The organism is Xanthomonas sp. NCPPB 1754 (assembly GCF_041475725.2).
Lineage (GTDB): Bacteria > Pseudomonadota > Gammaproteobacteria > Xanthomonadales > Xanthomonadaceae > Xanthomonas > Xanthomonas euvesicatoria.
This window is the reverse complement of sequence record NZ_CM192982.1, coordinates 115,344-230,686: the sequence shown is the minus strand read 5'-3', so window position 1 is coordinate 230,686 and position 115,343 is coordinate 115,344. Positions and strand designations below refer to the sequence as shown.

Annotated in this window: 94 protein-coding genes and 4 pseudogenes (2 of these 98 cut by a window edge); 29 read left to right on the top strand and 69 right to left on the bottom strand. The window is 65.1% G+C overall.

Annotated elements, in window-relative coordinates:
* From ntrC to glnA, 5 genes are all read right to left on the bottom strand, one after another.
* Window positions 1-1,158: the 5' portion of a nitrogen regulation protein NR(I) gene (ntrC, locus tag ACCQ15_RS00980; protein WP_008571547.1), read on the bottom strand. Its footprint begins 270 nt before the window's first position; the window shows 1,158 of its 1,428 coding nt (coding positions 1-1,158); its start codon is at window positions 1,156-1,158; the stop codon falls past the left edge of the window.
* Window positions 1,151-2,206: a two-component system sensor histidine kinase NtrB gene (locus tag ACCQ15_RS00975; protein WP_008571546.1), complete on the bottom strand. Its 1,056-nt coding sequence runs from the start codon at window positions 2,204-2,206 to the stop codon at window positions 1,151-1,153. The genes ntrC and ACCQ15_RS00975 overlap by 8 nt, the downstream gene beginning before the upstream one ends.
* 264 nt (window positions 2,207-2,470) lie before the next feature.
* Window positions 2,471-3,913, bottom strand: coding sequence for an ammonium transporter (locus ACCQ15_RS00970; protein WP_029818235.1), 1,443 nt, complete (start codon window positions 3,911-3,913; stop codon window positions 2,471-2,473).
* 22 nt (window positions 3,914-3,935) lie between these two features.
* Entirely contained in the window at window positions 3,936-4,274 is a 339-nt protein-coding gene (locus ACCQ15_RS00965) for a P-II family nitrogen regulator (RefSeq protein WP_002808480.1), read from the bottom strand.
* 273 nt (window positions 4,275-4,547) lie between these two features.
* Window positions 4,548-5,957 carry a type I glutamate--ammonia ligase gene (glnA, locus tag ACCQ15_RS00960; protein WP_003488480.1) on the bottom strand — a complete coding sequence of 470 codons (1,410 nt, stop codon included), beginning with the start codon at window positions 5,955-5,957 and terminating at the stop codon, window positions 4,548-4,550.
* A gap of 221 nt (window positions 5,958-6,178) precedes the next feature.
* Here glnA and ACCQ15_RS00955 point away from each other — a divergent pair, with 221 nt between their 5' ends.
* Together ACCQ15_RS00955 and ACCQ15_RS00950 are read left to right on the top strand one after the other, a co-directional pair.
* A complete protein-coding gene (locus ACCQ15_RS00955) occupies window positions 6,179-6,976 on the top strand; it encodes an undecaprenyl-diphosphate phosphatase (RefSeq protein ID WP_127168051.1) in 798 nt (265 codons plus the stop codon).
* A 240-nt stretch (window positions 6,977-7,216) separates the two neighbouring features.
* A complete protein-coding gene (locus ACCQ15_RS00950) occupies window positions 7,217-8,032 on the top strand; it encodes an META domain-containing protein (protein ID WP_372171901.1) in 816 nt (271 codons plus the stop codon).
* A 55-nt stretch (window positions 8,033-8,087) separates the two neighbouring features.
* Here the strand turns inward: ACCQ15_RS00950 and ACCQ15_RS00945 are convergent, their stop codons facing one another.
* The 13 genes from ACCQ15_RS00945 to ACCQ15_RS00885 all read right to left on the bottom strand — a co-directional run bounded on the left by ACCQ15_RS00945 (window position 8,088) and on the right by ACCQ15_RS00885 (window position 21,636).
* The gene (locus ACCQ15_RS00945) at window positions 8,088-9,098 is read right to left on the bottom strand and encodes a zinc-dependent alcohol dehydrogenase family protein (protein WP_218496844.1); all 1,011 of its coding nucleotides are present in this window, start codon (window positions 9,096-9,098) and stop codon (window positions 8,088-8,090) included.
* 79 nt (window positions 9,099-9,177) lie between these two features.
* Entirely contained in the window at window positions 9,178-9,789 is a 612-nt protein-coding gene (locus tag ACCQ15_RS00940) for a YbhB/YbcL family Raf kinase inhibitor-like protein (protein ID WP_008571541.1), read from the bottom strand.
* A gap of 190 nt (window positions 9,790-9,979) precedes the next feature.
* The gene (locus tag ACCQ15_RS00935; protein ID WP_372381106.1) at window positions 9,980-12,052 is read right to left on the bottom strand and encodes a tetratricopeptide repeat protein; all 2,073 of its coding nucleotides are present in this window, start codon (window positions 12,050-12,052) and stop codon (window positions 9,980-9,982) included.
* A gap of 161 nt (window positions 12,053-12,213) precedes the next feature.
* The gene (locus ACCQ15_RS00930) at window positions 12,214-12,447 is read right to left on the bottom strand and encodes a hypothetical protein (RefSeq protein ID WP_228737313.1); all 234 of its coding nucleotides are present in this window, start codon (window positions 12,445-12,447) and stop codon (window positions 12,214-12,216) included.
* Window positions 12,448-12,467: 20 nt separating this feature from the next.
* Window positions 12,468-13,457 (bottom strand): YheT family hydrolase, encoded by a 990-nt coding sequence (locus ACCQ15_RS00925; protein WP_029818227.1) that lies wholly within the window; start codon window positions 13,455-13,457, stop codon window positions 12,468-12,470.
* A 59-nt stretch (window positions 13,458-13,516) separates the two neighbouring features.
* A complete protein-coding gene (locus ACCQ15_RS00920; RefSeq protein WP_206516402.1) occupies window positions 13,517-14,416 on the bottom strand; it encodes a lysophospholipid acyltransferase family protein in 900 nt (299 codons plus the stop codon).
* A 21-nt stretch (window positions 14,417-14,437) separates the two neighbouring features.
* Window positions 14,438-14,866 carry a hotdog fold thioesterase gene (locus ACCQ15_RS00915; RefSeq protein WP_011345912.1) on the bottom strand — a complete coding sequence of 143 codons (429 nt, stop codon included), beginning with the start codon at window positions 14,864-14,866 and terminating at the stop codon, window positions 14,438-14,440.
* 345 nt (window positions 14,867-15,211) lie between these two features.
* Window positions 15,212-17,230 carry a phospholipase D family protein gene (locus tag ACCQ15_RS00910; RefSeq protein ID WP_277569828.1) on the bottom strand — a complete coding sequence of 673 codons (2,019 nt, stop codon included), beginning with the start codon at window positions 17,228-17,230 and terminating at the stop codon, window positions 15,212-15,214.
* Entirely contained in the window at window positions 17,227-17,799 is a 573-nt protein-coding gene (locus ACCQ15_RS00905) for a YceI family protein (RefSeq protein WP_008571534.1), read from the bottom strand. Before ACCQ15_RS00905 ends, ACCQ15_RS00910 begins: the two co-directional genes overlap by 4 nt.
* A gap of 3 nt (window positions 17,800-17,802) precedes the next feature.
* Entirely contained in the window at window positions 17,803-18,279 is a 477-nt protein-coding gene (locus tag ACCQ15_RS00900) for a SixA phosphatase family protein (protein ID WP_003488452.1), read from the bottom strand.
* A gap of 15 nt (window positions 18,280-18,294) precedes the next feature.
* Window positions 18,295-18,927, bottom strand: coding sequence for a ParA family protein (locus ACCQ15_RS00895; RefSeq protein ID WP_008571533.1), 633 nt, complete (start codon window positions 18,925-18,927; stop codon window positions 18,295-18,297).
* A 323-nt stretch (window positions 18,928-19,250) separates the two neighbouring features.
* A complete protein-coding gene (locus ACCQ15_RS00890) occupies window positions 19,251-20,168 on the bottom strand; it encodes an AEC family transporter (RefSeq protein ID WP_372381525.1) in 918 nt (305 codons plus the stop codon).
* Between the two features lie 832 nt (window positions 20,169-21,000).
* On the bottom strand, window positions 21,001-21,636 hold the full coding sequence (locus tag ACCQ15_RS00885) for a hypothetical protein (protein ID WP_008571529.1): 636 nt from the start codon (window positions 21,634-21,636) through the stop codon (window positions 21,001-21,003).
* A 159-nt stretch (window positions 21,637-21,795) separates the two neighbouring features.
* Here ACCQ15_RS00885 and ACCQ15_RS00880 point away from each other — a divergent pair, with 159 nt between their 5' ends.
* Window positions 21,796-25,539, top strand: coding sequence for an indolepyruvate ferredoxin oxidoreductase family protein (locus ACCQ15_RS00880; protein ID WP_208596907.1), 3,744 nt, complete (start codon window positions 21,796-21,798; stop codon window positions 25,537-25,539).
* Window positions 25,540-25,649: 110 nt separating this feature from the next.
* Here ACCQ15_RS00880 and ACCQ15_RS00875 read toward each other — a convergent pair whose 3' ends face one another.
* The 3 genes from ACCQ15_RS00875 to egtB are packed head-to-tail and all read right to left on the bottom strand — an operon-like array spanning window position 25,650 to window position 28,201.
* The gene (locus tag ACCQ15_RS00875; RefSeq protein ID WP_039417763.1) at window positions 25,650-25,919 is read right to left on the bottom strand and encodes a DUF3253 domain-containing protein; all 270 of its coding nucleotides are present in this window, start codon (window positions 25,917-25,919) and stop codon (window positions 25,650-25,652) included.
* A gap of 15 nt (window positions 25,920-25,934) precedes the next feature.
* On the bottom strand, window positions 25,935-26,921 hold the full coding sequence (egtD, locus tag ACCQ15_RS00870; protein ID WP_372381105.1) for an L-histidine N(alpha)-methyltransferase: 987 nt from the start codon (window positions 26,919-26,921) through the stop codon (window positions 25,935-25,937).
* Complete coding sequence (gene egtB / locus ACCQ15_RS00865; protein WP_109290536.1) at window positions 26,918-28,201, bottom strand: ergothioneine biosynthesis protein EgtB; 1,284 nt, start codon at window positions 28,199-28,201, stop codon at window positions 26,918-26,920. Before egtB ends, egtD begins: the two co-directional genes overlap by 4 nt.
* A gap of 71 nt (window positions 28,202-28,272) precedes the next feature.
* Here egtB and ACCQ15_RS00860 point away from each other — a divergent pair, with 71 nt between their 5' ends.
* Entirely contained in the window at window positions 28,273-29,454 is a 1,182-nt protein-coding gene (locus tag ACCQ15_RS00860) for an aminotransferase class V-fold PLP-dependent enzyme (RefSeq protein ID WP_372381104.1), read from the top strand.
* 191 nt (window positions 29,455-29,645) lie between these two features.
* Here the strand turns inward: ACCQ15_RS00860 and ACCQ15_RS00855 are convergent, their stop codons facing one another.
* Genes ACCQ15_RS00855 through ACCQ15_RS00840 form a run of 4 tightly spaced genes read right to left on the bottom strand, consistent with a single transcriptional unit; the run spans window position 29,646 to window position 33,491 of the window.
* Window positions 29,646-31,118 carry an ABC transporter permease/substrate-binding protein gene (locus tag ACCQ15_RS00855; protein ID WP_014088983.1) on the bottom strand — a complete coding sequence of 491 codons (1,473 nt, stop codon included), beginning with the start codon at window positions 31,116-31,118 and terminating at the stop codon, window positions 29,646-29,648.
* Entirely contained in the window at window positions 31,115-31,852 is a 738-nt protein-coding gene (locus ACCQ15_RS00850; protein WP_372381524.1) for an ATP-binding cassette domain-containing protein, read from the bottom strand. Before ACCQ15_RS00850 ends, ACCQ15_RS00855 begins: the two co-directional genes overlap by 4 nt.
* Window positions 31,853-31,900: 48 nt before the next feature.
* Window positions 31,901-32,296 (bottom strand): EF-hand domain-containing protein, encoded by a 396-nt coding sequence (locus ACCQ15_RS00845; RefSeq protein WP_011345899.1) that lies wholly within the window; start codon window positions 32,294-32,296, stop codon window positions 31,901-31,903.
* Window positions 32,286-33,491, bottom strand: a complete 1,206-nt coding sequence (locus tag ACCQ15_RS00840) for a DesA family fatty acid desaturase (RefSeq protein ID WP_011345898.1) — start codon at window positions 33,489-33,491, stop codon at window positions 32,286-32,288. Before ACCQ15_RS00840 ends, ACCQ15_RS00845 begins: the two co-directional genes overlap by 11 nt.
* A 147-nt stretch (window positions 33,492-33,638) precedes the next feature.
* Between ACCQ15_RS00840 and ACCQ15_RS00835 the strand changes: the two genes are divergently transcribed.
* Window positions 33,639-34,484 carry an ABC transporter ATP-binding protein gene (locus ACCQ15_RS00835; RefSeq protein ID WP_031420612.1) on the top strand — a complete coding sequence of 282 codons (846 nt, stop codon included), beginning with the start codon at window positions 33,639-33,641 and terminating at the stop codon, window positions 34,482-34,484.
* 197 nt (window positions 34,485-34,681) lie between these two features.
* A complete protein-coding gene (locus ACCQ15_RS00830; RefSeq protein WP_218554475.1) occupies window positions 34,682-35,689 on the top strand; it encodes a TIGR00266 family protein in 1,008 nt (335 codons plus the stop codon).
* 28 nt (window positions 35,690-35,717) lie between these two features.
* Here the strand turns inward: ACCQ15_RS00830 and ACCQ15_RS00825 are convergent, their stop codons facing one another.
* Complete coding sequence (locus ACCQ15_RS00825) at window positions 35,718-37,094, bottom strand: amidohydrolase (RefSeq protein ID WP_372381103.1); 1,377 nt, start codon at window positions 37,092-37,094, stop codon at window positions 35,718-35,720.
* 174 nt (window positions 37,095-37,268) lie between these two features.
* On the opposite strand from ACCQ15_RS00825, the gene ACCQ15_RS00820 reads away from it, so the two are divergent.
* Window positions 37,269-38,312, top strand: coding sequence for a patatin-like phospholipase family protein (locus ACCQ15_RS00820; protein WP_071117648.1), 1,044 nt, complete (start codon window positions 37,269-37,271; stop codon window positions 38,310-38,312).
* A gap of 405 nt (window positions 38,313-38,717) precedes the next feature.
* Here ACCQ15_RS00820 and ACCQ15_RS00815 read toward each other — a convergent pair whose 3' ends face one another.
* Both ACCQ15_RS00815 and ACCQ15_RS00810 read right to left on the bottom strand, forming a co-directional pair.
* Entirely contained in the window at window positions 38,718-40,916 is a 2,199-nt protein-coding gene (locus ACCQ15_RS00815) for a TonB-dependent siderophore receptor (RefSeq protein WP_372381102.1), read from the bottom strand.
* A 293-nt stretch (window positions 40,917-41,209) separates the two neighbouring features.
* Window positions 41,210-41,692, bottom strand: coding sequence for an Lrp/AsnC family transcriptional regulator (locus ACCQ15_RS00810; protein ID WP_003490476.1), 483 nt, complete (start codon window positions 41,690-41,692; stop codon window positions 41,210-41,212).
* Between the two features lie 127 nt (window positions 41,693-41,819).
* Between ACCQ15_RS00810 and phhA the strand changes: the two genes are divergently transcribed.
* Window positions 41,820-42,710, top strand: coding sequence for a phenylalanine 4-monooxygenase (gene phhA, locus ACCQ15_RS00805; RefSeq protein WP_008575026.1), 891 nt, complete (start codon window positions 41,820-41,822; stop codon window positions 42,708-42,710).
* Window positions 42,711-42,847: 137 nt separating this feature from the next.
* Window positions 42,848-43,492, top strand: coding sequence for a DMP19 family protein (locus ACCQ15_RS00800; protein WP_031420600.1), 645 nt, complete (start codon window positions 42,848-42,850; stop codon window positions 43,490-43,492).
* A gap of 226 nt (window positions 43,493-43,718) precedes the next feature.
* Here ACCQ15_RS00800 and ACCQ15_RS00795 read toward each other — a convergent pair whose 3' ends face one another.
* The 10 genes from ACCQ15_RS00795 to ACCQ15_RS00750 all read right to left on the bottom strand — a co-directional run bounded on the left by ACCQ15_RS00795 (window position 43,719) and on the right by ACCQ15_RS00750 (window position 54,811).
* Window positions 43,719-44,831 (bottom strand): GDSL-type esterase/lipase family protein, encoded by a 1,113-nt coding sequence (locus ACCQ15_RS00795; protein ID WP_372381101.1) that lies wholly within the window; start codon window positions 44,829-44,831, stop codon window positions 43,719-43,721.
* A 220-nt stretch (window positions 44,832-45,051) separates the two neighbouring features.
* Window positions 45,052-45,714: an RpiB/LacA/LacB family sugar-phosphate isomerase gene (locus ACCQ15_RS00790; RefSeq protein ID WP_008575029.1), complete on the bottom strand. Its 663-nt coding sequence runs from the start codon at window positions 45,712-45,714 to the stop codon at window positions 45,052-45,054.
* Between the two features lie 233 nt (window positions 45,715-45,947).
* Complete coding sequence (kduD, locus tag ACCQ15_RS00785; protein ID WP_372168426.1) at window positions 45,948-46,703, bottom strand: 2-dehydro-3-deoxy-D-gluconate 5-dehydrogenase KduD; 756 nt, start codon at window positions 46,701-46,703, stop codon at window positions 45,948-45,950.
* 182 nt (window positions 46,704-46,885) lie between these two features.
* Window positions 46,886-47,740, bottom strand: a complete 855-nt coding sequence (gene kduI / locus ACCQ15_RS00780) for a 5-dehydro-4-deoxy-D-glucuronate isomerase (RefSeq protein ID WP_372168425.1) — start codon at window positions 47,738-47,740, stop codon at window positions 46,886-46,888.
* A gap of 421 nt (window positions 47,741-48,161) precedes the next feature.
* The gene (locus ACCQ15_RS00775) at window positions 48,162-49,220 is read right to left on the bottom strand and encodes a LacI family DNA-binding transcriptional regulator (RefSeq protein ID WP_011345890.1); all 1,059 of its coding nucleotides are present in this window, start codon (window positions 49,218-49,220) and stop codon (window positions 48,162-48,164) included.
* A gap of 141 nt (window positions 49,221-49,361) precedes the next feature.
* Window positions 49,362-50,945 (bottom strand): family 43 glycosylhydrolase, encoded by a 1,584-nt coding sequence (locus ACCQ15_RS00770; protein WP_372168424.1) that lies wholly within the window; start codon window positions 50,943-50,945, stop codon window positions 49,362-49,364.
* Window positions 50,946-51,138: 193 nt separating this feature from the next.
* Window positions 51,139-52,422, bottom strand: a complete 1,284-nt coding sequence (locus tag ACCQ15_RS00765) for a TRAP transporter large permease (protein WP_005912129.1) — start codon at window positions 52,420-52,422, stop codon at window positions 51,139-51,141.
* Window positions 52,422-52,943 (bottom strand): TRAP transporter small permease, encoded by a 522-nt coding sequence (locus ACCQ15_RS00760; protein ID WP_280293427.1) that lies wholly within the window; start codon window positions 52,941-52,943, stop codon window positions 52,422-52,424. Before ACCQ15_RS00760 ends, ACCQ15_RS00765 begins: the two co-directional genes overlap by 1 nt.
* Window positions 52,944-52,953: 10 nt before the next feature.
* A complete protein-coding gene (locus ACCQ15_RS00755) occupies window positions 52,954-53,952 on the bottom strand; it encodes a TRAP transporter substrate-binding protein (RefSeq protein ID WP_008574481.1) in 999 nt (332 codons plus the stop codon).
* Between the two features lie 37 nt (window positions 53,953-53,989).
* Window positions 53,990-54,811 carry a 2-keto-4-pentenoate hydratase gene (locus ACCQ15_RS00750; protein WP_008574478.1) on the bottom strand — a complete coding sequence of 274 codons (822 nt, stop codon included), beginning with the start codon at window positions 54,809-54,811 and terminating at the stop codon, window positions 53,990-53,992.
* 138 nt (window positions 54,812-54,949) lie between these two features.
* On the opposite strand from ACCQ15_RS00750, the gene ACCQ15_RS00745 reads away from it, so the two are divergent.
* Window positions 54,950-56,026, top strand: a complete 1,077-nt coding sequence (locus tag ACCQ15_RS00745; RefSeq protein WP_029818202.1) for an alpha/beta hydrolase — start codon at window positions 54,950-54,952, stop codon at window positions 56,024-56,026.
* Window positions 56,023-57,644 (top strand): annotated as a pseudogene (locus ACCQ15_RS00740) (carboxylesterase/lipase family protein). Before ACCQ15_RS00745 ends, ACCQ15_RS00740 begins: the two are co-directional and overlap by 4 nt.
* 45 nt (window positions 57,645-57,689) lie before the next feature.
* On the opposite strand, the gene ACCQ15_RS00735 reads toward ACCQ15_RS00740, so the two are convergent.
* From ACCQ15_RS00735 to ACCQ15_RS00715, 5 genes are all read right to left on the bottom strand, one after another.
* Window positions 57,690-58,838, bottom strand: coding sequence for an aldo/keto reductase (locus tag ACCQ15_RS00735; protein ID WP_303399951.1), 1,149 nt, complete (start codon window positions 58,836-58,838; stop codon window positions 57,690-57,692).
* A gap of 68 nt (window positions 58,839-58,906) precedes the next feature.
* Window positions 58,907-59,401, bottom strand: a complete 495-nt coding sequence (locus ACCQ15_RS00730; RefSeq protein WP_029818199.1) for a metallophosphoesterase family protein — start codon at window positions 59,399-59,401, stop codon at window positions 58,907-58,909.
* Between the two features lie 192 nt (window positions 59,402-59,593).
* Entirely contained in the window at window positions 59,594-61,777 is a 2,184-nt protein-coding gene (gene glgB / locus ACCQ15_RS00725; RefSeq protein ID WP_046932016.1) for a 1,4-alpha-glucan branching protein GlgB, read from the bottom strand.
* A gap of 11 nt (window positions 61,778-61,788) precedes the next feature.
* The gene (treS, locus tag ACCQ15_RS00720; RefSeq protein ID WP_372381100.1) at window positions 61,789-65,139 is read right to left on the bottom strand and encodes a maltose alpha-D-glucosyltransferase; all 3,351 of its coding nucleotides are present in this window, start codon (window positions 65,137-65,139) and stop codon (window positions 61,789-61,791) included.
* Window positions 65,136-68,258, bottom strand: a complete 3,123-nt coding sequence (locus ACCQ15_RS00715) for a maltotransferase domain-containing protein (RefSeq protein ID WP_372381099.1) — start codon at window positions 68,256-68,258, stop codon at window positions 65,136-65,138. Before ACCQ15_RS00715 ends, treS begins: the two co-directional genes overlap by 4 nt.
* 865 nt (window positions 68,259-69,123) lie before the next feature.
* Here ACCQ15_RS00715 and ACCQ15_RS00710 point away from each other — a divergent pair.
* Together ACCQ15_RS00710 and ACCQ15_RS00705 are read left to right on the top strand one after the other, a co-directional pair.
* The gene (locus ACCQ15_RS00710) at window positions 69,124-69,612 is read left to right on the top strand and encodes a MarR family winged helix-turn-helix transcriptional regulator (RefSeq protein WP_372381098.1); all 489 of its coding nucleotides are present in this window, start codon (window positions 69,124-69,126) and stop codon (window positions 69,610-69,612) included.
* A 7-nt stretch (window positions 69,613-69,619) separates the two neighbouring features.
* Window positions 69,620-70,477: an SDR family oxidoreductase gene (locus tag ACCQ15_RS00705; RefSeq protein ID WP_372381523.1), complete on the top strand. Its 858-nt coding sequence runs from the start codon at window positions 69,620-69,622 to the stop codon at window positions 70,475-70,477.
* A gap of 172 nt (window positions 70,478-70,649) precedes the next feature.
* Here ACCQ15_RS00705 and ACCQ15_RS00700 read toward each other — a convergent pair whose 3' ends face one another.
* The 5 genes from ACCQ15_RS00700 to ACCQ15_RS00680 form a co-directional block, all read right to left on the bottom strand.
* Window positions 70,650-71,126: a hypothetical protein gene (locus ACCQ15_RS00700; RefSeq protein ID WP_372381097.1), complete on the bottom strand. Its 477-nt coding sequence runs from the start codon at window positions 71,124-71,126 to the stop codon at window positions 70,650-70,652.
* Between the two features lie 349 nt (window positions 71,127-71,475).
* Window positions 71,476-71,796: a hypothetical protein gene (locus tag ACCQ15_RS00695; protein WP_136733424.1), complete on the bottom strand. Its 321-nt coding sequence runs from the start codon at window positions 71,794-71,796 to the stop codon at window positions 71,476-71,478.
* Window positions 71,797-72,452: 656 nt separating this feature from the next.
* On the bottom strand, window positions 72,453-72,638 hold the full coding sequence (locus tag ACCQ15_RS00690; RefSeq protein WP_372169077.1) for a DUF4279 domain-containing protein: 186 nt from the start codon (window positions 72,636-72,638) through the stop codon (window positions 72,453-72,455).
* A 289-nt stretch (window positions 72,639-72,927) separates the two neighbouring features.
* A complete protein-coding gene (locus ACCQ15_RS00685; protein ID WP_206514465.1) occupies window positions 72,928-73,437 on the bottom strand; it encodes a hypothetical protein in 510 nt (169 codons plus the stop codon).
* A gap of 162 nt (window positions 73,438-73,599) precedes the next feature.
* Window positions 73,600-73,989 carry a SymE family type I addiction module toxin gene (locus tag ACCQ15_RS00680; RefSeq protein ID WP_372381096.1) on the bottom strand — a complete coding sequence of 130 codons (390 nt, stop codon included), beginning with the start codon at window positions 73,987-73,989 and terminating at the stop codon, window positions 73,600-73,602.
* A gap of 551 nt (window positions 73,990-74,540) precedes the next feature.
* Here ACCQ15_RS00680 and ACCQ15_RS00675 point away from each other — a divergent pair.
* From ACCQ15_RS00675 to ACCQ15_RS00650, 6 genes and pseudogenes are all read left to right on the top strand, one after another.
* Complete coding sequence (locus ACCQ15_RS00675) at window positions 74,541-75,197, top strand: hypothetical protein (RefSeq protein WP_506187847.1); 657 nt, start codon at window positions 74,541-74,543, stop codon at window positions 75,195-75,197.
* Window positions 75,181-76,645: pseudogene (locus ACCQ15_RS00670) on the top strand (XVIPCD domain-containing protein). The gene ACCQ15_RS00675 and the pseudogene ACCQ15_RS00670 overlap by 17 nt, the downstream one beginning before the upstream one ends.
* Window positions 76,646-77,412: 767 nt before the next feature.
* Entirely contained in the window at window positions 77,413-77,706 is a 294-nt protein-coding gene (locus ACCQ15_RS00665) for a transposase (RefSeq protein ID WP_372171857.1), read from the top strand.
* Window positions 77,703-78,038 (top strand): IS3 family transposase, encoded by a 336-nt coding sequence (locus ACCQ15_RS00660; RefSeq protein ID WP_372381094.1) that lies wholly within the window; start codon window positions 77,703-77,705, stop codon window positions 78,036-78,038. The genes ACCQ15_RS00665 and ACCQ15_RS00660 overlap by 4 nt, the downstream gene beginning before the upstream one ends.
* 48 nt (window positions 78,039-78,086) lie before the next feature.
* Window positions 78,087-79,174 (top strand): IS3-like element ISXac2 family transposase gene (locus ACCQ15_RS00655; protein WP_089504397.1). Its coding sequence is split into 2 segments (ribosomal slippage): window positions 78,087-78,339 and window positions 78,339-79,174, totalling 1,089 coding nucleotides; the frame shifts between segments, so codons are not numbered across the junction.
* A 54-nt stretch (window positions 79,175-79,228) separates the two neighbouring features.
* The gene (locus ACCQ15_RS00650; protein ID WP_372381093.1) at window positions 79,229-79,759 is read left to right on the top strand and encodes an IS3 family transposase; all 531 of its coding nucleotides are present in this window, start codon (window positions 79,229-79,231) and stop codon (window positions 79,757-79,759) included.
* Window positions 79,760-80,226: 467 nt separating this feature from the next.
* On the opposite strand, the gene ACCQ15_RS00645 is transcribed toward ACCQ15_RS00650, so the two are convergent.
* The 7 genes from ACCQ15_RS00645 to ACCQ15_RS00615 all read right to left on the bottom strand — a co-directional run bounded on the left by ACCQ15_RS00645 (window position 80,227) and on the right by ACCQ15_RS00615 (window position 90,151).
* On the bottom strand, window positions 80,227-81,021 hold the full coding sequence (locus ACCQ15_RS00645; protein ID WP_372171853.1) for a hypothetical protein: 795 nt from the start codon (window positions 81,019-81,021) through the stop codon (window positions 80,227-80,229).
* Window positions 81,022-81,098: 77 nt separating this feature from the next.
* Window positions 81,099-81,818, bottom strand: a complete 720-nt coding sequence (locus ACCQ15_RS00640; protein WP_506187861.1) for a toll/interleukin-1 receptor domain-containing protein — start codon at window positions 81,816-81,818, stop codon at window positions 81,099-81,101.
* A gap of 123 nt (window positions 81,819-81,941) precedes the next feature.
* Window positions 81,942-82,106, bottom strand: a complete 165-nt coding sequence (locus ACCQ15_RS00635; RefSeq protein ID WP_184388432.1) for a YodC family protein — start codon at window positions 82,104-82,106, stop codon at window positions 81,942-81,944.
* 379 nt (window positions 82,107-82,485) lie between these two features.
* On the bottom strand, window positions 82,486-82,683 hold the full coding sequence (locus tag ACCQ15_RS00630) for a hypothetical protein (RefSeq protein ID WP_372381092.1): 198 nt from the start codon (window positions 82,681-82,683) through the stop codon (window positions 82,486-82,488).
* A gap of 60 nt (window positions 82,684-82,743) precedes the next feature.
* Window positions 82,744-82,953, bottom strand: coding sequence for a hypothetical protein (locus tag ACCQ15_RS00625; RefSeq protein ID WP_162998372.1), 210 nt, complete (start codon window positions 82,951-82,953; stop codon window positions 82,744-82,746).
* Between the two features lie 186 nt (window positions 82,954-83,139).
* Entirely contained in the window at window positions 83,140-87,006 is a 3,867-nt protein-coding gene (locus ACCQ15_RS00620) for a LamG-like jellyroll fold domain-containing protein (RefSeq protein ID WP_372381091.1), read from the bottom strand.
* Window positions 87,007-87,370: 364 nt separating this feature from the next.
* Entirely contained in the window at window positions 87,371-90,151 is a 2,781-nt protein-coding gene (locus tag ACCQ15_RS00615; protein WP_014088948.1) for a TonB-dependent receptor, read from the bottom strand.
* Window positions 90,152-90,437: 286 nt separating this feature from the next.
* Here ACCQ15_RS00615 and ACCQ15_RS00610 point away from each other — a divergent pair, with 286 nt between their 5' ends.
* Window positions 90,438-91,460, top strand: a complete 1,023-nt coding sequence (locus ACCQ15_RS00610) for a sugar kinase (RefSeq protein ID WP_065627734.1) — start codon at window positions 90,438-90,440, stop codon at window positions 91,458-91,460.
* Window positions 91,461-91,642: 182 nt separating this feature from the next.
* On the opposite strand, the gene ACCQ15_RS00605 is transcribed toward ACCQ15_RS00610, so the two are convergent.
* Both ACCQ15_RS00605 and fabV read right to left on the bottom strand, forming a co-directional pair.
* Window positions 91,643-91,930 carry a hypothetical protein gene (locus tag ACCQ15_RS00605; RefSeq protein ID WP_008573901.1) on the bottom strand — a complete coding sequence of 96 codons (288 nt, stop codon included), beginning with the start codon at window positions 91,928-91,930 and terminating at the stop codon, window positions 91,643-91,645.
* 167 nt (window positions 91,931-92,097) lie between these two features.
* Window positions 92,098-93,306 (bottom strand): enoyl-ACP reductase FabV, encoded by a 1,209-nt coding sequence (gene fabV, locus ACCQ15_RS00600; RefSeq protein WP_057681988.1) that lies wholly within the window; start codon window positions 93,304-93,306, stop codon window positions 92,098-92,100.
* A gap of 279 nt (window positions 93,307-93,585) precedes the next feature.
* Here fabV and ACCQ15_RS00595 point away from each other — a divergent pair, with 279 nt between their 5' ends.
* Window positions 93,586-96,933 (top strand): nSTAND1 domain-containing NTPase, encoded by a 3,348-nt coding sequence (locus ACCQ15_RS00595; RefSeq protein WP_372381090.1) that lies wholly within the window; start codon window positions 93,586-93,588, stop codon window positions 96,931-96,933.
* Window positions 96,930-97,328, top strand: a complete 399-nt coding sequence (locus tag ACCQ15_RS00590; protein WP_011345863.1) for a hypothetical protein — start codon at window positions 96,930-96,932, stop codon at window positions 97,326-97,328. The genes ACCQ15_RS00595 and ACCQ15_RS00590 overlap by 4 nt, the downstream gene beginning before the upstream one ends.
* 134 nt (window positions 97,329-97,462) lie before the next feature.
* On the opposite strand, the pseudogene ACCQ15_RS00585 reads toward ACCQ15_RS00590, so the two are convergent.
* Window positions 97,463-97,696: pseudogene (locus ACCQ15_RS00585) on the bottom strand (hypothetical protein); the annotation flags it as partial.
* A 63-nt stretch (window positions 97,697-97,759) separates the two neighbouring features.
* Here ACCQ15_RS00585 and ACCQ15_RS00580 point away from each other — a divergent pair.
* Window positions 97,760-98,847 (top strand): IS3-like element ISXac2 family transposase gene (locus ACCQ15_RS00580; RefSeq protein ID WP_089504397.1). Its coding sequence is split into 2 segments (ribosomal slippage): window positions 97,760-98,012 and window positions 98,012-98,847, totalling 1,089 coding nucleotides; the frame shifts between segments, so codons are not numbered across the junction.
* 39 nt (window positions 98,848-98,886) lie between these two features.
* Here ACCQ15_RS00580 and ACCQ15_RS00575 read toward each other — a convergent pair.
* From ACCQ15_RS00575 to ACCQ15_RS00560, 4 genes and pseudogenes are all read right to left on the bottom strand, one after another.
* Window positions 98,887-99,210: pseudogene (locus tag ACCQ15_RS00575) on the bottom strand (hypothetical protein); the annotation flags it as partial.
* A 289-nt stretch (window positions 99,211-99,499) separates the two neighbouring features.
* Window positions 99,500-99,898: a hypothetical protein gene (locus ACCQ15_RS00570; RefSeq protein ID WP_011345861.1), complete on the bottom strand. Its 399-nt coding sequence runs from the start codon at window positions 99,896-99,898 to the stop codon at window positions 99,500-99,502.
* A gap of 600 nt (window positions 99,899-100,498) precedes the next feature.
* The gene (locus ACCQ15_RS00565; protein WP_014088941.1) at window positions 100,499-101,131 is read right to left on the bottom strand and encodes a response regulator transcription factor; all 633 of its coding nucleotides are present in this window, start codon (window positions 101,129-101,131) and stop codon (window positions 100,499-100,501) included.
* Entirely contained in the window at window positions 101,128-102,327 is a 1,200-nt protein-coding gene (locus ACCQ15_RS00560) for a sensor histidine kinase (RefSeq protein ID WP_014088940.1), read from the bottom strand. Before ACCQ15_RS00560 ends, ACCQ15_RS00565 begins: the two co-directional genes overlap by 4 nt.
* A gap of 60 nt (window positions 102,328-102,387) precedes the next feature.
* On the opposite strand from ACCQ15_RS00560, the gene ACCQ15_RS00555 reads away from it, so the two are divergent.
* The 4 genes from ACCQ15_RS00555 to lldD all read left to right on the top strand — a co-directional run bounded on the left by ACCQ15_RS00555 (window position 102,388) and on the right by lldD (window position 106,441).
* Window positions 102,388-102,954, top strand: a complete 567-nt coding sequence (locus ACCQ15_RS00555; RefSeq protein WP_008573922.1) for a methyltransferase family protein — start codon at window positions 102,388-102,390, stop codon at window positions 102,952-102,954.
* 217 nt (window positions 102,955-103,171) lie between these two features.
* On the top strand, window positions 103,172-103,594 hold the full coding sequence (locus tag ACCQ15_RS00550) for a DUF2141 domain-containing protein (protein ID WP_218492792.1): 423 nt from the start codon (window positions 103,172-103,174) through the stop codon (window positions 103,592-103,594).
* 26 nt (window positions 103,595-103,620) lie between these two features.
* A complete protein-coding gene (locus tag ACCQ15_RS00545) occupies window positions 103,621-105,135 on the top strand; it encodes a carotenoid oxygenase family protein (protein WP_372381089.1) in 1,515 nt (504 codons plus the stop codon).
* Window positions 105,136-105,274: 139 nt separating this feature from the next.
* A complete protein-coding gene (lldD, locus tag ACCQ15_RS00540; RefSeq protein ID WP_031420537.1) occupies window positions 105,275-106,441 on the top strand; it encodes an FMN-dependent L-lactate dehydrogenase LldD in 1,167 nt (388 codons plus the stop codon).
* A 137-nt stretch (window positions 106,442-106,578) separates the two neighbouring features.
* On the opposite strand, the gene ku is transcribed toward lldD, so the two are convergent.
* Window positions 106,579-107,538: a non-homologous end joining protein Ku gene (gene ku / locus ACCQ15_RS00535; protein ID WP_372381088.1), complete on the bottom strand. Its 960-nt coding sequence runs from the start codon at window positions 107,536-107,538 to the stop codon at window positions 106,579-106,581.
* Entirely contained in the window at window positions 107,538-107,936 is a 399-nt protein-coding gene (locus ACCQ15_RS00530) for a hypothetical protein (RefSeq protein WP_345777396.1), read from the bottom strand. The genes ku and ACCQ15_RS00530 overlap by 1 nt, the downstream gene beginning before the upstream one ends.
* 150 nt (window positions 107,937-108,086) lie before the next feature.
* Here ACCQ15_RS00530 and ACCQ15_RS00525 point away from each other — a divergent pair, with 150 nt between their 5' ends.
* Entirely contained in the window at window positions 108,087-108,266 is a 180-nt protein-coding gene (locus ACCQ15_RS00525) for a hypothetical protein (RefSeq protein WP_008573948.1), read from the top strand.
* Between the two features lie 102 nt (window positions 108,267-108,368).
* On the opposite strand, the gene ACCQ15_RS00520 is transcribed toward ACCQ15_RS00525, so the two are convergent.
* The 5 genes from ACCQ15_RS00520 to ACCQ15_RS00500 all read right to left on the bottom strand — a co-directional run bounded on the left by ACCQ15_RS00520 (window position 108,369) and on the right by ACCQ15_RS00500 (window position 114,113).
* Window positions 108,369-108,764, bottom strand: coding sequence for a DUF779 domain-containing protein (locus ACCQ15_RS00520; protein WP_011345853.1), 396 nt, complete (start codon window positions 108,762-108,764; stop codon window positions 108,369-108,371).
* A 175-nt stretch (window positions 108,765-108,939) separates the two neighbouring features.
* Window positions 108,940-110,469, bottom strand: a complete 1,530-nt coding sequence (gene adh / locus ACCQ15_RS00515; protein WP_372381087.1) for an aldehyde dehydrogenase — start codon at window positions 110,467-110,469, stop codon at window positions 108,940-108,942.
* Between the two features lie 385 nt (window positions 110,470-110,854).
* Complete coding sequence (locus tag ACCQ15_RS00510; protein WP_372381086.1) at window positions 110,855-111,373, bottom strand: hypothetical protein; 519 nt, start codon at window positions 111,371-111,373, stop codon at window positions 110,855-110,857.
* Between the two features lie 164 nt (window positions 111,374-111,537).
* On the bottom strand, window positions 111,538-111,864 hold the full coding sequence (locus ACCQ15_RS00505) for a hypothetical protein (RefSeq protein ID WP_372381085.1): 327 nt from the start codon (window positions 111,862-111,864) through the stop codon (window positions 111,538-111,540).
* A gap of 110 nt (window positions 111,865-111,974) precedes the next feature.
* Window positions 111,975-114,113 carry a TonB-dependent receptor family protein gene (locus ACCQ15_RS00500; protein WP_372381084.1) on the bottom strand — a complete coding sequence of 713 codons (2,139 nt, stop codon included), beginning with the start codon at window positions 114,111-114,113 and terminating at the stop codon, window positions 111,975-111,977.
* A gap of 156 nt (window positions 114,114-114,269) precedes the next feature.
* Between ACCQ15_RS00500 and ACCQ15_RS00495 the strand changes: the two genes are divergently transcribed.
* Window positions 114,270-115,343, top strand: the 5' portion of a protein-coding gene (locus ACCQ15_RS00495) for an amino acid aminotransferase (RefSeq protein WP_014088932.1). Its footprint extends 129 nt past the window's final position; 1,074 of the gene's 1,203 nt are visible here — the first part of the coding sequence; it begins with the start codon at window positions 114,270-114,272; its stop codon lies beyond the right edge, outside the window.

Here is a 115,343-nt window from a genome sequence, read left to right as displayed (position 1 = left end):
GTCGACCACGTCGATGATGTCCGAGGTCGCCAGCGCCGCCAGGCGCCAGCACACGTTTTCCAGTTCGCGCACGTTGCCGGGCCAGTCGTACTGGCGCAGGTCTTCCAACGCGGCCGACGAGAGCCGCTTGGGCAGCATGTCGAGTTTGCGCCCGGCCATGGCCAGGAAATTTTCGGCCAGTTGCGCGATGTCGCCGCGCCGTTCGCGCAGTGGCGGCAACTGCAGGCGCACCACATCCAGGCGGTGCAGCAGATCGGCGCGGAAGCGGCCTTGTTCGACCAGCGCTTCCAGGTCCTGGTGGGTGGCGGCAATCACGCGTACATCGACGCGGATCAATTCGCGCCCACCGACGCGGAAGAATTCGTTCTCTGCCAACACGCGCAGCAGGCGGGTCTGCAGCGGCAACGGCATGTCGCCGATTTCGTCCAGAAACAGCGTGCCGCCATCGGCCTGTTCGAAGCGGCCGATATGCCGTTTGGTCGCCCCGGTAAAGGCGCCGGTTTCGTGGCCGAACAATTCGCTTTCCAGCAGTTCGGCCGGGATGGCGGCGGTGTTGAGCGCGACGAAGGGTTTGCGCGCGCGCGGCGATTCGTTGTGCAGCGCGCGCGCGACCAGCTCCTTGCCGGTACCGGTCTCGCCATTGATCAGCACCGACAGCGGCGCCTGCGCCAGGCGCCCGATCGCGCGGAACAAGGCCTGCATCGCGGGCGTGTCGCCGATCAGCGAAGCCGAGCCCTCGGCCAGCCGCGTGGCGACGATTTCTTCGACGCCGGCATCGGCGTCCGGCAGCGCGCGTGCGGCCAGTGCCACCGCGTCGTCCAGGTCGAACGGCTTGGACAGGAACTCGTGCGCGCCGCCGCGGAAGGCACCGGCGGTGCTGGCAACGTCGGTATAGGCCGACATCACGATCACCGGCAAGTGCGGGTGTTTGGATTTGAGTTTGTCGAGCAGGGTCAGGCCGTCTTCGCCGGGCATGCGCACGTCGGTGAACAGCAAATCCGGCGTGGGCCGCATGGCGAGCGCCTGCAGCGCGGCGGCGGCGCTGTCGAAGCCGTCCACGGCATAGCCGGCATCGCGCAAGGCGGTGGACAGCACGAAACGGACCGACCGGTCGTCGTCGACCACCCAGATATGGGATACGGCGGCGGCCTCAGCCATGCGGTTGCTCCTTGTCGTGATCGCCGGCCAGCTCGGGCAGCAGCAGGGTGAAAACGGTATGGCCCGGACGCGAGCGATAGGTCAGCGTGCCGTGGTGCTCGCGCGAAACCTGCTGGGCCAGCGCCAGGCCCAGACCGCTGCCTTCGGCACGGCCACTGACCAGTGGCAGAAACAGGTGCTCGGCCAGTTCTTCCGGCACGCCGCCGCCGTCGTCGATGATTTCCAGCCGCAGCGACATCGCATGCACGCGGTCGCGGATGCGCTGGCCATGCTCCACGCGGGTGCGCAGCGTCACGCGTGTGGCGCCGGCCTGGAAGGCGTTGCGCACCAGGTTCCACACCGCCTGGGTCAGGCGGTCGCCATCGCCCAGAATGTCGGGAATGCTGGGGTCGTAGTCGCGCTGCACCTGCACCGACCAGCCGCCTTCAGCTTCGGCCAGGCGTAGCACGCGTTCGAGCACGACATGGATGTTGAGGCGGTCGTGCGGGCGCGCCGGGGTGGGCGAGAGCAGCCGTTCGAGCAGGGTGTTGAGGCGCTCGATCTCGGTGCCGATCAGCTCGATCAGCTCGCGCTCGTCTTCGTCGCGCCCGGCCGCGCGGCGCGCCAGCAGCTGCGCGGCGCCCTTGAGCCCGGCCAGCGGGTTACGCAGCTCGTGCGCCAACCCTTTCAGCGCAGCGCTCAAGGCATTGGGCAGGGCGTGGGTGGGATCGAGCGCGGGAAATTCGTCGACCGGGTGGGTTTCCAGCAGCCAGCCGCCATCGTCCAGCCGCGACAGCCAGCCTTCGGCAAAACGCGGCGCATCGTTGGGCAGGCCCAGCGCCAGCCGGTGCAGGCGCAAGACGTCACGTTCGTCGTTGAGCAGAAAGCGCGCCAACGCGTCGCCCTGCACTTCCAGCGCGGCCAGGGGCTGTTCGACCAACCGCCGTGCACTGACCCCGAGCCAGCGCGCGAACGCCGGGTTGACGCCCAGCACGCGGCCCTCGCGGTCGGCCCAGGCGACCGGTGTGCCCAGGCTGTCCAGTGATGGCATGGAAGAGGACGTCACCATTGCACCAATTTAGTGCAAAGCGCAGCGCCATGCATCGATGTCGCGCAAAGCGAAGCGCACGGAGACACCATGGAGGCCGGACGGCGGCGGGTCGCACCGATCCAGCGTGCATCCGCGCCGGCAGTCACGGGCGTGGGGCTGGTCATGCAGGCACCTCGGCAGTGGTTCCGCGCCCAATGGGCGGCGGGGGAAAACGGACCCGGCTGGGCGGTCCCGGCCGGGTCAGGGCGCCACCCGCGGCAGCGCGGCCGCGGGTGTGCATGCTCAGGACTCGTACGCAGCTTCACCGTGGGAGGTGATGTCCAGGCCCTCGCGCTCGGCTTCTTCGCTGACGCGCAGGCCGAACACCAGCTTGGCCACCAGGAACCCGACCACCGACACCACGCCGATCCAGCCCACGGTGATGCCTACGCCCAGGGCCTGGATACCGACTTGGTGCACGATGTCGTAATCGCCACCCTTCTGGCCGCCAAGCGAGGCCGCCGAGAACACGCCGGTGAGGATGGCACCGATGATGCCGCCCAGGCCATGCACGCCGAACACGTCCAGGCTGTCGTCGGCGCCCAGCAGGCGCTTCAGGCCGGTGACGCCCCAGACGCACAGCACGCCGGCGGCAAGACCAATGACGATCGCGCCGAACGGACCCACGGTGCCGCAAGCCGGAGTGATGCCGACCAGGCCGGCCACCATGCCCGAGGCCACGCCCAGGGCGGACGACTTGCCCTTGATGATCTTCTCGGTCAGCGACCAGCCCAGGATGGCGGCGGCGGTAGCCAGCAAGGTGTTGAGGAAGGCCAGCGCCGCACCGGCATTGGCTTCCAGGTTGGAACCGGCGTTGAAGCCGAACCAGCCCACCCACAGCAGCGAGGCGCCGACGAAGGTCAGGGTCACGTTGTGCGGCTTGATCGCCTCACGCCCCAACCCGGCGCGCTTGCCGACGAAGTAGGCGCCGACCAGGCCGGCAACGCCGGCATTGATATGCACGACCGTGCCACCGGCGAAATCCAGCGCGCCCAACCCGAACAGGTACCCGCCGGTGGCCCAGACCATGTGCGCCAGCGGCAGGTAGCCGAAGGTGAACCAGATCACCGAGAACAGCAGCACCGCAGCGAACTTGGCGCGTTCGGCGAAGGCGCCGACGATCAGCGCGCCGGTGATGCCGGCAAAGGTCGCCTGGAACGCGACGAACACGTATTCCGGCAGGCTCACGCCCTTGGTGAAGGTCGCCGCCAGGGTTTCGATGGTGACGCCCTTGAGTAGCGCCTTGTCCAGATTGCCGATCCACGCGCCTTCGCCGGAGAACGCCAGGCTATAGCCGTACAGCACCCACAGGACGGTCAGCAGCGAGAACACCACCGCCACCTGGATCAGCACCGACAGCACGTTCTTGGCGCGCACCATGCCGCCGTAGAACAGCGCCAGGCCCGGCACCACCATCAGCAGCACCAGCAAGGTGGAGGTCAGCATCCAGGCGACATCGCCCTTTTCCACCACCGGTGCGGCTTCGGCGGCGGCGGCCGGCGGGGCGGCCGGCTGCGCCGACGGCAGCGGTTCGGTGGTGACCGGCTCGGTCGGCAACGGGGTGACCTGCGCACCGGACTGCGCCTGCGCGCTGCCCATGCCGCCCACCATCAGCGCGCTGAACAGCATCAGCATGCACACGCTGTAGAACCGGGCTTTCCACCCGGCAAAAAGAGCTGTCTTCATACGAACTCCGGGGCTGGTGGGGTCAGAGCGCATCGGCGCCGATCTCGCCGGTGCGGATGCGCACCACCTGCTCGATCGCGGTCACGAAGATCTTGCCGTCGCCGATCTTGCCGGTGCCGGCGGCGTTCTGGATCGCTTCGACCACCGCGTCCAGACGGTCGTCGGTGACCACCGTTTCGATCTTGATCTTGGGCAGGAAGTCGACGACGTACTCGGCGCCGCGGTACAGCTCGGTGTGGCCTTTCTGGCGCCCGAAGCCCTTGACCTCGGTCACGGTGATGCCCGACACGCCTGCTGCAGACAAGGCCTCGCGGACCTCGTCGAGCTTGAACGGCCGGATGATGGCGGTGATCAATTTCATGCGCATACCCCGAATGGAGGAAAGAACCGGCCGGCATTGCGCCGCCCGGCGGTGTCAGTCACCTGGATGCCACCCCGGCATCCGATCGTTCGCGATTGCGCGGACCCCAGCAGATGCCATGCATCCGCCTCGTGGGAGAGGTCAGGCCCGCGCGCCGCGAACGATGTGCTCTCTCGTTACCCCTGCGATCCACGGCCGGAGCCCTGGATCGATCGAACATGTGCGGCGATGGCGGAGGTGGGAGGGGGGCCTCCGCCATCACCGCGGTGGAACTCAGTTGCCGTAGTACAGCTGGTACTCCAACGGGTGGGTCGCAGCACGGAACTTGGTGACTTCCTGCATCTTCAGCGCGATATAGCCGTCGATGAAGTCGTCGCTCATCACGCCGCCGGCCTTGAGGAACTCGCGGTCCTTGTCCAGCGCTTCCAGGGCCTGGTCCAGGCTGGAGCACACCTGCGGGATCAGCTTCTCTTCTTCCGGCGGCAGGTCGTACAGGTCCTTGTCGCTCGGGGCGCCCGGGTCGATCTGGTTCTTGATGCCGTCCAGGCCGGCCATCATCAGCGCGGTGAAGGTCAGGTAGCCGGACTGCAACGGATCGGGGAAGCGCATTTCGATGCGGCGCGCCTTCGGGTTGGTGACCCACGGAATGCGGCACGAGGCCGAACGGTTACGCGCCGAATAGGCCAGCATCACCGGCGCCTCGAAGCCCGGAACCAGGCGCTTGTAGCTGTTGGTGCCGGAGTTGGCGAAGGCGTTGATCGCGCGGGCATGCTTGAAGATGCCGCCGATGTACCACAGCGCCAGCTGCGACAGGCCGCCGTAGCCGTCGCCGGTGAACAGGTTGACGCCGCCCTTGGCCAGCGACTGGTGCACGTGCATGCCCGAGCCGTTGTCGCCCACGATGGGCTTGGGCATGAAGGTGGCGGTCTTGCCGTTGCGGTAGGCGACGTTCTTGATGATGTACTTCATCGTCAGCAGTTCGTCGGCCTTCTGCACCAGCGAGCTGAACTTGGTGCCGATCTCGCACTGGCCGGCGGTGGCCACTTCGTGGTGGTGCACCTCGGTTTCGATGCCGACCTGTTCCAGCGTCTTGATCATTTCGGCGCGCAGGTCGTGCAGGCTGTCGGTCGGCGGAACCGGGAAGTAGCCGCCCTTCACGCCCGGGCGGTAACCGCTGTTGCCGCCGTCGTACTTTTCGCCGGTGTTCCAGGCCGCCTCTTCCGAACCCACCTGGAAGAAGGTGTGGCCCATGTCGTTGGCAAAGCGCACCGAATCGAAGATGAAGAATTCCGGCTCCGGGCCGAAGAACGCCTGGTCTGCGGTGCCGGAGGACTTCAGGTAGGCCTCGGCGCGCTTGGCGATGCCGCGCGGGTCGCGCTCATAGCTCTGCATGGTGGCCGGGTCGAGGATGTCGCAGGTCAGCACGATGGTCGGATCGGCGAAGAACGGATCCAGATACGCGGTGCCCGCGTCCGGCAGCAACACCATGTCCGACTCGTTGATGCCCTTCCAGCCCGCGATCGAACTGCCGTCGAACATCTTGCCTTCTTCAAACAGCGCCGGCTCGATGATATTGACCGGAAAGGTGATGTGCTGCTGTACACCACGCATATCGACGAAGCGCAGGTCGACGAACTCGACCTTGTTGTCCTTGATCAGCTTTTCAACATTTTCCACGGACATCGGAAGAAACCTCAGGCAGGAGTTAAGTGGCTCGTGGGCGGTACTACAGCAGGGACCGTGCCAAGCCTGTGCGCTTCACAAGCCCTTGATTTTGCTTACATCGCTCGCGACTGTACCGCCAGCATCGCACCGTAAAAGTGCAAAGCGCAAACTAGAACGCACCGATATGGTGCATGCCGCAATGCACTATCCTGGCGCTTCCCTCACCCCTGCCCAGTCCGATGTCCGATCTGATTTCCGCCCTGTTGTTGGGCATTCTCGAAGGCCTCACCGAATTCCTGCCGATCTCCAGCACCGGCCACCTGTTGATCGCCGAACAATGGCTCGGACGCCGTTCTGACTTCTTCAATATCGTCATCCAGGCCGGCGCGATCCTGGCCATCTGCCTGGCGCTGCGGCAGCGCCTGTGGGGCCTGGCCACCGGCCTGGGCGAGCGCGCCAATCGCGACTACGTGCTCAAGGTCGGCGTGGCCTTCCTGGTCACTGCGGTGGTCGGGCTGATCGTGCGCAAGGCCGGCTGGCAATTGCCCGAAACGCTCCAACCGGTCGCCTGGGCGTTGCTGATCGGCGGGGTGTGGATGCTGGTGGCCGAACACTTCGCCGGCAAGCTGCCCGAGCGCGATGTGGTGACCTGGAAGGTGGCCATCGCCGTAGGCCTGGCGCAGGTCGTGGCCGGTGTTTTTCCCGGAACGTCGCGCTCGGCCTCGACGATCTTCATCGCGATGCTGCTGGGCCTGAGCAAGCGCTCGGCAGCGGCGGATTTCGTGTTCATGGTGGGCATTCCGACCATGTTTGCGGCCAGCGGCTACGCGCTGCTGGAGATGTACAAGGAAGGCGGTTTCGGCACCGAAAACTGGACCGACGTGGCGGTGGCCTTCGTGGCGGCGACCATCACCGGCTTTGTGGTGGTGAAGTGGCTGCTGGGCTATATCAAGAAGCACCGTTTCACGGTGTTTGCGGTGTATCGCATGCTGCTGGGCGCCGCCCTGCTGCTGTGGCTGCCGGCGGCGGCGGGCTGACATTCCACCGCCCCGGCCTGCACGTCGTGATGGCTGCGACGTGCAGGCCGGGCGCACACAAACGCGCTGGGCACTGCCGCGTCCGCGCGCTGCCAGCCGATTGCGGGCAACGGCCGCCCCGCCGGATATCGGACGCAGTCGCTTGGTTGGTGGCTCTGATGCGTCCACGTCGTGACGCCGGTCATTGCCCCGGGCGCACGCTGGCGGTATCACTGACGCATCGACCACCGGGAGCTGCGCATGCGTGCCGTGTTCTTCGCCCCTGCATTGCTGGCGGCGGGCGTGACGGCCTGCGGGTCGGGTGCATCGCCGGACCCGCCCGGCTCCGGCCACGCTGCTGCGCGGGCACCGGTCACCGCTCCCCCCGACACAGACAGTGTCCCGTTGCGCGCCGCCCTGCGTGCGCAGCACTGGCACTTGCAGCAGGCCAGCGATGCGCATGGCACGGCCTTGCGCAGTCTGTTCGTCGACGGCGTGTCGCCAGTGCAACTGGACTTCGACGATCAGCGCATCCAGGTCAGCCAGACCTGCAACGCGCTGGGCGCCAACTACAGCGTGGCCCAGGCGCACGTGCAGATTGGCCGGGTGGTCTCGAGCAAGCGGATGTGCGCCGATGCACGCCGGATGGCGCAGGAACGCGCGGCCAGCGACCTGTTGTCCGGGCGCTTTGCAGTGGTCATGGACAACGCGGCAGCCGTGCCTGGCCTGACCCTGACCCGCAGCGACGGCACCGTGCTGATCTTCGGCGGTACGCCCACCGCGGACACCCGGTATGGCGGGCCGGGGCAGACGCTGCTGATCGAAGTGGCCGCAGAGACCGTGCCCTGCGTTTTGGACCCTGCGCGCCGCTGCCTGCAAGTGCGCGAGCACGAGCCGGGCGCGGCCGCCGCGACAGCGGCCGCCACGTCGTGGCAGCCCTACGACGGCACGATCGAGGGTTTCGACCATGAAGAGGGAATCCGCACGCTGCTGCGCGTGACCCGCTACCCGGCCGTCAGCGCGCCTGACGCCAAACCGGTCTACGTGCTCGACCAGATGATCGAAGCCGGCGGCTAGCGCAGCCGCAGTAGGGGTCCGGCAACGGCATGGCACGCTGCGCCGCCGCCCCGCATCACAACTGGATGAGCACCTTGCCCACGTGTTGCGCCTTGGCGAAATAGTCCAAGGCCTGGGGCGCCTCATCGAACCGGAACGTCTTGCTGTGCAGGGTCTTGATGCGGTGCTGCTCGATCGCCCGTAGCAGGTCCACGAACATCGCCCGGCTGCCGTTGGCGATCCCGCGAATGGTCACGTTCTTGCGGATCAACGCCACGTAATCGGGAATGGGCGAAGACGCCCCGGGGGTGACGCCGATCACCACGATGGTCGCGTTCGCGGCCGCCGCCTTGATCGACTGCCCCAAGGTGTCCTGCCCGCCGGTCTCGATGATGACGTCCGCGCCGCCGCCGGACAGCTGTACGACTGCCTCGGCCCAGTCGGGGTGGGTGCGGTAGTTGACGGTGATGTCGGCGCCCAGGCGGCGTGCGAGCTCGAGCTTGTCGTCGCTGGACGAGGTGATGGCGACGCGGGCCCCGTGCAGCTTGGCCAGCTGGAGCGCGGCCATCGAGACGCCACCGGTTCCCAGACACAGCACCAGGTCGCCGGCCTTGATCCTGGCCACGTCCACCAGCGCGTTCCAGGCGGTCACCGCGGCCGATGCCAGCGCCGCGACATCCTCGTCCTCCAGCGACGCAGGCACCTTGATCAGGGCGCTGGCAGGCAGCGACACCTTTTCGGCCAGCCAGCCGTCGTGGGTCACGCCCAGGTCGTGGGCGAACATCTCGGCATCGAACCTGCCCTCCAGCCAGGTGGGAAAGTGCCCGCTGACGACACGGTCGCCTGGCGCGACCTGGCCGACACCGGCACCGACGGAGGTCACGATGCCCACGCCCTCGGCAACCGGAACGCGCGTAGGCGCAAGCTTGCCGCCGTAGGTGCCTTTCAGGATCTGCAGGTCGCGGTTGATCAGGCCGACCAGCCGCGGAGCGACGATGACCTCACCTGGCCCTGCGACCGGCTCAGGCATCTGGACCGCGACCAGGCTGTCAAGGCCGGTTTGATTGCCAATCTGGAATGCTTTCAAGGGGATTACCTGTGCTGCGACGCCGGCCGGACGTGGCTGGCGTCAAGGGATGGGCGATCGACGCCATCGGCGCGATCACTCAGCGCAGCGACGGGTTCAACGTGTAGGTGCCGTGCAACGCCGCTTCGGCCAGCACATGCCCCTGCATCGCCAACAGCACATCGGCGGCGGTAAAGCTGTCGGGCAGGCTGAGTTTGGCCACGTCCAGCGCGAACACGCGGAAGAAATACCGGTGCACGCGCAGGTCGTTGAATGGCGGGTACGGGCCGTCGTAGCCACGGTAGTGGCCGGCCATGTCGGCATTGCCGGCGAACCACTGGGTGTAGGAATTCAAGCCCTGCCGGGCACCGGCCGGGCCGGCTGGCTGCTGCTTGCCCTTGACCACGAAGCCGTCGCTGCAGCTGCCCGCCGCAATCTCATGCACATCGGCGGGGATATCGGCCATGGCCCAATGCACGAAATCGGTGCGTGGCTGCTCGACGGGAATCTGCAGGTCGTCACGGCCGACGGTGTCGGGCACGGTCGGCACGTCCGGGTCCAGGCACAGCAGCGCAAACGACTGTGTACCGGCCGGCACCTCGCTCCAGGCCAGGTGCGGATTGCGGTTGGGCGCAAAGCCCTCCGGCGTGCCGGCGGCAAATTCCACCGCGATGGGCTTGCCGTTTTCGATGCTGTTGCTGGTCAGACGCATGGCGGGTCTCCGAGGGAAGCGATACGGATCAGGGTGCCTGGGTCCGCGCCACAGCGGAAGACGTCGCGATGGAACCTTCTGATGCGCTCGGCCGGGTTTACCGCCGCGTACGTACCGCGCCTGCACACGATGCGACGAAGCGACTGCGGCCACGCCCAACTGCCGTGGGCGCGACCGCGTTGATGGCGCCTCAGTCCTGCGGGTAGCCGAAGCGCACCGCGATCAGCGTGAGCAGATCGAACTGCGCGCCGAGCACGCCGCGGTAATCGCGCCAGCGGCCAGAGGCCAACCGTGCCGGGCCACGCGGTTCGACCAGCGGGAAGCTCAGCCCGAACGCCTGCTCCAGGGCCGTCGAAATACCCTGCGGGTCGTTTTCGACCCCGTCCAGCCGGATGATGCGGTGGGGGTACAGGTCGCGCTCGTGCAGCGTGGCCAGCTGTTCCAGCGCGATCAGCAACCAGTCGGTGGCCTGCTGCGGCGATTGCAGTGCCAGCGGCGCCGACGCCCCGGCCGAGAGCCAGTCCAGCAACATGTCGCGCGGGTCGCGCAACGCGATCGCCAGCCGGCCCTCGGGCAGATGCGGGCGCAGCGCGGTCAGCAAGGTGTTGTCCCACCACAGCAACCAGTCGATGACATTGCCATCGTCGATGCCGCGGCGCGGCAGTTGCGCCTTCCAGCCTTCCACCAACGCCATCGGTGCCAATTCGCCAGAGGCCAACTGTTCGAGGGTGCGGTAGCTCTGCAGCGCATCCGATGGCGGCGTGGTGCCATAGCGGTCGCCACGCACCAGTGGGGTGGCCGCGCCCATCACCGCGACCAGGCGTTCGACATGCGAGCCGGGCGTGCCCCACACGAACAGCGGGCGTGCGGTGACCGTGTCGGGAATGCTGCCCAGCGCAGGCCACTGCGTCGGCTGCCTGGCTGCCTGCGGCGGCAGCGGCAACCGATGCTGGGCCTGTTCGCGGTGGAACTGCATCCAGGTACCCACGGCGGCATCGGGCTGGCCGGCGCGGTCCTGCACATTGCCCAGCCATGGCCGCAGCACGGTCTGCTGCGGTGCAGGCAGCGACTCGATCAACGATTCGACGCAGGCGATCGCCGCCGGCGGGTCGCGTTGCAGCAAGGCTTCGACGATGCGCTGCTCGCCGCTGATGCGGCCCGGCTCCACCGCCACGATCTGGCGCGCCACCATTTCCGCCTCGTCGGCCTGGCCCTGCATGTCGTGCACGCGCATCAGCGCTTCCAGCGCCGGCAGGTGTTCGGGCATGGCCAGCAGCCAGCGCTCGATCACCGCCTGCGCCTGCGGCCCACCGACCGGCTCCACTGCCAGGCGCGCCAGCCACAGGTCGTGTGCCGTGGCCGAGGTGGCCAGTGCCGCATCCAGGGTGTCGCGCGCATCGTCCACCGCGCCCAGCCGCTCCCAGGCGGTGAGCAGCGCGTGCAACGTGCGGCGATCGGCCGGCCAGTGCGCCAGTGCCAGGCGCAGGTGCGCGGCGGCCTGATCGGGACGACCGGCCTGCAGCTCCATCTCGCCGGCCAGCCGGCGCATGGCCGGCAGATCGCCGCCGGGCTGCTCGAGCACGCCCTGCATCGCCGCCAGTGCATCGTCCAGGCGGCCCTGGCGTTGGGCCAGTTGCGCAATGAAGGCGCGCAGCGCAGTGCCCGGCGGATTGAGCTCGATCACGCGCTCGAAGGCGCGCTCGGCGAACGCAAAATGCTCCTTCTGCAGATACGCAAAACCCAGCGAAAACAGCACGCGGGCATCGTCGGGCAGCTGCTCGGCAGCGCGGGTCAACAGCGCCAGCGCGCGGTCGCTGTGGCCGCGGCGCATTTCCACCACGCCATCGACCGCCAGCAATTGCGGGTGTTCCGGCGCCAGGCGCGCAGCGGTGCGGCTCAGCCGCTCGGCCTCGTCCAGATCGCCGCGTGCCACCGCCAGATGCGCCTGCATCACGTAGGCATTGAACTGGTTGGGATCCAGCGCGGTACTGCGCGACAGCGCGGCATCGGCGGCGGACAGATCGCGCGTGGCCAGCAATGCGCCGGCGCGCAGCAGGTGCAGGTCGGCATCTTCGGGCGTCAGCGTCAGCGCGGTATCGATGCTGTCCAGTGCCAGCACCGGCTGCCCTTGCTGCTGCAGCGCAAGCGCCAGCCAGCGGTGGGCGCCGGCATGATCGGGCGCGTTGGTGACCCACTCGCGGGCCAGCGCCACCGCATCGTCGGCCGCATTGCGGCGCAGGGCTTGAAGGATGGCGTCTTGCATGGCGGTGGCGGGTCCCGGACAAACCGCTATTGTAACGATGCGCGCTGCGGCGGCTTGCATGGGCGACGCACGCTGCTGCCTGGCGCTGTGCCCGCGCCGTGTGCAGGATGGGCGTTATCGGCGGTGCGAACTCGCATCGATCGTTCGCGCCGGCCAGAGGTTCAAACGCTTGCCGACGTCCGACGCAGCACGCTCGCGCCGTAGGCCACGCAGAGCGCCCCAAACACCAACTGGCCCAGATGCCAGAGCGCAGCTTGGACGCCGACGGAAACCGATCCTGCGCGTGAGCGGAACAGGATCTGCCCGGTCTGCGGCCGGGTGTAGAGGCTGATCGCGCTGAAGTAGACCATCACGCAACCGACGACCACTGGCAAAACGGCGATCACTGCATCCAAGGACGGATGTCGTGTCGGCGTCATTCGCGCGCTGACGCCAGCCGCTCGGCCACCCAGCGTTCGGCAAAGCCGTCGCCGCGGGCGTTTTCCAGAAAGCCGCAATGCCCGCCCCAGCGCGCGATTTCCAGCTTTGCATGCGCCGGCAACTGCCAGGCGGCGAAATCGGCGAACGGAATCACCGGGTCGTCTTCGGCCATCAGGATGTCGACCGGCACCTGCAGGTTGGCCAGGCGTTGGCCGGCAATCGAATAGCTGTCGAAATACGCTTCCAGCGAGCCGTGTCCGGTGTGTTTCACCGCCAGCCAGGCCATCAGCCCGCGCATGTCCAGCGCCAGGGTGGCGTCGTCGTACCCGTGCTGCTCGGGGAACAGCTTGCGCTTGCGCAGCAGCGATTCACGCCATTTACGGCGGAAGTACCAGTCGTAGAACTGCGGGCCCTTCTCCAGCTGGGTCATGGTGGCGGCCGGGTCCAGCAACGGGCACACCGCCGCCACGCGCGCCAGCGGCAGGCCGGCGGCGGGCGCACGCAGCGCCAGCCGCAGCGCGAAGTTTCCGCCCAGCGAATACCCTGCAGCCAGCAACTGCGGCGCAGGAAAACGCCGCCACAGATCGCCTGCGGCATTGACCACTTCTTCGATGCGGTCGGAGTGGAACAGGTCTACATTGAGATGGTGGGTACCGCCGTGGTCGCGGAAGTTCAGCCGGAACACCTGGTAGCCCAGACCGAGCAGGCGCGCGGCGGTCAGGCGCATGTAGTTGGAATCGGCGCTGCCCTCCCAGCCATGCAGCAACAGCACGGTGCCGCGCGGTGGCGCATCGCCGGGCGGGATGCTCATCCAACCCTGCAGGCGCACACCGTCGCCGCCATCGAGGATATGTTCGCTGGTGACCGCACCGCTGGCGGCCAGCAACTGGCGGCTACGGATGCGCCGCAAGGCGCTGCTGCCCAGCACCGATTGCACGTGCGGATTGCGCAGCCAGCGCGGCGGCAAGTAATCGGAGGCGTTCATGCGCGCATCGCACCGGCGTTGCGGCTGGCCGCAGGGGAGAGGCGCGTGCGCATCGTCGGCTAGGATTCCATCGCTGCGACGATCCGTTGGCGCGAGGTCTCGGCCATGCGACGGCGGCCTTCGATGTCCAGCGCGCGAATCGGCTCGAGAAAATGCACTTCGGCCAGCCGCGACGGTTCGCCCAACAGGCGCACGATATTGGCGAAGAAACTCTCGCGCTCACCGAAGGCCACCACCGCCTGCGCGTTGCCGCGCAGCCCGTACCGCAGCGCCACCGGCTGTACCGGCACCCCGGCTTCCACCGCCGCCTGGAAGATGCGCGCATGGAACGGGCCCACTTCGGTACCGCCACGGGTACGGCCTTCCGGGAACACCCCCACCGGCTTGCCGCTTTGCAGGCGCAGCAGCATTTCCTGCAGCACCCCGCCCAGCGATTCGGTATTGCCGCGCTGGTGGAAGATGGTCTGGCCCTTGGTTGCCAGCCAGCCCACCAGCGGCCAGCCGGCGATTTCGCGCTTGGCCACAAACCCCATCACGCGCTGGCTGTGCAGGATGGAGATATCCACCCAGCTGACGTGGTTGGCCACGAACAGGGTCGCGCCCGGTAGCGGCGTCCCGAAGCGGCGCAGCCGGAAGCCGAACACGCGCATCAAGGTGCCCTGCCACCAGCGGATCATCCGCTCCTCCAGGGTGTCGTCGTGCCCGATCCGGATCTGCGCCAGCGCCGGCACCACCACGCACAGCATGGTGACCGGCAGGCCGAGACACAGATGCAGCAACAACAGTGGCACCCGGTAGAGGTACCGGAACCAACGCAACGCGCCGCCAGCGTCGCGCGTGGCGTCCAGGGATGACTCGCTCATTCGACGAACGGAACCGGTAACGGGGGAAGGAGGCGCAACCATTGTGACAGCAGCGTGGCCGCCGCGCAGTGCCGGCAGCGGATGACGCTGTTCCATGCATGCCGCTGCCGGGCGAGCTCAGCCATTGCTGCGCGCGACCACCGCCAGGGTCAATCGCGACACACAGACGCGTTTGCCGGCCGGGTTTTCGATGGTGATGTCCCAGACATGCGTGCTACGCCCCACATGTACCGCCCGTGCAGTGCCGGTCACCAGCCCCTGGGTGGCGGCGCGCAGGTGATTGGCATTGATCTCCAGCCCCACGCAGATCTGGGTCGACATATCCACGCACAGGTTGCCGGCGCTGCTGCCCAGCGTTTCGGCCAGCACCACCGAGGCGCCACCGTGCAGCAGGCCGTAGGGCTGCCTGGTGCGCGCATCCACCGGCATGGTGGCGCGCAGCCAATCGTCACCGGCTTCGGTAAAGACGATGCCCAGATGCTCGATCAAGGTATCGCGGCTGGCGGCATTGAGGGCGGCTAAATCGACGGGTTCGCGGAAGGTCATGGGCTGGGAATGGGGAATGGGGAATGGGGAATGGGGAATGGGGAACAGGAAGCGGGAAGCGGGAAGCGGGAAGCGGGAAGCGGGAAGCGGGAAGCGGGAAGCGGGAAGCGGGAAGCGCAAGAGCATCCCGGCGCCTGGGGCGCGATGCAACTGGGCAGTGCTGCCGATGGCAGACAGCATTTGTTGGGGCGCCGATGCACTACGCGACCTTCGCCCGTGACAACTGCATCCGCTTCGGCGATTTCCGGCGCCCAGGGGCCGATCCGCAGCCAACTGCGTGCATCCAACCGCAGCGCGCTGCACCGCGGGCATCGGTTGCTGCGACCCGCGCGACACGCCAGCCGATCAGAGAATCGGTACCAGCCCGGCGCCGAAGGCGGTCAACATGCGCACCAGCAGCCACTTCGGGCCGACATTGACCTCCGGGAAATCGCCCACCGCCACATAGCACTGGCGGAACTGCGGGTCCTGCCGCTTGAGCGGGAACGGGCAATCCGGGCCGGGCTGGAACTCGTAGTTGGTGGCGTAGCGCCATGGCCAGAAATCCAGCACCGGCAAGGCTTCGGAGACCTTGCCCACGCTGTAGTTCAACCCGCTCAGCACCGGCGGCTTTTCGCGCGGCGCCACCGTCCAGGCATTTTCCGGGGCGATGTCGCGTTCGATGCTGGCAGCCAACGCCTGCGCAAAGCGCGCATCGTCGATCACCACGGCCGCTTCGGTGTTGTAGTTCTCGCTGCGCGGGTCGAAGTTGTGCGTACCGATCACGCCGATGCGGCGATCCACCACCAACGACTTGGCGTGCAAGCCCATGCGCGCACCGGCGCGGGTCACCGGCAGCGGCTTGTTGACCGCGCGCGTGCCCAGGAACGAGGGCCGCGTTTCGGTACGCAACACGCGCCGATCGACCTCGCTCCCGCCCGGCGCACGGCCGCCGCCACTGCCGCGCAGCACGCTGCCGGCGCTCGCGCTGGCGTTGCCTTCCGGGTCGCTGCTGCCGCGCATCGCATTGCCCGCTGCACTGCCGCCGATCAGGCGATTGTTGCGGCTGTCCTGATTGACCCCGGAAGCGGGGTTGAGCGGGTCCGGCACCAGGTTGGCGTAATCCACCGGGGCGTCGAGCGGAAACGGCTTGAACTCGTACACGTTGAAGCCCAGCTCGCGCATGTTGCGGCGTTTGAACTTGTACGAGAGCGCATACACGATGGGGTTGTCGGTGGCGGCCAGGCTATTGGTCGACACCACGATGCGCGGCGGCTGCGGGTGTTTGCGCAACGTGCGGAAGATCGCCTGCGCCTGGTCGGACAACACCAGGTACGGGGTCTGCAGCAGCACTTCCTGCTGCGCGCCGGCAATCAGGCCATCCAGTTCCGGCGCCGTGGACACCGCCTTGGCCGCATGTTCGCGGCGGTGCTTTTGCGGCAGATCGGCCACGTACAGCACACGTTGCACCGGCATGGCCGGAGTCACGAAGGCGTCGCGCACGAATTGCGGGTCGCGCGCTTCGCGGTCCACCCGTGCCACCCGGTCGGGCCGGCGGAACTCGGCCGGCGGCATCGTCGGCACGCCCTGCTCCAGCAGCAGGCGCCCGACATCGTTCAGACGCTCGGCCGGGACGCTGCGCCGGGCGCGCCAGAACGCATCGAAATTGGCGGCCATGGCGCGCACTTCCGGCCCGGCCAGAATCACGTCGCGGTCGCGGAAGTTGTACTCGCTGTCCCAGTCGTAATAGTCGTCCTGGTAATTGCGCCCACCGACCACGCCCAGCACGTCGTCCACCACCAGCAGCTTGTTGTGCATGCGCTGGTTGAAGCGGCGGAAGCAACACAGCACGCTGCCGGCATAGTCGAAGTAATTGAGTTTGACCTTGCCGAAGGTGGGGTTGTAGATGCGCAGCTGCAGGTTTTCATGACTGCTGGCCAGCGCACCGAGAATCTGCAGATCGGCGATCGCCGACAACTGATCGATCAGGATGCGCACCTTGACCCCGCGTTGGGCGGCGTCCACCAGTGCGTCCAGCACCATGCGCGCGCTGTCGTCCTTGTCGAAGATGTAGGTCTGCAGATCGATGCTGCGGGTGGCGCTGCGGATCAGGTTGAGCCGGGCCACCAGCGATTCTTCGCCGTGGTCGACGATGGTGGCGTAATGCCGCGGCGCCGCCGGTGTGGAGGCGGTCATCGCCTCCCCGCCCAGCGCGCGCAATGGCGAGGGTTGCGCACAGCGATCGGCCTGGCTGCAATTGACTACAGTGCTGCGTGCCGCGGCAGCGACACCGGCGGCACGGTTGCGTTCGGTTTGTGACAGGCTGGCGCATCCGGTGCCGAGCAACAACGTTGCCAGCACGCACACCCTCAACAGGTACTTCACGGGCGCCGCGCCTCCTGCAGGCGCCCACGCAGAATGAACGTCACCCTGTCGCCCAGGGCCATCTGCCACGCATTCATTCCGTAACGTCCACGCAGGACCGTCCCTCGACTGATCACGTCGCAATCATAGCCCGGCCGCGTGCATTCGGCCGGCACCACATGCAGTGTTTCCAGATGGGTGATTCCGCGGATGGTCAGGTTGCCGACGATGTCGCCCCCCTGCTTCACCACTTCGTCGACATACGGTAGCGACTCGAATTCGACGACCGGGTACTGCGCAACGTCGAAAAAATCTTCCCCGCGCATCCAGCTGGTGTAGCGGTCCTTGCCGGGGATCTCCACCTGAGTGGCGTCCAGCCGGAAGCGCACCTGCTGACGCCCGTCGGCCAAGGTCACCACGTCACCGCGAAAACGCGGGAAAAACCCCTCGATCTTCATTCCGAAGCGCGTCTTGATCTCGAACCCGAAGCGCGATTGCGCCGGGTCGATGGACTGCACCTTCTGCTGCGCCATGCAGGGGAACACGACCCAGAGCGCGAGCCAGGCGTACCAGCGCAGCGACGATGACACGGATCAGGGCCACCAGAAGGCGGTCAGGCGGGCGATGCCCGGCTCGATGGTGGCGTCCAGCGGCAAGGCCAGCAACGCGATCGAGGCGGTGGGCATGCCGCGGTAATCGCCGGTCTGGCCGCTGTGCATCAGCGCTGCCAGCCGTTCCAGGCCAGGGTTGTGGCCCACCAGCAGCAGGCGCTCGGCCTCGCGATGTTCGTCCACCAGGCTGGCCAGGGTGCCGGGCGTGGCCTCATAGATGCGTTCGTCCAGCCGTTGTTCGATGTAGCCGGTGAGCTCGAGCACCGCCTCCAGGGTTTCGCGGGCGCGGCGGGCCGGGGAGCACAGCACCCGGTCGGGCACCAGCCGCTGCTCGCGCAGCCAACGCCCGGCCGCCTCGGCCTCGGCGATGCCGTGCGGCGACAGCGGGCGATCGAAATCGGCCTGGCCGGTATCGGCCGGTTCGGCGTGGGCATGTCGCAACAAGATCAATTCGCGCATAGGAACTTTCCGGTTCTAGGACTTCTTGAGCCACTTGAACAGCGGCTCCCAGTCCTGTTGATGGTCGCGCACCTGCGCCGAGCGGTAGTCGAACAAGCTGCGTCCCAGCCCGGCCATCACCACATAGGCCTGGGTGTCGCGCAGTTGGGTCACCAGCGGATACGGCCAGTTGCCGATCATGTCGGCGGCCTGTTGCGAGGTCTGGGTCCAGGGACGGGCACGATTGAGCACCAGGCCCACCGGCAGTTTGCGCTGATGCACGCGCGGCACCTTGGCCAGCGTGTTGAGAAAGCCGACCACCGCTTCGATATCCAGCGCCGAGGACAACACCGGTACCACGATGGCATCGACGTGGTCGAGAAATCCGCTCAGGTCGTCGGCCATGGCACCGGCCGGCGCATCGACGATCAGGGTATCGGTGCCGTCCGGCACGGCGCTCTGCCAGCTGCGGCGCTTGGTGGCGTCGATCGGCAAGACCGCACTTTCCAGGCTGGCGCGGCGCTCTGCCCAGCGGGTGGACGAGCCTTGCGGATCGGCATCTGCCAGCACGGTGCGCTGGCCTTGCAACGCCGCATGTGCGGCCAGATTGGTGGCGATCGTGGTCTTGCCGACGCCGCCTTTGGAGGCGGCCACCAGGACTGTCTTCATGCACGCCTCGCTTCCGGGAGCAAGCCGGCAGCGTACACCGCGGCAAGGTGAGGAAGTAGTCGAAACGCGTTAAACGCACTGCTGCGGGACAGGCAACGACAGCGCAGACCTTCAGCCGATGCGCGCAAGGCCTTGCGCCGCAGCTGTGCGTGGCAACGATGGAAGCCTGGCACGGCGCAAGATCGTCCACGCGTATCGCTCAGCCGCGGCGTCGCAATGCAGCATGGCGCCAATGTTGCAGGTGTTGGCGTACCACAGCCCGAACAAGCGCAAGCGTGTGCCTGCGGCGCCAGCGCGCTCTGGCTGCTGCGAGCGTTACGGTTTCACGCCACCAGCCGCGCCAGCAGCCAGGCCCACGCAGGCAGCGTCAGCAACGACAGCAGGATGCTGTAGCCGACCATCGCTGCAGCCAGGCGCGGGGCCAGCCGGTGCGAAATGGCCAGCGCGGCGGCGGTGATCATGGTGGGCATGGCCGATTCGAGCACGTTGGTCTGCAGCATCTGCCCATGCAGGCCCAGCCCCCAGGACAACGGCAAGGCCAGGACCGGCATCAGCAGCAGCTTGAACACCAGGCCCACCGCCAAGGGCTTGAGTTCGTCGGCAGGCAGGCGCAGCTGCAGCGAAAAGCCCACCGACAGCATCACCAGCGGCAACATCGCATCGGCCAGGTTCTTCAGGCCCGAGCCAATCCAGGCCGGCGGTTGCTCGGGCATCAGGGTCAAGGCGAACAGCAGCGCCCACAACGGCGGGAACTGCAGCACGCGCATCGCGATCAGCCGTGCGGTCGGCGGGGTGTCGCCGCTGTACCGGGCCAGCACATACAACCCGAACGTGGACAGCAACACGAAGGTGCCGAACTGGTCGTAGACCACTGCATACGGCAGCGCGTGATCGCCGATCAGCGCGCGCACCATCGGAAAGCCGATGAAGCTTGAATTGGTAAACACCACACACATCAGCAGCGCGGCGTATTCGGCGCGGCCCAAGCGCAACAGGCGGCTGCAACCCCACAGCAACGGCACGATGATGGCGGTCAGCAGCCATGGCGTGGCAATCACCCCAGCGAGCGACGCATCCAGATGCAGGCGCGGGACATAGGTCAGCACCGACGCCGGCAGGCAGATGTACAGCACGATGCGGTTGAGCACATCGGCGCTGTTGTCCGGCAACACCCGCAGGCGGGCGAACAGCAGGCCCAGCCCCAACATGGCCAGAATCAAGGCAAATGCATCTACCGCCATGCGCGATCGTGTCCGTTGGAAAGCGATGCACAGGATCGCATAGCGCGCGGTGCGCGCATCGGTGGATGCGTTGGCCTGGCTGGGGTGCAAGGTGCACGCCACCCGAGCTCCGGTCACCGCGGAGCTGCCACGACCGCATCGTTTCCCTATGCGGAAGCCAGCGTATCGAACACGCGGCGCCCTCGCCGCTCCGGACAATGCGTTGGTCAAACACGTCCTTGCACCGTGTTCCGCGATGGTGGGCGGACCAGGCCGTGGAGCAAGCTTGCAGCGCCGAGTGCGCGACACGCCGTGAACCCGTCCGTGGAGGCTCGATGGCGGGATCCATGCCGCCAACGGTCCCGCAATCGGCAAGCACAGCGCATCAGACAGTTCGTTGGTGACTCGATTGAAGAGCGAGGACGCCGCGCCAGCCAGGCGACCTGCTGCTGTCTTAGCTCTGCGCATCGACCATCTCAACTAGTCCTTGCGCCCGCCGTCGCGGGACCTTACGCGGCACGGCTGCCGCGCAAGCGCCTACAAAGACGTACTTGCAGCGTGTCCTGCGATGGTGGGCGGACAAGGGCCCCGCAGCCACGCCACAGACCAACGCGTTGCTCTCCCGCATCGACCTCGCAACGTCGGTACGCCGAAGTTTTGAGCCGTGATTGCGATCAGGCGCAGACCTGCTCAGCCTTTCACCGAACTCGCGGAATCAACGTTAGACGTCTTCGTTTCAAGTAGGCGGCAGGCCGACGCGCCAGATGGCGCCTGGCGTATCGGCAAATGGCGGCAACCGGTCGATTCACTGCACAAGCCGCGCTGCAGGAACTCCCGCAGCGCGGCGAAGCGCTTACGGAAACGCTGGCGGGTTGGCCTGCCAGGCCGCAAAGACCTCGGCCAGGCTGGCGCGCTCTGCCTCGCGCCATTCCGGCAACAGGCTAGCGTAGTTGGCGGTACTGCTCCAACGGTCCGGCCAGGTGCGCACGGCTGCGGCATACCACTCGACCGCCTCCTGCTTGCGTCCGGCGCGCCAGAGCGCCAGTGCAGCCGTGGTCGGCAGCCATTCCGGGGTGGCCGGACGGCCATTGGCCAGGTTGGCCCATTGCTGCAGCGCCTTGTCGGGCTGGTCGGCACGCAGCAGGTCCCATCCATAGTTCCAGGTGATGGCCCGGTACTGCTGGCTGCCGTTGGAGACCAGCGCCAGCGCGCCCTGATACAACTCATCGCCCAACTGGGTGCGCCCACCGGCGTAGGCCAGCGCCGCCAACTGTGCGCGCGGGTCGGCCGCGCGGGCGTCACGTTGCACCATCGCCGCCAGCCGGTCGACGACTGCATCGCCCTGGCCCTGTACGGCCACCACGGCCTTGGTGGTACCGCGGTCTTCGTCGAAATAGAACTCCTTGGGCTTGGGCAAGCTCTGCGCCTGCGCCAACGACCACACCCCTCCGAGCAGGGCCAGAGCGGCCCACGCGTATTTCCTTTTCACTGTGTTTTCCCCTGACAGCAAACGACCCCTTCCCGTCCCCATCCTACCCGCAGCGCGTCGGCTGCGCATCCGCACAGGGACGGGCGCGGAAAAGCTGACTGTTACACTTTGCACCGCCGTTTTGGAATCCGTCGGGTGCGTCAGATAGTTTCAGATGACATGCACCGGGGCCCAGCCACCCTTTCCGGGCACGCCATGACCAGTACCGCTGCGCTTTCTTCTCCCGACTCTGCCAACACGCCGGAGCTCGGCCGGGTGGATGCGGACTACACGCTGGACCACAAGTACACGCGCACCGATGGGCGCATCTACCTGTCCGGTGTGCAGGCGCTGGTGCGGCTGCCGCTGCTGCAGCGCCTGCGCGATGACGCCGCCGGGCTGGAGACCGCCGGCTTCATCAGCGGCTACCGCGGCAGCCCGCTGGGCGGGCTGGACCTGGAACTGTGGCGGGCGCGCAAACACCTGGACGCGGCCAAGGTCACCTTCACTCCAGGTCTGAACGAGGACCTTGCCGCCACCATGGTGTGGGGCACCCAGCAAACCAACCTGTTCCCCGGCGCGAACGTGCAGGGCGTCTACGGCATGTGGTACGGCAAAGGGCCGGGCGTGGACCGCAGCGGCGACGTCTTCAAGCACGGCAATGCCGCCGGCACCTCGCCGTTTGGCGGCGTGCTGGCGCTGGCCGCCGACGACCATGCCTGCCGCAGCTCGACCCTGCCGCACGGGTCCGAAGACGAATTCGTCAGCGCGATGATGCCCATCCTCAATCCGGCCGGAGTACAGGACATCCTGGACATGGGCCTGCTCGGCTGGGCGATGAGCCGCTACACCGGGCGCTGGATCGGCTTCAAGACGATTGCCGAAACGGTGGAATCGTCCGCCTCGGTGGACGTGGACCCGTTCGCGCGCACCATCGTGCTGCCGGAGGATTTCGCACTGCCGCCGGGCGGCTTGAGCATCCGCTGGCCAGACCCGCCGGTGGACCAGGAGATGCGCCTGCACCGGTATGCGATCGCCGCCGCGCAAGCCTTTGCGCGCGCAAACCACATCGACAAGGTGGTGTTGGATTCACCAAATGCGCGACTGGGCATCGTCACCACCGGCAAGAGCTACCTGGACGTGCTGCAGGCGCTGGAATACCTGGGCCTGGACGCGCAGGCCTGCGCGCAGATCGGCATCCGCGTCTACAAGGTCGGCATGACCTGGCCGCTGGAGCCGGTAGGGATCAGCGCGTTTGCGCAGGGGCTTGAAGACATCGTGGTGGTGGAAGAGAAAAAGGCCTTCATCGAGCGCCAGATGAAGGAACTGTTCTACAACTGGCCGGCCAGCGCCGGCGCGCGGCCGAGCATTGTCGGCAAGTACGATGAGCAGGGCGCGTGGATCCTGCCGTCCACCGGCGAACTGACGCCGGCCACCATCGCGGCGGTGATCGGCAGGCGCATCCTGCGCCTGCTGCAATCGAGCACGATCAATACCGATTCGATCCAGCAGCGGCTGCGCTGGATGGACGCCAAGGAAGCGGAAATGGCTTTGCCGCGCGCGCAATTCCCGCGCGTGCCGCATTACTGCTCCGGCTGCCCGCACAACACCTCCACCGCCGTGCCGGAAGGCTCGCGCGCGCTGGGCGGTATCGGTTGCCACTACATGGTGACCTGGATGAACCGAGCCACCGACACCTTCACCCACATGGGCGGCGAAGGTGTCACGTGGTCCGGGCAGGCGCCGTTTACCGACACCCCGCACGTGTTCCAGAACCTGGGCGATGGCACGTATTTCCACAGCGGCTCGCTGGCGATCCGGCAGTCGGTCGCCACCGGCGTCAACATTACCTACAAGATTCTCTACAACGATGCGGTGGCGATGACCGGCGGGCAGCCGGTGGACGGCACGCTCACCGTGCCGGACATCGCCCACCAGCTGCGCGCCGAAGGCATCCATGAGATTGCGGTGGTCAGCGACGACATCGGCAAGTGGACGCGGCGGCGCGAGCTGTTTCCGCCTGAGGTCGCGTTTCACGATCGTGGCGAACTGGATGCCGTGCAGCAGCATCTGCGCACCGTCAAGGGCGTGTCGATCCTGATCTTCGACCAGACCTGCGCCACCGAGAAACGCCGCCGTCGCAAGCGCGGCAAGCTGGTCGATCCGCCAAAGCGGGTGATGATCAATTCGCTGGTGTGCGAAGGCTGCGGCGATTGCGGCGAGAAAAGCTTTTGCGTGTCGGTGTTGCCGAAGGAAACCGAATTCGGGCGCAAGCGCCAGATCGACCAGTCCAACTGCAACAAGGATTATTCGTGCGTCGCGGGCTTTTGCCCGAGCTTTGTCACCGTGCATGGCGGTGCCCCGCGCAAGGGCAAGCGGCGCGACGCCAGCACGCTGCTGGACACGCTTCCCTCACCGCCCAAGCGCACCGCGCTGGAACGGCCCTGGAACATCCTGATCACCGGCGTCGGCGGCACCGGCGTGGTGACCATCGGCGCGCTGCTCGGCATGGCCGGGCACCTGGAAGGCAAGGGCGCCACGGTGCTGGACCAGACCGGCCTGGCACAGAAAGGCGGCGCGGTGACCACGCATATCCGCATCGCACGCCAGCCCGCCGACATCCACGCCGTGCGCATCGCCGCCGGCGAAGCAGACCTGGTGCTGGGCTGCGACATGGTGGTGGTCAACGATTATTGGGCGCTCTCCAAGGTGCGCGATGGCCGCACCCAGGTGGTGCTCAACACCTACGAAGCAATGCCGGGCACGTTCACCACGCAACCGGACCTGCAGTTTCCCGCTGCCGAGATCATCGCCGGTGTGCGCACTGCGCTCGGTGGCCAGGAGCCGTTGTTGCTGGATGCCACGCAGCTGGCAACGGCGTTGCTGGGCGACGCCATCGCCAGCAATCTGTTCGTGCTCGGCTACGCGTGGCAGCACGGGTTGGTGCCGCTATCGCATGCGGCGCTGATGCGCGCGATCGAACTCAATGGTGCAGCCGTTGCGATGAATCAGCAGGCGTTCGCCTGGGGGCGCCTGGCGGCGATCGATCTGCCGGCGGTGCAACGCGCTGCGGGTCTGGCCGGTGCAGACGCGCCTGCACATCTGCATGGCGATACACCGCATGCACGCGGACCAGGCAGCTGGGAAGAGCACGATCTCAGCGGCCAGAGCGCACCGCGTGCGCTGGCACAGACCGACGGCAGCACGTTGCATGGCGAGGTCGCTGCACCGGCCGCGCCGCTCGACGACGAGCAGTTGGCGCATTCGCTGGACGAGGCCATCGCGCGTCGCGTCGCGTTCCTGACCGACTACCAGGATGCGGCCTACGCGCAGCGTTATCGCAGTCTGGTCGAGCGCGTACGCACGCACGAGCTGCAGCGCGTGCCCGGCAGCAGCGCACTGACCGAGGCGGTGGCCCGGTACGCCTTCAAGCTGATGGCCTACAAGGATGAATACGAGGTGGCGCGGCTGTATACGCGTGGCGATTTCCAGCGCCGGTTGCAACAACAGTTCGAGGGCGACTACACGCTGCGCTTCCATCTGGCGCCGCCGTTGCTGGCAAAGAAAGACGCACACGGCAACCTGATCAAACGCGAGTACGGGCCGTGGATGTTCACCGCCTTCAAGCTGCTGGCGCGGTTGAAGTTCCTGCGTGGCGGCAAGTTCGACGTCTTCGGCTACAGCGAAGAACGGCGTGGCGAGCGTCGGCTGATTGCCGATTACAGCGCAACCGTGGACATGCTGCTGGAACGGCTGGATGCCGATAACGTGGGCTTGGCCGCGCAGATCGCCAGCATTCCGGAACACATTCGCGGCTATGGCCACGTCAAGCATGCGCATCTGCAGGAAGCCAGGGCGCGCGAAGCCGCGCTGCTGGCGCAGTGGCGTAATCCCAAGGCGTTGCACGTGGTGCAGGCGGCCTGATGTCACCGAACGATTACATCCTTTTGATGTAGTCGCTCGGCGACATTCGGTTTAATCCCGCTACTTAATCCCGCAACATACGGAAGCTGGCGCATCCACTCAATGGGGCTTCAGTCGAAATGCGGCCCACGCATCAGTCGAATCGGTCCGCGTGCGGTGGCAGGGTCCACAGTTCGACCCTGCTGGGTGATCCGTACCAGGCCTCTGCCTGCGGCAGCTGCGGCCACCGTACGCACCTGGGGCATCAGGCTTCGCCACACCGCCGCGTCATCGCTCAAGGCACGCGCGACTTCCGAGGGACAGATCGATTGCTCGGGCCGACGTTGCGCAAGCAGGTGCCGGATCAACGCGGCAACCTGCGCATCATCGGGCGACTGCACGCCTGCCCCGCAGGATCACAATGGGCGCAGCAGGCGCAGGCCGAACCAATCCTTGGCATCGTTCCAGCCGTGGGTGACCTTGAGCCCGGCTGCGGCAGCCAGTTCGGCAAAACGCGCCTCGGTGTATTTGCAGCTGTATTCGACCTGCATCGCTTCGCCTTCGGCAAACGCGATGTCCTTGCCGCCGACCCGCACCTGCTGCGCGCGTTGGCTGACCAGGAAGGTTTCGATGCGGCCGCGCTCACGGACATACACCGCGTGGTGACGGAAACCGTCCAGATCGAAATCGCTCCCGATCTCGCGATTGAGCCGCGCCAGCAGGTTGAGGGTGAACTCGGCGGTGACGCCGGCTGCATCGTTGTAGGCCGCCTCGATCAGCCCGGCGTCCTTGTCCAGATCGATACCGATCAGGGCGCAACCATCGCTGCCCATGGTCTGGCGCATCGCATCCAGCAATTCGATCGCGGCCGCATCGGCGAAATTGCCGAGCGTGGAGCCGGGGAAGAACACCACGTGCCGCCGCGCCGGGCGCTGCGCATCGGGCAGGCGCAGCGGCTTGGTGAAGTCGGTGCACACCGGCAACATCTGGATCTGCGGAAATTGCTGGGCCAGCCGCGCGGTGCTTTCCAGCAGCGCGGTACGGGAGATTTCCAGCGGCGTGTAGGCCACCACATCGCGCAGGCCCTGCAGCAGCAACTCGGTCTTGCGGCCGCTGCCGCTGCCGTATTCGACCACATGCACGCCGGCGCCGATCGCCTGTGCGATCGAGCCCATGCTGGCTTCCAGCAAACCCAGCTCGGTCCTGGTGAGGTAATACTCCGGCTGCTGCGTAATGGCTTCGAACAGTTGCGAGCCGCGCGCATCGTAGAAATATTTCGACGGCAGCGTCTTGGGCGTTTGCGACAACCCCGCCAGTGCATCGGCGGTGATGTCGTCCGGCTGCGGGCGCAGGTCGGTCAGCGCGGCGTGCGCGCGTTGCAGGGCATGGGCGGCGGCGTTCAAGGCAGATCCTTGGCAAGGCGCACGCCGGCAAACTGCCAACGCGCATCGGAGGGGAAAAAGTTGCGGTAACTGGCACGCAGATGGCTGGCCGGGCTGGCGCAACTGCCACCACGCAAGACCCATTGCGCATTCATGAATTTGCCGTTGTATTCGCCCAGCGACCCGGGCCACGGGGTAAAGCCTGGATACGGCAGGTACGCACTACCGGTCCACTCCCAGACATCGCCGAACAGCTGCTGGATACCGGTGTCCACTGCTTCTGCGCCACGCGGATGCAACGCATCGGTGTCGACGAAATTGCCCTGTACCGGCACGCCGGTCGCGGCCTGCTCCCACTCGGCTTCGGTGGGAAGGCGCGCACCGGCCCAGCGCGCGAACGCATCGGCTTCGAACAGGCTCAGATGACAGACCGGCGCGTGTGGATCGCGCGTGCGCCAGCCGTCCAGCGTGAACTCGCGGCCATCGGCATCCCAATACAAGGGATGTTGCCAACCCTGCGCCTGCACCATCGCCCAGCCATCGCTGAGCCAGGCACCGGCACTGCGATAGCCGCCGTCATCGATGAATTGCTGGAACTCGGCGTTGGTGACCACACGGCTGGCCAGCGCATGCGCACCGACCAGCACGCGATGGCGTGGCGATTCGTTGTCGTAGGCGAAGCTGTCGGCCTGTGGCCATGCAGCGGCGCCGATCTGGACGATCTGCTCGTCGCGCGCATGCCAGCGCAGCGGGCTGGCAACGGCCGCAGGCGGTGTGGGCAGGTCACGGTAGGCCGGCTGCAACGGGTTGCTCCACAGCGCATGCTTGATATCGGTCAGCAGCAACTCCTGGTGTTGCTGCTCGTGCTGGATGCCGAGCTGCACGACGGTGCAAGCCTGGGCATCGAGCAGGCCCTCGCGCAAGCGCTGCTGCATCTGCCTATCGACCGCAGCACGGTAGTCGCGTACCTGCTGCAACGAGGGGCGCGAAAGCACGCCGCGGCGGGCCCGCGCATGCATCGGCCCCACGCTCTGGTAGTAGCTGTTGAACAGGAAATCCCAGGCCGGGTCGAACACGCGGTACGCCGGATCGGCCTGCAGCACGAAGCGTTCGAAAAACCAGGTGGTGTGGGCCAGATGCCATTTGCTCGGGCTCGCGTCCGGCATGCTCTGCACCATCGCGTCTTCGGCGCTCAAGGGTGCGGCGAGACGGTCGCTCAGCGCGCGGGTCTGCGCGTAGCGTTCCAGCAGCGTCAACTGCTGTTGCTGGAGGTGGCCCAGCAGAGGTGAGAGTGCAGACATCGCCCTATGCTTGGGGAGCGCCCGTGAACGTGCCGTGTGGGCAGCGTGGCAGCCAGCGGTAAGCTGTGGGCATGTCATCGCCATCTCTGTCCAGTACGCTTGCTGGGCCCCTCGCGTGGGCCCAGCGTCAGCAGGCGTTCGCGCTGCCTTCCGGGGTCATCCATCTGGATGCGGCGTCGCGTGGTCCGTTGTTGCGCGCCATGCAGACCGTTGCGCACCAGGCGGTCGATGCAATGGCCACACCATGGCGGTTGCCGTTCGATACCTGGTTACAGCAGATCGAGCAGGTGCGCGGACTTGCGGCCGCGCTATTGGACGGCGATGCCGATGCGGTGGCCATGGTGCCCTCGGCCGCGCACGGCCTGGCCACGGCCGCGCGCAATCTGCCTGTGCAAGCCGACGACGCAGTGCTGGTGCTGGAAGGGCAATTTCCGTCTAATCTGTTGATCTGGCAGCGCCGCTGCGCAGAGACCGGCGCGCATCTGGTGGCGGTGCCCACCACCGCTGGCGGCAGCTTGACCGATGCAGTGCTGCAGGCCATTGCCGACACGCCTGCGCTGCGGATTGCCAGCTTGCCGCATGCGTACTGGCTGGACGGGCGAATGCTGGATCTGGACCGCATCAGTGCCGCCATGCAGGCACGCGGCGCTGCCCTGGTGCTGGACTTGAGCCAGAGCCTTGGGGTGTTGCCACCGGATCTGCCGCGCTGGCAACCGGATTTCGTGGTCAGCGTCGGGCACAAATGGTTGCTCGGGCCGATGGGATTGGCATGGCTGTGGGTCGCGCCGCAGTGGCGCACGGACGGGCTGCCGATCGAAGAACACTGGATCGGCCGCGATGCGGGCAGCAGTTGGGAATTTCCGGTGGCCAGCGCGCCGCGGTATCGCAGCGGTGCACGCCGATTCGATGCGGGCGGGGTTGCCGACCCGTTGCGGGTCGCAATGGCCACGGTGGCCCTGCAACAACTCACCGCGTGGCAGCCGGCGCGCATCGCAGCGGCGTTGGGCGAGTTGACTGCGCATTGGGACGCCGCCCTGCAGGCGCGCGGCGTGGGCAGCTGGTGCACGCCCGGACATGCGCCGCATCTCACCGCACTGCAGCCGCCGGCAGCGGCATTGGATGCGGTGGCAACGGCGCTCGGCGCGAGTGGCGTGATCTGCACGCGTCGGCATGGACGTCTGCGCATCGCGCCACATTTGAGCGTCACCGACCACGCGTTGTCACAGGTCATTGCAGCGCTGCCGGATGGGTGAGGCGGCGCGCAGGCATCGCTGGCCAGGCATCTGCAGCGATACTGGTTGCAACACATGTACGCAGGCCTGCGCGTCGTCAGGTAGCACCGGCAAGGCTCCATCGCAGGCCAGCGCGCTCTACGAACGACAATTGGCGCAAGGATCAGTGGCAGCGAAGCGGCGCGCTCGGTTTTCAGCGATTGAACGCCGCGTCACTGCCGCTGGCTGATCCGCAACCCACGCGGCGTTACCCATCGCTCGGCGCCTTCGAACACCGCCTGCACCAGCAGCGCAAGCACGGCAGCGGGAATGGCGCCTTCCAAAATCAGGCCGATATCGTCCAGGCGGATGCCGGTGAGAATCGGTTGGCCATAGCCGCCCGCACCGATCAGCGCGCCCAGCGTGGCGGTGCCCACATTGATCACCGCCGCGGTCTGGATGCCGGCCACGATCGTGCGGCGGGCCAGCGGCAGTTCCACCCGCCACAGGCGTGTCCACGCGGGCAATCCGATGGCGTGCGCAGTCTGGCGCAGTTCGCGTGGGATCGAGGTCAGCCCGGCGTGGGTGTTGCGCACGATCGGCAGCAGGCTATACAAGAACAGCGCGGCAATCGCCGGCTTGGCGCCGATGCCGAACAGCGGAATCATGAAGACGAATACCGCCAACGACGGCAGCGTCTGCAGCACACCGGTCAACGACAACACCACCTGCCCCAGACGTGGACGCCGCGCCGCCAGCACCCCCAACGGCAGCGCAAGCAGCAACGCCAGACCCAAAGAAATACCCACCAACGCCAGATGCTCGCGCGTATGCCGCAGCAGCCGCGTCAAACGCGAGTCCGTTTCAGAGGCCGGCGTGACGCCCAGCCAACGCGCGGCAACCGCCGCTTCGGACTGCCGCTCCAGTTTGACCTGTGCATTGAGCCGTTGCATGGTCGCTTCATCGATGCGTCCTTGCACCCCCCGCAAGGCCTGCAGCATCGCCGGCGAGCGGTGCGCCAGATCCTTGCGATACACAAAAATCGCCTGGTAGTCCGGGAAATAATGGCGGTCGTCGCGTAGCACCTGCAGCTGGTAATACGGAATTTCCGCATCGGTGCTGTACAGATCGGTGACCTCGATGGCGCCGCTCTGCAACGCGCGATAGGCCAGGTCGTGATCCAGCCCGGTCGCGGCCTGCGGCAGCGCGTACGCCGCGCGCACGCCCGGCCAGCCATCGGCGCGCTGCATGAACTCATTGCTCAGACCGATCTTGAGGGTGGGATGTCGTGCAAGATCCGACAACGAGGCGATACCCAATGCCTGCGCACGTTCGCGCTTCATACCGAAGGCATAGGTGTTCTGGAAACCCAGCGAATCGGTCATCGCCAGCCCGCGTGCGTCGAGTGCGGCACGCAGCTCGGCCTGGCTGGCGTTGGGCAGTTGCAGCAGCTCCTGTGCCAGCGTGCCGGTGTATTCGGCATACGCGTCGATCTGCCCGGTCTCCAGCGCCCGCCACAGGATGCGCGTGCCACCGAGTTGTGCGCGGTGCTGCACGTCTACACCATCACGTTTGCCGGCGGCGGTGGCGATTTCGCCAAGAATCACCGCTTCGGTGAAATTCTTCGAACCAATGGTGACCTGCGCGGCCTGCGCGCTAACACTGCAGATCAGCCACACCACGGCGATGAGCGCACGCGCCATCATGCGGCATCGCCAATGCTGCGCTGGGCGGTGAGAAAGCGCTGCACGAACGCATCGGCCGGCTGCTCCAGCAGATCGCGCGCACGGCCTTGCTGCACGATTCGGCCGGCGCGCATCAGCACCAGGTTGTCGGCCAGATAGGCGGCTTCGGCCACGTCATGCGTCACCAGCACCACGGTCTTGCCCAGCTGCGCGAACAGTTCGCGCATCTGCGCCTGCAGGTCGTAGCGCACGATGGGATCGAGCGCGCCGAGTGGTTCGTCCAGCAACAAGGCCGGCGGGTCCAGCATCAGTGCACGAATCAGCCCCACGCGCTGGCGTTGACCACCGGAGAGTTCGGCCGGGTAGCGCGCCAGCAACTGCGTTGGCAATTGGCACAGGGCGCACAAGACATCCAGACGCGCCTCGATGCGTTCCCGCGTCCAGCCCAGCATCTGTGCCAGCAAGGTCACGTTGCTGCGTGCATCCAGATGCGGAAACAGGCCGCCTTCCTGGATGACGTAGCCGATGCGTTGCCGTTGCGCCTGCAGGTTGGCGCGCTGCAACGGGGTGCCGTCGAAAGCGACCGTGCCGCTGTCCGGCCACTCCAGCCCGACCAGCATGCGCAGCACGGTGGATTTGCCGGCGCCGCTCGGGCCGATCAATGCGGTCGTGATGCCGCTGGCAAACGTCAGCGAGACAGCATCGAGTGCGATGGCCTGGCCGTAGCGGCGGCTGACCCGGTCGAGAGTGAACATGCGGCCGAGCTTGCCGAAGGCAGCGTCAGCCACGCGCGAAGGTGCGCATCAGCGGGGCGGCGCCAGCAGTTCGCGTGCACTCAGGTAGCCGTCGCCATCGGCATCCTGCCGCGCGAAGCGCGCGATCAAGGTGGCACGATGCGCCGCACGGGTGATCGGCTTGCCGCGACGGCCCGGCAGTTCATCGCCTTGCAGCACGCCATCGTGATCGGTATCGCGTTGATCGAAGGCGTAGCTCATCCAGGCCAGATATTCGTCCAGGCTCACCCGCCCATCGCCATCGGTATCCATGCGCTGCAGATATTGCTGGCTGTCCTGGACCTGGGCCTGCGCGGCAATCGCCGGCACACAGGCACACCACACGACCAGCAAGGCACGCACGATCACGCCACGCGCCCGGTGTACACGCACCACAGCGCGCCTGCCGCCCGGGTTACGCACCACTCAGCGCATACCCCTTGAGCCGCGCCGCATACGCCTGCAACGCGGCATTGCCGCTGGCCTCGGCCTCATGGCACCACTGCTGCAATTGCCGGAGCCGTTCGGACGCATCGTGGCTGCGCGCTTCCAGTACCGCGGTCAGCCGCGCACGGTACTCGACCAGCGTGCGCATGCGCGGACGCTGCGCCACCCATGCCTGCAACTGTGCACGCGCGTCCGGCTTGAGCCAGCGCCCGTCGTCGACCAGGCCCTTGCGCAGGCGACGCGGCAGCAACTCGCGCAGCTTGGCGCCGGTGACGGCCGCCTCTTCGCGCAACGCCGGCTTGAGCACATTGCGCTGGTAGTCGGTCATGGCCTGGAACCGGTGCGAGAGCAGCGCCTTGAGCGTGTCGGCATCGGGCACGGCGATATTGGGGCGGATATCCAGCGACGGCGCCACCCGCAACACCTTGGCAAGGCCCAGTGCCTGCAAGCCGCGAATGGCGACCCAACCGATATCCAGCTCCCAACGCCGCATCGAAAACCGCGCCGAGCTCGGGAAGGCATGATGGTTGTTATGCAATTCTTCGCCACCGATCCACAGCGCCCAGGGCGTGAGGTTGGTGGAGGTGTCGGCCGATTCGAAATTGCGATAGCCCCACCAGTGGCCCAGGCCGTTGACCACACCGGCGGCCCAGAACGGAATCCACGCCATCTGGATTGCCCACAACGCAATTCCCGGCAATCCGAACAACACCGAGTTGATCACCAGCAACGCCATCGGGCCGGCGTTGGCATGCGGCGTGTACAGATGCCGTTCGATCCAGTCGCTGGGCGCGCCCTTGCCGTATTGCTCGATGTCGGCACGCTCGGCACGCGCCTGCCGATACAGCTCCACACCGCGCCAGAAAACCTGGCCGATGCCCTTGGTCTGCGGGCTGTGCGGGTCTTCCTCGGTCTCGACCTTGGCGTGATGCTTGCGATGGATCGCCACCCATTCGCGGGTGATCATCGAGGTGGTCAACCAGGTCCAGAAGCGGAAGAAATGCGCGATGGCCGGATGGAAATCTACACCGCGATGCGCCTGGCTGCGATGCAGGTACAAGGTCACTGCAAAGATGGTGAGCTGGGTGAAGACTAGCAGCACCGCCAGCATGCCCCACACGCCCAGCCCTGCCACGCCGGAAGTCAGAACGTCGATGATCGGATCGGACAACATCGGCATCTCCACAGCAGCGCTCTCCATTTGATGCAGACATGATGGGGGCGATCGCGGCAAACTTCACCCTTCGGATGCGTAGGGTTGCACCTACATTTCTAAAGCGGTTCAGACCCCCCTTCCCCACTTCCGTCTGCTGTCACCCGTATGACTGTTGCCACCGAACATGCTGCCGATTCCACTGTCGTTACTAACGCCGCCCAGCTGATCGAACTCGACCAGGCCAGCGTGATGCGCGGCCAGGTCCGGGTCCTGCATGCGCTGAGCCTGCGCATCGCGCTGGGGCAGCACACCGCGATCCTGGGGCCCAATGGCTGCGGCAAATCGTCCTTCATCAAATTGATCACGCGCGAGTTGTACCCGCTAGCGCGCGCCGACGGCCAGCCCGCAGTGAAGGTGATGGGACAAACGCGCTGGCAGGTGGATCGCCTGCGCTCGCAATTGGGCATCGTCACCGGCGATCTGAGCGTCAATCTGGCCGACATGCCCGGGCTGGATGTGGAAAGCGCGGTGCTCTCCGGATTCTTCGCCAGCTACGTGGTGCCGCCGCATCGCGAGATCAGCGACGACATGCGTGCACGCGCGCGCGAAGCGCTGGCGCTGGCGCGCGCATTGCCGCTGGTGGACCGGCAATTTGCGCAATTGTCGGCCGGCGAAACGCGCCGTGTGCTGATTGCGCGTGCGCTGGTCAATCGCCCGCAGGCGTTGCTGCTGGACGAGCCGTCCACCGGGCTGGATCTGGTGGCACGCCAGCACCTGCTCGAGACGATGCGGCACCTCGCCCGGCAAGGCATCACGCTGGTGCTGGTGACCCATCACATCGAAGAAATCGTGCCGGAGATCGAACGGGTGATCCTGCTGCGCGCCGGCAAGGTGGTGGCCGACGGCACGCGTGAGGCGCTACTCACCGATGCCAGCCTGTCGGCCGTGTTCGATGGCCCGGTGCGGGTGCAGCGTGATGGCGCGCGCTGTTGGGCAACGGTGGGCGAGTAAGGGCCACCCATCCCGCAGCTCGCGCAGGCCGTGTCCTTGCACGAGCTGCCGGCGATGCTCCGCATCGCGATGGCGAAGCGCTCCGGACGGGCGCACAACCGCGTCACAACCACGCTCTGCAGACATGACCTTGGACACGGGACGCCGCCGCGGCGCTTGCGCTTAGACTCGCCGCACACACAGACAGGAGTCGTCCGATGGCCCAGTGGTATTTCCATAACCCCGGACAGGCCGACCGTATCGGCCCCCTCGACGATGCCAGCGCTCGCGCGCATGCGCAGCGCCAACCCGATGCGCTGGCCTGGCGCGACGGGCTCGATGGCTGGACGCCGGCCCGTCAGCTGGCCGAGCTGCAGGGCGGCGGTAGCGCGCCGCCGCCGTTGACCGGCATGAGCGGGCGCGCAGATGAGATCGACTACCGCATCGTCGGCAACGACATGCAGTTCGTCGAAGTCGAGCTGGACCCCGGCGAAAGCGCCATCGCCGAGGCCGGTGCGCTGATGTACAAGGACGCGGCGGTGCAGATGGACACCGTGTTCGGTGACGGCTCGCATGCCGGTCAAAGTGGCGGCGGGCTGATGGGCAAGCTGCTGTCGGCCGGCAAACGCGTGGTCACCGGCGAAAGCATGTTCACCACCGTGTTCACCCACGCCGGCAGCGGCAAGGCCAAGGTCGCCTTCGCCGCACCCTACCCGGGCACGGTGCTGGCGCTACGCCTGTCCGAGCATGGCGGCCAGCTGATCTGCCAGAAGGACAGCTTCTTGGCCGGCGCGCGCGGGGTGTCGCTGGGCATCGCCTTCCAGCGCAAGATCCTCACCGGCCTGTTCGGCGGCGAGGGCTTCATCATGCAGAAGCTCGAAGGCGACGGCTGGGTGTTCGTGCATGCCGGCGGCACGGTCGTCGAACGCGAGCTGGGCCCGGGCGAGCGTATCGACGTGGACACCGGCTGCGTGGTGGCCTACCACGCCGGCGTGGACATGGACGTGCGCCGCGTTGCGGGCCTGAAGAGCATGTTCTTCAGCGGCGAAGGCGTGTTCCTGGCCACCCTCACCGGCCCGGGCAAGGTCTGGCTGCAATCGCTGCCGTTCTCGCGCATGGCCGGCCGCATGCTGCAGGCCGCCCCGCAAGCCGGCGGCCAACAGCGCGGCGAAGGCTCGGTGCTGGGCGGCCTGGGGCGGTTGCTGGATGGCGATAACCGCTTCTGACCTACATCCCGGCGCGGCCGCGCCCATCTCAGGAGGGCGGCGGCATCACGTTCATCACCGCCAGTGTCATCGCTTCCACGCCGGTCCGGATGCTTGGCTGCGGCACCGGCGCGAAGTCCGGCGAATGGTTCACCGGAATGCGCTCGCCCGTTTGCCGGGCCTGCTGCAGCCACTGTGGATCGAGTCCACCGATGCCGAAGTAGAACGACGGCACGCCGGCAGCGACGAAGGCCGAATAGTCTTCGCTGGCGGCACTCGGTTCGCGCTGGCGCTCGGCATCGACCCCGAACGCCTGCGCGAAAACCGCCCCGGTACGCTCGGCCAGCGCTGCATCGTTGATCACCGCCCTGGACCCGCGCTCGCCCAGGGCGATCTGCGGTACCGGCGCGCCGGCCATCTGCGCACTGGCCAGCGCGGTACGTCGCACGCCGTCGAGCAGCTTGTCGCGCACCTGAGGGTCGTGGCTGCGTATGGTGCCGCGCAGCTGCGCGCGGTCGGGGATGACGTTGCCGGCCGTGCCGGCGTTGAACGCTCCAATGCTGACCACGCCAAACGCAGCCGGGTCTTTTTCGCGACTGATCACGCTCTGCACATCGACAACGAAGCGTGCCGCGATCAGGATCGGATCGATCGTCGCGGCGGGCATCGCACCGTGCCCGCCCTTGCCTTGGAACACCACCTCCAGCGCATCGGAGTTGGAGGTCACCGCCCCGGCCTTGTAGAACACATGGCCGTAGGCATCCGGGCCGACATGCAGGGCAAAGCCGTAGTCCGGCTTGCCGAACCGGGCGAACAGGCCATCGTCAAGCATCGCCTGCGCACCGCGACCCTTTTCCTCCGCTGGTTGGGCGATGAACATCAGCGTGCCGCGCCATTGGGCGCGCAGCTGCACCAAGGTTGCGGCCGTGCCGACCCAGGCCGCCATGTGAATGTCGTGACCGCAGGTATGCGCCACATAGGTATCGCGGTCACTGGACTGCAGATGGACGTCGCTGGCGTACGCCAGCCCCGTGGTTTCCCGCATCGGCAACGCATCCAGTTCAGTGCGCACCATGATCGTGGGGCCGGGGCCATTGTGATACATCGCCACCAGCCCGGTCCGGCCAATACCCGCGCTGACCTGAAACCCCAGCGCGCGCATTTCCTTGGCCAGCCGTTGCGCAGTCGCGGTTTCCTCGAAGCCCAGTTCGGGGTGCTGGTGCACGGTCCGGTATAGCGCCTCCCAACGTGGATAGTCCCGATCCAGAATGCCATCGACCTGCCGCTTGACCGCTACCGCGTCCAGCGCATGACAGGGCAATGCGGCTAGCAGCAGTGACAGCGCCAGTCCACGCAGCGGACACCGCGCAGACGCGTGATCGAAGATGCTGCTGCTGCTGCAGACTGTGCGTTTGGCCGAGTCCATGCCCTACGGTACCAACGCAAGGACGCCCGATACCATCAGGGCAGGCGAGGTGTGCGCGCAGCGCGCAATATCTGCGCATGACGCCCTGCCGCCCGCCGCCAATGCAGACCGGCGGCCAGGGCTGCGGCGTGTATGCTGCGCCGCTGTCCACATCGCGCCCTGTGCACGCTCGCCATGACCGCCTTTCCTAGCAAGTGCCTCCTGTTGTCCCTGTCCCTGTCACTGGCCGGGCTGCTCAGCGCCTGCGGGGGCGAGCCACGCCAGGCGACACCGGCGCCGGTGGTGCAGGCACCTTCGGCCGCAGCCCCCAAGCCCATCAAGATCGGCGTCGCGCTCGGTGGCGGTGCGGCCAAGGGCTTTGCGCATATCGGGGTGATCAAGATGCTCGAGGCCAACGGCTTCGCACCGGTGGTGGTGTCTGGCACCAGCGCCGGCAGCGTGGTGGGCGCGTTGTATGCCAGCGGCATGGATGCGTTCCAAATGCAGGAAAAGGCCGTCGCGCTCGACCAGACCAGCATCCGCGATGTGCGGCTGTTTTCCGGTGGGCTGGTGCAGGGCCAGAAACTGCAGGACTACGTCAACGAACAGCTCGGCGGCAAGCCGATCGAAAAACTGCGCAAGCCGTTCGCGGCGGTCGCCACGCGACTGGAAGATGGCGAACGCACCGTGTTCGTGCGCGGTAATGCCGGCCAGGCGGTGCGCGCGTCCAGCAGCATCCCGGGCGTGTTCGAGCCGGTGACCATCGGTCAATATCACTTCGTCGATGGCGGCGTGGTCAGCCCGGTGCCGGTGGATGCGGCGCGCCAGTTGGGTGCCGAATTTGTGGTGGCGGTGGATATCTCCAGCAAGGCCAGCGGCAAGAATCCGGGGGACCTGCTGGGCACGGTGAACCAGTCGATTTCGATCATGGGCCAGCGCCTGGGCGAGGCCGAACTCAAACGTGCCGACGTGGTCATTCGCCCGAAGGTCAACGAGATCGGCTCGGCCGATTTCAACCAACGTGCTGCGGCGATCCTCGAAGGCGAGCGCGCCGCAATGGCGGTGATGCCGCAGATTCGCGCCAAGATTGCGCAACTGCAGGCCGCGCGCAGCAGCGCAGTCCGGACCGCCGCCGACCAGGCCAAAGCGGCCAAGCAACAGGCGTACGAGCGCTGCCTGGAACAACGCTCGCGTTGGGAAAAACTGCGTGGCAAGGACCAGGCCTGCGTGGCACCGTGATGCGGCTGCGGTGCGAGGCGATCCGCAGTTGATGCCGGTGCCGCGCGAGCTCATGCGGAACTGAGCGGGCGTGGGCGCCTGGTTCGAGACGCGCGCATTTAGACCAGATGCGTGGGGCGACTGCGTTATTGATGCCTTGTGCTGATGTCCTGAGGGTGGCCGGACAAGGTCGCGGCCTGAGCCGCTTCGACGACGGCGTGGCGGTTCTTTCGGGTGCGCTGAGACGTGTCGGATGGGCGCGCGGCCGGGGCCGCTTCGACCGGGGCGGGGGTCTTTGGGTGTATCGGCGACGTCGGCACGGCCGGCGCCGCGCTTGTAGGAGCGGCCCTGGCCGCGAGGCCTTATCGGTAGCAACGCCTGGACTTGATGGGCAATGTCTCAAGCCCAGACGTCATCGGCAATGTCTCAATACCGCCAACGCAGCGACACGCTGACAAAGCGCGGTTCGCCGTAGTTCTGATAATCCAGATTCGCCCAATAGGTCTTGTCGAACGCATTGCGCACCGCCAGCGTGGCGGTCCATTGGTCGCTGATGCGGTAGTTGGCGTTGAAATGCACCAGCGCGTACGGGTTCTGCACCACGGTGACCGGGGTGGTGGCGCCAGTGCCGTCGCCGGTGGGGCGCGCGATATTGAAGCCGCGCACCGCGCTCTGCCAGCTCACGCCGCCGCCGATGCTCAAGCGGTCCCACGTCCCCGGCAGGCGCCACTGGGTGGAGAGCTGCAGATAATCTTCGGGCAGGTTGGCGTAGATCGCATCGGTCGGCGCGCGGGTGACCTTGACGTGGGTATAGCCAGCGTTGATGGTCCAGCCGGGCAGCACTTCGCCATTGAAGTCCACTTCCCATCCGCGGCTCTTGGTGCCGTCCACGCCGATGTACGCCGAGCTGCCATCCGGCAGCGAGGCTTCCGGCTGGGTCATGTCGCGCACCGCGTAGTTGTCCTGCTTGGCCTCGAAGACGGCAGCAGTGGCCATCGCATGACCATCGAACAACTGCGCCTTGATACCGGCCTCCAGGTTGGAGCCTTCCACCGGTGCGAGCAGGTTGTTGTCCTTGTCGCGGTAGTTCTGCGGATTGAAGATTTCGGTGTAGCTGGCGTACACCGACACATCCGGCACGATGTCGTAGACCAGACCCACGTACGGGGTGACTTCGTCGCTGACGTCATAACGGCCGCTGGTGCCGGTGTAGCTGCCGCTGGCATTGAACGCCTGGGTGCGGGTCTCCCACGAACTCAATCGCGCGCCGGCAATCAACGACAGCGGGTCGGCCAGCCGCAAGCGCGTGGAGGCATACACGCCGCGCTGGGTGGTGCGTGCCTTGCGACGCGCACCGGTGCGCGTATAGGTCACTTCCGAAGCGTCGCCATTCCAGTGGCGGATGTTGGGAATGAAATAGCAACGTTCGCTGCCGCAGGTGGCCCAGTCGTCGGGATAGGTCTGCGCCAGGGTATAGGTGGTCGATTGCAGGTCCTGCCAGCTGCCGCCGATCACCACATCGTGCTGGCGGCCGAACAGGGCGAATCCGCCGGACAGATACACGTCCACGCTATCGCGCGTGTCCTGCGTTTCGCCAGCGTTGGCGCGCAGAAACACGCCGCTGCCATCGGCGGCCGGGTAGCCGGTGCCGTAGACGCGCAGGCTCTCCACGGTGCCCTTGGTGTGGGCGGCGTTGACGCGCAGCAACCAGTCCTGCCCGAAGCGTTGTTCCAGGTTGGCAAACGCGGTGCTGGTTTCGCGCTGCCAGCGGGTCCATTCCGGCGCCATGTTGGTCGAGCGCGACAGGTTGGCGAAGGAGCCGTCGGCCGCGAAGAACGGCACCGTGCCCCAGGTCGAGCCGACGGGGGTGTTGTCCTGGCGCTGATAGCCGACGGTGAGCGTGGTGCTGTCGGTCAGATCGCCTTCCAGCACTGCCATGCCCGACATCTTGCTGTCGTGGTAGCGGTCGTAGTAGTAATCGCGATCCTGCCAGGCGGCCACCACGCGGCTGCGAAAGCGCCCGTCTTCGGCCAGCGGCGCATTGACGTCGGCCTGCATGCGGCGGAAATCCCAGGTGCCGGCACTGACTGCAAACGAGGCATCGAAGTCCTTGCCCGGGCGCTTGCGCAGCAGGTTGACCGTGGCCGAGGGAATGCCGGCGCCGGTGAGCAGGCCGTTGGCGCCGCGGATCACCTCGATGCGGTCGTAGAAGACTGTGTCGTATTCCTGGTTGGTCGCACCGCTGTAGGTGGGCAGGCCATCGACCTGGAAGTCGGTGATCTGGAAACCGCGCGCGAAATACAGCGGGCGCTGGGTGTCGTAGAACGACACGTTGACGCCGGTGACGTTGCGCATCACATCGTCGATGCTGAACAGCGATTGCTCTTCCAGCCGCTGCAACCCGATCACGCTCACCGACTGCGGCGTTTCCTGCAGGGTCAGCGGCAGCCGCGTGGTGGTGGCCGGTTGCGCGCGACTCACCGTGCCGTTGACGCTGACCTGGTCGAGCGTCGTGGCGTTGGTCGCGTCGGCGGATTCGGCGGCATGGGTGGCGGGAGCCAAGGTCGACAGCGCGCACAGCAGCGCGGCAGGCAACAAGCCAAGGGGAGCGATGGCAGCAGACATGGGGCGTTCTCGTCGATCGCTGCGGACGCAGCGCGTCACGCAACAGGGAAAGGCACAGGCACACGCAGGCGTCCACTCGAACCGGCTGGCTGACCCTGCGTGGGCTGGCGATGCGACACGAACGACATGGCCGGACGCGGCCAGGATGTGAGGTAAATGTAAATCGTTATCGTTTATGTGGCAAGCAGCACGTTTCTTGCGTCCGCCTGGAAACCGGCGCGACGCCGGTGCGTCTTGCCGGCTGCGGCATGCGGGCGGCGCCCTGCCCTACTGGCACGCGGCTGGTTTGCACCTCAGGCCAGATGCGACAGCGGCAGACCTTCCGGCGCCTTCACCGTGCGCAGCACGAAGCTGGAATTCACATCCGACACGCCGGTGGCATTGAGCAGGCGATCGAGCAGAAACCGCGAGAAGTGTTCCAGGTCGCGGACCTGTACCTGCAGCAGGTAATCCATGTCGCCGGTCAGCGCCCAGCACGCCACCACCTCGTCCCAGCCGCGCACGCCCTCGGCGAAATGTTCGATGTCGGCCTGCCCGTGCTGCTCCAGCTGCACGCGCACGAACGCCTGCAAGCCCAGTCCCAGCGCGCGCGCGTCCAGGCGCGCGCCATAGCCGGCGATGATGCCGGCCGCCTCCAGCCGCTGGGTGCGGCGCAGGCACGCCGACGCCGACAGATTGACCTGCACGGCCAGCTCCGCATTACTGCTGCGCCCCTGCGTCTGCAGCAGGGCGAGCAGACGCAAATCGGTGCGGTCCAGGGCGATGGGTTGATCCATATGTTGCGCAGCAGCAGACGATGACGCACGAATCTTGCGCCAATCCGCTTGCACCGCGCAAGATTCGCAATCCCGTTGCGCGCACATCCGGCTAAGGTGACGGCTGATCACCGGGAAGAGCCGCTGCATGAATACCGCCCCGCAACGCGTCGAAAACCAGCTCACCGACAAAGGCTATGTGCCGGTCTACACCACCGCGGTGGTGGAGCAGCCGTGGGACAGCTACAGCGCCGACGACCACGCCACCTGGGGCACCTTGTATCGGCGCCAGCGCGAGCTGCTGGTGGGCCGCGCCTGCGACGAGTTCCTGCAGGCGCAGGACGCGATGGGCATGGGCGAAACGCACATCCCGCGCTTCGATGCGCTCAATCGCGTGCTGCAGGCGGCCACCGGCTGGACCCTGGTCGGCGTGCAGGGCCTGCTGCCGGAACTGGACTTTTTCGAACATCTGGCCAACAAACGCTTTCCGGTGACGTGGTGGATCCGCCGGCCCGATCAGATCGATTACATCGCCGAACCCGATCTGTTCCATGACCTGTTCGGCCACGTGCCGTTGTTAATGAACCCGCTGTTTGCCGACTTCATGCAGGCCTATGGCCGCGGCGGGGTCAAGGCGCACGGCATCGGCCCGGACGCGCTGCAGAACCTCACCCGGCTGTACTGGTACACGGTGGAATTCGGTCTGATCGACACGCCACAGGGCCTGCGCATCTACGGTGCCGGCATCGTGTCGTCCAAGGGCGAATCGCTGTATTCGCTGGAATCGCCGGCACCCAACCGCATCGGGTTCGACCTGCAACGCATCATGCGCACGCGCTACCGCATCGACAGCTTCCAGAAGACCTATTTCGTCATCGACAGCTTTGCGCAGCTGATGGAGGCCACCGCGCCGGACTTCACCCCGATCTATGCCGAGCTTGCGCAGCAACCGCAGGTGCCGGCGGGTGACGTGCTGCCGGGCGATCGGGTGATCCAACGCGGCAGCGGCGAGGGTTGGAGCCGCGACGGCGACGTGTGAGGCTGCTGCCGAGGTCACGCCGACCAACCGCTGCGCGGCGGCGCGGCGCGGTCACGATGCCGCGATGTGACCTGCATCGACTCGACACCACCGCCGACGCGCACTAAGGTCAAACCTCCCTACATCGCCTTCGCTCAATGGACCTGACGCATCTGCGCATCCGGCGCTTGGAGCTGGACGACACCCGCCTGCTGTTCACCCTGGCCAACGGCATCCGCATCGACGAGCCCATCCAGGCGCATCGGCTCCTGCTCAAGGCATCGCCGCCGCAACGCACGCAATGGCAGATCACCGAGGACGGCTTCGGGGTGAACTGGCCCGCGGTGGCGCCTCCCACCGCGGAGGGCCTGCTCAACATGCCCGAGTTGCTGTGGCGCCGCCGCGCTGCCCGCGCCCAGGCCAAGCTCGCCCAGTTGCGCGGGCGCATGGATGCGCTGTCGCCGGGCGAACGCGAACTGATCGCGCTGGCGCGGCTGGATGCGGACATGAACGAGAGCGGCTACGCCCGCTATTTCGACCGCTGGGATGCGGCGACCCGCAGCGATGCTTTGCGGGGTCTGGCCGCCATGGGCGCGGCGCAAGCGCGTCAAGCCATCGAGGGCCTGGGCGCGGTGTTCGAGCGCCTGGAAGAAGATCCGAATCTGCTCAGCATCGAAGACATTCTCGATGCCATGAGCGACACCGACCGCCAACGCGTGGATGGGTGGGAAGAGGTCTACTACCGCCGCTCGGCCGAACTGGCGCGCCTGGGGCTGACGCACTACGGGGTGGATAAGGCCTGACGGTGCTGGAAGGCTTGCATCGCTGGATGTCGGCCGCGACCACCCCTGACATGGTTTGTGCGCCGGCGTGATCGGCTGTCTGCCGTCGCTGGCTCCTGCCGCTGATCCACTGCAGCCATCTGCACGTGGAAGCAGGCGACTCGCAGGCTGGCCGTGCCTGATGACAACTCAGCCCATTTGAAAAACGCAGCGCTTCGTTGCAGCTGCGCTGTCTGGGGCGCGAGGGCTACTTGGATGCGGTGTACGCCAGCAACAGCACCAGCGGTTCTTCGCCGGTTTGCTGCAAGGCGTGCGTGCTGCCCGGCCGCGTCAACAACGCATCGCCAGCGGCGACGTTGTATTGCTTTCCGTCCAGCGCATATAAACCGCGCCCACTGACGATGTAATAAATCTCATCCTTGTCGTGCAGATGCAGGCCGATGCCGGCGCCCTTGTGCAGCACGCGTTTGCGCAGCACGAATTTCAGCGCCGGTGCATCTGCGAAGAACGGATACGCCGTGGTCGGGCCGGCGCCGCCATGCGGGCCGGGCTGTTCGCGGGCGAGATCGCGCTCGTGCACCACCAGCGAGGGATGCGCCTGCGCGGCGCGTTGCGCGCTGGTGTCGGGCGCAGCACCGCAATCGGCGTCGCGCTGCAGCTGCGCCTTGAGCGCCGGCTGCAGCTGCAACCAACCGTGCACCACCAGGCAGGCGATGGCGGTCGCGCCGGCGCGGCTGAAGTGGGTACCGTCGGCCTTGCCCTGTTCGGGCACGAACAGGAAATACGGTTTGGCCGCCTGCTCGCCGAGTGCGCGAATCCAGTCGCTGGAACTGGCGTTGAGATCGATCAAGCCAACGTGTTCCTGCGCGGCGAGTTGCTGCATCGCCAAGGTGTAGCGACCGTGGGTGTCGAGCAACGCGCCGAAGTCGTACAACAGCCGGGCGGCCGGCGTAATCAGGATGGGCGTCGCGCCTTTGTCGCGCGCAGTGGCGACATAGCGGCGCAGGAACTGCACGTAGTCGGTCGTGGGGTCGGTATAGCGCGTGGGGTCTTCGCGTTTGGCGTCGTTGTAGCCGAACTGGATCAGCAAGACATCGCCGCGTTGCAATTCTTTTGCGATGGCATCCAGCCGCCCTTCGGCGATGAAACTGCGCGTGCTGCGGCCGCCCTTGGCGTGATTGCGCACCTGCCATTGCGCCGGGTCGAACCAGTCCTGCAGCAGTTGGCCCCAACCGGCTTGCGGCGCGCGCTCGGCGCCGTATTCGGCGGCGGTGGAATCGCCGGCGATGAAGATGCGGTGGGGTTCGGCGCGGGCGCTATTTGCGCAGAGCAGCAGCAATGCGAACAGCAGCAGACGCATGATGGGCTCCGGGAACAATGCTAAGGACGCGACGCTGTTTCCTTCTCCCATCGGGAGAAGGTGCCCGAAGGGCGGATGAGGGTGCGGCGGCAAGGAAATGTTGGACGGCCGTCCTGTCTTCTCAAGCCTTTCAAGCCTCCCCGTTCAGGCCAGCTGTCTTCGCCTTACCCTCACCCCAACCCCTCTCCCGGCGGGAGAGGGGCTAAAACGCACTGACTAATTACGCAGCTGCAGCAGCAGCTTCGGTCTTGCCCAGCAGGCCGGCAACGAAGTTGCGGATTTCAGCATCCTGGGCGTTGTCGAAGAAGCACTGCTGGAAGCGCTCGCCGCCGATGGCCTGCTTGATCAGTTCCGGGTCGATGGCGCGCAGGCCGTCCAGGTACGACTTGGCGGTGGCCTGCTTGAGCTGGGTCAGGATGCCGGCGTTGGCCTGCTGCGATTCGCGACGCTCGGCCGGGTAACCCATGCCACGCTCGCCGCTGAAGGCCTTTTCGAAGATGTAGCGCACGTTGATTTCCGCGCCCCAGCCGTAGCCCTTGGCAAACGCCAGCGACAGCGCGTTGCCGTTGTTGACCTGGGCGAACAGGTAGGCGTCGGTCGGCTCGATGCAGTAGCCGCAAAACACGCCAGGATGCGCGTTGAGCGACATCATCGCGCCCTGGCCGGTGCCGCAACCGGCAACCACGAAGTCCACCGCCTTGGAGTTCAGCAGCAGGCTGGCGACGATGCCCAGGTGGATGTAGGTCAGGCGGTGGTCGTTGTCGCCGTCCATGCCGACGTTGAACACGCTGTGGCCCTGCTCGCTGGCGACCTCGTTGAGCTGCTGCAGGATCACCGGGTTCTTGGCGGCCTGGCTAAACTCATTCATGAGTGCGATTTTCATGGGGATGCTCCGATTGGTTTGGGGAAGTTGTGTCGACTGTGGAGTCGGTTGGTGTGCGCGCCTGGGTGCGGTCTTGATTCGCTTTTCAGGTGCGTTGTCGGTGAGCGATCAGGTTCTGAAGAACGTGTGGGAGCTGCGGGACGCGTCTGGTCATGTACGTGCACCCCGACCCTCATCCCCCCTTCGGGCAGCTTCTCCCAATGGGAGAAGGAGAGCCTTACAGAGGCGAGCGCTTAGCGCGCCAGCCAACCACCGTCGACCGGAATGATGGCGCCGTTGACATAGTCCGACGCGCTGCTGGCCAGGAACACGGCGGTGCCGCCCAGGTCGGCCGGCACGCCCCAGCGCGCGGCCGGAATGCGGTCCAGGATGGCCTTGTTGCGGTCTTCGTCGGCACGCAGCTGCGCGGTGTTGTCGGTGGCCATATAGCCCGGTGCGATGGCATTGGTGGTCACGCCCTTGCTGGCCCATTCGTTGGCAAGCAGGCGGGTGATGCCGGCGATGCCGGACTTGCTGGCAGTGTAGGACGGCACGCGGATACCGCCCTGGAACGACAGCATCGAGGCGATGTTGATGATCTTGCCGCGGCCTTGCGCGATGAAGTGACGGCCTGCGGCCTGCGCCATGAAGAAGGCCGATTTCAGGTTGACGTTGAGCACGTCGTCCCAGTCCTGCTCGCTGAAATCCACCGCATCGGTGCGACGGATCAGGCCGGCGTTGTTGACCAGGATATCCAGCCCGCCGAGGCCGGCGATGGTCTCCTCGATGATGCGCTGCACCGGCTCGATGCTGATCAGGTTGGCTTCGATGGCGATGAAGCGGCGGCCCAACGCCTTGACCTTGGCTTCGGTCTCGGTGGGCGCCTGGATGCCGGCGGCGGCGATGTCGGCGCCTGCCTCGGCCAAGGCCAATGCGATGCCCTGGCCCAGGCCGGTATTGGCACCGGTGATCAGTGCGACCTTGCCTTCGAGACTGAACGGATTGCTCATTACCTTATCGCTCCTGCTGGATGTGCCGTGGTGTGATCGGTGAGCCGCGCAGTGCGCGGCCGGGTTGTACGAACTGCTGCAACGCCGGCGCCCAACTGGGTCGCGCCAGCGTTGTTGGCGCTGGCCTCGCACCAGGCGGCGTCATGTCTGGCCTGGTGGGTGCCGGCACGTCGATGCAGGCCTTACTTGAGCTGGCAGATGTCCAGCACGTGCATGTCGGTGTAATCCAGGTTTTCGCCGCCCATTGCCCAGATGAAGGCGTAATTGCTGGTGCCGGCGCCCATGTGGATGGACCACGGCGGCGACACCACCGCTTCGTTGTTCTGGATCACGATGTGGCGCTGCGCATCGGGTTCGCCCATGAAGTGGTAGACGCGGTCGTTGGCGCCCAGGTCGAAATAGAAATACACCTCGCTGCGGCGGTCGTGCAGATGCGGCGGCATGGTGTTCCAGACGCTGCCGGGCTTGAGCACGGTCAGGCCGAGCAACAGCTGCGAGGACTGGCAGGTGGCCGGCACGATGTACTGGTAGATGGTGCGCTCGTTGCTGGTTTCCAGCGCACCGCGCTCCAGTGCCACCGCATCCTTGATCGAGAGCTGCTTGGTCTCAAAGCGCGCATGCGCCGGCGTGGAGGCGAGATAGAACTTGGCCGGGTTGGCCGCGTCTGCGGAGGCAAAACTGACAGCGGTGCTGCCCATCGCCGCGTACAGGCCGTCCTTGGGCCCCAGCGTGTAGGCGGTGCCGTCCACGGTCACCGTGCCGGTGCCTGCGCCCACATTGATGACGCCCAGTTCGCGCCGTTCCAGAAACGGGTGGCCCGCGGCCGAGGCGGGCTCGGTCTGCCTGGGCAGTTCCAGCGTCTTGCCCAACGGCGCGGCGCCACCGAGCACGAAGCGCTCGTAGTGGGTGTACTTGAGCGTCACCGCGTCATCCACGAACAGCCCATCGAGCAGATACAGCTCGCGCAGCGCGTGGTTGCTGGCGCCCTTGATGGCGTCGGGATGGGTGGCGTAGTGCGTTTTGCAGTACAGGGACATGGCACTTCTCCGAGGCAAGCAAGGGGGAACGTGGGCTTGCACGGGGCTAGTCTACCGACTCTGGTTAACCGGTGTCATTGCGCAGTGCACGAAAGACGGTGTGGGGGGACGCACGGACTACCAACTCCCTTCTCCCATCGGGAGAAGGTGCCCCGCAGGGGCGGATGAGGGTACGAGGCTGCGCGCTGTGTTGAAGAGCACAGCTTGCTTTGTGGGTGGTGGCCTATTGCCTTCCGGCGCAAGCCTGAGCTTTCTAAAGTGGCTGTCTGCCGCCTTACCCTCACCCCAACCCCCGCTCCGCGCCCCGGCCCGCGCCAGCGGCGCGGGCGCTCCAAGGCACGCGCGGCGATGCCGCGCAAGCTGTGCCTTCTCGCCCCGGCGGGAGAGGGGCTTTGTTCCTCTTCCGCCAGGACCAAGTAGCTCAATCTTCCGGCGGCTGGCAGGAATCGCGCACGATCAGGTGCGGCCGCACGCTGGCGGTGGGCAGCTGCGGCGCGTTGTCGGGCTGGATCAGCATCGCCGCGGCGGTGCGGCCGGTGTCGCGGGTGTGGCGGCGCACCGAGGTCAACGGCGGCCACAGCCGCGAGGCCAGCGAGCTGTCGTCGTAGCCGATCACCGAGAGCTGGCGCGGGATGCTGATGCCGGCGCGCAGGGCGACCTTGTAGATACCGGCGGCCATTTCGTCGTTACCGGTGAAGATAGCGGTGGGGCGCTTCTTGCCCAGCAGCAGCTTTTCGGCCGCCGCCACGCCCGATTCGAAGGTGTAACCGGCTTCGACGATGCGCTCGGGCGGCAGTTCGATGCCGCGCCGGGTCAGCGCGTCGGCAAAGCCGGAGGTGCGCTCGATCGAGGAGCGGTAGGCGCTGGGGCCGGTGACCAGGGCGATGTCGCGGTGGCCCAGCGAAAGCAGGTAATCGGCCGCCTCCGCTGCCCCGTCGCGGTCGTGGGTGATCACCGTCTGCGAGGTGGTGTCCAGCGCGATCGAGGCAATGCGGGTGTAGCGGCAGCCGATCTCGGCCAGCATGTCGGCCAGCGCCTGGTCTTCGGAGGCGCGTGGCACCAGGATCACGCCGTGCAGCTTCTGCGCCTGCGCAAAGCGGCGCACGCCTTCGATATAGCCGGGACTGCGGCTGTCGCAGGGGTGCACCACCAGTTCGAAGCTGGAACCGCGCAGCGCGTCCAGCGCGCCGTACTGCATGTCCACGATGTATTGCGCGGTGGGGTTGTCGTAGACCATGCCGATCAGGAACGAACGGCGGAACGCCAGCCCGCGCGCGAGCGGATCCGGCGCATAGCCGACCTCGCGCATCAGCGCCTCGACCTTCTCGCGCGTGTCCTGCCGCACCAGCGGCGAATTGTTGATGATCCGCGAGACGGTCTTCTTGGACACGCCCGACATCCGCGCGATGTCGTTGATCGTTGCGACCCGACCCTTCGGCAGGCCAGGCATTCCCTCTTCAGGCATCTTGCGGGCGGGCATAGCGGTCAACCAGTAAAGTTGATTGGATTCTACCGGCCCGACGGCCGGCAGACCTGAGCGAAGCCTGCCGCTGCACCGGGTCCGCCGTGACGGGCCCGCCACAGCAGGCAGCGCCACGACATGCCCGCCGATGCAGAACGGTCAGTCTAGGGCGCGGTAGCGGAAATTGCGGAATTCCACCTGGCCGGGGCCTGCGGCATACAGCGCCGGCTTCAGGGCCAGGAACTTGCCGGCCACGTTGTGGTGGTAACCGGACACTTCCATCTGCACAGGGTACTTGGTCCAGGCCTTGCCATCGGTGCTGCTGTGAATGGTGACGATGTGGCGGTTGTTGGTGACGCGCAGCCATAGCGTGCCGCCGTTGGTGCTGGGCGCCAGCGTGGCCGGGCGTTCCTCGCCGTAGCGATGCATGACGAACTGTTGCCCATTGCTGCCGACGCCGGCGTAGAGCTTGTCGCTGTAGAACAGCAACGCCCCGCCCTGGCCGCCCGGCGATACGGTCATCTGCACTTCGAACTGGTAGGCCGGGTCGGTGGCGATCACCGTCAACGGCGAAGCGTCGCGCGGCGCGCTGCCCTTGCCCTGCAGCCGCAACACGCCATTGCCCACCTGCAGGCGCTTGGCCTCGTCGGCAGCCGGATTGAAGAACGCCCACTGCGGGCCGAGCGTGCTGGCGCGGAAATCGTCCGACAACGCCAACCCGTGCGGCAGGGCCTGCCCACTGGGCTTTTTCAGCGGCGTGCCCAGGTCCCCACCCTTGGCGACGAACCAGCCATCGGGCGTCCATTCGATCGGGTCCAGCAGCGCCTGCCGGCCCAGCGTCCAGTAGCCGTTTTCGTAGCCGTGGTAGAGCATCCACCAGCGCTGGTCGGTGCCTTCCACCAGGGTGGCGTGGCCGCGCGACCACCACGGCTCCTGCGCGCTCCTGGTGCGGGTGATCGGGTTGTTGGGCGCGTTCTGCCAGGGGCCGTGGATCGAGCGCGAACGCGCAGTGATCACCATGTGCCCGGTCGGCGGGCCGGCGGTTCCGCCCACGGCGGTGGTCATGTAGTACCAGCCGTTGTGGCGCGTGATCTTGGGGCCTTCCTGGGCGTAGCCTTCCACGTCCCAGCTTTCCGGATATTTCCAGCCGTCGTAGACGTGCTTGGGGGTGCCGACCACCTTCAGGCCGTCATCGGACAGCTGCACGTAATCGCCGCCGCTCAGGAACAGGTAACGCTTGCCGTCCTCGCCCACTGCATGGCCGGGGTCGATGTATTTGCCCAGGCCAATGTCGATCGGCGCACTCCACGGGCCTTTGATGTCGTCGGCCCAGACCACAAAGTTGCTGCGCTCGCCCTGGTCGCCACGCCGCGCGGGGAAGTAGATGTAGTAGCGCTTGCCGTGCTTGATCAGGTCCGGTGCCCAGATCGCACCCACGTTCTGGGTGATGGCGTGGCCCAGCGGCTGCCAGTTGACCAGATCGCGCGAGTGCCAGATCGGCAGGCCCGGGTAGGCATCGAACGAAGACAGCGTGAGGTAGTAATCATCGCCATCCTTGAGCACCGACGGGTCGGGATGGTCGCCGGCCAGCACCGGATTGAGAAAGCTGCCATCGCCCTGGTCGGCGATGCGCTGGTGCTCGATACCGCGCTTCCAGTCCGCCGCAGCGCTCAGGCCGGCGCACAGCAGCAAGCCGCCGGCCATCAGCCAACGCCATCGGGATGAAATGGGACGCACACGCATGCTCTCTCCTAGTCCCGGATGCCGGGCTTTACCACGATGGCGTGCAATGCCACCGGTTAACCAGATGCGGCAGAGCCTCCCGCCGGCAGCGACGCCTGACGTGCCTGCATGTGGATGGCAGGCGCTCGTTACCACGCGAACAAGCCGTACCGACCGCCCGTCTGCCGTTACGCAATCACGCAATCGCCCCGGCTCAGGCGCGCAGGGCGCGCGGCAGCCACAGCGACAACTCAGGGAAAAACGCCACGATCAACAGCACGCACAACGCCGCCAGCCAGAACGGCCAGATGGTGCGCATGCTTTGCGCGATGGTGATCTGCCCGATGGAAGTACCGATGAACAACACCGAGCCGATCGGCGGCGTGATCAAACCGATACCGCCGGCCAGCACCATCACCAGGCCGAAGTGGATCGGGTCGATGCCATAGGCCTTGACCACCGGCAGGAAAATCGGCGTGCAGATCAGGATCTTCGGCGCCAGGTCCATGAACATGCCCAGCAACAGCAGCATCACCACGATCATCAGCAGCACCGTGTTCTTGCTGTCGGCAATGGCCTGCAGGAACTTCACCGCCGCTGCAGGGACCTGCAGATAGGCCAGCAACCAGCCGAACACCGCAGCGGTGGCGATCACGAACAGGATCACGCCGGTGGTGCGCGCCGCATGCGTCACCGCCGCGAAGAACTCGGCCCAACGCAATTGGCGATACAGCAATGCGGTGACGATCAATGCGTACACCACGGCAATGGCGGCGCTTTCCACCGCGGTGAAGATGCCGGCGCGAATCCCGATGAAGATCAACCCCACCAACCCCAGGCCGGGCAGCGCACCGATCAGGCGCAGGGCCACCGCACGCCAACCGGGAAAGGCTTCGGTGCCGTAGCCGCGATGACGCGCCACTGCATAGCCGGTCACCATCATCGCGGCGGTCATCAACAACGCAGGAAAGATGCCGGCCGCGAACAGATCGGCAATCGACAAGCCGCCGCCGGCTGCGGCCGAGAACAGGATCAGGTTGTGCGAAGGCGGCACCAGCAAGGCCACCAGCGCAGCGGTCATGCTCACGTTCACCGCGTAATCGCGGTCGTAACCGCGTTTGATCATCTGCGGAATCATGGTGCCGCCCACCGCCGAGACATCGGCAATCGCCGAGCCGGACACGCCGCCGAAGAACAGCGACGACAGCACGCTGACCTGGCCCAGACCGCCGCGCACACGCCCCACCAACGACGAAGCCAAGGCGATCAGGCGTTCGGAAATACCACCGCGCAGCATCAACTCGCCGGCGAAGATAAACAGCGGGATCGCAATCAACGACGCCGAGCCGCTACCGGCAGAAATCTGCTGCACCAGCACTACCGTGGGCAGGTCCAGATACAGCAGCGTGGCCAATGCCGCCGCGCCCAGGGCGTAGGCCACCGGCACGCCGATCAACAGCAGCACCACGAAGGTGCCCAACAACATGGCGATGCCCATCAGCGCACTCCTCCAGCATGGACCGGGCGCAGCAGACGCCACAATTTGAACACGGCAAACAGCACCATCAGCGCACCGCCGATCGACAGCGGCAGGTAGTTGATGCTCTGCGGCATCTGCGCACCGGCCATCTTGATATCCAGCCCGTCCAACAGCAGCGCCGCGCTCCACCACGCCAGCACCGCGCCAATGGACATGATCATCAGCGGGCGGATCACTTCGAACATCTTGCGCACCAGCGGCGGCACGTGTTCGCCCAGCAGGTAGAAGCCGAAGTGGCGGTTGGTATGCACGCCGGCCGCCGCACCCAGGCTCAGGGCGGTGCTCAGCAGCAACAGGGTTACCGGCTCGGTCCAGCTGGGCGAGTCGTTGAGCACGTAGCGGGTAAACACCTGCCAGCCCTGCACGACCACCAGGCCCAGCAGCGCCAAGGAGGCCACGCCCACGGCGATATCGGAAACGCGGTCCAGCGCGCGCTGCAACGGCGCGACCGGGACGGCAACAGTCTCAGGTTCGGTCATCGGGTCACCTCTATGCGAAATCGCGGATGCGGCGGTACAGCGCTTCGATCTCCGGCTGCTTGCGGTATTCGGCCAGCAGCGGGGCAGCGGCGGCGCGGAACGCCGGCATGTCGACCTGGTTGAGCTTCACGCCGTAGTCGATGACCTGCTTGCGCGCCACCGTCTCGGAGGCATCCCACAAGTTGCGCATCACCGGCACCGAGGCACGCGCCAGTTCCACCACCAGGCCGCGGTCGGCCGCGCTCAGCGATTGGAAACTCTGGCGCGACATCACCAGGATGTCCGGCGCGTAGGAGTGTTCGCTCTGCGACCAGTAATGCGCGGCTTCGAAATGCCGGCTGGACTGGAAGCTGCGCATGTTGTTTTCCGCACCGTCGATCATGTGCGTTTCCATCGCCGAGAACGTCTCGCCCAGCGACATCGGCGTGGGGTTGGCGCCCAGCATGCGCATCAGCTTGAGGAAGATGTCCGACGAGGCCACCCGCAATTTCAGGCCCTTGAGATCTTCCGGGCGATGCAGCGGATGCTTGGTGTTGTAGAAGCAGCGCGCGCCCGAATCGTAGATGGCAAGACCGACCAGATCGCGCTGCTCGAAGCTGCGCAGCACGCTGTCGCCGACATGCCCGTCGATGGCCCGGCGCAGATGCGGTACCGAATCGAACACATACGGCAGGCATAGCGCCTGCGTGAGCGGGAAGGTGTTGTTCAACGCGCCCGAATACACACGGGTGATGTCGATGGCGCCAAAGCGCGCCATGTCGATCGCCTCCGACTCGCGGCCCAGTTGGCCGGAGTGGTACTGGCGCAGCTTGAGCCGGCCATGGGTGCGTTCTTCCAGCTGCTTGCCGAACCAGCGCACCGCTTCCACGGTGGGGTAATCGCCGACGTGCACATCGGTGGCGGTGAGCAACTGCCCGCCGGGAATCGGCGTGGTGGCGCCGGCACCCAACCAGGGGGCGGCAGCCGCGGCGCCGAGCCCGGCACCAAGAAAATGTCTGCGTGTGATCATTGGCGCCCTCCCAAGCGTCTGGTCACGGGGGCCGCCGTCAACTGGCGGACACAGCCGTACAGGAAATATCGCCGATGCCGGCGAAGCGAATCAGGGCACGCTGCCCCACTTCGATGTCGTGGATACCGGTGGCATTGCCGGTGGCAATCAGATCACCGCGCTTGAGCGGACGCCCGCGCTGTGCCGAACGGCTGAGCGCGAATGCGTAGGCCGCGCGCAGGCCGCCGGGCAAGGTGGTGGCGCCGCCGGTGCCGACCACCTGGTCGTCGATCAGCGTCTGCGCAGTGAGCGCAGCCTCGTCGCGCGCCAGCCAATCGGTCACTTCCGGGCCCAGAATCAGGCCGTTGTTGTTGCCGAAGTCCGAAATCACCACCCGCGGGCCCAACTGGTTGATGGTGGCCAGCGGGCTGCTGGCGATTTCCACCCCGATGAACAAGGTGGCCGGCACCTGCGCGGCCTGCTCCGGGGTAAAGTGGGTCTGCTCGGCCGGGGCATCGGCGCCGAGCACGAGCACATATTCGGCTTCCACCGCGCCGAAGCCGCCGACAAAGATCGGGAACTCGGTTGTTCCACCGGTAGCATTCCAAACCTTCTGCGAGAAGATCGGGCCAAGCAGGCGCTCGTCGCCGGATGCATCGCGGCGCTCGGCGGCGATATACCCCACCTTCCAGCCCACGACATGGTCGTGCCATTGGCTGATGGCGATGTCCTGCACCTGGTAGGCGGTGACCAGATCGTCGGGGATTTGCCCGGGAAAGTCAGGCAGCGATGCCCCTGCACGGCGTGCTTCCACAAAGCGCTGGGCGATGGCGGACAGCGTGGATGTGGACGGTGGCGGAGTGGCGGCGTCGTTGCTCAAGGGTGTCTCCCCGATAGGTGTCTTGTTGCACTGCCAATCGACAGCGGCACGGTGTGCTGTATATGGTAAACCGGTGTCATTGGCAATGTGCACTGCGGCATTGTGGTCGCGGTGACGAAGTGGCCCTGGGAGGGGTGAATGGAACAGACACGCCAAACGCGGGCTTTGACCGCGCTTTCGCGCGCCACGCGGCATGGCCTGGCGCTCGTTGTGCTGGGCGTGCTGCTGGCGCGCCCCGCGCCGGCGGCCGAGCGACCGAGCGCCGACACTGCCGCCGAACAGGCCAGCCGGATCGCGCTGTGGCCAACGCCGCTGGCACCGGGGGATACGGCGCTGCCGCAACCGCAGCGCATCGTCGAGCGCAGCAGCGACCCGGCGCAGCCGGATCGCTACATCCAGCAGGTCAGTAGGCCGTACCTGGTGGTCTACCGGCCCAAACAGCCCAATGGCACCGCCCTGCTGGTTGCGCCTGGCGGCGGCTATCAACGCATCGTGCTGGACAACGAGGGCAGCGCGCTGGTGCCCGGTTTCGTCGACACCGCCGGCATCACCCTGTTCGTGCTGCGCTACCGGCTGCCGGGCGAAGGCCACCCGAACGGCGCCGACGTGCCGCTGGCCGATGCGCAACGTGCCTTGCGGCTGATCCGCGCCAATGCGGCGCGCTATGGCATCGATGCGCAACGCGTGGGCGTGATGGGCTTTTCGGCCGGCGGCCATGTCGCCGCCAGCCTGGGCACGCGTTACGCCGCGCGGGTGTATCCGCCCATCGACGCGGCCGATGCACTGAGCGCACGACCGGACTTCCAGTTGCTGATCTACCCGGTGATCGACATGGATAGCGCCAACGCGCACAAAGGCTCACGCGAACGCCTGATCGGCAGCGCCCCGAGCCAGGCGCAGGTGCAGGCCTATTCGCCGCAGCTGCACGTGGACGCGCACACGCCACCCACTTTTTTGCTGCATGCGCAGGACGACAGCGTGGTGCCGGTGCGCAACAGCCTGCTGATGCACGCTGCGCTGCTGCGCGCCGGGGTGCCCAGCGAGCTGCACGTATTCCCGCAGGGCGGCCATGGTTTCGGTGCTGCCAGCGGCAGCGGTCTTACCGTGTCCGCATGGCCGCAGCTGGCGCAAGCCTGGATCGCGTATGTCACCAAGCCGCAGCCGCCTGTAGCCAAGCCTGCACCACCTTCACCGGCGAAGGAGATGGGGCGATGACGACCCAAGCCACCCCCGACACGCGACGCCGCACGCTGCTGCGTGGTGGCCTGCTCGCGACTGCGGCAGCAACGCTTCCCGGCTTCGCTGCCGCGGCCGTACTTGCGCCGCCACGCGACGATGGCGCGCCGCTGGCACGCGTGCGTGGCGGCGCGCTGCGCGGCTACCGCGACCAGGGCGTCTGCGTGTTCAAGGGCATCCCGTATGGCGGCGACACTGCCCCGCGTCGCTTCCAGGCGCCGTTGCCGGAGACGCCGTGGCACCACGTGCGCGATGCCAGCGGATTCGGTGCAGCGGCGCCGCAGCTCAAGGCCAACGAGCCCACCAGTGAGGACTGCCTGTTCCTCAATGTGTGGACACCTGGCCTGCGCGATGGCGGCAAGCGGCCGGTGTTGTTCTATATCCACGGCGGCGGCTACACCACCGGCTCCGGCAGCGACCCGCTCTACGACGGCGTGCGCCTGTGCAAGCGCGGCGATGTGGTGGTGGTCACCGTCAATCACCGGCTCAATCTGTTTGGCTACCTGTCGCTGGCGCAGCTGGGCGATGCCGGTTTTGCCGACTCCGGCAATGCCGGGCAGCTGGACCTGATCCAGGCCCTGCAATGGGTGCGCCAGCATGCGGCCGAATTCGGCGGCGACGCCAACAATGTCACGGTGTTTGGGCAATCGGGCGGTGGCGCCAAGATCGCCACGCTGATGGCGATGCCGGCCGCGCGCGGGCTCTTTCATCGCGCCTGGACCATGAGCGGGCAACAGGTCACCGTGGCCGGGCCGCGTGCGGCCACCCAGCGCGCGCAACTGTTGCTCGATGCGTTAAAGATTGCGCCAGGCGAGATCGCGCGCATGCGCACGCTACCTGTGGCCCAGCTGCTGGCCGCCGCACGTGTGCGCGACCCTTCGCGGGTGGAAAACACCGCGCTGTATTTCGGCCCGGTGCTGGACGCGCGCAACGTGCCGGTGCATCCGTTCTGGCCAACTGCGCCGGTGCAGTCGGCCCGCATCCCGATGGTGATCGGCAATACGCGCGATGAAACACGCGGCTTTCTCGGTAACGATGCGAAGAATTTCGCGCTGAGCTGGGACGAGCTGCCGGCCAGGCTGGAGGCGCAGCAATACGTGGACCTGTTGCCGCAGGTGTCATTGCCGAATATCGGCGGCTCTATCCGCAGTACACGCCGTCGCAGGTGTTCTTCGCAGCCACCACCGCCGGCCGCTCGTGGCGCGGCGCTGTCGAAGAAGCCGAGGCGCGTGCCCGTCAGGGCGCGCCCACCTGGGTCTATCAACTGGATTGGGGTTCGCCGCTGGATGGCGGCAAGTTCGGCGCCTTCCATACCCTGGATATTCCGCTGGTGTTCGACAACGTGCGCCAGCCGGGCTCGCGCACCGGCGATGGTGCCGATGCGCAGCGCATGGCCGAGCAAATGAGCGAAGCGCTGATTGCGTTTGCCCGGCATGGCGAACCCAACCGCCGCGGTGCGCCGCACTGGCGGCCCTACTCCTTGAAACGGCGCGAAACGCTGGTGTTCGATACGCCGAGCCGGTTGGAACTGGATCCACGTGGTGGCGAGCGCGTGTTGTATCAACAAGCGCCGTTCATTCAACGCGGGACGTTTTGATTGCCATGCAGCGCAAACGCCATGCGCTGCGCGCGGGCCCGGCCCTCAACGCGCCGCGGGCACCGGTGCGTCTGCCTCGATCACGCCTTCGCGCTTGAGCGCTTCCCACAGTGCCGACGGAATCGCCACCTGCATCGAGGTCGCATTGGCGCGGGCCTGCTCGGCCGTGCGCGCACCGGGAATCACCGCCGACACCACCTGCGGAGCTGCAGCAAATTGCAGCGCAACGGTGCGTAGATCCACGCCATGCCGGTCGCAGATGGCCAGCGCTTTCTGCCGCTTGGCAGGCGCCCATGGCGGAATGGTGCCGTCGTAGAGATACCGCTCGCGCCCGGCCAGATAGCCAGCCAACAATGGCGCACCGACCACCACCGAGGCGCCATGCTTTGCGATCTTCGGGAAGGTGTCATGCAAGGCCTGCGCATGGTCGAGCAGCGAATACTGGCAGGCGAGCAGGAAGATGTCGGGGTCGGCTTCTTCGATTGCGCGCAAGGCCGGCTCAGGACGATTGACGCCAAAGCCCCAGGCCTTGATCAAGCCCTCCTTGCGCATCTTGGTCAGCTCCGGCATCGCGCCCTTCACCGCCTCGGCGAACCGCTGCTCCCATGGCATGCCCAGGTCTTTTTCGTTCTCCGGCGAGAGATCGTGGATATACGCGATGTCGATCTGCGACACCCCCAGACGCTGCAGGCTGTCTTCGATCGAGCGCCGTACACCGGACGCGCTGTAGTCGTAGCGATAGTCGAACGGCGAAGGTTGCTGCCACATCGTCTTGGGCGGCGTGTCGGTCGCGGTGAGTAGGCGCCCGACCTTGGTCGACACCACGTAATCGTCGGCCGGATGGTTGTGCAGATGATGGCCGGTACGTCGCTCCGACAAGCCCAGCCCGTACCAAGGCGAGGTATCGAAATACCGCACGCCCGATTCCCATACCGCTGCCAGCGTTTGCTCGCTCTGGGCGTCGGTGGCAGGCGCAAAGCCATTGCCGATGGCCACGCCACCGAAGCCGAGACGACTGCGAGGCCGGTAGCGTTCGCCCTGGACGCGCGGATTGGTCGGCAATGCGCCCGCATCGGTTTTCCCGCGCGTAGGCATCACGCTGCCGGGCGCCGACGATTGCGCCATCAACGGTGCAGCGGCCAATGCCGCAGTACCGGCCGCGGCAGCAGAAAGGAATTGGCGACGTGTATTCATGGGGAATCCCTTGCAACAACGTGGCCCACGAGCATGGCCCCGCCGGTGTGCATGCCAAGTCAGCGGACTCAGCCAAGGGCCAATGGCTGCACGTGCGCGCGCGGCGCGCCATCGCCCAGCCAGAGCATGGCCACGCTGATCGGCAGACTGAAGCGACGCGGCCCGGCGCTGCCCGGATTGAGGTACAGCACCCCATCGTGCATGTGCACCGACGGCTTGTGCGAATGGCCGCTGATGACCACATCCGCCTGCACCTGCGGTGCCAGCGTCTTCAGATCGTGCAGCACGTGGATACGCACACCAGCGATGTGCAGATCCAGCGTCTGCGGTAAGCCGTTCGCCCACGGCTTGTCGTCGATATTGCCTGCGATGGCATGCAGCGGTGCCAGTGCCCGCAACGCCTCAAGCACCTGCGGCTTGCCCACATCGCCGGCGTGGATGATCTGCGAGCAGCCCTTAAGCGCGGCAAGCGCTTCGGGCCGAAGCAGGCCATGCGTATCGGAGATCACGCCGATGCGCGTGCCGGTGCCCGTCTCGCCATCACCGTGTTTGCGCGTGATCATCGGGATGACCGGCTGCTGGATGACTTGCTGCGCAAGCGTCCGCCTGCACAGACCCATGCCATCACAGTCGAGTGGGAGCGCAGCAATGCAAGCGATGCCAGCAGATGGCGCACCCTGTCGATGAAAGATGGATGCATGACGCAGCTGCCGCCTACCGCCGGGCCGTTTGCCCGGTGGTAGGCGCAGGAAGCATCAGCCATACGGCGTCAGCACGATGGCGCCCAGCGGTGGCAACAGCAGCGGCAGCGATTGCGCGTGCCCATGCATGGATTGCTGCTCGGCCGTCACGCTGCCGCCATTGCCCAGGTTGCTGCCGCCGTAGATGCCGGCGTCGCTGTTGAACACCTCGCGCCACTGGCCGCCTTGTGGCACGCCGATGCGATAGCCGTGCTGCACGACCGGAGTGAAGTTGATCACCACCAGCACCGGTGCGTCGCCACGTTTGCCCTTGCGCAGGAACGCCACCACGCTATTGCCGGCATCGTCGCCCACCACCCAGGCGAATCCGGACGGATCGTCGTCGTGCGCATGCAGCGCCGGGTATTGCACATACAGCCGGTTCAAATCGCGCACCAACGTCTGCACACCACGATGGCGAGGGTCGTCGAGCAAATGCCACGGAAGGCCGGCGTCGTGGTTCCACTCGGTCGGTTGACCGAATTCGCAGCCCATGAACAGCAACTTGCGCCCCGGGTGGGTGAACATGAAACCCAGGTAAGCACGCAGATTCGCGAAGCGCTGCCAATCGTCGCCCGGCATGCGGCCCAGCAACGAACCCTTGCCGTGCACCACTTCGTCGTGCGAGATCGGCAGCACGAAGCGCTCCGAATACGCATAGACCATGCTGAAAGTCAGCTCACCGTGGTGGTAGCGGCGATAGATCGGATCCAGCCCGGCGTAATGCAGGGTGTCGTGCATCCAGCCCATGTTCCACTTGTAGTGAAAGCCCAGGCCGCCGTGCGCCACGTCGGCGGTGACACCGGGAAACGCAGTGGATTCCTCGGCAATCATCACCGCGCCCGGTGTGTGCTCGCGCACCACCTCGTTGAGCCGGCGCAGGAACGCGATGGTCTCGTAGTTCTCGCGCCCGCCGTGGATGTTGGGTATCCACTCGCCGGCGTTGCGGCTGTAATCGCGGTACAGCATCGAGGCCACCGCATCCACGCGCAGGCCATCGACGTGATAGCGCTGCAGGAATTCCATCGCACTGGCAATCAGGAACCCGGATACCTCGCGGCGGCCGTGGTTGTAGATCAGCGTATTCCAGTCGCGGTGGAAGCCTTCGCGTGGGTCGGCATGCTCGTACAGCGCGGTGCCGTCGAAATGCGCCAGTCCGTGCGCATCGGTGGGAAAGTGCGCCGGCACCCAATCGACGATCACGCCGATGCCTTCGCGGTGGCAGCGGTCGACAAAGCGCGCAAATCCATCGGGTGTTCCGAAGCGCGCGGTCGGCGCGAACAGACCCAATGGCTGGTAGCCCCAGGAGCCGCCGAACGGATGCTCGCTCACCGGCATCAACTCGACATGGGTAAAGCCCATATCGGCCACGTACGGAATCAGGCGATCGGCCAGCCCGTCCCAATCCAGATCCAGGCCTGCTTCGCGCAACCACGAGCCGGCGTGGATCTCGTAGATGCTCATCGGCGCGTCATGGGCCTGGCGGCGCGCACGCGTGGCCATCCAGCCATCGTCGCTCCACTGATGCGGCGTGGGATCGGCCACGATGGACGCAGTGCCCGGCGCAAGCTCCGCGCGGCGTGCCACCGGGTCGGCCTTGGCCGGCAGTTCGTGCCCGTGCGGACCGCGCAGCTGGTACTTGTAATGTGCGCCGGGGCCGACGTCGGGCACGAACAACTCCCACACGCCGGCCTGGTGACGCAGCCGCATCGGATGACGGCGCGCGTCCCAGCTGTTGAAGTCGCCCACCACCGCCACGCGCGAGGCATTCGGTGCCCAGACGGCAAAGCGCGTGCCGCGCACGCCGTCCACTTCGACCACGTTGGCGCCCAGCGCGTCGGCCAATTGCAAGTGGTGGCCTTCGCTGATCAGGTGCAGGTCGAAGTCGCTGAGCTGCGGGCCGAACGCGTACGGGTCGGCGGTCTCCTGCTCGCCACCGGGCCAGCCGATGCGCAGGCGATACCCACCGTGCGCCGGCAACTCGCCGGCGAACAGGCCCGGCTCCGGGCCGGCGTCCAGCGCCACCACCTGCCCATCGTCGAGCACCGCACTGACCCGGTCGGCGCCGGGTAGATAGGTGCGCAACAAGCGCCCGTTGTCGGACGGGTGCGCGCCCAATACCGCGAACGCGTCGCCATGGCGCGCCTCTGCCAGGGCGCGTACCGCGCCGGGATCCCATCGATTGCTCACTGCTGTCATTACTCCACTCATCATGTGTCTCCTGCACCGGCGCGTGCGCGTTGCAGGATGCGTCGCAAGCCTTCGATCGGCACCATCAACCAGCCAGGGCGATTGGCCGCTTCATAACGCACTTCGTAGCAAGCCTTCTCCACCAGGAACAACAAGGTGGCTGCATTGAACGCCGCCGGCGCAATCCACGGATGGGCGCTGGCGTCGAGCACGGCATGGTAAGCGTCCAGGAAGGCATGTGTGGAGCGGCGGCGGAATTGCACCAGAAATTCGTCCAGGTGCGTGTCCACGCCAACACCCGCGCGGGCGGCGGTGCCTTCCTCGCCACGTGCCGACACTTCGCTGGCGTAATCGAGCGAGCGCAGGAAGCCAGCCACGTCGCGCAGCGGGCTGGCCTTGGCGCGGCGTTCGGCCAGCGGCTTGGCCGGCTCGCCTTCGAAGTCGATCAGCACCACATCGTCGAAGGCCACCAGGATCTGGCCCAGGTGGAAATCGCCATGAACGCGCGTGAGCAAGGAATCGGCCAGCACGCTCGGCGCCCTGGCGAGCAAGGCATCCAGCTGCGGGCGCTCGGCGAGCACCGCCTCCAGCGCCTCGCGTTCGGCGCTGTCTTCGCTGCCGGCCAGGCGTGCGTTGACGGTGTCCCACATCTCTTCGACCTGGCGTCCCACGCCGGCCACCACATCGTTGGCGGTGGGCAGGTCGATGCGTTGCGGCGCGAAGTCGGCATCGTCGGTGGCGCGCGACAGCGCTTCGTGCAACTCGGCCAGGCGCTTGCCCACCACGGCGGCGAAGGCATCGTAGCCGGCGACCGCTTCGGCGCGCGCCTCGTCGGTCTGCGCGGTGGCGTATTCGTCGAAGCTGCGCGCCAGATGGTCCAGCGTCCAGCGCCAGGCATCGCCCTGGTTGCGGATGAAGCCCTGCAACAACGCGATGGTGGTGACGGTGCCCTGCGCGTCGAGGCGGCTGACGCTGCCCAGCAGTGGCGCGGCATTGGCATAGCCCATCTCGGTCAAGCGGCGGCCGATCTCGATCTCCGGGTTCGCGCCTACGGCCACATGCCGCAGCAGCTTGAACACGGCCTTGTCGGCGACCACCAGCGAGCTGTTGCTCTGTTCGGCCGACAACCAACGAATCTCCGGATCTTGCGGGATATCCAGCGTTGCCAGTGCCGGGGTGGCTTCGAAACAGACCTGCCCCTGTTGCGAGGCATCGTCGCCGTCGCAGAAGTCCAGCGCTGCATTGCTGCGCAGCGCATCGATCACACCGCGCACCATGGGCTTGAGCGCAAACGCATCGGTGAGATAGCCCACCTCGCGGCCCTGGCGCACGCGCGCCAGCGCCAGCTGCTCGGCCAATGTGCTCGGCTGCTCGCGCTCCCACACGATGCCCACCGGCAGCATGTAGCGCTCGTGGCGGCCGTCTTCCAGCTCTACCTCCAGTTCCAGCAGCGTCATCGGCTCATCGCCCGGCAACGGCGTGCGGCGCGCTATGCGCACGCTGCGCAGCGCCTGGTCCTTGGCCGAGAACCAGCGTCGCGCCGATAGCCACGCCGGCAGGATTTCGCCTTCCAGGGTGGGCAGATGCGGCAGCAGTGCGGCGCTTTCGTCGGCATCGCTGCGCAATACCAGCGTGCGGTAATCCGGCAGCGGCACCGGGCTGGGGACATGCCAATCGGGCAACGTGCCTTCGCTGACCAGCTGGAAGGCATAGAAGCCGAACGGCGGCACCGTCAGCAGATAGGTCAACCGGCCGATCGGCGGGAAGCTGCCGCCACCGATGATGTCCACCGGCACCCGGCCTTCGAACTCGGACAGATCCAGCTCCACCGCCTGCAAGGTGTGCGAGAGGTTGGCCACGCACAACACGGTTTCATCCTGATAGCAGCGCAGGTACGCCAGCATGCGGCGGTTGCCCGGGTACAGGAAGCGCAAGCTGCCGCGGCCGAAGGCCTGGTAGCGCTTGCGCACGCTGAGCACGCGGCGGGTCCAGGTCAGCAGCGAATGCTGGTCGCGCATCTGCGCTTCCACATTCACCGCCTGGAAGCCATACAGCGGGTCCATCACCGGCGGCAGCACCAGCTGCGCCGGGTCGGCGCGCGAGAAGCCGCCGTTGCGGTCGATCGACCACTGCATCGGCGTGCGCACGCCGTCGCGGTCGCCCAGGTGGATGTTGTCGCCCATGCCGATCTCGTCGCCGTAATACAGCACCGGCGTGCCGGGCATGGTCAGCAGCAACGAGGTCATCAATTCGATGCGGCGGCGGTCGCGCTCCAGCAGCGGCGCCAGGCGGCGGCGAATCCCCAGGTTGATGCGGGCGCGGCGGTCGGCGGCATAGGTCTGCCACAGATAATCGCGCTCCGAATCGGTCACCATTTCCAGCGTCAACTCATCGTGGTTGCGCAGGAAGATCGCCCACTGGCAGCTTTCCGGAATCTCCGGGGTCTGGCGCATGATGTCGGTGATGGGGAAGCGGTCTTCGCGCGCGATGGCCATGTACATGCGCGGCATCAGCGGGAAGTGGAACGCCATATGGCATTCGTCGGCATTCTGGCCGAAATACTGCTGGGTATCTTCCGGCCACATGTTGGCTTCTGCCAGCAGCATGCGGTCCGGGTATTCCGCGTCCAGGGTGGCGCGGATCTTGCGCAGGATCGCGTGGGTTTCGGGCAGGTTTTCGTTGGAGGTGCCCGGGCGCTCGATCAGGTACGGCACCGCATCCAGACGCAGGCCATCCACGCCGCGATCCAGCCAGAAACGCATCACCTCCAGCACCGCTTCCAGCACCGCCGGATTGTCGAAGTTCAGATCCGGCTGGTGCGAGTAGAAGCGATGCCAGAAGTATTGCCCGGCCACCGGATCCCAGGTCCAGTTGGATTTCTCGGTATCGCAGAAGATGATCCGCGTACCTTCGTATTCCTGGTCGGTGTCCGACCATACGTAGAAGTCGCGCTCTGGCGAGCCAGCGGGCGCATGACGTGCGCGCTGGAACCAGGGGTGCTGGTCGGAGGTGTGGTTGATCACCAGCTCGGTGACGATACGGATGCCGCGCGCATGCGCCTGCGCCACCAGCTGCTCGAAATCCTCGATGCTGCCGTAGTCCGGATGCACCGCCATGTATTCGGCGATATCGTAACCATCGTCGCGGCGCGGGCTGGGATAGAACGGCAGCAGCCAGATGGTGTCTACGCCGAGTTCGGCGATGTAGTCCAGCTTGGAAATCAGCCCCGGAAAATCGCCGATGCCGTCGTCGTTGGAGTCGAAGAACGACTTGACATGCACCTGGTAGATGATCGCGTCCTTGTACCAACGCTGGTCGGCAACCACGGCCGACTGCTCTGCGTCGGCTTGTAACGATGCCACTGCATTCATGCGACCTCTCCTGCGCGGATGCGCCATAACGCGAACGGTCGCGTTGCCTCTAGACGGATGTGTTGGTATTTGCCGTGCCACGCGAAACGATGGCCATCCCACAGATCGTCCACGGCGACGCTGGCGTGGTCGGGCAGGCCCAGTTCCCACAACGGAATCTCGATATCGGCGTCCTGCCCGGCGTGCGGATCCAGATTGATCGCCACCAGCACCATGCTGCGGCTGCGCGACAGGTAGCCGGCATCCAGGAATTTGCCGTAGTACAGCACCTGGTCGTTATGCGCCTGGTAGAAGCGCGTGCCCAGGTGCGACTGCAGTTCCGGATGCATGCGGCGCAGCTGGTTGAAGCGGGTGATCTCCTCGACGATGTCGCCGGGCGCACGTTCGGGCCAGGCGCGCAGCTGGAATTTTTCCGAGTCCAGATACTCTTCCTTGCCCGGCGCCAGCGGGGTGGCTTCGCAGAGTTCGAAGCCCTGGTACATGCCCCACAAGCCTGAGAGCGTGGTGGCCAGCGCGGCGCGGATCAGATGGCCGTTGCGCCCACTGGTCTGCAGGAACAGCGGATTAATATCCGGCGTATTGACGAAGAAATGCGGGCGGAAGCATTCGCGCGGCACGCCCTCGTTCAACTCTTCCACATAGGCCTGCAGCTCGTGCTTGTGGTTGCGCCAGGTGAAGTAGGTGTAGGACTGCGAGAAACCGCATTTGGCCAGGCGGTACATCATCTTTGGCCGCGTGAAGGCTTCGGAGAGAAACACCACATCCGGGCGCCGGCCGCGCACATCGGCAATCAGCCATTCCCAGAACGGGAACGGCTTGGTGTGCGGGTTGTCGACACGGAACAGCGTGACGCCTTCGTTGACCCAGAACAGCACCGCGTCGCGCAGCGTATTCCACAGGTCCGGCACCGCGCCGCTGGCGTAGAAATCGACGTTGACGATGTCCTGGTATTTCTTGGGCGGGTTCTCCGCGTACGGAATCGAGCCATCGGCGCGCCAGGTGAACCAGTCCTTGTGCTCCTTCAACCACGGGTGATCCGGCGCGCACTGGATGGCAAAATCCAGCGCCACTTCCAAGCCCTGCGCACGCGCGGCCTGGATCAGACGGCGAAAGCCTTCCAGTCCACCGAGTTCGGCGTGAACTTCGGTATGCCCGCCATCGGTCGCACCGATCGCATATGGGCTGCCGGGTTCGCCTTCCACCGCCGTCACCGAGTTATTGCGGCCCTTGCGGTTGTTCAGGCCGATTGGATGGATCGGCGGCATGTACAGCACGTCGAAGTTCATCGCACGGATGTGCGGCAAGCGCTTGATGACGTCATCGAAGGTGCCATGCCGGCTCGCATCGCCACTTTGCGAACGCGGGAACAGTTCGTACCAACTGGAAAAGTGCGCCGCGCGGCGCTCGGATTCCACCCGGAAGGTGACCGGATATTCCGAGCGGAATGGCTTGTCGTCGGCCAGCGCCATCGCCTGCGCGGTGTCCGGCTCCAGCACGATGGCCAGCTGCTGCAGGGGTTCGCTCTGCGCACCGATGCGGGTGAGCACTGCCTGCAGGCGCTCGGCCAGTGCACCGTCGCTGCGCGCCTGTGCGGCCTGCACTGCCGCAATCGCCTCCTGCACATCAACCGGCAGCACCGTACTGGCAGCACGTTTCTTTTCCAGATCCGCATGCAAGGTGGCGAAGACGTCGCGCCAGGCTTCCACGCGAAATTCGTAGGTGCCGATGCGTTCCAACGGAAACTCGGCCCGCCAGCGGTCATTGCCCAACGCACGCATTGGCGCGCTGGCCCAGGTCTTGGCGTCGGCCGGACGCCACAGCACCGCCACCGCGATGCGGTCATGCCCATCGCAGAACGCGTCGGCCTCCACGCAAATGCGGTCGCCCACCGTGCGCTTGACCGGAAAACGGCCGTTATCCACCGACGGCGTCACCGACTCGATGCACACGCGTGGCCAGGTACCGGCGGTCTGCGCACGCGGGCGCATGCGCGGCACGGCCAGCACATGGCGCGCCGGCACGCTGCGATACACGCGCACTTCGCCCGGCTCCAGCGCCTCCAGCGTGGCCCCGGACAAGGTGCGGCCATCTTCGGCCACCAAGGCCTCGGCATCGCCGAGCAGCCGCAACAGGTCTGAGGCCGGCACCGGCACCACATGCCGGGTGTCGCCGTTGATCAGTAACAAGGAGGGCAAGCCGCCCAGCGGCTCGATCGCCACCGCGGTGAGCCCGGTCGCCTCACGCAGCAGCGGGCGCAACCGCATGCCAGCATTGCTGGTTGGCAGGCCGTCGGTGATGCGGATCGACGATGGCAATGCCGCCAGGTGCGCATCGTCCAGCAGCCATGCCCCGCCCAACGCCAGCGCCAGCGCCAGTTGCCAATGCTGCTCGGGCGCCGCGGCGCGCTTGCCATCGGGCGCGTCCAGCACGGCAACGACCTGCGCGGCCAACGCACGCAGTGCGCTGTCTTCGTCGAAGAACCAGCTGCCGCGGCCATCCCACCAGGCAAGCGACGAAAACGCCACATCGAACCCGGCACCGGCCAGCTGCTGCAAGGCCTCCAACCCCAGACCCGGCGTCCACGCCGCGAACACCACCTCCGGCGCCTGCGCGTGCACGCGCGCGATCAACTCGCGCCAGCGCTGTACTGGCACCTGCTGCGGCTGCAGCAGCCGGAAGCCACCCACGCCCTGGCCCACCCACTCCAGCAGGCGCGCACTCCACCATTCCACCAGCGCCGCACCTTCCTGTGCGTAGGCAAAGCGGGCTTCGGCCACTTCCGGCGTCGCACGCGGCTGACGCGGGTCCGGAACCGCGGTGCTGCGCGCGCGGAACCACTGTGGGTTATCGCGCACCACCGCACTGGCACCGCCCACTTCGTCCAGGCGCACATCGATCAACAGCTTTACCCCCGCACGGCGCGCCGCCTGCACCGACTCGTGCAGGCGCTGCATTTGCGTCGGGGCACCGGCCGCCGGCTCGATCAAACGGCCTTCGGCATCGCGCTCGAAGGGCGCGGCCATCACCACGTAATCGCAGCCAGCCTCGCGTGCCGCCACGCAGCGCTGCTCCAGCCCGGTCGGGTCCTTCAGTGCGTCATTGAGAACACAGATGCGCATGGCGCCCCCTCAGCGAACAACGGCGCGCAGGGGCGCCATTACGAGTGAAGCCAGCGCCTGCTTGCCGTTTGGCAGTGATGCGAGCCTTTGCTCACCACACCCCGCACCATCACCTGCACGTACCGAACCTTTCCGTATTGACACACGCCGGCACGCTGCCCGACCGACCCTGCCACCCGTGACTGCACTCATGCGCGACTCCGCAACGATTCTTGACCCATGCAGTCAAGCACCCCCACTGCGAATTTCATGTGTCGGTGGAATTGACGAAAATCAAACAAGCGCGGCTGTGGTGTGTCAGTGGAGCGCCTACCATTACCGTGGCGATCGCGTGCGCTTCTTGGTGACAGGGGCCACGTAAGGAAGCCTGACCCACGCACTGCAGGCCAACATCTCGACCAACTGAGGAGTACATCAGCTGGGTCGCTGCCACCAAGACAAGCGCGTCTCTCAACGCTGTTCGTCTCGCTGGCCAATGGCATCGGATCGAGCAAGTACCTTCAGGATCAGACCTTGCGCATCAGTGGGCCTGACGTCCATGTGACATAACGCTTGAGCGCTACCACGAGAACGGCATGCTCTGCTGCATTCACGCTACGTGTTCGTCCAATGACAATGGACCGCTAAAACCATTCCATTGATTATTTTTCAATTGATTTGCAGGCAAGTCTCTCTGCATTCGACACCAAGCATGCTCGGCCGGTCTGCGTCGATTGCATAGATGCGCTCGCAAGACGAAGTACCCGAGCGGCCCGCTTTTCATTCGTAGCGAGCCATGTCTCGTAACCAGACCTTACGCTACACAATCACACGCAGCTCACTTTTCAATTGACAACATGTTGTCGACTTGAGAAAGAGCCTTCGTATGCAGACCGACAACGAGCATGTCCGCGAGTTGGCGCTAGCAGTGTTCGCGGCCAATGGCCGCTTGGTCAGCGCTGGCAACGAGCTGGTTGCCCACCTGGGGCTCACCAGTGCGTGGTGGCAGGTGCTAGCCGCGCTGCGTTACGCACCAGCGCCGCTGCCCGCTGCTTCCATTGCACGCAACATGGGCCTCACCCGGCAGGCAGTGCAGCGCATCGTGGATGTACTTGCCGAGCAGGGGCTGGTCGAGTTCCAGCCGAATCCACATCACCTACGCGCCAAGCTCGTTGTCCTTACCCGCGCAGGCATCAAGGCCGTCAGCGGCGCCGAAAAGGCCGTTGCCCCCGTCGATCAAGCAATCGCGGACAAGATCGGCATCGATCGCATCCACGATGCCGTCCGCACCCTTGAGGAGATGAGCGCTGTCATCTCGGAGTATCTGGGTGAAGTGCCCAGCGCTTCCAGTTCCATCGTCAAACTGCAGGAGTAATGCAATCATGATTCTGGTATCAGGTGCCACGGGTGGTATCGGCGGCGAACTGTGTAGGCAGTTACAGCAAGCGGGCACGCCATTCCGCGCGATGTGCCGCAAGCAGGAGCAGGTGGACAACCTGCAGCAGAAGGGCATGGATGCCGTACTGGGCGACTTCGACACACCCGAGACGCTGCAAGGCGCAATGCAGGGCTGCCACACGCTGTTTCTCATCACCCCGCCCACTCCCGAGCAAGTCGCTCAGGAGACGGCCGCCATCGATGCAGCCAAGCGCGCCGGCATCGGTCGGATCGTGAAAGTGTCGGCATCCGATTGCAACGTGCGTTCGCCGGTGCCGTGGGCGAAATCGCATGCGCTGATCGACCACCACCTGCGCGCCTCAGGCATCGCGTGGACCATCCTCAAGCCTACCGCGTATATGCAGAATTTCCTGTGGTTCAAGGATCCGATCGCCAAGGGCGTGTTCCCGATGGCGGCAGGCCGGGGCAGCGTGTCGTGGATCGACACCCGCGACATCGCACGCGTGGCGGCCACGGTACTGACCGAAGAAGGGCACGCAGGTGCAACCTATTTCCTCACTGGTCCCGAGACGCTCGACATGCAGGCAGCGACCTCGCGTCTATCGAAAATCATCGGGCGCAAGGTCCGTTATCTCGACCTGCCAACGCCGGTGTTTCGCGTATTGATGCGTGCGACCGGCAACTCGCCGTGGATGGCCAAAGGCCTGACCGTGCAATTCGCAGATGTGGTGGCAGGCCATCACGACATCGATCCCACGTTCGAGGTCAAGCGACTCACCGGGAAGCGCCCGCATACATTCGATGACTTTGTTCGCGATCATCGGCAGGCGTTTGTGGGTTAGCCGTTGGGGCCAGAGCAAGGGCTTCCAGTAGGTCCGAGCCGCCTTTTTGCCCAGATTCTGCTTCCAGTGGACCTATTTAACGGCCTAAACCCGCCCCCTTTTTCTTGCCCTTTGTGTCTTCAATTTTATCCAGCTCTGGGGGGCCGCCGAAAGGGATCATGCTGGCTTCAAGTTAGGTTTCCCCCGTACTCTCAGCGGGTATTTTGCGTGAAAAATAGCCAACGCACCCGATGCCCACCGTGGAAAAATATTCTCCCTGCGGCTCTTCCATATCCGGACGCCACAACGCAAGCTCAAGTTCTGGAAACACGTAGCTGTACCCCAACTCTTTATCAAAAGGATCGAAAGGAGTAACTGCAAGGAATTTCTCGACGAGCCCTGATGCTGGCGTACTAAATACACGTTGGCCGAGGCACAGAACCTCAAATCCGCAATTCGCGGAGAGCTCTATGAACTCCACGCTCGGCTCGATGCCCCCATAAAAAACCTGAAACCCGTTGTGATGCCATGCGTCTGTAGGATAGGCAGACGTGGGAACTTTTCTGAAGCTAGTTGGAGGCGCCCCCATGACAGCATGAACTTCGGCGCGGGACATGCCGAGCTTTACAAGGCCGACACCAGCCGATGGAAAAATTTCAATAACTGTCATAACACCAGACGGATAGATTAAGACAAGTTCTGCAAAGCACGACAACGGCGATAATGGGGTCAGATTAAGTTTTTAGGTAACCCCGGCACCGTTTCTTTCACGTTGTAGATAAGCGCATAGCGCCTGCCACGCTCACTGGGAGCACAGCCACCTGAGCGAGCAAAACAGGGCAGAATGTGCTCCCTGCGCACGAACATATAACGCTACTGCGTTCACTTCCCACTGATCGAGGCGTGGGAGCTCAACGGCGCATAAAGGTGTTGTGTGTGGTGCGATGTCCATGGCAAACAGGGCGTGGCGCTATTCCCGCTGGCTCAGAAGCAAATTCCTGAGTCAGCGGGCAACCCCGTCAAGGTGTGTAGCCCCACTGCCCGATGATGGCTTCCAGGGTGGCTTGATTCACCGGGACGACACCTGGACATGTCATCAGATATGTCCGGCGCGCCGCCGCTGTGGCCGCCGAATCGAAGTGCGGGTCCCATATCTGGATGGCGTGGAAGGCTGCGATCGGCGCTGCGCATTCGGCGCTCGGTTTGCCGAAGCCGGACACGGCGGCCATGCAGAGAAAAACCGAGCAAGGGTCCGCCGCCTGGGCGCTAGCTGGGACGCCCAGGCCAAGGCCGAAAGCCGCAGCCAGTGCAAAAGTGGCGCCAATGGAACGTAGCTTCATGATGAATACCTCCCTGGTAATGGTTGAAATGACATGCATGTCTCTGGGCAACTTGCGCTAGGCGTGGCTCAGCGAGACAGCTCCCAACGCCGCTTGTCTATGGCGTCGGCTGGTCACCTGGTTTTCCGTCTTCGCCGAATGGCGCTGGTCAGGTTATCATGTCGACCGTGCGCGGTGTGAGGATTTGGCACGGCTGGCGAGCCACCGGGACAATGGACGCTGGCGGCCAGTCCAGCCCTGCGGGGCGTCAGACGCGCGCCGCCTGATCCTTCCGTCTGTGACTGCATTCGACCGCGGCCTCCATGCTCATGAGCGACATGAACCAGCGTTGCAAGAGCTCTGCCATCACGACGGCCTGTGACCGCCGCGTGGTGATGGGATGTGGGCGAAGACTGCAGTTAATTTGACTTACTAGTTGCTCCTGACTGCGTTGCTCTGCCGCATGAAACTAAATACAAAACTCCAAATATTGATCGGCTCATACGCCTCGGAGATGGGCGTGCGCTCGAGGTAGCGCCGCGGCGGGATCTAGGGGTCGAGCGAGTGCCAGCCGATTTCGTGGGCGGCGGCACAGTCGCACGCATCTGACCTCTGGGTTAAGCCGCTCCCCAAAACAGGTTGGCATTTAATAGATCTGCTAACGTGGTAGAGGATCTCTAGCGGGTTGGGTCATAGATATCCAAGTCTAAGGAAATACCTCTTTGTCCAAGCGCCAACAGGGCTTTAGCAGAAAGAGCTAAACCGTCATTCCTTCCAGCCATGAAGATGCCGCAGAACAGATCGGGCTGATAGCGATTGCTCAAGTGTTCCCACACGGTCAAGTCTTGGGTGAGCTGGTTCAGGATTTCGAAAATCTGTGCCTCGAGATCCTCAGGCTCGCGTTGCGTTGAAGTCAGTCTTCAGCTGCCAGTCTTGGCAATGCGCACTGCGCCGTTCTTCAACTTAAGTTCTTGCCCCTTATGCCTGGAGGCCGTTGGGCTGCCCAAAAGCAACACGCTGATCTCGTCGGGCACCAGATCGTCTTCAAAGAATCGGAGTGTTGCTACGGAATACTCTAGCGCTCCCATTGGACTCCAATGTCTGAATTAACCCGTACCGCAAAGCGGCGTCGGCTTGGACGAACTACCAGGCCTACTTCTGCGTTGACGCATGCGCGGCCAGGAACCTGGTGATGCTATCAGGCTCGCGCTTGGATCCAGGCAGCCATTGAGGCAGCCACTCAGTGATCCGTGCGCCGCTTTGGTGCTGATAGACGCCTGGACTGGGTTCATTGATCGATTCCAGCTGCCGCACCAAGACCACGGGTGGCTCGGCACCCTTGTGCGCCTGCGAGAAGGCCAACGCCGACTCGTATTGCGCGAACGCGGCGAAGTAGTCATCGTCTCCAGCCAGTGGCACCGCTCCCTGCTCGGGATGGAGCCAGACCCTGTACTCAAGGACGTGGTCATAGAAGTAGCCACCGCCAGACTTTGACCGCCCTGAATAAGTTCCGACAAGCGATGGCTCTGCTGCCAACGGATAGCGACTCTGCTGTGATACAGACTGATCAACGTGTGCAGATGAGAACGGAGCGACTGGACGAGAGCACGCCGCGACGACAAATGCCAACAATACTGCGATAAAAAAGTTCGCTTGTTTCATCGCTGCCAAAGTAGGATCTAGCCTCTGTGTTAAGCCGAGTCGCGGAGCAACTTTGGCTTGGATAGGTTGTCAGGTAACCCGGTAGTCCAAGCACCACCTCAAGCACAGCGCTACGCATGCTGGTGTGCAGTGGTATCAGCATGAAGCTCGTCGAGTCGGTGGCTACCGCCAATTGTTGGCTGCCTTGTCTGTCGCCTTCTCGCCATCATCCGCCACGCTGACGACCAGCTCGCCGTTGCGCATGTGGATGTGGAGTTTGCTGCCGATGGTGAAGCCGAGTTGTTCCAGCCAGCGGCCGCGCAGGCGCAGCGTGGGGATGCGTTGGTGGCTGTCGGGGTAGTAGCCGTAGCCGACGGTGCAGTGTTGCGGGGCACGCGGGTGGCCTGGGCGGCGCGGCTTGTTGGGGTCGGGGCGGGGCTCGGGGATGGGGGTGCGCTCGAGGTAGCGCCGCGGCGGGATCGAGGGGTCGAGCGAGCGCCAGACGATCTCGGTGGGTGGTGGCACCGTGGCGCGCTTGCGCGCTGGCTTGGGACTGGACGTGGATCGACGCATGGCAAAGCCCTCCTTGACGAACAGGCCCCGCCGCCGGGTGGCGACGGGATGTCGGGAGGTTAGAAACCGAAGACAGACGGCGGGCGTATTTCCCCGAAGGGTGTTGTATTAGCCACCCTCCCGACGCAGGCAACGCGTCGGCTGCGCCAGCAGGAAGCTGCAGGCACAAAAAACCCACCGGGATTTCGGAGGTGGGTACCGCTGTCTTAGGAGTTTCTACGCTCCGTGACCAAAAGACTGCTACGCGCTGCGTGACATGTCAACTGGCTGATGCTGGCAATCTGGAAAGCGTTGATGGAAGATACTTGCGTCAACGTTTGAGCAGCAGGGTCAGAGTTGGATTGAACCTAGAGAGATTGCTACTCCAAGCGCACCCCCACCCTCCCGCAAATAGCTTTACGTTCCCTCGCTATCCATCACTATCGCGCCACTCAGATTCGGGCGCGGTAGTGCATGACACAGACGGCACGGGTGACAATTGACCAGCAGCGCGATGCCGCGTGAGTCGCAGGATCCCAACGATAAAAATTAGCTTCCGAAACCTGTTTCTCTTGCTGCTGCTTTCACTAGCGCTGCCAAGTGCATGTGCTCGCACACCCCATGAAGCAAAGCGGGATGCAGGCACGTCATCTGCTGCGACAGCGAGGCCGCCCCCTCAAGAGAAGAGCAGAGGTATCGACAACAGTGCCGACATCGTCTCTGCGAATACTACTTTGCAAGAATTGCAGCGCCGGCTGCTGCGCTTCATTGATGGACTGACAGTGCCAGCGGATCTGGACTATCCCCAGATGGAGTCAGCACTTGGCATCAAGCTTGGACCACCGTCTGATCCGGCATACCCGTGGCGTGAAGTAAAGGAAGTCCCTCTGGTCGATGGCTATGAGCTCTACGCGACGCATCGCCCAACGAAAGATGGATTCTCGCGGATAGAGGTTGCAGTGACTCTACCTGACCATAGCGACCCCACGCGCGTGCCTACGTCCACCTGCATTTGGCAAGCAGAAGCACTTTCCAAAGCGCTCGAAGGGATGGGATATACGCGCGGCGGGCAGCGGCCGTTTCAGGGTGGATGGCTACGCCAGCATTGGCGCGCGATCAACGGCGGAAGTCAGATTTTTTCGGTCTCATTGCTTCTCTATCGAACCAATGAACAAGGCAGTCCACAAGAGTGCGCTTATAGCGTCAAGATCGATGGAGGCAAGCCATGACCGGGTTGACCCACGTATCGAGCCTCTACTTGCCCAGATGGCAAAAGACCCTGCACTTCCTGCTGGTGCAGAGGACAGCATTCGCCAGACGATCGCCGAATCACCTTATCTGTCGAACCTGCTAGGTGATGCCATTGAGAAAGGTCGAATTGGCGCGATCGCTGTTTCGCATGGACAGAACAACGGCGGCCACTTCCAGGATGGTAAGGACGGCAAGGCGGGCACACTCAACATCAGTGAAGCAGCGTTCAAAGATTTCACAGGGTCAGAGCGCATCGACTATCTGACCGAGGTCATGGGCCATGAAACGATGCACGGCGTATTGGCCCAGCATCGTGCCGACGCCCTTGCCGGGTTTCGGCAAGAGTATGGGTAACCGGATGCAGGAAGCCTACGACAATCGGGAAAATCAGGTCGACCTGACTGGCCCTACCCGTGTTTACCTGGATTCGACTCGCGCAGACGAAGCACTGTCGGAAATCTCGGGAATGCGTGCCCTGCATGATCGAATCAAACATCTGAGCCCTAAGATGCCCGACAGTGTGGTTGAGAAGGAGTTGCTCGACCGGTCGAGTAATCGGTGTGTCGTGCGACAACCGAACGGCGCTCCGCAGTTTGCAGACGGACTGACCTACGATGCACTCACCAAGCACCCTTTTACCCGCAACGATGCGCTGACCAAATCTGTTGAGCACTGTTTTTACGACAGCAGCGGCACGCTAGGCCCACATGGCGATTCCGACTATCGGAACTACTATGGCGTGAATCCGATCAGTCACATCGCGCAAAACTACGCGCATCTGGCGCATGACCGCCAGCCTCCGGATGTCCGCATCGATCTCAAATCCTTGGGCTTTGACCCAAGGCAGCTGGAGCGCAACGGGCTGGAGCTGGGGTCTCCGAAGACGTTCAACATCGTCGACCTGGGCAAGGACGGCTATGGCATGGTCCAGCTCAAGGACACTGGCGCACGCGGCGTTAGCTCTCCCAATCTTGCGACGCCGAATGAGCCAAGCCGCACATTGACCCCTGCAGAAGCGGGGCACCCGGACCATGCCATGCATCAGCAGATCCGAAGCAAAGTGGAGCAGCTAGACGCCGCCAACGGCCGCACGTTTGACGCCACCAGTGAACGAATGACAGCCAGTCTGCTGACGCTAGCCAAAGACAATGGAATAACCCGGGTGGATCACGTGCTGCTCAGCGAAAAGACCAAAGACTCGCCCACTGCGCAGACCCTGTTTGTAGTGCAAGGCGATCCAAAGGATCCGGCCATGCTGCGCGCCCATATGCCAACGGCCGACGCCGCGCAGCGGCCTGTTCAAGAGAGCTTTACCCAACTGGAATCTGTCAACCAGCGCTTAGCGCATGAGCGCACGCAAGAGCTGGCAATGGAACAGCAGCGCTCACAGGAGCAACAACAGCGCGGCCCCGTTCCGACACTTTAAGGCGATGAAATGTCCGCACAGTCATCATCAAAGGCTAGCAGCCCTTGATCGACAAGGAACAGGAGCTGATGCCTAAGTGAATCTGACTCCGTTCTTCTCGCCTCTAATGATTTGTTAGGCTTTTACCCACATCGGCTCGCCAGGTCGCGGCAGGCCCGCAGTGAGCAGGTGCTTGTGTGCTGAACAGAAGACCTCGTTGTACCACCCATAGTGCGGATCGTTGCATATGGCAGTTGCGAGACCCGGCGGCAGCTCATCTTTCGGGGTGCTGAGACAGGAGCGAAGATGTGCAACTACCGAGCCGGGCTCCGGCCAGTCGCATAGCACCGGCTCACGCTCAACCATGTTTCCGCGAGCGATCTCCTGCGCCACGACTGCCTCAAGCTCAGGACAAAGTGGTGCTCTTTGCTGGACCATTTCCTGCGTGCCTCCGAAGGGGGCCTAGATTTTTACACGGAAGGCCAGGCCCGGATTGCCGGGATTGATTCTTGGATAGAAGCGTTTGGTGTCAGGACACGGAGGCGGTTTTGGGTTAATGTGAACTGGCCACCTTCTCTGAACAACAGCGCGTCCTTGTTCCGTCGCTTTGAGGCGATGATTTGCTCGCAGCTATCATCAAACAGTTAACAGCCCCTCACTTTGGAATTGCAGCGTTGGCGGCAAGCTTGAGAAGAAGTTGTTTCAGGCTGACGTATAAAGTGAACCTGGGCTACCCCTGATATCTCGGACACCCAAAAGCGAGGACAATCCTCGCACGGAGGTGTTCGATGCAGAAGCGTCAGCAATTCACTGCCGAGTTCAAGCGCGAAGCCATTCGACTGCTTAGGGCCGGCGATCGACCAGCAGCCGTGATCGCGCGTGAGCTGGGGATTCCGCGTAACCGGCTCTACAAGTGGGCTACTGATCTCGATGCGAAAGGGGCGTCGGCGTTTGCTGGGAGTGGGCGCCCCAAGGCAAGTCAGGACGAGTTGGCCGTGCTGCAGCGCGAGTTGGCTCGCCTGCGTGAAGAGAACGAGATCTTAAAAAAAGCGGCGGCGTATTTCGCGCGAGCACTGCCATGAAGTACGCCTGGATCCGTGAGCAAGGCGAATACCGGGTGCGTCGGCTCTGCCACGCACTGGGGGTATCTCCGAGCGGCTATTACGCGTGGCGCGGACGCCGTCCTGGAGCGCGTGTGCAAGAGAACGCGCGGTTATTGGAGCGGATCAAAGACATGCACCTGCAGACGTATCAAGCCTATGGTGCCCTGCGCATGTGGCAAGCCCTGCGCCAGCACGGTGAAACCTGTGGCCGGCATCGGGTAGAGCGACTGCGTCGAGCGCACGGCATCGGCAGCAAGCGCCGTCAGCGCTATCTGCGCACGCGTAGCACCGGTAATCCCCCCGCCCATTAGCAGACGCCAGAAGTGGAATTTTCTCGTACCCTTTCCCGAGGAGGTTCCATGAAGAAGTCCCGCTTTACCGACAGCCAGATCATCGCCGTGCTCAAGCAGGCCCAGGCCGGTGCGCCCGTGCCGGAGCTGTGCCGCGAGCACGGCATCAGCTCGGCCACGTTCTACAAGTGGCGTAGCAAGTTCGGCGGCATGGACGTGTCCATGGTCGCACGCATGAAGGAGTTGGAGGAGGAGAACCGCCGGCTCAAGAAGATGTACGCCGAGGCGCAGCTCAGTACCGACCTGCTGAAGGAAGCGCTCGCAAAAAAATGGTGAGGCCATCTCAGCGACGCGAGATGGCCCAATCGGCAGTCACGAGCGGGCGCACGAACATCCGCCACGCCTGCCAGACCTTCGCGGTGAGCCAGACCTGCTTCCGCTACCAGGCCAAGGCCAGCGAGCAGAACGCCCGGATCGCCGACTGGCTGGTCCGCCTGACGACCGCCCATCGCGACTGGGGCTTTGGCCTGTGCTACCTGTACCTGCGCAACGTGAAGGGCTTTGGCTGGAATCACAAGCGGGTCTACCGGATCTACCGCGAGCTGGAGTTGAACCTGCGGATCAAGCCGAAGAAGCGGCTGGTGCGTGAGCGGCCCGAGCCTCTGGCGGTGCCGGAGGCCATCAACCAGGTCTGGTCGATGGACTTCATGCACGACCAGTTGGCCGACGGCCGCAGCTTCCGGCTGTTCAATGTGCTCGACGACTTCAATCGCGAGGGGCTGGGGATCGAGGTGGATCTGTCGCTGCCGTCAGCCCGGGTGATCCGATCGCTGGAGCAGATCATCGAGTGGCGCGGCAAGCCCGCCGTGATCCGCTGCGACAACGGCCCTGAATACATCAGTGGCGCGTTGCTGTCCTGGGCACAGCGGCTTGGCATCCGGGTCGAGCACATCCAGCCGGGCAAGCCACAGCAGAACGCCTACGTTGAACGCTACAACCGCACCATCCGCTACGCCTGGCTCGCCCGCACCCTGTTCGACACCATCGACCAGGTGCAGGACAAAGCCACCCGCTGGCTATGGACGTACAACCACGAGCGCCCGAATATGGCGCTCGGCGGCATCACGCCTGCCATGAAGTTGGCGATGGCCGCTTAGCTCCACTTCTGGCGACCGCTAGAAGTGGGGGGGTTACCCACCTACCAACGCACCATGGTGGCGCCGAACCGCTTGGCATGGCCCTTCGTCAGCCCTGGACGCGATCGGGTCTGGGTCGCCGATATCACCTTCGTGCCCACCCGCGGCGGTTGGCTGTACCTGGCAGCGATACTGGACATGCACAGCCGTCACCTTGCGGGCTGGGCGATGGGCGCTCGTGCCGACCAAGCCCTGGCCAGTGCGGCGTTGGAGATGGCACTACAACGCCGTCGACCATCAAAGGGCACCATCCATCACAGCGATCAGGGCTCGCAGTACACCAGCGGCGCGTATCAGCGGCAGTTGCAGGCGGCGGGCTTGGTGGCAAGCATGAGCCGCAAAGGCATGCCGTACGACAACGCAGTGATGGAAAGCTTCTTCAGTTCGCTCAAGCAGGAGCTGACGCACCACGAGCAGTTTGTAAGCCTCGACGAGGCACGCGCAAAGCTATTCACATACATCGAGGTGTTCTACAACCGCCAGCGCCTGCACAGTGCTTTGGGCTATCGCTCGCCGGTCGAGTTTGAAAGGACGGATGTTCCTTAATTAAACGGTCCGAGAAATCGGGGATGGTCCAACCTGACCCCGCTCTTTGAATGACTTCTTTTACTGACGTGATCCCTAGTCGCTGAGAAAACCGCATTTATCTCCCCTGTGGCCTAACACCTTGAGTTAAGCCGCGCCGCGGAGCGGCGTCGGCTTGAATTAATGGTTAGGCAGCAACTGGATTACCAGGGCTTCAGCTCTGGTCGATCCCGCTCCATGCAGCAAGACTCACCGCATGAGGGGCAATGACATCTTTTGGTACAACCCCCACTGCCTCTTGGCGCAGGTGTGGAATGACAGTTATCGCTACTTAAGTAGATGTAGCCGCAGTGTGGGCAAGTGATGTTGCCTTGGTGGTCTGGAGCGCAGTCACTCATTCTCTCTTCCCTCGGTTCGCTACTAAATTGGTCTGCTGCCTAACGCCTGAAATAAGCTACGTGCCGTAGGCACGTCGCTTGATTGATTTGTTAAGGCATCTGCGGGACCGCCACGCCGTTCGCCTGCAGCACGCCCAAAATCACGGATGAGCGATAGAAGTACGAGATTCCAGTGTGATGGCCGAGTTCAGCGCGCAGGTGACCCGCGTTGATACCAACCAGCTTTCCGTTGCGAGAGCCTTCCTTTCCGACCCATCCCTTTGCTGGTGCGTAAACGGGGCTTCCCGATGCTCCCCCGTGGGAGAACGCTTCGTAAGCGATGCAATGGCCGGCTGCTTTGCCGTTGAGGGAAAACTCGAACCGCGGATCAGATGCGATTCGTCCGCCACGCACAAGGGGCCGCTCTGCAAGTTTGTCGTGCTCATCAGGGAAGCCCGCGAAAGCGACCACGTCGAATGGGGTGAGCGCCTGCACATATGCATCGTCAGCAAGATCCTCCAGTGCAAAGTGATAGAAGATCTTGAGACTCGCCATGTTCTCTACAGGCCGGCAATGCGGATTGATGATGACAGCGACGTCGTCTAAAGGATCCTCGGGCACGCTGATTTGTGCAGCCGGATCGAGAGCAAAGCGATAAATCGAATCATCGTCTCGTCTACCGGTAACAACGACTCTGCGAAGCTGGAATTGCTTGTATTTTCCGGATGTCTCTTTGTAGGAAAGGTCAAGAACGTGGCGGTTAGTGACCAATGCAAATCCATCGGATTCGACACCGACTACAAATGCAGTTCCCTGCACAGATTTCGTTGTGCCAACGTCATCGGCAAACGTTGCGACAACCTTGTACGCGCTGTACAGAAACTGCTTCGGAAGATCAGAGAACATAGGGATAGCCTAACGCCTGAATTAAGCTGACCCGCGAAGCAGGTTCGGCTTGAACGAATTGTTAGAGCGCGTATCGTTTATGTCTGAAGTGCGACAAGCTCAGCAATCTTCTTGGCGACTACCGCCAACGTGTCTTCCGACGTATCTAGGCCACTTCTGGAAGCAAGCATAGGGCTGACATTACGAAGAGCGTCATAAGTCGTATTGTGGACGATAGGGACAAGCTGATTGCGTGCCAGCAAGGTCGAAAGCTCTCTGTCAGATACACTTTCTTCTTTTGGAAGACGCTCAAGAAGTGCGGGAGTTACAAGGACAAGCCCAATTTTTGAGTTTGCTAGCCCCTTGTCGATTGCGCGCATCATTGGCACGCCCAGGCCGAGGTCGGCTTCACTGAACCAGACCTTTACCCCTTCAGCTACAAGAAGCTCATGGAGCTCTTTGGCTGATCCTTGCCGATCGTTCCATGCGTGACATAGAAATACATCGCGAAGATCTGGTTGTTGTGCTGCCCGTGTTTCAACGACTTGGCGGACCGGCGTGAGTGAAACGATCTGAGCAGGTGTGTATGCAACGGACGATCCTGCTCGCGACCAGCGTGGCCGTGAGCCGCCGCCAGATCGGCTGCTGCCGCTACTACTGCCGTAGCCGCTCCCGCTGCTACCAGAAGACGTGTACGAAGGCGGTGTATATCCGCTATAGCCGCTGGAACCCCTGTAGCTGCGGTGGCGACAGGCTGGACAAGCCGCTTGGGCTGCTGCCGAGTGGTGTCCGCGAACCGGAGCTGTGCATTGAGTCATTTTGGTTTCCCCCGCTGGTTTTTTGGCGTGGACTAGCGACTGAATTTGTTTATGCGCTTTAACACTTGATTTAAGCTCGCTGCAAAGCGGCGTGAGCTTGGACAAACTGTTAGCGACACGGAATCAGACGCGCTCCAGTACAACAAGAGCGTAACGCTGCCCACGCGGCTCACCTTTTGAATCAAACCACTCGCAGTAAGCGTCACCATCATCGATCCAGGCAACGGTCATCTTCGGGCCACCGCTCTTAAGCGAAACAATCGATCCTGGCACAATTTCATTTACCATCTTAAAGCTCCTTGGTTGGAATGAGACGAAACTAGGTTACGGGTGCTAGCGCCTGAATTAAGCCGCGCCGCAAAGCGGCTTCGGCTTGAATGAACCGCTGGGACAATTCAAAGCCGAGCGATGACGCGAATCATATCCATGAATTCTCCTAGCACTAGAATTAGGTGACACGGCGTCGTGGCTGATGCTCGAATGAACTGTTAGCAACAAGCTTCGTCATCTTGCGACGGCGAGCCAGCAGCATGCGGAGTACCAGGAGTGCAGGAAATGCAAGGACAGCGACTCTCAGGTGTAGCGTCGGTGTCACACTCTCTTTCGGCCAGAAGCAAAGCCAGATCGCGAGTGCCGCGAGGCAGCACAGTGTCAGCATCAGCAATCGCTAAGCAGCGCGGACAGAAAACGGCATTGCTAACGCGGGAGCGGCCATCACCAGAACTTCGATGCCGCTGATCAATGTGCCGGTCTGTCCTTCACGTACCTGGCCTGCTGCAACCAGCGCCACCAGCAATGCGCCTGTCGCGGCGAGCATAACGCCGGCAAGGCCGGCGAGCAGCTTCAGGAGTTTTTGATAGCGCATTCTTTGCGTCCTAGTTCTTGCATTACGCAGCACTTCCGAGTGGCGTTGGCTTGAGGCCTGCTAGGACTTGTGACGCCGATAGTGGTTGTTGGTACTTGTGCTGCGGTAGCTGCCACCCTTGTGCGAGGCGCCGTGGCCTGCGCTGTAGTGACCGCCGTGACTGGTGGTGTGGTGCGATCCGGCGGCCCTGACGCGCGCTTGCGCTGTTGGGGTAAACACACCGAGTGCGGCCACACCCAGTGCCACGATGCTCCATGCCTTGCTCAACATTGTTTCTTCCCCCTGAAAAAATGTGTGGCTTTGCGGCTGCATTAAGTACTGCGTGGCTTGATCCTCGCCGAGTTTTTGGATTGCGTCAATGCGCTTACGCGACTGATCGCTGGCTTTATGGCTTTGCCCTCATCCGCCCTTCGGGCCCCTTCTCCCACGCGCGGGAGAAAGGCTTGGTGTGTTGGGTTATTGGCGGTTCTCTGTGGTTGCCGGCTTGGCTGGGGTGGGTAGCGCGAGACTATTGTTGAGGCCGGTAATCTCTGGGACGTTGCCTTCGGTCATCACACGCAGCTGCACGGTTTTTAGATTCGCGGCGTTGGTTAGCGGCAGGCGCACCTGGGTGGTGATTGGCTGCAGATCGCGTGGTGCCGCGAGTGACGGGAACGGGGCTCTTGCCAGCTCCCTGCCACGCGCATCTTCCAGCACCACAAACCCTGCTGGTGCATCAGCGTGGCCGAGGCTATGCACGGTCACTTCAATGGCATCAGCAGTCACGCGCACATCGCCGTGGCCGATGCCCAGGTCCGGGCGTAGTTCGACCGGGGTGGTGGCTGCGATGCGTTCGAGCTGCAGGATGGTGGTGCGGCCTGCGGGGAAGTCGATGTCGATGGCCGCGCTTTTTTCAAAGGCCACCTCGCGCGTGGTGCCGGTGCCGTCGATCTTGCCGTCGCCGTCGCGGTCCACGCCTTGGGTGATGCGCCATTGGCCTGGGGCGACGTTCCAGCCGGTCATGCTGGCGCGTTGAGGTTTACTGGAAGTGTTGTAGGCGATGACGGTGAAGCGGTCTTGCTGGGGTGCGGGGATGGCGATGGCCACTTGGGTGGCGGCTTCGGGATCGGCGAAGCGCCAGCTGACGGTGTGGCCGGGGTAGGTTTGGTTGCGCTTGAGGGCCACGCCGCCAAGGCGTGCGCGTTGCAGGTTGACCGTGGGGGATTCCACGCGGTCGCTCCACCAGTGGCCTTCGGTGTTCATGTAGAAGTTCTGCAGTTTCTCTCTTGCCTCGCTGCGGTAAATGGCGGCGAGATAATCCAGGTTGCCGGTTTGCTCCCAGGCCACATGGTGCGGGAAGTCCGGGGCGCTGCCGTCGTCTTTGTTTGCGGCGTCGATCAACTTGCTGGCCCAGTCATTGCGCTTGCCCATGACGTCGAGAAAGTTTTCGTTGAGCAGCGATAAACCGTTCGGGCCGCTGTTGGCGACGCGGTAGTTAATGGGTTTGAGATAGCGATCTTCGCCGGTGAAGCGGTAGGCGGCCCAGAAAGTGTGCAGCGTGTCGGCGCCGCCGCTGCCTTCGAACAGCTCGCCGCCGCGGGTCTTGCCGGTTTGCCAGTTGATCTCGTTGGGCAGGGCCCAGTTGCCCTTGGCGTTGGTGTAGGCGTGGGCGAGATAGCCGTCGGCCAGGCCGGTGACGATGCGGCGGCTGTTGGGGTCGGCGTTATAGCCGCCCATCAGGATGGCCGGGTGCACGATGGGGAAGGAGTACGGTTTTTGCCATTGCCAGTTGGGTTCGCGGTAGACCTTGCGGCCGCCGAACCAGTTGCTGGCGAACAGCAGGTGGCCCTGCGGGTTGACCTGGATGATGCTGTCGAAGGCTTTGACGGTTTGCATCAGGCGCTCGACGGTGCGCGGGTCGCCCCAGTTGAGGTACAGCAGGGCGCTGTTGAGGTTGATGCCCTCCTCGTACGAGTGCAGCTCGTCGGTTTCGATGGTGGACAGGCCGTTGGTGAACATGCCGTTGCGGTAGTTGGCATCGGACAGCGCCAGCATGGAGGCATTGAGCATGTCCGGGTCCACGCCCATCAGCGCGACGCCGGGCCATTGCTGCACCAGGTCCGAGTCGTCGGAGATGCCGCCGCCGAAATCGCCATAGGCCACCTGGCGCTGCTCGATCCACCAGCGGATATAGCGGCGCGTGGCTTTGAGGTCTTGCAGCTGCCAGAACGCCCAGGCGGGCACGCCCTTGGGCACGCTGGGCATCTCGACCGGCAACTCGCTCTGGTTGGCGTAGCTGATGTCGTTCCAGTACTGGCGGCCGAGGGCATGGCCCGGGTCGACGCGCAGCAGGTCGGTGATGTCGGCATCCAGCCGCTTGTAGAGCAGCTGGCGCTTGGAGGTGGTGTGTTCTTCGACCAAAAAGCCCCAGTTGTCCTTGACCTGGTTGAAGCGGTCGGCAACGTGCTCTTTGATGGCCTCGGCGCGCGGTTTGAACACCAACTGCAGCTGGGTGCCGTCGAGCGCGTTGGCGTCGAAGCCGGGCGCGGCGGCGGCGATGCTGAGCATCAGGCTGTCGTTGCTGAGGATTCTGTCGCGCAGATCCAGCCATAGCGTGCGCGCTTGACCAGGGACGACTGCGACCGAGACATCGATCATGTCGCGCGCGGGCCAGATGGGGTCCTTGATGCGGATGTTGAGCGGGATGCTGCCGTCGTGGGTGGCTGGCAGGTTCAGCGCCGGCAAGGTGATGGCGATGCCGTCCAGGCCGTCGTGCATGTTTTCCCAGCCGTAGGACCAGCTGCGCATCAGCGGCTGATCCGGCGGCGGGTCGCCCAGGCTGGAGGGCACCAGGATGTGCACGATGGGGTGCTGGTTCGTTGTTGCGGTCTTGTCGCTGGGGCGCTTGCGGGCCGGCGCCTTGGTGGGCAGCGCAATCACGGTCTGGCGTTCGCTTGGTGGGTAGCGGCCAGCGATGACAGCGCGCAGTTCGGCGAGGTTGTCGTAGTCGGGCTGGATGTCGCTGCGCACGGTGTAGCTGAGTTGCGCGCTGCCTTTGGGCACCTCGCCAGGCTGCACGTCATAGGCCCAGATTTCCTGGATGGGGGTTTCCTGCGCGGTGTTGGCAAAGCGCAGGGTGCCGCCGCGGCGCTCGGGGAACTGATCCACGCTGCGCACCACGCCTTGTTGACGTGCGAACAGGGGTTGCGGCTGTGCATTAGGTGCAGCGTAGGTGGCCTGGCCGTAGGCGGCGCCGCGTAGTTCGATACGGTTGAACGGCTCGTCCGGCAGGGTAAGGTCGAGCGCTTTTCCGCCTTCGACATAGGTGTTCCAGTCGGGCAGCTGGAAGTAGTCGTTGCGTCCCGGCAGCCGCGAGCGGTTGTAGACGCCGGGCCAGGTGGTTTCGGCGATGCCGTCGGTGGCCTTCCACATCCATTGTTTGAGGTCGCGCGCGTCGGTGAATTCCACCTTGCGGATGCGCGTGACCGGTGCGGTCAATGCGGGCGGTGCATGGCCGTTGTCCCAGCCGTAGCGATGCAGGAAGGCGGCGTATTGCGCGTCCGCAGCGATGGCGGGTGCGGTGGTGGGTTCCTGCAGGCGCGCGAGTGCGGCCGCGCCGCCGGCGTCGAGCATGCGGTCGTAGATGCGAATCTCGTCGAAGTCGCTGCCGCGCAGGAAGTTATAGCGGCTCTGCACCTGGTGCGGCGACATCACGCGGCCGGCGAGGCCGAACTGGTCGAGCGCGGCGTCGTAATCGAACGAACCGCCATTGGCGCAAGGCGCGCCGCAGTCTGCGCGTGCGGCTTCCTTGCCATCGACATATAGGCGTACGCCGCGGGTTTCGTCCCAGGCAAACGCAATGTGGGTCCAGTCGCTGGCGGCCGGATTCCTGTCGAGCTTGAACGAGACGCGGGTGCGCGCGAGATTGGCATCGGTGACGAAGGCATCGAAGCCGTGGCCGTTCCAGTCGATGCGCAGCCAGGCCATGTCCCAGCTGGTGTGATCGGCGTAGCCGACGCGGAAGATCACGAACGGCGCTTCGCCGACCGGATAACGCGAACGCCAGAAGAAGCTGAGGGTGCCGCGCTGGGTGTAGAGGTTGCCGGGCGCATTCCACGACAGTACGCCGTCGTCGGCCCACTCGATGGCGTTGCCGCGTTTGCCGGTGGGCACCAGCGCGATCTTGTCGCGGAAATTGGGCACGCCATCGCCACGGGCGACATCGGCTTGCAGGCTCTGGTCGGCCGAGACGCGGAACAACAATTCCGGTGCATCGGCGGCGGCCGCACGCATCGGCAGCGCAATCAACAACAGCACACTCGTCCACCACTTCTGCACGCTCACTGCCTGACTCCTCAAAAAGCATCGCCGCACGGGGTCACCGCGCGGCGAATATTCGAAACTGCATGGGGATGACAGCCCCACGCCGGCACGGGTCTGCCACATGTATTGCCCGGCGCCGCGATGGCCTGCATAGACTACGCGGTGCCAGCCTGCGCGTGCATCGCACCTTGGTCGCCACTGGATGCACGCCGATGACCAGGGCAGTGCGTTGTGCGCGGCGCGGGCAGGTTGCCATCCACCACTGCATTGCGTGCAGCGGTATGCGGCCAGCGGTGCGTCGTACAGATGCGTTGCACCGTCGATCTCGCGCCCGCTACGCGATGTACGTAGCGGACGGAGATCTCTTGGCGCGACTTGGCTGCACTTAGAACTTGTAGCGCAGGCCCAGCAAGTACTGGCGGCCGGTTTCGGTGTACTGCAGCGGCAACTCGCCGGTCTGCGGCGACCACACCCATTCGTCGGACGCTTCGTTGGTGAGGTTGATGCCCTCCAGGCTCAACTCCAGCTGCTTGCTGATCTTGTAGCGCAGCGAGGCGTCGATCATGGTGGTGCCAGTCATGCCGTGCACGCCATCCACGTTGAATCCCGCTTCCGTGCCGGGGGCCTGGGTCAGGTAATCGTCGCGATTGGTGGCCGAGATGCGGCCAGCGAAGGACTCGCCCTCGTAGAACAAGGTCGCATTCCACGACGAGCGCGACAGCCCGGTCAGGTCGTTCTTCATCACCGGTGCGCCGGTGCTGGACAGGTACTGGATCTGCGAATCCACCCAGGTGTAGTTCAGTTGCACGCCCAGGTTGGCCCACTTGCCCGGCAGGAACGTAAATGGCTGGACATAATTCGCTTCCACGCCCTTCAACTCGCCACCGGGTGTATTCAACGGAATGCTGAAGGTGAAGTCGTCGTTGATGCTGGCGCCGGTGCCATCCAGCAAGGAGGCCGGCAGGCCACTGCTGGAATAGGGGCGCACTTCGCGTGCGGTCTGGATGAAGCTTTCAATGTCCTTGTAGAACACGCCGACGCCCAGCATCGCGCCTTCGTTGAAGTACCACTCCAGGCCAAGATCGACATTGGTGGCTTCGATCGGATCCAGATCCGGGTTGCCGCCGGACACGGTGCGTGCGCCACCGGCCACGGCCACGGTCACACCGGGCGTGAGGCTGCCCAGACCGGGACGCGACATCACCTTGGCCGCGCCCAGACGCAGCAGCAGGTCGGGCGCGAGCTCGGCCACCAGGTTGAACGAGGGCAGCGTGTTGTTGTACTTGCGGCCCACCGTGGTCAGTGCCGGCGCGTTGTTGATCAACGCATAGCCGGTGGACTCCTGCTCGGTGCGCACATAGCGCACGCCGAAATTCCCCGACAGCGGGATGGATCCCAGGTCGGTGGAGAACTCGCCCATCAACCAGACGCCGCGGTCCTTTTCTTCGACGCTGCGGGTGTTGTTGGCACGCGGCGCCACGGCGTAGGTGCCGGTGTTGCTGTAGATGCCGAGCTGGTTGGCCACGGCATCCAGATTGGGAACGACCCAGTTGGACGGGCTGCCGTTGATGCCCTTCAGGCCTGCCTGCTCGGTCAGGTCCGTCGGCACGATGCGGGTGCCATTGGCAAAGGTCGGCACCGACACTTCGCTGGCGCGACGTAACTCAACCGTGCTGAAGGTGTAGTCCTTGGCCAGCACGCCACCCTTGAGGCGGAAGCCGGGGCTGATGTTCCAGTTGAAGTCGATCTGCGCCGTATCGAAATCGTTGTCCACCGTCTGCGGACGCAGGCGGATTTCGGCCAGTTCCCACCCGGCAGGATTGGTCGGGTCGATGCCGTAGTTCAGCACCGGCGCGCGGTTGTTGCCACGATAGTCGTAGCTGTACCCGTCGACGTCGTACTTGTCCATGATGATGGTGGTCTGCACCGGGTTCTCGTGCGCCGAGCGCGAGGTACCGACACGGCCGGACACGGAGAAGGCATCGCTGAAGCGGTGCTCCAGATCCAGGCTGACCTGCTTGAATTCGGTGTTCCACTCGTCGTGGCGGTTTTCCGAGCGGATATCGACGTTGTCGAATTCGCCGTACACCAGCGCGTTGTTGCGGATCTCGCCATTGCGCACGATGGTGGCCGGCTTGCCGTCGCGGTCGGCGCGGCGCGGCGTGCCGCTGTCGCGACCGCGGCTGAAGGAGATGGCCTCGATGTAATGCTCATCGCGCGTGGCGTCGATCTTGGAGTACAGCGCGTCCAGCGAGATGGTGGTGCGGTCGGTGGGCTTCCACTGCAACGAGCCGGTCACGCCCAGACGCTGCTGGTCGTGTTCCATCTGCACATAACGCGGGAAGCGCGGGTGGTACACGTCGGCCGAGCGTGCGGCCGCAAATGGCGATGCCGCACTGAAGTTGCCGTTGCTCGTCCCGTTGGCCCAGCGGCCGGTGTTGGAGCCTTCTTCCAGCACCTGCCGCTCGGTGTAGGCCACCGACAGCAACGCGCCGAAGGTGTTGTCGGCCCAGGTATTGGCGATCAACGCCGCCACACGCGGGTTGGCCTTCTCGGCCATGGCGTTGTAGGCCGCCTGGCCACTGGCGGCAAACGTAAAGCCGCTGTAGTCGAACGGGCGCGCGGTGCGCAGGTCGACGGTGGCCCCCAGCGAGCCCTCTTCCACATCGGCCGAGGCCGTCTTGCGTGCGATCAGCTGCGAGAACAGGTCCGAGGCGAAGACGTTGAAGTCGAAGCCACGGCCGCGGTTGGTGCCGCCGCTCTGGTCGCCGGCGCCCACGGTGGTGAGCGCTTCCATGCCGTTGATGCGCACGCGGGTGAATTCCGGGCCCAGGCCACGCACCGTGATGGCGCGGCCTTCGCCAGCGTCGCGGGTGATCACCACGCCAGGAATGCGCTGCAGCGACTCGGCCAGGTTGAGGTCGGGGAACTTGCCGATGTCCTCGGCCACGATGGCATCGACCACGCCGGCTTCGCCGCGCTTGATGTCCAGGGCCTTCTCGACGCTGGCGCGGTAACCGGTCACCGTGACAGTGTCCAGGTCAACGGCGGGCTCGGCGGGCGATTGGGCAGCATCTTGTGCGGCAGCCTGGCCGCTCAGCGCCAAGCCGATCGACAGCGCAAGCAAGGTAACCGGTGTCTTCCGGCTGGTGGTCCGAAATTGCATGTCCTCCCCTCCCAAGGGTCCATGAACAATGTGAAATAGCGGGTTGAGAGCGGCAATGACACCGCTGGTCAAAACGACGTTACCAGCTGAATCGTCCCGTAACATCTTGCAGCGCAGCAGAAAACGCCACCAAATTTGCGAAAAACGGGTGCAAGCGGTCACTTCACGTCGCATCATGGCCGTAGCAGCCGGCATTTCGTGCCAGCTAGAATGACACCGATGGTCATCCAAATGCGTGGCGGCGCCCCCACCGCGTCACGCATCACCCAGCCGAGGTAATTGCCGCATGAGCCGTGCCCGTATCCTGTGTTTTGGTGAGTTGTTGCTGCGCCTGGGGGCGCCTGGTCATGAATTGCTGCTGCAGCAGCCTCGGCTGGACGTGCATTGCGGCGGTGCGGAGGCCAACGTCGGCGTTTCGCTGGCGCATTTCGGCCACGAGGTGGCGATGGTCAGCACGGTGGCGGACAACCCGTTGGGCGCCGCGGTGCTGGGCGAACTGCGCCGGCACGATGTGGATACCCGCCATGTGCGGCGCGTGGACGGCCGCATGGGCCTGTATTTCTTGACCACCGGGGCGATCCATCGCCCCAGCGAAGTGATCTACGACCGCGCCGACTCGGCCTTTGCGCTGGCACCGGCCGACGCCTACGACTGGCCGCGTCTGCTGGAAGGCGCGCAGTGGCTGCACCTGTCGGGGGTGAGCCCGGCATTGGGCGCGGAGGTGGCACAGGCCACGCTGGCGGCGGCACGTGCCGCGCGTGCGGCCGGGGTCAAGGTGTCGTTCGACGGCAACTACCGGCCCAAGCTGTGGCAACGCTGGCAGGGCGATGCGCGCGGCATCCTGCATCAGCTGTTTGCCTGCGCGGATGTGGTGTTTGCCGACTACCGCGACATCGGCGTGGTGCTGGGCGGCGAGTTTGCGCAGGACACGCTGGAAGCGCGCGTGGAAGCGGCCGCGCAGCAAGCCTTCGCTGCCTTCCCGCAGCTGCAGTTGATGGCGTGCACGCAGCGCGTGGCGCACAACGTGGACCACCACAGCCTGGGCGCGATGCTGGTGCCGCGCGATGGCGCGGTGGCGCGTGCGCCCAGCGAGGAACTCACCCCCATCATCGACCGCATCGGCGGTGGCGATGCGTTTGCGGCCGGCGTGCTGCATGGCCTGATCGAAGGCTGGTCGTTGGAGGACACGGCGCGCTTCGGCCTGGCCGCCGGTTGCCTGAAGCATTCGATTCCCGGCGATTTCAATCCGCTGTCGGTAGCCGATGTGCAGGCCTGCGTGGGCGATGCGCGGTTTGATGTGAAGCGCTGAAGGGCTGGGAATCGGGATTGGGGAATCGGGAATCGGAAGAGCGCTGGATTTCTGCGCTTTTTCTAAAGGTGGTAATCACAACACGCGGTCTCTAATGACGAGCACGCGTTGCGTGCCGGCAGGCGTGGTCTGCGGGCAGTGGGCAGATGCTCGCTAGGTATTGTCTGCAGCGCTCACGGGTTTCAAGCCGGTCTGCGTGCGCGGCGTTTGTTGATGATCCATGCCATTGCGGTACTCACCAACACCACGCAGACCGATGCCGGAATGCTGAAGAACGACGCAATCACCAGCGCGTTTTGCCACGGCGGTGCCGAGCCGTCCTGCATCACCACGGAGCAAACCACGGTCGTGGTGATCAGCAGATTGATCAGTGCCTTGAGCGCGCCGTGCATCCGGATAAACCGCAACAGCACGGCGCAGACGCCGCTGACCAGAAAGGCCAGGACGAGGTGGGCAATGAGTTTGTCCATTGGGGGCGGAGATTTGGGATGAGGGAATGGGGATTCGTCACAGCAAAGGCAACCAGCATCGCGTGCCGGTTGTCCTTGCCGCAAAACGTTCGGGTCCGTCGAAGATCAGCGATGCAGCCATCCACCGCTCTTGCCAATCGCTAAACCCCAATCTCTAATCCCGGCAATCAAGCCAACTCGATGCAATCGAACTTCACATCCGTCTCCACATCGGCGTCGTAATCCACGTCGGTGCGCTCGAAGCCGAACAGCTTGAGGAACTCGTGCTTGTAGCCGGCGTAGTCGGTAAGCTCGAACAGGTTCTCGGTGGTGACCTGCGGCCACAACGCCTTGCAGGCGTCCTGCACGTCGTCGCGCAATTCCCAGTCGTCCAGGCGCAGGCGGTTTGCGTCGTCCACCTGCGCCGGCTGGCCGTCTTCGCGGTACAGGCGCTCGCGGAACAGGCGGTCGAGCTGCTCGATGGTGCCTTCGTGCAAGCCCTTTTCTTTCATGATCTTGTAGACCATGGAGATGTATAGCGGCATCACCGGAATGGCCGCGCTGGCCTGGGTGACCACCGACTTGAGCACCGCCACATTGGCGCCGCCACCGCGCTTGGCCAGGCGTGCATTCAAGCGCTGCGCGGTGTGGTCCAGATCGACCTTGGCCTTGCCGAGTGCGCCATGCCAGTAGATCGGCCAGGTGATTTCGGTGCCGATATAGCTGAAGGCCACGCTGCGCGCGCCATCGGCGAGCACGCCGGCGCCTTCCAGCGCGTCGATCCACAATTCCCAATCCTGCCCGCCCATCACGGTGACGGTATCTTCGATCTCCTGCGCGCTGGCCGGCTCGATCGAGGCCTGGATGATGGTGTCCTTGTTGGTGTCGATGGCGGTGGCGGTGTAGGTCTGCCCGATCGGCTTGAGCGCCGAGCGCTTCACTTCGCCGCTGCCCGGCAGCTTGCGCACCGGGGAGGCCAGCGAATACACCACCAGGTCGACCTGGCCGCCCATCTCGGTCTTGATCAGCTCGATCACCTGCGCGCGTGCGGCATCGGAAAACGCATCGCCATTGATCGACTTGCTATACAGCCCGGCCGCCTTGGCATGCTTGTCGAATGCGGCCGAGTTGTACCAGCCGGCCGTGCCGGCCTTGCTGGCGGTGCCGGGTTTTTCGAAGAACACGCCCAGCGTGTCTGCACCGAACCCGAAGGCAGCGGTGATGCGCGAGGCCAGGCCGTAGCCGCTGGACGCGCCGATCACCAGCACTTTCTTGGGCCCGTCAGTGCGTACGCCACGCGCACGCGTTGCGGCAATCTGCTCGAGCACATTGCGCTCGCAACCAAGCGGATGCGTGGTGGTGCAGATGAAACCGCGCACTTTGGGATGGATGATCAACGTGGACTCCTGGTCAGCAAGATGCTGGCGGCATCTTAGTGCGTGTGGCGCGCGCGAAACAGCCTGATGCGTAACACACGCTGCTGTATGGAAGCACGTGAGGCCCACCGCGGGGCAGCCTGACGCCAGCACCTGCGCGCGCGCCGCAACGAACAGCGACCGCAATCGACTTACCCGGCAGCGGGCTGTGCTACGTTTCGGCCCTGCCGTGCCGTGCCTGGCCGCGCCTGAGGGCGATTGTCGAGGCCCCTTCCAGTTGTGCGACCGGTTATTTGAGCGATGTCTCTTCGAAGCGAGCGCGTCACGCAGCTGGGCTCCGTTCCGCGGTTCCGTCTTGGGCCATTGCTGGTCGAGCCGGAGCGGCTGACGCTGATCGACGACGGCCGGACCATCACGCTGGAACCGCGCATGATGGAAGTGCTGATCGCGCTGGCCGAGCGCGCCGGCGAGGTCATCAGCGCCGAACAGTTGTTGATCGAGGTGTGGCACGGCAGCTTCTACGGCGATAACCCGGTGCACAAGACCATCGCCCAGCTGCGCCGCAAGCTCGGCGACGACAGCCGCCAGCCGCGCTTCATCGAAACCATCCGCAAGCGTGGCTACCGGCTGCTGCCGAAGGTGGTGTTTCCCGACGATTACCGCGGTGCGGTGATCGGTCCGCAGGCGTGGGGGCACGGCAACCCGTACATGGGGCTGCAGGCATTCGACCCGGCACATGCAGACGTGTTCTTCGGCCGCAGCCATGCGATTGCGCAGGTGCTGGGCGCGTTGCGCGCGCAATTGCACAGCCAGCGTGGCCTGGTGCTGGTGAGCGGCGCCAGCGGCTGCGGCAAGACCTCGTTGCTGCGCGCCGGCGTGGTGCCGTTGCTGTGCCAGCCCGGCGGCCTGGATGGGCTGGAGGCCACCGCGGTGGCGTACTGCAACCTGGCGCAATGCCGCGGCGGCGATGTGCTGGATACGCTCGCACGCGCACTGGGCGAGTGGGCACCGGGCGGGCGCGCGGTGTTGTCGCCTGCGCAGACGGCACGCCTGCCCGAATGGCTGCAGCAACCTGCGCCGCTGCATGCGGCCATCGACGAGGCGATGCGCCAAGCCGGCCCGGCGCGCGAGAACGTGCACACCCGGCGCCATCTGCTGCTGGTCATCGACCATGCCGAAACGATGGTGGCCACGCCCGGCATCACGGCCGCCGATCGCGCTGCGCTGGCGGCCGCCTTGCACGCGCTGTGCGCCAGCGCGCACGTGGCCGTGCTGATGCTCACCCGCAGCGATTTTTATCCGCGCCTGATCGATGCGCTGCCGGACATCGTCGAGCTCAAACGCGGCGATGGGCACGTGGATCTGCTGCCGCCACGCGATGGCGAGATTGGCCAGATCATCCGCGTGCCGGCAGCGATGGCCGGGCTGCGCTTCGAGGAAGACCACAGCGGCGCCGGCCGCCTGGATGATGTGCTGCGCGATGCCACCACGCGCCAGCCCGATGCGTTGCCGTTGCTGCAACATCTGCTGCATGCCCTGCATGCGCAGCGCAGCGACGACGGCTTGCTGACATTTGCCGCGTATCGCGCCCTGGGCGGCCTGGAAGGCGCGCTGGCGCATCATGCCGAGCAGACGTTTCGCGCATTGCCTTCCAATGCGCAGGCTGCGTTGGGCGAAGTGCTGACGCTGCTGAGCGTGATCCACCCCGACAGCGATGCCGTCACCGCGCGGCGTGCGCTGTGGTCGGCATTGCCGGCGAGTGGCGCAGCGCGCGTGCTGGTGGATGCGTTCGTGCATGCGCGCCTGTTCGTCAGCGAGCTGGTGGCCGGCGAGCCGGGCTTTGCGGTCGCGCACGAAGCCTTGTTGCGGCAGTGGCCGCGTGCGGCCGAGTGGATCCATGAAAACCGCCGCCTGCTGCAGGCGCGCAAGCGGCTGCAACTGGCGGCACAACGCTGGGCCGCCGAAGGCCGGCGCAGCGATCACTTGCTCAACAGCGGCCGCCCGCTGAGCGAAGCACGCGAGGCTGCGCGACGCATGCCGCAGGATCTGGACGCCCTGGATCATGCCTTCCTGCGCGCCTGCGAACGCTCGCAACGCCAGCGCCGCAGCGTATACGCCGCCGCCGCCGCACTGCTGGTGGTGCTGGCCAGCGCCTCGCTGCTGCTCGGCTGGCAGGCGCGCCAGGCCCAGCAAGTGGCCGAACAACGCCGCGATCAAGCGCAGCAACTGGTGGGCTACATGCTGGGCGATCTGGCCGAGCAGTTGCGCACCGTGGGCAACCTCAAACTGCTCGATAGCGTCGGCAGCCGTGCGCTGCGGTATCTGGAGGATCTGCCCGAGTCGGGCATGGCAACCGGTGATCTGATCAACCACGCACGTGCGCTGCGTACCACCGGCGAAGTGCTGATGAATCAGGGCAAGCTGGAAGAGGCGCAGGCCGCATTCACGCGTGCCGCGTCCACTGCCGAGCAGGCGCGTACCCAGGCGCCGGACGCAGTGGAGGCGCATGCGGAAATAGGTCAGACGGCGTATTGGCTGGGCAACATGGCCTATCGCAGCAAACAGTTTCCGTTGGCGCGCACCCATTGGTCGCAGTATCTGGCCGCCAGCGAATGGTTGGTGCGCACCGCGCCGGATGATCCACACTGGCAACTGGAGTTGTCGTACGCGCTCAACAATCTTGGCACGCTGGCGCGTAGCGAAGGGCAGGCCAACACGGCGATCGGCTTGTTCGCCCGCTCGATCGCGCTCAAACGCCAAGTATTGGCGCGTACCCCAGACAACGCGTCCGTGCGCTATGAGCTTGTCGACAGCCTTTCCTGGCTGAGTCTGGCGCAGGAAACCCAGGGCCTGCTGGCACCGGCCGAACAGGGCTATCGCGAACAGATCGAAACACTGCGCCTGCTAGTGCAGCACGATCCCGATGCCAACGCCTGGCGACGGCGCATGGCCACCTCGTTGGTGCGCACCTCCAATCTGGCGCTGGCACGCGGTCACCTGGCGCAGGCGCAAGCCGACGCGCAAGCCAGCGTGGGGATGCTGGAACCACTGGTCGCGCAACAGCCGGACAACCGCACCTGGCGCCGCGATCTGGCGCATGCCTATGCGCAGGCCGGCTGGGTGGCCGCGCTGGACGGGCACGCCGCTGCTGCCACACGCCAACTCACCCAGGCGCGGCAAACGCTGGCAGGCGTGCTGGCGCACCAGCCGCTGCCGGAATGGGAATGGCTGGACGCTATCATCGCACTGCGCTTGAATCGGGTGCAGGGACTGCACGGCGACCGTCAGACGGCCAGTCTGGCGGCGATCGTGGCGCGGCTGGATGCCTTGCATCAGGCCAAACCGGCCGACCTGATCGGCGTGTCGGCGCTGGCGACTGCATTGGTCTGGTATGGCGAACAGCTGGACGCCAGCGGCGATCACGTCGGTGCACGCGCCGCCTGGCAACGTGCCGTGGCAGTGCTCGGCGCCGATATCGGCAATAGTCGCGACAAGACCTTGCTCGACCCCTGGATTCGCGCACAGATTCATCTGGGTCGGCGCGCTGCCGTGACGCAACAGCTCGGATGGCTGTATCAAGCGGGCTACCGCCACCCGGGATTCGTTTCCCTCTATGCCCCGCTCTTCAAGGAATCACCAACGTCATGACCGATCCCAAGATCATCCCCATCACACTGACCGTGGCGCACGTTGAGTTCGGCGGCAATACCGGCAGGGGCGCCTACTTCTACAGCTTCTCGCCGGACCTGCTCATCTGTGGCAAAGGCGAACAGGGCGTGACCCTGCGCTACGCGTTCTGCAAATCGGTGCCCCACCGCTTCAAGATCATCAGCCTGCTGAATTCCGATTCGACGGGGCAGATCGGCCCGGCGGAAATTGCCTCCGACGGCAGTTGGGTGCAGGTGGTCAATGCCAATAAAGACCGGACACTGATCTTTTTCAGCGTGGTGGTGAAAGATACCCACACCGGCACGCATTTCAGCTGCGACCCCCAGGTCGGCAACGATCCGGAAATTTCGCCGACCGAATTCGGGCGTCACTGATCCTTGGGTCCATCTCCGTCCGACGGTTCGCCGCCGGACGGGAGCCGCCGCGCGATCGAGCGATGGCTCAGTTGCACACAATAAGAGACCCGGCCGCCGCGGACCTCCTGCGCGATGCGCCTGCATGCAGGTGCTCAGTTGGTGTCCCGAACGTAGGTATCGATTGCCTTGGGCGTCAGGGCAATCACGCGACCTGCAGGAAAACTGGATATCACATAGTTGTCTGGCGCATCGCTTTCGAAAGGCACGTCGAACGTGGACGCTAGAGTGCGCGCCCACCCTTCCGGGTAGGTGCTGCCGCTGACATGGACAACACTCATCGAAGGCCAATGCACTTGGCGTTTTGTCTGCGGATCCGTCAGGGTAATCCCCCCGCCCATTAGCAGACGCCAGAAGTGGAATTTTCTCGTACCCTTTCCCGAGGAGGTTCCATGAAGAAGTCCCGCTTTACCGACAGCCAGATCATCGCCGTGCTCAAGCAGGCCCAGGCCGGTGCGCCCGTGCCGGAGCTGTGCCGCGAGCACGGCATCAGCTCGGCCACGTTCTACAAGTGGCGTAGCAAGTTCGGCGGCATGGACGTGTCCATGGTCGCACGCATGAAGGAGTTGGAGGAGGAGAACCGCCGGCTCAAGAAGATGTACGCCGAGGCGCAGCTCAGTACCGACCTGCTGAAGGAAGCGCTCGCAAAAAAATGGTGAGGCCATCTCAGCGACGCGAGATGGCCCAATCGGCAGTCACGAGCGGGCGCACGAACATCCGCCACGCCTGCCAGACCTTCGCGGTGAGCCAGACCTGCTTCCGCTACCAGGCCAAGGCCAGCGAGCAGAACGCCCGGATCGCCGACTGGCTGGTCCGCCTGACGACCGCCCATCGCGACTGGGGCTTTGGCCTGTGCTACCTGTACCTGCGCAACGTGAAGGGCTTTGGCTGGAATCACAAGCGGGTCTACCGGATCTACCGCGAGCTGGAGTTGAACCTGCGGATCAAGCCGAAGAAGCGGCTGGTGCGTGAGCGGCCCGAGCCTCTGGCGGTGCCGGAGGCCATCAACCAGGTCTGGTCGATGGACTTCATGCACGACCAGTTGGCCGACGGCCGCAGCTTCCGGCTGTTCAATGTGCTCGACGACTTCAATCGCGAGGGGCTGGGGATCGAGGTGGATCTGTCGCTGCCGTCAGCCCGGGTGATCCGATCGCTGGAGCAGATCATCGAGTGGCGCGGCAAGCCCGCCGTGATCCGCTGCGACAACGGCCCTGAATACATCAGTGGCGCGTTGCTGTCCTGGGCACAGCGGCTTGGCATCCGGGTCGAGCACATCCAGCCGGGCAAGCCACAGCAGAACGCCTACGTTGAACGCTACAACCGCACCATCCGCTACGCCTGGCTCGCCCGCACCCTGTTCGACACCATCGACCAGGTGCAGGACAAAGCCACCCGCTGGCTATGGACGTACAACCACGAGCGCCCGAATATGGCGCTCGGCGGCATCACGCCTGCCATGAAGTTGGCGATGGCCGCTTAGCTCCACTTCTGGCGACCGCTAGAAGTGGGGGGGTTACCTCAGGTCGGCCTGGCCGATCAGCACCCGACGCGATTGGAGAGGACGTGTTTTGGCACGTGCTGCCGGCTGCAGCTTGAAGCTATAGGTTCCGCTTTCAGGGTAATGCAGCTCGATGATCGATGCCGGCGAGGCAACGGTGACTTGAAATTCTTTCTCGTACCCGGCTTTGGTTGACCTGGCGCCCTCAAGCAGGCGCCACTGGTGATCGGCAATCGGACGCGCCGATACGATGACCGCGCCCCCTTGTTCCAGTATCGGCGCGTCGAGGGTCACGATCAGTCGCGACGATAACCTCGGCTGCTTTGCACAGCCGGTGGCGGCCATGAGCAAACATGCGATAGCCAAAACGGCGCAGCCAATCCGATACCTGCCCATCGTGTCACTTCCTCAACGCTGCACACCAGCATGGCCGCTCCATGCGGCCTTGCGTCTTTATACGTCCCTTCGCATCGACCGTGTTGCTGCGCGTCTAGCGCGTGTCGCCCGATCCTGCAGGATGACGGCGTGCTGCTGCCAGCCCGCGGCATCGATCTGGCGCCGCATGCACTGCGTGGCTCCTGCTCCTTGCCGCCGCTGCGGGCGTGGTGCATCCCAGGTAACCCTAGGAGCGTGGCTAGATGTCGGCCAACCTGCGCAGACGCTCGTCGCGCTCGGTTCCGTTGCTGAAAGCCGGCTTGATCTGGCCACGGCTCGACCACGTGCCGGCCGTGCCCGTGCCGATGCCCGCGCATTCAGGGTCATCGGTTTGGCCGACCTGGCGTGGGCGACTCGCCAGACCTTGCCGGCAACCTTCTCCATCGAAGCGCCTGATCAGTCGATCACAGGCATGGGCAGCAGTTCCCTGCACTGCCGACGCGCATCCCACGACGACCCGCATGTCGCGTTCGGCGACCGTTTGGATCGGCAGGGCTGCGCGGGGCCAACTGACCGGCAATTCGGCCTGGGTCGACGCCCCCCAGGCGCTGGTGAACAGCACGACGATCAACACGAACCACGACCGGACCAGGCGCATGACGGACTCCGCAGCAGACCGGAGCGCGGCGCGTCCCCGGGCGGCGTCGCTGGCCGCCGGATCACCCTTCATGCGCGGCCCCGCGCCAGACCTGACGGCAACCTTACGGTTGCTGGCCGACGCTGGCGGTTGCCCATAAACCCTTATGGAACAGTCACATAGAAATGCAGGCCTGAACGAGCTCGGCACTAGGGACAGCGTGTGGGCGGGGCGAAACGGCAGCAAGTGGTATCGGCCGTCCCCTCACCCCAACCCCTCTCCCGAGGGGGCGAGGGGCTTGCGTCGTGTCGGGTAGCAAGCGAACTTCGGCCCTTCTACCGCGGGACAAGGTGGCGCGTAGTTGCAGGATGACGGTGCAAGGCTGCGCACTGTTCTGGGATGCAAGGCGGGATCGGCCGGTGAGGCCGACTGCAAGTTAAGGCCACGGCTGAGCTTGTCCGAGGTGGCTGTCTTCCGCCGTACCCTCACCCCAACCCCTCTCCCGGAGGGAGAGGGGCTTAGGTTCTCTTTAGCTCTAGGGCTTTCCGATCCGGTCCCCACCTGCCCGCTTTTCCGAATCCCAAATCCCGATTCCCATTCCCCATTCCCGATTCCCCGCCCTCAAATCACCCGCAACGTGATCGCCTTCAACACCGCCCGGGTGCGGTCGCGGGTGCCCAGCTTTTCCAGGATGGTGGAGACGTAGTTCTTCACCGTGCCTTCGGCCAGGAACAGGGTGCGGGCGATTTCCTTGTTCGAATAGCCGCCGGCCAGCAGGCGCAGGATCGCCACCTCGCGTTCGTTGAAGGTCTCCCGCGGGGCCTGCTGGTCGCGGAACTGGTAGCGGGCGCGCACCGGGTCGGTGCTGACCGGCTGCAGCAGGGTGTCGCCTGCGGCAACGCGCTCGATCGCCTCGCGCAGGTCTTCCGGGGCGGCGTCCTTGAGCAGGAAGCCCTGCGCGCCGGCCTCGCTGGCGCGTAGCAGCAGGTCGCTGTCGTCGAAGGTGGTGAGCAGCAGCACGGGGGTGCGGTCGCCGCGGGCGCGCAGCTGCTCCAGTGCCTGGATGCCGTCCAGGCCGGGCATGCGGATGTCGCTGAGCACCACGTCCACCGTATGGATGGCCAGCGCATCCAGCAGGCCCTGGCCGTCGTCGGCCTCGCACACCACCTCCACGCCCTGCTGCTGCAACAACGCGCGCAGGCCGGCGCGCACCAGGATCTGGTCGTCGGCCAGGGCAATACGACGTGAACTCATACCGGTAGTCTCGCAATCAGGTGCATGCCGCCCGTGGGTGTGCGGCCAAGGTCCAGCTGGCCGTGCAATGCGGCCAGGCGTTCGCGCATGCCGGTAATGCCGTTGCCTTCGCGGATGCGCTCGGCGCGGCGGCCATCGTCGCAGATGTCCACGTGCAACTGTGCGCCTTCGCAATGCAGGTGCACGGCCACTTCATCGGCGTCGGCATGCCGCACGGCATTGGTCAGCGCTTCCTGCACCAGCCGCAGCAGCAGCTCGGCCACGCGCGCATCGGTGACACGCACGTCGGCATCGATCTGCAGGCGCAGCGTCGGGCGCGGGAACGGGGCGGCCAGCGCGCGCAAGGCGGTCTGCAGGTCCAGGCCCTGGTCGTCGCGCAGCGATTGCACCACGTTGCGGATGTCCGACAGCAGTTCGGCCGATAACTGCTCCACCACCGCCACCTCGTCGCGCTGCGCCAGGGCCGGGTCGGCGCTGAGCAGGCGCAGGTTGATGCGCATGGCGGTGAGCTTGTGCCCGGCCACATCGTGCAACTCGCGCGCCAGCCGCAAACGCTCGGCATCGCGCGCACTGTCGGCCAGCAGCGCGCGGGTGGCCAGCAGATCGGCGTTGACGTAGGCCAAGGTGTCGCGCGCCCGCTCGGCACTGCGGGCGTAATGCGCGGTGAGTGCGGCAAAGGCCTGGAAGCCGGCATAGATGCTCACGATCAACAAGGCCCGATCGAAGCCGGCGTGCACTAGCACCGCGTACATGCCCGCGTTCAACACCAGCGCCAGCAGCAGCACGCGCAACGGCGGCCAGGTCATGCCCGCCTGCGCCACCAGCATCACCAGCAGGACCGGCGCGGTGCCGGCACGCGGCTCCATCCAGACCAGCAGCAATGCCAACGCCGCCTGCAGCAGGGTGGCCACCGTGCGCAATGCATGCGTTTGCGGCAACACGGTGTGCACGACGAACAATGCGGTAAAGCCGGCCAGCGCGCCCCAGCGCCAGGCACCGTAGGCAGACGCATCGGGCATGAACGACAGCGCGACCGCGGCAATGGTGAACGCAGCGGCCAGGCGCAGGGGGTGCAACAGGTGGCGGAAGGAAGAGTTCATGCGGCGATGCTGACCGCCATGCAGGCGCTCGGCAATGGTGCGCAGGCAGAAGGTGACTTCTGGCAGGTGGGATCGATGACCTGCGGCCCCTGGCATGGGTGCAGTGCGCGCGCAGACTGGCCTCATCCACTCACCGCGTTGCCAAGGAGTCACACCATGTCCGCTTCCAGTCTGTTCATCGCGCTCAATCTGGTCTGGGGTGGCTATGAGCTGCTGCTCAGCCGCCGTCGCCGCGCCGGCGATGGTGGCGCGCACGATCAAGGCACCCTGAAATACCTGTGGCGCGTGTTGTCTGCGGCGGTGGCCGTTGCAGTGATGCTGGCCTACAGCGGCCTGGCGCACTGGCCGCTGGGTTGGGCGGGGCCGCTGCAGTGGGCCGGCTGCGCCTTGATCGGCAGCGGGCTGGCGTTGCGCGTGTGGGCCATCCAGGTGCTGGCGCGCTGGTTCACGGTGGACGTGACCATCCAGCCCGATCACCAGTTGGTGCGTCGCGGCCCGTATCGCTGGCTGCGGCACCCGTCGTACACCGGCGCGCTGCTGGCGTTTTACGGGCTGGCGCTGGGCATGGGCAATGCGTTGTCGGTGATGGCGATCGTGGTGCCGGTGACCTGGGTCTTCCTGTACCGCATTCGCATCGAAGAGGCCGCGTTGCAGCGCGCCTTCCCGGTGGCTTACCCGGCGTATGCGAAGCAGAGCCGGCGCCTGCTGCCGCTGGTGTGGTGACGGCGCAGACAGCAGCGGCGTCGCGCATGGATGCCAGGCAGTGCTTCGTCTGCTTGCACCCAGGTTCGGCCCACACGACATGCAACCTGGCGTGCTGCTGCAAGTATGGGCGACCCCTCACGGTCCGATCTGCGACGGCCGCCAGCGCAGCAAGGTGGATACGCTGCGTACGATCGGTCCCACCGCGTCGCATCCCTATCGTTGCCAGGAGAGTTGCATGCTCGCCCGTCCCTATACCGTTGTTGCGCTCGCATGGCTGCTCGGCAGCGCCGGCGTGCACGCCGCCGACCTGAACGTGGACGTCAGCGGCTTGCGTTCGCAACAAGGCAAGCTGCGCATCGCGGTGATCGCCTCGGCCGCACAGCTGGACAGTGCACAGCCGCCGGTGCAGGCGCAGACGCTGCCGATCACCAGCAGCACACCGCACATCCAGTTCAAGAATCTTCCGCCCGGCCGTTATGCCGTGATGATCAATCACGACGAAAACGCCAACGGCAAGCTGGACACCAACCTGATCGGCATGCCGGTGGAAGGATATGGCTTCAGCAACAACCCCACCGGCATGCGCAAGCCTGGCTTGGACGAGATCGTCTTCGACCTGCCGGCCAGCGGGAAGCGCATCAGCGTGCAAATGCGCTGACACCGGCACGCGATAGGAGCGCTGCCATGCACCGTCGTCGCTTTCTGCAATCCCTGTTGGCCGCTGGCGGCAGCGCTGCGCTCGGCAGCTGGATGTTACGCAGTCTGCCTGCACACGCCGCAGAAGCGGCAGCGTTTCATACACAGTTGCAGCGCACACCGTGGCTGCTGGGCTGGCGCAGCGTGACCAGCCCCACCTTCGGGCCGACCACCACGGCAGTGCAGGGCAAGCTTCCCGAAGGATTGGCAGGCAGCCTGTATCGCAATGGCCCTGCCTGGACCGAGCGCGCCGGGTTCCGCTACGAACACTGGTTCGATGGCGATGGCATGGTGCATCGCTGGCAGCTGGGCGGCACCCAGGTGCAGCACGTCGGGCCCATGGTGGCGACGCATAAATTCACCCAGGAACAGCAGGCCGGACGTTTTCTGTATCGCGCCGCTGGCACCTCCGTGCCCGACATGCAGCCGGTCCGCAATAACGACGACGTCAACACCGCCAATACCTCGGTGGCGATGCTCAATGGCCGGTTGTTCGCGATATGGGAAGCGGGATCGGCGATTGAGCTGGATCCGGATGCGTTGCACACGCTCGGCCCGGTGACCTGGCGCGACGATCTGGCTGCGATGCCGTTTTCCGCACACCCATTGATCGACCGCGACGGCAGCGCATGGAACTTCGGCTCAATCAATGCGGCAGGCGCCAGCGGCGTGGTGCTCTGGCACCTGGGCGCAGATGCCACGTTGCGTCACGTGCAGCTGCTGCACACCGACGCCCCCGGCTATATGCACAGCTTTGCCATGACAGATCGGCATTTGATTCTGGTCATGGCGCCGTACCGCCGGCTGGACGGCGAGGGCGCGTTCTTCGAAAGACTGCGCTTTACGCCCGAAGCGCCATCGCGGATTGCGGTGGTGCCCAAGGATGCGTTGGACCAACCACGCTGGTTTGAAGCCGACTTTGCGGTGGCATACCACTTTGCCGACGCCTATGCGCATCGCGACCGCATCGTGGTGCGCGCCATCGTGTACGACGATCCGGAGCAGGCGCGCTCGCCAATGCGTGCGGCCATGCACGGCGACCCGGCGGCCGCACCATCACAGGTGCAACTGCGCAGCCTGCATCTGGACCTGAGCAACGGCCGCGCGCACTGGCAGCCGCATCCGGTGGATAATCTGGAATTGCCGTTGTACGACCGCCGCACCCCGACCACCACCGGCGCACGCCTGTATGCGCCATGCATCGATGGGCCCGACAACTCGCCGTTCCTCAATGCCGTGGCCGGCTATGACCTGGAACGCGACCGCCGCCAGGTGCATCGCTACGGGCCGGACGTGCTGGCCGAGGAACATGTGTTCGTCCCCAGGCCCGGCAGCGACCGCCCAGACGATGGCTGGTTGGTCGGCACCGTGCTGGACACCCGCCGCGGCCGCACCGGGCTGATGGTGCTGGACGCACGACATATCGATGCCGGGCCGGTGGCCCAGGCATGGCTTCCGTACGCGCTACCGCTAGGGTTTCACGGGCATTTTGCGCCCGCCTAGGCGGGCGCACAGCAACGGGCATGGCACTGCGTCGAGCCACATCCAGACCTAGAGTGCCGACTCGCTGCCCCGGTGCCGTGCCGTCTTGGATGGATCGTCTTACACTCGGCCGCTCCCCGCCGCTGCCGTCCCCTCTTCGATGATCATTTCCGCCGCTTCCGACTACCGCGCCGCTGCGCAAGCACGCCTGCCGCCCTTCCTGTTCCATTACATCGATGGCGGCGCGTATGCCGAGCACACCTTGCGGCGCAATGTCTCGGACCTGGCCGATGTAGCGCTGCGCCAGCGGGTGCTGCGCAATATGTCGGATCTGCGCCTGAGCACCGAGCTGTTCGGCGAAACCCTGGCGATGCCGGTGGCATTGGCGCCGGTCGGCCTCACCGGCATGTATGCACGCCGCGGCGAAGTGCAGGCCGCGCGTGCGGCGGCCGCGCGCGGCATTCCCTTCACCCTGTCCACGGTGTCGGTGTGCCCGATCGAAGAAGTGGCGCCGGCCATCGAACGGCCGATGTGGTTCCAGCTCTATGTGCTCAAGGACCGTGGCTTCATGCGCAATGCGCTGGAACGGGCCAAGGCCGCGGGCGTGACCACGCTGGTGTTCACCGTGGACATGCCCACGCCGGGCGCGCGCTACCGCGATGCGCACTCGGGCATGAGCGGGCCCAATGCCTCGCTGCGGCGCATGCTGCAGGCAGTGACGCATCCGCGCTGGGCGTGGGACGTGGGCTTGCTCGGCAGGCCGCACGATCTGGGCAACATCTCCGCCTACCGCGGCAGCCCCACCGGCCTGCAGGATTACATCGGCTGGCTGGGCGCCAACTTCGACCCGTCCATTGCCTGGAAAGACCTGGAATGGATCCGCGAATTCTGGACCGGGCCGATGGTGATCAAGGGCATCCTGGACCCGGAGGACGCGCGCGATGCGGTGCGCTTCGGCGCCGACGGCATCGTGGTCTCCAACCACGGCGGCCGTCAGCTCGACGGCGTGCTGTCCAGCGCACGCGCGCTGCCGGCCATTGCCGACGCGGTAAAGGGCGAACTGAAGATTCTGGCCGATTCGGGCATCCGCAGCGGGCTGGATGTGGTGCGCATGCTCGCGCTCGGTGCCGATGCGGTATTGCTGGGCCGCGCGTTCGTCTACGCGCTGGCGGCCGCCGGGCAGGCCGGCGTGGAAAACCTGCTGACCCTGATCGAAAAGGAAATGCGCGTGGCGATGACGCTGACCGGCACGCATTCCATCGCCGAGATCAGCGCCGACGCGTTGAGCCGGGTGACGCGCGAGCGGGCCGATGCGATCTCGCCTTGACGCCGCAAGACCGTCGCGCGTGATCGAGCGCTGTGAGCGGCCCGCCAGGCAGCGGACCGAAAGTGCCTCACCGTTTGCCGTGAAGCGCGCGCCGATAGGCGGGCATGCCGCCCGTACCGTCCGTGCTGCGCCCCCGCCTACCCCGCCTTGCGCCTGGGCGCGGCCGTCTTGGCGGCAGTCTTCTTGGCCGCCTTGCCTGCGGTCTTCCTGACGGCTTTCTTCGCCGCTTTCTTGGTCGCCGCTTTCTTTGCAGGTGCGCTTGCCGTTTCGGCCGTGCTGGATTTCTTGGCTGGCGTGCGCGTATTGGCCTGCAGGCTCTTCTGCAGCAACGACATGAAGTCCACCACGTTGGTGGTGGCGTCTTCGTGCTGAGGGGGTTCCACGTCCACGGTGGTCGTGCCGCCCTTTTCCTGGATGCGCTTGCGCAAGATCTTTTCCAGCTTGCCGCGGAATTCGTCCTGGTAATCCTCCGGCTGCCAGGTGCCGGACATCGACTCGATCAGCTGCTTTGCCATCTCCTGTTCCTTGGGCGTGATGCGGTACTCGCCCACCGCACCGGCCGGCAGCTTGAAGTCCTGCGGGTCCACCACCTCCTGCTGATAACGCAGCAACAACAGGATCAATGCATCGCCCTGCGGCATCACCGCCGCCAGATACTCGCGGGTGCGGATCACCACCTTGGCAATGCCTACCTTGCCGGTGTCGCGCAAGGTTTCGCGCAACAGCACGTACCCCTTTTCGGCCTTCTTGCCCGGCACCAGGATGTAGGGCTTTTCGAAATAGCGTGGGTCGATGTCGGCTGCATCGACGAAGGTTTCCACCTCGACCGTTTCATGGCTTTCCGGCGCCGCAGAGCGGATATCCTGTTCTTCGACGATGACGTAGCTGCCCTTGTCGTATTCGAATGCCTTGACGATCTCCTTCCACGGCACCTCATCGCCGGTGTCGGCATTGACGCGTTCGAAGCGGATCGGTTTTTTGTCGCGCGAATCCAGCATCCGGAAATGCAGATCCACCTTGCGCTCGCCCGACATCAACGACACCGGCACGTTGAGCAAGCCGAAGGAAAGGGTGCCGGTCCAGATCGGTCGGGCCATCAGTGCGCTGCTCCATGAATTGCGGCTTCGGGAATGTGGTCCAGGGCCAGCCAGGCATCTTCGACAATGTCGCGCACATGCAGCCAGTCCAGTCGCGAGGCTCCACGCATGCTGTCCCACTGCGCAGCCAGGGCCTGCTCGCAATCGATATCGGCCCCGCGCGGCCAATCGGCAGCGTGGGTGATCCGCGCAAACGCATAGGCCGGCGATAAATCGCGCCAGGTGGGCCCGCCACGCCGGCGGCGGCGCTGGTAGTCGGCCAGGCTGTAGCAATGGAAATCCTGCGCCACGCCAGCCGTATCCGGCATGCGTGACTTGCGCGGCGCGCGCCTAGGCGGAGCGGGCTCGACATGGGCACTGAACAGGCGACGGTCGGGACGGCGATCCTGGGGGCGCATGGGCGGCTCCACGGTGCGGCATGGGGGCTGACATCAGTAACGCCGCTGCCGTGAGCCATGCGTGAGAAATTCGCTTGCATTGCGCGATTTGCGTGCCCTTCACCGCAGGCGCGGTGAACTGCTCGCCCATCTTGCTGTCAGGAGTCCACCATGTCCCGCGACCCGTTACGCGACCAACCCACCCAGCCGGGCGAACAACACGGCAAGCGCGACGCCGAACACTATGAAGACCGCGGCGCCGGCGATGCGCCCGGGCGCCTGATTCCTGCCGATGACCAGACGCCGGCCAAGAAGCCGGGAAGCGCGCCATCGACGGGGACCGATGACTGAAGAGGTGTTCCTGGCGGGTCTCTGGCTGACTGCGTGGGTTGAAACACAAACCAACCTGCACCAGGCCGATTCGTGATCACGGGGCAAATCTCACCGCGTCGCTTACGCCCGGCCGGCCTGCTGCAACCGTGCGAATTCATCATCGTCAAACAGCCGCGACCGCACCAGGAAGCGCACCCCCTCCCCATTTTCCAGCGAAAACATGCCACCGCGCCCCGGCACCACATCGATGATGAGCTGGGTGTGCTTCCAGTATTCGAATTGCGGCGCGCTGATGTAGAACGGCGCGCCGCCAATCTCGCCCAGCAAGACGTCGCGGTCGCCGACGATGAATTCGCCGACCGCAAAACACATTGGCGAAGACCCATCGCAACAGCCGCCGGATTGGTGGAACAACACATCGCCATGCTGGGCACGCAGCTTGTCGATCAGCTGCAGTGCCGCCAGCGTGGCCGTTACCTGCGCCGGCAGCTCAGTGCGCGTGGTGCTGTCTTGCATCGGCCAACTCCCGCGGCCGCTCCGGCCGCCTTGTCGAGCACCATACCCTGCCGCTGTGTGCGGGCGTGCATGCACGCGGACACCGTGTGCATGCCCTTGCATCGATGTGCAACAGAACAAGCCCGGCTGGCCTTCGTGTGCGCAAACATCGAGGCGATCAGCCACGCAGCTGCCGTTAGAAAAACCCCAGCGCCTTCGGCGAATAGCTCACCAACAGGTTCTTGGTTTGTTGATAGTGGTCGAGCATCATCTTGTGATTTTCGCGGCCGATGCCCGACTGCTTGTACCCGCCAAATGCAGCATGCGCCGGGTAGGCGTGATAGCAGTTGGTCCACACGCGGCCAGCCTGGATCGCGCGGCCCATCCGATACAGGCGCGAAGCGTCGCGACTCCAGAGGCCGGCACCCAGGCCGTATAGCGTGTCGTTGGCGATCGCCAGCGCGTCGGCTTCGTCCTTGAAGGTAGTGACCGAGACCACCGGGCCGAAGATCTCCTCCTGGAACACGCGCATCTTGTTGTGCCCCTTGAACACCGTGGGCTTGACGTAAAAGCCCTCGGCCAGGTCGCCTTCGAGCGTGTTGCGCTCGCCGCCGATCAGCACTTGCGCACCTTCCTGCTTGCCGATATCGATGTAGGAGAGAATTTTTTCCAGCTGCTCACTGGACGCCTGCGCACCGACCATGGTGTTGGGATCGAGCGGATTGCCCTGCTTGATCGCCGCCACGCGCGCAAGCGCCTTTTCCATGAAGCTGTCGTAGATGGATTCCTGGATCAGCGCGCGCGACGGGCAGGTACACACTTCGCCTTGATTGAAGGCGAACAGCACGAAGCCTTCCACCGCCTTGTCGAGAAAATCGTCGTCTTCGGCCATCACATCGGCGAAGAAGATGTTGGGCGATTTGCCACCCAGCTCCAGCGTCACCGGAATCAGGTTCTGGCTGGCGTACTGCATGATCAGCCGGCCGGTGGTGGTTTCGCCGGTGAACGCAATCTTGGCGATGCGCGGGTTGCTGGCCAGCGGCTTGCCGGCCTCCAGGCCGAAGCCGTTGACCACGTTCAACACGCCAGGCGGCAGCAGGTCGCCGATGAGTTCCATCAACACCAAAATCGAAGCCGGCGTCTGCTCTGCCGGCTTCATCACCACGCAGTTGCCGGCGGCAAGCGCCGGCGCGAGTTTCCAGCACGCCATCAGCAGCGGGAAATTCCACGGAATGATCTGCCCCACCACGCCCAACGGTTCGTGGAAGTGATACGCGATGGTGTCGCTGTCGATCTCGGAAATACCGCCTTCCTGCGCGCGGATGGCACCGGCGAAATAGCGGAAGTGGTCCACGCACAATGGCACGTCGGCATTGAGCGTTTCGCGCACCGGCTTGCCGTTGTCCCACGTCTCGGCGTACGCGAGCAGTTCGAGATTCTGTTCGATGCGGTCGGCGATCTTGAGCAATACGTTAGAGCGCTCGGTGGTGGAGGTCTTGCCCCACGCGTCCTTGGCCGCGTGCGCAGCATCCAGCGCCGCTTCGATATCCGGAGCGGTGGAGCGCGCGATCGAGGTAAAGACCTTGCCGTTGATCGGCGTGGTGTTGTCGAAATACTGACCACCCTTCGGTGCGACCCACTTGCCGCCGATGAAGTTGTCGTAGCGCGGTTTGAAGATCGACTGCGGATCGGTGTTGAGCGGCTTGGTGGCAGGTTGCGCGTTCATCGTGATCTCCTGGCAAGTGGTCCGATGCGAACGTGTATACCCGCGCAAGTGCTAGCGCAATGTCATGTGCGATGCTGTTGCGCTGCGTCATCGTGGAACCGGGATTGACCCTGCCATTCCCGCGAAAAATACGCTGCAGCGCGTCATCGGCCTGACGCCGATGGCACTGCAGCAGAATGGCGTATGCCGCGCCGTTTCGTCCGGCCGCCGGCTTGCGGCATCTGTCGCAACGCAGGTTCGCCAGTGAGGCACTGACACACTGAGCATCGGCGAGGAGAGCAAGGCGTGTAGCGCACGCGGCAAGCACGTCGATTCAATCAAGGAACGCGGGCGGTGACACGACTGCCAGGCTTGTGCATTCACCGAGCTGACGCTGCCAACCGCGCTAAGGTTTACCAGTTACCGTCACACCGTGCTCTGCTGCCGTGCCGATGGCCATGGATTGCTCTGGTGGCACTTGGCAGTCGGTTGCCGTCTGTAGCCGGTAAGAGCGCAGCTGCCATGCGGCACTCCGACCGGACTGCTCCCAGGAATAGATCCAGCGATGGCGTTGGCCGGCAGTACAGGCGTCGATCGTGATTTCGTCGCGCGTCTGGCCGCGTGCGGGCAGCGGCGCGGCGTTGCTGATGTTATCGGCGCGCGTATTCAACGGACGATCGAAGATGGCGGTGCTGATGCGCACCGCGCCCAGCGCTGCGGCATCGGCCGGCGGCGGCGTTTGCCCGGGCTGCGTCCCCAGCCTGGATTGCTGCTGCAACCACGCGTGGATTTGTGCAATGGCTGGAGTGCCGGCCGGATAGTCGCGCACGATGCGCATGTCCACGTGGTTTGCCCACGCGGCGTTGCAGACCAGCAGGCCGGCCGCCATCGCCGCCAAGTCGACCGTTCGCTTGCAGACCATCATCGTCGCGCTCCATGCCGTGAATGCGTGGCAGAGGCTAGCATGCCGATCTGACGGTGCCTGGCTCTGCGCCGACTTGCTCGGACTCGCGCAGGAGGCTGTCTACCAGAGCGCAACGCGCTGCGAGCACGCACAGGCAGCAGCGCAACCTTCAGTCTCGCCATCGGCTAGTCCCATCGGCACCGCGCAATAGCGCACTGGCCGGCCGCGGTACTTCCTCTCGCACGCCATTGACGCACTGCCGCAAGCACGCGCTTGCCGTCGGTCGCGCTGCTGTCGCGTGCAGCGTAGTCATGTGGCCGGGCTTGAACTTGGGCCGCCGACGTTGCGCAGGCGGCATGCTGGCCTGCCAGCACGGCGGCACGCTCGGTGGCGTCCAACAGCAGCAGGATCGAAAAGCCGGCAGCCGAGATCGCGCAGTTGATATCCAGCCAAGAGCGATCGCCCTCGGAGAGAAGAAACCAGTCGGCAGGGGCGTGGTCGATCACGATCATGCTGGTGCGGTATGGCGTGGGGAACGGTCTGACCGGGACAGCCTCGTCGCGCCCGGGGGCGCTCCCACAAGGCCACGGTGCGTGGTGGTGTGCGGTGCGTGGAATGTTTCTCAGCCGCCAAAATCCCACTGCAATCCCACCGTGTAGGTGCGGTCCGGGCCGGGCTCGTAGTAGCGGCCGTTGCCATCGTTGACGATGACCGAGCCCACGTACTGCCGGTCCAGCACATTGTCGATGCGTGCGAAGGCGCGCAATGCGCCCTGCGTGGTGGTCCAGCGCCGGGAGGCTTCCAGGTTCACCAAGGCGTAGCCGGGTGCACGTTCGGTGGCCAGGTCGTTGACCACGGTGGCGCCGGAGGCCACCGATTCGGCAGCCAACTGCCATTGCGCCGGCTGCCATTGCCAGCGCGCAAACAGCTGCTGGCGTGGCACGCCCGGCAGGCGCGAACCACTGGCCACCAGTGCGGTGGGCGTGGCGCAGCCGCTGCTGGCACAGGTCAGGTAGCCGTCGCGCACGGTGGCATCGACGAAGGTATAGGCCAGCTGCAGCTGCTGGGCGGCACCGATCGGCTGTTGCCAGCTGAGCTCCGCGCCCTGGCGCCGAGTGGCGCCGATGTTGCGATAGGTGCTGCGCCCGTTGGTATTGCTGGCCACCGCCAGCTCGTCGTCGGTGTCGGCGCGGAAGACCGCAAATTCCAGCGCCGCGCCGCTTTGCGCGCGCCACTTGCTGCCCACTTCGTAGTTGCGGCTGGTGGCCGCGCCCAGGTCCAGCGCCAGGCCGGCGCCGCCATCGCTGCGGTACCCCAGTTCGTTGAAGGTGGGCGTTTCGAAACCGCGCCCGACCGACGCGTAAAACCGCAGATCCTCGTCGGCGCGGAACACGATGCCGGCCACCGGCGTGGTCGCGGAATAGTTGCGCTTGCCGCTGTCGTCGGGATTGCGGCCCACGATGTAGTGGTCGTCCGATTCGAAGCGCACATCGCTATGGCGCACGCCCAGCAGCGCCGACCAGCGCTCGCTCCACTGCCACCACAGCTGCGCGAACTGGTCCACGTTCTGGACCTCATCGCGCTGGTTGCGGCGCAATGCGCCCTTGATGCCGAGTGTGTCGCCGACGAAATTCTCGTAACCGGTGCGGTGCTGGCGCTGGCGGTCGATATTGGTGCCCACGGTCAGCTGCAGCGGCCGGCCCAGCGCTTCGCCCTGCCAGGCCCAGCGCGCATCGGCACCTTCGTAATTGCTGTCCAGATCGATCACCCCGCCCGAATGCAGCGGGTTGCGCTGCACCGCCACCGGAATGGCCAGGAATTGCTCCACGCTGCGCTGGCCGCCATAGGCCATCAGGCGCAGCGTCTGTTTATCCAATTGCTGGGTGAAAATGGCGCCTGCCTGCGACTGGCGCACCGACTTGCGGGTATCGAACTGGGTGGCCACCGACGTGGCCTGTGCCGGGTCGGCAGTGAACTGGGCGCGGGTCAGACCGAGCGGGTCCTGGGCATCGGGTGCGTCCAGATAGTTGAGCACCAGGTCCAGCCGGCGGCCCTCGGCCAGATCGAAGCCGAGCTTGGCGTTGACCGAGTCGCGCCTGGCGCGGCTATGCGCACGGAAGCCATCGGTGTCGAAACGATTGGCCGCCACGTTGTAGTGCACCGCGCCCTGCTGGCCGAGCAATTGCGCACCGACGTTGACGGTGGCGTTGCTGCCATAGGTGGCGCGCAGACGCCACGGGTCGTCCGGCTGGCCATCGGCGCTCCACAGCTGCAGCACGCCGCCGGAGGAGTTGCCGTACAACGCCGAAAACGGACCGCGCAGCACTTCCACCCGCTCGGCGCCCAGCACGTTGAAGTGCGACAGCTGGCCCTGGCCGTCAGGCATGCTGGCCGGGATGCCGTCCACCAACAGCCGCACGCCGCGCACGCCGAAGGTGGAGCGCGCGCCGAAGCCGCGGATCGACAGCTGGGTGTCCTGCGCGTAGTTCTGGCGGTCGCGCGCCACTAGGCCGGGGATGCCGTCCAGCAGCTCGGACACCTGCGCGCCACGGCGGTTGTCGTCATCGGCCGCCACCACGGTGAACGAGGCCGGCAGGTCGAAGTCGTCCACCCCGCGCACGCGCGCTGCGTCCACCTGCACGGCAGGCAGGCGCTGGATCGGCGTGGAGGCGGGCGGCACCGGATCGGCAGCCAGGACGGGCGATGTGGCGCCCGTGGCGAACAGGCCGCAGGCGGCGGCCAACAAGGTGAGTCTGGACATGCAGGTAGTGTCCCTCATCCGTACTGGCAGTGCATTGTTGCGTACGGAACGAAGCATGCTACGCCGGCCATGGGCTGCTACGATGAAGTGGTTTGGCCCAGCAGCGGTCAACGATCCGGAAGTACCCCACTCTTTCGTCCTTCAGCGAGTCATGCCGTGTCCTTCTTTGCAAACGTGGAACAGGTTCCAGGCGACCCCATCCTGGGCCTGACCGAGGCCTACAACGCCGACAGCCGCCCCAACAAGGTCAACCTGGGCGTGGGCATCTATTACGACGAAAACGGACGCATCCCGCTGTTGCGCGCCGTGCACAAGATCGAGCAGCAGCTCGCGCAGGACGCCAAACCGCGCGGTTACCTGCCCATCGACGGCCTGGCCGCGTACGACAAGGCCACCCAGGAGCTGCTGTTCGGCGCCGACTCTGCGCTGGTGACCTCCGGCCGCGTGGCGACCTCGCAGACCGTCGGCGGCAGCGGTGCATTGCGCGTGGGCGCGGACCTGCTCAAGAAGCTGCTGCCCACCGCCACCATCGCCATCAGCAACCCCAGCTGGGAAAACCATCGCGCGGTGTTCGGCGCGGCCGGCTTCGAGGTTGTCGATTACACCTATTTCGATGCCGCCAGCCATGGCCTGAACTTCGACGGCATGCTCGCCGACCTGGCCAAGCTGGAGCCGGGCACCGTGGTGCTGCTGCACGCCTGCTGCCACAACCCCACCGGCGCAGACCTGAGCCGCGAACAGTGGAAGCAGGTGGCGGGGCTGTTGAAGGAACGCAACCTGTTCCCGTTCGTCGACATCGCCTACCAGGGCTTCGACCAGGGCATCGAGGCCGATGCCTATGCGGTGCGCCTGCTGGCTGCCGAAGGCATCGACAGCTACGTGGTCGCCAGCTCCTACTCCAAGTCGTTCTCGCTGTATGGCGAGCGCGTGGGCGCGCTGTCGGTGGTCTCGGCCACCGCCGCCGAAGCCAAGGCCGTGCAGTCGCAGGTCAAGCGCATCATCCGCACGATCTACTCCAGCCCGTCCACGCACGGCGCCGCGCTGGTGGCCGGCGTGCTGACCAGCCCGGAGCTGCGCGATCTGTGGGAGCAGGAACTGACCGAAATGCGCGAGCGCATCCATTCCCTGCGCGCTGGGCTGGTGGAAAAACTCGCCACGCTGGGCGCGCCGGAGTTCGACTTCATCCAGCGCCAGGCCGGCATGTTCTCGTACTCGGGCCTGACCCGGACC

What these genes read in the sequence shown, in the direction of transcription:
- ACCQ15_RS00975 (WP_008571546.1), bottom strand. Translation starts at nt 2,206, where the DNA reads ATGGTGACGTCCTCTTCCATGCCATCACTGGACAGCCTGGGCACACCG.
- ACCQ15_RS00970 (WP_029818235.1), bottom strand. Translation starts at nt 3,913, where the DNA reads ATGAAGACAGCTCTTTTTGCCGGGTGGAAAGCCCGGTTCTACAGCGTG.
- ACCQ15_RS00965 (WP_002808480.1), bottom strand. Translation starts at nt 4,274, where the DNA reads ATGAAATTGATCACCGCCATCATCCGGCCGTTCAAGCTCGACGAGGTC.
- glnA (WP_003488480.1), bottom strand. Translation starts at nt 5,957, where the DNA reads ATGTCCGTGGAAAATGTTGAAAAGCTGATCAAGGACAACAAGGTCGAG.
- ACCQ15_RS00955 (WP_127168051.1), top strand. Translation starts at nt 6,179, where the DNA reads ATGTCCGATCTGATTTCCGCCCTGTTGTTGGGCATTCTCGAAGGCCTC.
- ACCQ15_RS00950 (WP_372171901.1), top strand. Translation starts at nt 7,217, where the DNA reads ATGCGTGCCGTGTTCTTCGCCCCTGCATTGCTGGCGGCGGGCGTGACG.
- ACCQ15_RS00940 (WP_008571541.1), bottom strand. Translation starts at nt 9,789, where the DNA reads ATGCGTCTGACCAGCAACAGCATCGAAAACGGCAAGCCCATCGCGGTG.
- ACCQ15_RS00935 (WP_372381106.1), bottom strand. Translation starts at nt 12,052, where the DNA reads ATGCAAGACGCCATCCTTCAAGCCCTGCGCCGCAATGCGGCCGACGAT.
- ACCQ15_RS00925 (WP_029818227.1), bottom strand. Translation starts at nt 13,457, where the DNA reads ATGAACGCCTCCGATTACTTGCCGCCGCGCTGGCTGCGCAATCCGCAC.
- ACCQ15_RS00920 (WP_206516402.1), bottom strand. Translation starts at nt 14,416, where the DNA reads ATGGAACAGCGTCATCCGCTGCCGGCACTGCGCGGCGGCCACGCTGCT.
- ACCQ15_RS00915 (WP_011345912.1), bottom strand. Translation starts at nt 14,866, where the DNA reads ATGACCTTCCGCGAACCCGTCGATTTAGCCGCCCTCAATGCCGCCAGC.
- ACCQ15_RS00900 (WP_003488452.1), bottom strand. Translation starts at nt 18,279, where the DNA reads ATGCGCGAATTGATCTTGTTGCGACATGCCCACGCCGAACCGGCCGAT.
- ACCQ15_RS00895 (WP_008571533.1), bottom strand. Translation starts at nt 18,927, where the DNA reads ATGAAGACAGTCCTGGTGGCCGCCTCCAAAGGCGGCGTCGGCAAGACC.
- ACCQ15_RS00890 (WP_372381525.1), bottom strand. Translation starts at nt 20,168, where the DNA reads ATGGCGGTAGATGCATTTGCCTTGATTCTGGCCATGTTGGGGCTGGGC.
- ACCQ15_RS00880 (WP_208596907.1), top strand. Translation starts at nt 21,796, where the DNA reads ATGCACCGGGGCCCAGCCACCCTTTCCGGGCACGCCATGACCAGTACC.
- egtB (WP_109290536.1), bottom strand. Translation starts at nt 28,201, where the DNA reads ATGTCTGCACTCTCACCTCTGCTGGGCCACCTCCAGCAACAGCAGTTG.
- ACCQ15_RS00860 (WP_372381104.1), top strand. Translation starts at nt 28,273, where the DNA reads ATGTCATCGCCATCTCTGTCCAGTACGCTTGCTGGGCCCCTCGCGTGG.
- ACCQ15_RS00855 (WP_014088983.1), bottom strand. Translation starts at nt 31,118, where the DNA reads ATGATGGCGCGTGCGCTCATCGCCGTGGTGTGGCTGATCTGCAGTGTT.
- ACCQ15_RS00850 (WP_372381524.1), bottom strand. Translation starts at nt 31,852, where the DNA reads ATGTTCACTCTCGACCGGGTCAGCCGCCGCTACGGCCAGGCCATCGCA.
- ACCQ15_RS00840 (WP_011345898.1), bottom strand. Translation starts at nt 33,491, where the DNA reads ATGTTGTCCGATCCGATCATCGACGTTCTGACTTCCGGCGTGGCAGGG.
- ACCQ15_RS00835 (WP_031420612.1), top strand. Translation starts at nt 33,639, where the DNA reads ATGACTGTTGCCACCGAACATGCTGCCGATTCCACTGTCGTTACTAAC.
- ACCQ15_RS00830 (WP_218554475.1), top strand. Translation starts at nt 34,682, where the DNA reads ATGGCCCAGTGGTATTTCCATAACCCCGGACAGGCCGACCGTATCGGC.
- ACCQ15_RS00825 (WP_372381103.1), bottom strand. Translation starts at nt 37,094, where the DNA reads ATGGACTCGGCCAAACGCACAGTCTGCAGCAGCAGCAGCATCTTCGAT.
- ACCQ15_RS00820 (WP_071117648.1), top strand. Translation starts at nt 37,269, where the DNA reads ATGACCGCCTTTCCTAGCAAGTGCCTCCTGTTGTCCCTGTCCCTGTCA.
- ACCQ15_RS00815 (WP_372381102.1), bottom strand. Translation starts at nt 40,916, where the DNA reads ATGTCTGCTGCCATCGCTCCCCTTGGCTTGTTGCCTGCCGCGCTGCTG.
- ACCQ15_RS00810 (WP_003490476.1), bottom strand. Translation starts at nt 41,692, where the DNA reads ATGGATCAACCCATCGCCCTGGACCGCACCGATTTGCGTCTGCTCGCC.
- phhA (WP_008575026.1), top strand. Translation starts at nt 41,820, where the DNA reads ATGAATACCGCCCCGCAACGCGTCGAAAACCAGCTCACCGACAAAGGC.
- ACCQ15_RS00800 (WP_031420600.1), top strand. Translation starts at nt 42,848, where the DNA reads ATGGACCTGACGCATCTGCGCATCCGGCGCTTGGAGCTGGACGACACC.
- ACCQ15_RS00795 (WP_372381101.1), bottom strand. Translation starts at nt 44,831, where the DNA reads ATGCGTCTGCTGCTGTTCGCATTGCTGCTGCTCTGCGCAAATAGCGCC.
- ACCQ15_RS00790 (WP_008575029.1), bottom strand. Translation starts at nt 45,714, where the DNA reads ATGAAAATCGCACTCATGAATGAGTTTAGCCAGGCCGCCAAGAACCCG.
- kduD (WP_372168426.1), bottom strand. Translation starts at nt 46,703, where the DNA reads ATGAGCAATCCGTTCAGTCTCGAAGGCAAGGTCGCACTGATCACCGGT.
- kduI (WP_372168425.1), bottom strand. Translation starts at nt 47,740, where the DNA reads ATGTCCCTGTACTGCAAAACGCACTACGCCACCCATCCCGACGCCATC.
- ACCQ15_RS00775 (WP_011345890.1), bottom strand. Translation starts at nt 49,220, where the DNA reads ATGCCCGCCCGCAAGATGCCTGAAGAGGGAATGCCTGGCCTGCCGAAG.
- ACCQ15_RS00770 (WP_372168424.1), bottom strand. Translation starts at nt 50,945, where the DNA reads ATGCGTGTGCGTCCCATTTCATCCCGATGGCGTTGGCTGATGGCCGGC.
- ACCQ15_RS00765 (WP_005912129.1), bottom strand. Translation starts at nt 52,422, where the DNA reads ATGGGCATCGCCATGTTGTTGGGCACCTTCGTGGTGCTGCTGTTGATC.
- ACCQ15_RS00760 (WP_280293427.1), bottom strand. Translation starts at nt 52,943, where the DNA reads ATGACCGAACCTGAGACTGTTGCCGTCCCGGTCGCGCCGTTGCAGCGC.
- ACCQ15_RS00755 (WP_008574481.1), bottom strand. Translation starts at nt 53,952, where the DNA reads ATGATCACACGCAGACATTTTCTTGGTGCCGGGCTCGGCGCCGCGGCT.
- ACCQ15_RS00745 (WP_029818202.1), top strand. Translation starts at nt 54,950, where the DNA reads ATGGAACAGACACGCCAAACGCGGGCTTTGACCGCGCTTTCGCGCGCC.
- ACCQ15_RS00735 (WP_303399951.1), bottom strand. Translation starts at nt 58,838, where the DNA reads ATGAATACACGTCGCCAATTCCTTTCTGCTGCCGCGGCCGGTACTGCG.
- ACCQ15_RS00730 (WP_029818199.1), bottom strand. Translation starts at nt 59,401, where the DNA reads ATGATCACGCGCAAACACGGTGATGGCGAGACGGGCACCGGCACGCGC.
- glgB (WP_046932016.1), bottom strand. Translation starts at nt 61,777, where the DNA reads ATGACAGCAGTGAGCAATCGATGGGATCCCGGCGCGGTACGCGCCCTG.
- treS (WP_372381100.1), bottom strand. Translation starts at nt 65,139, where the DNA reads ATGAATGCAGTGGCATCGTTACAAGCCGACGCAGAGCAGTCGGCCGTG.
- ACCQ15_RS00715 (WP_372381099.1), bottom strand. Translation starts at nt 68,258, where the DNA reads ATGCGCATCTGTGTTCTCAATGACGCACTGAAGGACCCGACCGGGCTG.
- ACCQ15_RS00710 (WP_372381098.1), top strand. Translation starts at nt 69,124, where the DNA reads ATGCAGACCGACAACGAGCATGTCCGCGAGTTGGCGCTAGCAGTGTTC.
- ACCQ15_RS00705 (WP_372381523.1), top strand. Translation starts at nt 69,620, where the DNA reads ATGATTCTGGTATCAGGTGCCACGGGTGGTATCGGCGGCGAACTGTGT.
- ACCQ15_RS00700 (WP_372381097.1), bottom strand. Translation starts at nt 71,126, where the DNA reads ATGACAGTTATTGAAATTTTTCCATCGGCTGGTGTCGGCCTTGTAAAG.
- ACCQ15_RS00695 (WP_136733424.1), bottom strand. Translation starts at nt 71,796, where the DNA reads ATGAAGCTACGTTCCATTGGCGCCACTTTTGCACTGGCTGCGGCTTTC.
- ACCQ15_RS00685 (WP_206514465.1), bottom strand. Translation starts at nt 73,437, where the DNA reads ATGAAACAAGCGAACTTTTTTATCGCAGTATTGTTGGCATTTGTCGTC.
- ACCQ15_RS00680 (WP_372381096.1), bottom strand. Translation starts at nt 73,989, where the DNA reads ATGCGTCGATCCACGTCCAGTCCCAAGCCAGCGCGCAAGCGCGCCACG.
- ACCQ15_RS00665 (WP_372171857.1), top strand. Translation starts at nt 77,413, where the DNA reads ATGCAGAAGCGTCAGCAATTCACTGCCGAGTTCAAGCGCGAAGCCATT.
- ACCQ15_RS00660 (WP_372381094.1), top strand. Translation starts at nt 77,703, where the DNA reads ATGAAGTACGCCTGGATCCGTGAGCAAGGCGAATACCGGGTGCGTCGG.
- ACCQ15_RS00650 (WP_372381093.1), top strand. Translation starts at nt 79,229, where the DNA reads ATGGTGGCGCCGAACCGCTTGGCATGGCCCTTCGTCAGCCCTGGACGC.
- ACCQ15_RS00645 (WP_372171853.1), bottom strand. Translation starts at nt 81,021, where the DNA reads ATGTTCTCTGATCTTCCGAAGCAGTTTCTGTACAGCGCGTACAAGGTT.
- ACCQ15_RS00640 (WP_506187861.1), bottom strand. Translation starts at nt 81,818, where the DNA reads ATGACTCAATGCACAGCTCCGGTTCGCGGACACCACTCGGCAGCAGCC.
- ACCQ15_RS00635 (WP_184388432.1), bottom strand. Translation starts at nt 82,106, where the DNA reads ATGGTAAATGAAATTGTGCCAGGATCGATTGTTTCGCTTAAGAGCGGT.
- ACCQ15_RS00630 (WP_372381092.1), bottom strand. Translation starts at nt 82,683, where the DNA reads ATGCGCTATCAAAAACTCCTGAAGCTGCTCGCCGGCCTTGCCGGCGTT.
- ACCQ15_RS00625 (WP_162998372.1), bottom strand. Translation starts at nt 82,953, where the DNA reads ATGTTGAGCAAGGCATGGAGCATCGTGGCACTGGGTGTGGCCGCACTC.
- ACCQ15_RS00615 (WP_014088948.1), bottom strand. Translation starts at nt 90,151, where the DNA reads ATGCAATTTCGGACCACCAGCCGGAAGACACCGGTTACCTTGCTTGCG.
- ACCQ15_RS00610 (WP_065627734.1), top strand. Translation starts at nt 90,438, where the DNA reads ATGAGCCGTGCCCGTATCCTGTGTTTTGGTGAGTTGTTGCTGCGCCTG.
- ACCQ15_RS00605 (WP_008573901.1), bottom strand. Translation starts at nt 91,930, where the DNA reads ATGGACAAACTCATTGCCCACCTCGTCCTGGCCTTTCTGGTCAGCGGC.
- ACCQ15_RS00595 (WP_372381090.1), top strand. Translation starts at nt 93,586, where the DNA reads ATGTCTCTTCGAAGCGAGCGCGTCACGCAGCTGGGCTCCGTTCCGCGG.
- ACCQ15_RS00590 (WP_011345863.1), top strand. Translation starts at nt 96,930, where the DNA reads ATGACCGATCCCAAGATCATCCCCATCACACTGACCGTGGCGCACGTT.
- ACCQ15_RS00570 (WP_011345861.1), bottom strand. Translation starts at nt 99,898, where the DNA reads ATGCGCCTGGTCCGGTCGTGGTTCGTGTTGATCGTCGTGCTGTTCACC.
- ACCQ15_RS00565 (WP_014088941.1), bottom strand. Translation starts at nt 101,131, where the DNA reads ATGAGTTCACGTCGTATTGCCCTGGCCGACGACCAGATCCTGGTGCGC.
- ACCQ15_RS00560 (WP_014088940.1), bottom strand. Translation starts at nt 102,327, where the DNA reads ATGCCAGGGGCCGCAGGTCATCGATCCCACCTGCCAGAAGTCACCTTC.
- ACCQ15_RS00555 (WP_008573922.1), top strand. Translation starts at nt 102,388, where the DNA reads ATGTCCGCTTCCAGTCTGTTCATCGCGCTCAATCTGGTCTGGGGTGGC.
- ACCQ15_RS00550 (WP_218492792.1), top strand. Translation starts at nt 103,172, where the DNA reads ATGCTCGCCCGTCCCTATACCGTTGTTGCGCTCGCATGGCTGCTCGGC.
- ACCQ15_RS00545 (WP_372381089.1), top strand. Translation starts at nt 103,621, where the DNA reads ATGCACCGTCGTCGCTTTCTGCAATCCCTGTTGGCCGCTGGCGGCAGC.
- lldD (WP_031420537.1), top strand. Translation starts at nt 105,275, where the DNA reads ATGATCATTTCCGCCGCTTCCGACTACCGCGCCGCTGCGCAAGCACGC.
- ku (WP_372381088.1), bottom strand. Translation starts at nt 107,538, where the DNA reads ATGGCCCGACCGATCTGGACCGGCACCCTTTCCTTCGGCTTGCTCAAC.
- ACCQ15_RS00530 (WP_345777396.1), bottom strand. Translation starts at nt 107,936, where the DNA reads ATGCGCCCCCAGGATCGCCGTCCCGACCGTCGCCTGTTCAGTGCCCAT.
- ACCQ15_RS00525 (WP_008573948.1), top strand. Translation starts at nt 108,087, where the DNA reads ATGTCCCGCGACCCGTTACGCGACCAACCCACCCAGCCGGGCGAACAA.
- ACCQ15_RS00520 (WP_011345853.1), bottom strand. Translation starts at nt 108,764, where the DNA reads ATGCAAGACAGCACCACGCGCACTGAGCTGCCGGCGCAGGTAACGGCC.
- adh (WP_372381087.1), bottom strand. Translation starts at nt 110,469, where the DNA reads ATGAACGCGCAACCTGCCACCAAGCCGCTCAACACCGATCCGCAGTCG.
- ACCQ15_RS00510 (WP_372381086.1), bottom strand. Translation starts at nt 111,373, where the DNA reads ATGATGGTCTGCAAGCGAACGGTCGACTTGGCGGCGATGGCGGCCGGC.
- ACCQ15_RS00505 (WP_372381085.1), bottom strand. Translation starts at nt 111,864, where the DNA reads ATGATCGTGATCGACCACGCCCCTGCCGACTGGTTTCTTCTCTCCGAG.
- ACCQ15_RS00500 (WP_372381084.1), bottom strand. Translation starts at nt 114,113, where the DNA reads ATGTCCAGACTCACCTTGTTGGCCGCCGCCTGCGGCCTGTTCGCCACG.